The 96,505-nt window shown below is 65.5% G+C and carries 92 protein-coding genes, 2 tRNA genes and 1 pseudogene (1 of these 95 running past the window's edge); 29 read left to right on the top strand and 66 right to left on the bottom strand.

The window, feature by feature from the left end; translation table 11 throughout:
* Positions 1-199: 199 nt before the first annotated feature.
* Positions 200-871: a c-type cytochrome gene (locus DFR43_RS07775; protein ID WP_133597337.1), complete on the bottom strand. Its 672-nt coding sequence runs from the start codon at positions 869-871 to the stop codon at positions 200-202.
* A gap of 135 nt (positions 872-1,006) precedes the next feature.
* On the opposite strand from DFR43_RS07775, the gene DFR43_RS07770 reads away from it, so the two are divergent.
* The 5 genes from DFR43_RS07770 (at position 1,007) to DFR43_RS07745 (ending at position 9,528) form a co-directional block, all read left to right on the top strand.
* Positions 1,007-1,849, top strand: a complete 843-nt coding sequence (locus DFR43_RS07770) for an AAA family ATPase (RefSeq protein WP_133597335.1) — start codon at positions 1,007-1,009, stop codon at positions 1,847-1,849.
* Between the two features lie 55 nt (positions 1,850-1,904).
* Positions 1,905-3,092 (top strand): vWA domain-containing protein, encoded by a 1,188-nt coding sequence (locus tag DFR43_RS07765; protein WP_133597333.1) that lies wholly within the window; start codon positions 1,905-1,907, stop codon positions 3,090-3,092.
* Entirely contained in the window at positions 3,092-4,900 is a 1,809-nt protein-coding gene (locus DFR43_RS07760; RefSeq protein WP_133597331.1) for an autotransporter assembly complex protein TamA, read from the top strand. Before DFR43_RS07765 ends, DFR43_RS07760 begins: the two co-directional genes overlap by 1 nt.
* Before the next feature lie 2 nt (positions 4,901-4,902).
* Positions 4,903-9,030, top strand: coding sequence for a translocation/assembly module TamB domain-containing protein (locus tag DFR43_RS07755; protein ID WP_133597329.1), 4,128 nt, complete (start codon positions 4,903-4,905; stop codon positions 9,028-9,030).
* Positions 9,031-9,453: 423 nt separating this feature from the next.
* Positions 9,454-9,528, top strand: a tRNA-Arg gene (locus DFR43_RS07745).
* Between the two features lie 10 nt (positions 9,529-9,538).
* Here DFR43_RS07745 and DFR43_RS07740 read toward each other — a convergent pair.
* On the bottom strand, positions 9,539-11,182 hold the full coding sequence (locus DFR43_RS07740; protein WP_164499713.1) for an ABC transporter permease: 1,644 nt from the start codon (positions 11,180-11,182) through the stop codon (positions 9,539-9,541).
* 42 nt (positions 11,183-11,224) lie between these two features.
* Between DFR43_RS07740 and DFR43_RS07735 the strand changes: the two genes are divergently transcribed.
* From DFR43_RS07735 to DFR43_RS07710, 6 genes are all read left to right on the top strand, one after another.
* Entirely contained in the window at positions 11,225-12,334 is a 1,110-nt protein-coding gene (locus DFR43_RS07735) for an ABC transporter ATP-binding protein (protein ID WP_133597325.1), read from the top strand.
* 79 nt (positions 12,335-12,413) lie between these two features.
* A complete protein-coding gene (locus DFR43_RS07730) occupies positions 12,414-14,714 on the top strand; it encodes an NADP-dependent malic enzyme (protein ID WP_133597323.1) in 2,301 nt (766 codons plus the stop codon).
* A 467-nt stretch (positions 14,715-15,181) separates the two neighbouring features.
* Positions 15,182-16,216: an ABC transporter substrate-binding protein gene (locus tag DFR43_RS07725; protein WP_133597321.1), complete on the top strand. Its 1,035-nt coding sequence runs from the start codon at positions 15,182-15,184 to the stop codon at positions 16,214-16,216.
* Positions 16,217-16,283: 67 nt separating this feature from the next.
* The gene (locus DFR43_RS07720) at positions 16,284-17,126 is read left to right on the top strand and encodes an ABC transporter ATP-binding protein (protein ID WP_133597319.1); all 843 of its coding nucleotides are present in this window, start codon (positions 16,284-16,286) and stop codon (positions 17,124-17,126) included.
* A gap of 13 nt (positions 17,127-17,139) precedes the next feature.
* On the top strand, positions 17,140-17,907 hold the full coding sequence (locus tag DFR43_RS07715; RefSeq protein WP_133597317.1) for an ABC transporter permease: 768 nt from the start codon (positions 17,140-17,142) through the stop codon (positions 17,905-17,907).
* Positions 17,908-17,914: 7 nt separating this feature from the next.
* Complete coding sequence (locus DFR43_RS07710; protein WP_133597315.1) at positions 17,915-18,745, top strand: urease accessory protein UreD; 831 nt, start codon at positions 17,915-17,917, stop codon at positions 18,743-18,745.
* A gap of 8 nt (positions 18,746-18,753) precedes the next feature.
* Here DFR43_RS07710 and urtE read toward each other — a convergent pair whose 3' ends face one another.
* From urtE to DFR43_RS07675, 7 genes are all read right to left on the bottom strand, one after another.
* Positions 18,754-19,458 carry an urea ABC transporter ATP-binding subunit UrtE gene (gene urtE, locus DFR43_RS07705; RefSeq protein WP_133597377.1) on the bottom strand — a complete coding sequence of 235 codons (705 nt, stop codon included), beginning with the start codon at positions 19,456-19,458 and terminating at the stop codon, positions 18,754-18,756.
* A gap of 2 nt (positions 19,459-19,460) precedes the next feature.
* The gene (gene urtD, locus DFR43_RS07700) at positions 19,461-20,336 is read right to left on the bottom strand and encodes an urea ABC transporter ATP-binding protein UrtD (RefSeq protein WP_133597313.1); all 876 of its coding nucleotides are present in this window, start codon (positions 20,334-20,336) and stop codon (positions 19,461-19,463) included.
* Positions 20,333-21,475 (bottom strand): urea ABC transporter permease subunit UrtC, encoded by a 1,143-nt coding sequence (urtC, locus tag DFR43_RS07695; RefSeq protein WP_133597311.1) that lies wholly within the window; start codon positions 21,473-21,475, stop codon positions 20,333-20,335. The genes urtD and urtC overlap by 4 nt, the downstream gene beginning before the upstream one ends.
* Before the next feature lie 26 nt (positions 21,476-21,501).
* Positions 21,502-23,088, bottom strand: a complete 1,587-nt coding sequence (urtB, locus tag DFR43_RS07690; RefSeq protein ID WP_133597375.1) for an urea ABC transporter permease subunit UrtB — start codon at positions 23,086-23,088, stop codon at positions 21,502-21,504.
* A gap of 71 nt (positions 23,089-23,159) precedes the next feature.
* A complete protein-coding gene (urtA, locus tag DFR43_RS07685; protein ID WP_133597373.1) occupies positions 23,160-24,437 on the bottom strand; it encodes an urea ABC transporter substrate-binding protein in 1,278 nt (425 codons plus the stop codon).
* Positions 24,438-24,594: 157 nt separating this feature from the next.
* Positions 24,595-25,611: a response regulator transcription factor gene (locus tag DFR43_RS07680; RefSeq protein WP_245988865.1), complete on the bottom strand. Its 1,017-nt coding sequence runs from the start codon at positions 25,609-25,611 to the stop codon at positions 24,595-24,597.
* Positions 25,586-29,110, bottom strand: a complete 3,525-nt coding sequence (locus DFR43_RS07675; RefSeq protein WP_245988864.1) for a hybrid sensor histidine kinase/response regulator — start codon at positions 29,108-29,110, stop codon at positions 25,586-25,588. Before DFR43_RS07675 ends, DFR43_RS07680 begins: the two co-directional genes overlap by 26 nt.
* Positions 29,111-29,219: 109 nt before the next feature.
* On the opposite strand from DFR43_RS07675, the gene DFR43_RS07670 reads away from it, so the two are divergent.
* The 7 genes and pseudogenes from DFR43_RS07670 to ureG all read left to right on the top strand — a co-directional run bounded on the left by DFR43_RS07670 (position 29,220) and on the right by ureG (position 33,668).
* Complete coding sequence (locus tag DFR43_RS07670) at positions 29,220-29,522, top strand: urease subunit gamma (protein WP_133597307.1); 303 nt, start codon at positions 29,220-29,222, stop codon at positions 29,520-29,522.
* 20 nt (positions 29,523-29,542) lie between these two features.
* Positions 29,543-29,722 (top strand): hypothetical protein, encoded by a 180-nt coding sequence (locus DFR43_RS07665; protein ID WP_133597305.1) that lies wholly within the window; start codon positions 29,543-29,545, stop codon positions 29,720-29,722.
* 10 nt (positions 29,723-29,732) lie between these two features.
* Positions 29,733-30,038 (top strand): urease subunit beta, encoded by a 306-nt coding sequence (locus DFR43_RS07660; protein WP_133597303.1) that lies wholly within the window; start codon positions 29,733-29,735, stop codon positions 30,036-30,038.
* Entirely contained in the window at positions 30,038-31,783 is a 1,746-nt protein-coding gene (gene ureC, locus DFR43_RS07655) for an urease subunit alpha (protein WP_133597301.1), read from the top strand. The genes DFR43_RS07660 and ureC overlap by 1 nt, the downstream gene beginning before the upstream one ends.
* Before the next feature lie 25 nt (positions 31,784-31,808).
* Positions 31,809-32,312: pseudogene (gene ureE / locus DFR43_RS07650) on the top strand (urease accessory protein UreE); the annotation flags it as partial.
* Complete coding sequence (locus tag DFR43_RS07645) at positions 32,299-33,009, top strand: urease accessory protein UreF (RefSeq protein ID WP_133597299.1); 711 nt, start codon at positions 32,299-32,301, stop codon at positions 33,007-33,009. The pseudogene ureE and the gene DFR43_RS07645, both read left to right, overlap by 14 nt.
* Complete coding sequence (gene ureG / locus DFR43_RS07640) at positions 33,006-33,668, top strand: urease accessory protein UreG (RefSeq protein WP_133597297.1); 663 nt, start codon at positions 33,006-33,008, stop codon at positions 33,666-33,668. The genes DFR43_RS07645 and ureG overlap by 4 nt, the downstream gene beginning before the upstream one ends.
* A gap of 22 nt (positions 33,669-33,690) precedes the next feature.
* Here the strand turns inward: ureG and DFR43_RS07635 are convergent, their stop codons facing one another.
* Positions 33,691-34,989, bottom strand: a complete 1,299-nt coding sequence (locus DFR43_RS07635; RefSeq protein WP_133597295.1) for a glycerate kinase type-2 family protein — start codon at positions 34,987-34,989, stop codon at positions 33,691-33,693.
* A gap of 87 nt (positions 34,990-35,076) precedes the next feature.
* On the opposite strand from DFR43_RS07635, the gene DFR43_RS07630 reads away from it, so the two are divergent.
* Genes DFR43_RS07630 through DFR43_RS07615 form a run of 4 tightly spaced genes read left to right on the top strand, consistent with a single transcriptional unit; the run spans position 35,077 to position 37,556 of the window.
* Entirely contained in the window at positions 35,077-35,922 is an 846-nt protein-coding gene (locus DFR43_RS07630; protein WP_133597292.1) for a prepilin peptidase, read from the top strand.
* The gene (gene coaE / locus DFR43_RS07625) at positions 35,919-36,548 is read left to right on the top strand and encodes a dephospho-CoA kinase (RefSeq protein ID WP_133597290.1); all 630 of its coding nucleotides are present in this window, start codon (positions 35,919-35,921) and stop codon (positions 36,546-36,548) included. The genes DFR43_RS07630 and coaE overlap by 4 nt, the downstream gene beginning before the upstream one ends.
* A 7-nt stretch (positions 36,549-36,555) precedes the next feature.
* Positions 36,556-37,314 (top strand): cell division protein ZapD, encoded by a 759-nt coding sequence (zapD, locus tag DFR43_RS07620; protein WP_133597367.1) that lies wholly within the window; start codon positions 36,556-36,558, stop codon positions 37,312-37,314.
* Complete coding sequence (locus tag DFR43_RS07615; RefSeq protein WP_133597288.1) at positions 37,311-37,556, top strand: DNA gyrase inhibitor YacG; 246 nt, start codon at positions 37,311-37,313, stop codon at positions 37,554-37,556. The genes zapD and DFR43_RS07615 overlap by 4 nt, the downstream gene beginning before the upstream one ends.
* Before the next feature lie 17 nt (positions 37,557-37,573).
* On the opposite strand, the gene DFR43_RS07610 is transcribed toward DFR43_RS07615, so the two are convergent.
* The 4 genes from DFR43_RS07610 to secA are packed head-to-tail and all read right to left on the bottom strand — an operon-like array spanning position 37,574 to position 42,906.
* Positions 37,574-38,026: an NUDIX domain-containing protein gene (locus tag DFR43_RS07610; RefSeq protein ID WP_133597287.1), complete on the bottom strand. Its 453-nt coding sequence runs from the start codon at positions 38,024-38,026 to the stop codon at positions 37,574-37,576.
* Positions 38,023-38,886, bottom strand: coding sequence for an ATP-binding protein (locus DFR43_RS07605; protein WP_133597285.1), 864 nt, complete (start codon positions 38,884-38,886; stop codon positions 38,023-38,025). The genes DFR43_RS07610 and DFR43_RS07605 overlap by 4 nt, the downstream gene beginning before the upstream one ends.
* Before the next feature lie 15 nt (positions 38,887-38,901).
* On the bottom strand, positions 38,902-40,131 hold the full coding sequence (gene argJ / locus DFR43_RS07600) for a bifunctional glutamate N-acetyltransferase/amino-acid acetyltransferase ArgJ (protein ID WP_133597283.1): 1,230 nt from the start codon (positions 40,129-40,131) through the stop codon (positions 38,902-38,904).
* A 12-nt stretch (positions 40,132-40,143) separates the two neighbouring features.
* A complete protein-coding gene (gene secA / locus DFR43_RS07595) occupies positions 40,144-42,906 on the bottom strand; it encodes a preprotein translocase subunit SecA (protein ID WP_133597281.1) in 2,763 nt (920 codons plus the stop codon).
* Between the two features lie 157 nt (positions 42,907-43,063).
* On the opposite strand from secA, the gene DFR43_RS07590 reads away from it, so the two are divergent.
* A complete protein-coding gene (locus DFR43_RS07590) occupies positions 43,064-43,345 on the top strand; it encodes a DciA family protein (protein ID WP_133597279.1) in 282 nt (93 codons plus the stop codon).
* Between the two features lie 62 nt (positions 43,346-43,407).
* On the opposite strand, the gene DFR43_RS07585 is transcribed toward DFR43_RS07590, so the two are convergent.
* From DFR43_RS07585 to DFR43_RS07545, 9 genes are all read right to left on the bottom strand, one after another.
* Positions 43,408-43,483: transfer RNA gene (locus DFR43_RS07585), tRNA-Thr, on the bottom strand.
* Between the two features lie 13 nt (positions 43,484-43,496).
* Positions 43,497-43,964: a ClpXP protease specificity-enhancing factor gene (locus DFR43_RS07580; protein WP_133597277.1), complete on the bottom strand. Its 468-nt coding sequence runs from the start codon at positions 43,962-43,964 to the stop codon at positions 43,497-43,499.
* 10 nt (positions 43,965-43,974) lie between these two features.
* Entirely contained in the window at positions 43,975-44,586 is a 612-nt protein-coding gene (locus DFR43_RS07575) for a glutathione S-transferase N-terminal domain-containing protein (protein ID WP_133597275.1), read from the bottom strand.
* A 107-nt stretch (positions 44,587-44,693) separates the two neighbouring features.
* Positions 44,694-45,449: a cytochrome c1 gene (locus DFR43_RS07570; protein ID WP_133597273.1), complete on the bottom strand. Its 756-nt coding sequence runs from the start codon at positions 45,447-45,449 to the stop codon at positions 44,694-44,696.
* A 28-nt stretch (positions 45,450-45,477) separates the two neighbouring features.
* A complete protein-coding gene (locus DFR43_RS07565) occupies positions 45,478-46,902 on the bottom strand; it encodes a cytochrome b (protein ID WP_133597271.1) in 1,425 nt (474 codons plus the stop codon).
* Between the two features lie 17 nt (positions 46,903-46,919).
* Positions 46,920-47,516 (bottom strand): ubiquinol-cytochrome c reductase iron-sulfur subunit, encoded by a 597-nt coding sequence (gene petA, locus DFR43_RS07560; protein ID WP_133597269.1) that lies wholly within the window; start codon positions 47,514-47,516, stop codon positions 46,920-46,922.
* Between the two features lie 124 nt (positions 47,517-47,640).
* Entirely contained in the window at positions 47,641-48,681 is a 1,041-nt protein-coding gene (gene pdxA, locus DFR43_RS07555) for a 4-hydroxythreonine-4-phosphate dehydrogenase PdxA (RefSeq protein WP_133597266.1), read from the bottom strand.
* Complete coding sequence (locus DFR43_RS07550; RefSeq protein WP_133597264.1) at positions 48,678-49,472, bottom strand: Nif3-like dinuclear metal center hexameric protein; 795 nt, start codon at positions 49,470-49,472, stop codon at positions 48,678-48,680. Before DFR43_RS07550 ends, pdxA begins: the two co-directional genes overlap by 4 nt.
* Before the next feature lie 58 nt (positions 49,473-49,530).
* A complete protein-coding gene (locus DFR43_RS07545) occupies positions 49,531-49,683 on the bottom strand; it encodes a DUF3149 domain-containing protein (RefSeq protein WP_133597262.1) in 153 nt (50 codons plus the stop codon).
* Positions 49,684-49,804: 121 nt separating this feature from the next.
* On the opposite strand from DFR43_RS07545, the gene DFR43_RS07540 reads away from it, so the two are divergent.
* On the top strand, positions 49,805-50,950 hold the full coding sequence (locus tag DFR43_RS07540; RefSeq protein ID WP_133597260.1) for a Do family serine endopeptidase: 1,146 nt from the start codon (positions 49,805-49,807) through the stop codon (positions 50,948-50,950).
* Here DFR43_RS07540 and tatC read toward each other — a convergent pair whose 3' ends face one another.
* The 37 genes from tatC to DFR43_RS07355 form a co-directional block, all read right to left on the bottom strand.
* Positions 50,951-51,736, bottom strand: a complete 786-nt coding sequence (gene tatC, locus DFR43_RS07535) for a twin-arginine translocase subunit TatC (RefSeq protein WP_133597258.1) — start codon at positions 51,734-51,736, stop codon at positions 50,951-50,953.
* A gap of 20 nt (positions 51,737-51,756) precedes the next feature.
* Complete coding sequence (gene tatB / locus DFR43_RS07530; protein WP_133597256.1) at positions 51,757-52,251, bottom strand: Sec-independent protein translocase protein TatB; 495 nt, start codon at positions 52,249-52,251, stop codon at positions 51,757-51,759.
* A 66-nt stretch (positions 52,252-52,317) separates the two neighbouring features.
* Complete coding sequence (tatA, locus tag DFR43_RS07525; protein WP_133597254.1) at positions 52,318-52,563, bottom strand: Sec-independent protein translocase subunit TatA; 246 nt, start codon at positions 52,561-52,563, stop codon at positions 52,318-52,320.
* Positions 52,564-52,713: 150 nt separating this feature from the next.
* Positions 52,714-53,073: a histidine triad nucleotide-binding protein gene (locus DFR43_RS07520; RefSeq protein WP_133597252.1), complete on the bottom strand. Its 360-nt coding sequence runs from the start codon at positions 53,071-53,073 to the stop codon at positions 52,714-52,716.
* A 23-nt stretch (positions 53,074-53,096) separates the two neighbouring features.
* Positions 53,097-53,459, bottom strand: coding sequence for a DUF4870 family protein (locus DFR43_RS07515; RefSeq protein ID WP_211338618.1), 363 nt, complete (start codon positions 53,457-53,459; stop codon positions 53,097-53,099).
* Between the two features lie 18 nt (positions 53,460-53,477).
* A complete protein-coding gene (locus tag DFR43_RS07510; protein WP_133597250.1) occupies positions 53,478-53,867 on the bottom strand; it encodes a phosphoribosyl-ATP diphosphatase in 390 nt (129 codons plus the stop codon).
* Positions 53,868-53,873: 6 nt separating this feature from the next.
* Positions 53,874-54,314 (bottom strand): hypothetical protein, encoded by a 441-nt coding sequence (locus tag DFR43_RS07505; protein ID WP_133597248.1) that lies wholly within the window; start codon positions 54,312-54,314, stop codon positions 53,874-53,876.
* 4 nt (positions 54,315-54,318) lie between these two features.
* The gene (gene hisI, locus DFR43_RS07500; protein ID WP_133597246.1) at positions 54,319-54,726 is read right to left on the bottom strand and encodes a phosphoribosyl-AMP cyclohydrolase; all 408 of its coding nucleotides are present in this window, start codon (positions 54,724-54,726) and stop codon (positions 54,319-54,321) included.
* Between the two features lie 13 nt (positions 54,727-54,739).
* Positions 54,740-55,540: an imidazole glycerol phosphate synthase subunit HisF gene (gene hisF / locus DFR43_RS07495; protein WP_133597244.1), complete on the bottom strand. Its 801-nt coding sequence runs from the start codon at positions 55,538-55,540 to the stop codon at positions 54,740-54,742.
* Between the two features lie 17 nt (positions 55,541-55,557).
* Positions 55,558-56,298 (bottom strand): 1-(5-phosphoribosyl)-5-[(5-phosphoribosylamino)methylideneamino]imidazole-4-carboxamide isomerase, encoded by a 741-nt coding sequence (hisA, locus tag DFR43_RS07490; protein WP_133597242.1) that lies wholly within the window; start codon positions 56,296-56,298, stop codon positions 55,558-55,560.
* 33 nt (positions 56,299-56,331) lie between these two features.
* Positions 56,332-56,997 (bottom strand): imidazole glycerol phosphate synthase subunit HisH, encoded by a 666-nt coding sequence (gene hisH, locus DFR43_RS07485; protein WP_133597240.1) that lies wholly within the window; start codon positions 56,995-56,997, stop codon positions 56,332-56,334.
* 40 nt (positions 56,998-57,037) lie between these two features.
* Positions 57,038-57,640, bottom strand: a complete 603-nt coding sequence (gene hisB / locus DFR43_RS07480; RefSeq protein ID WP_133597363.1) for an imidazoleglycerol-phosphate dehydratase HisB — start codon at positions 57,638-57,640, stop codon at positions 57,038-57,040.
* Positions 57,641-57,668: 28 nt separating this feature from the next.
* Positions 57,669-58,769, bottom strand: a complete 1,101-nt coding sequence (gene hisC, locus DFR43_RS07475; RefSeq protein ID WP_133597361.1) for a histidinol-phosphate transaminase — start codon at positions 58,767-58,769, stop codon at positions 57,669-57,671.
* An 8-nt stretch (positions 58,770-58,777) separates the two neighbouring features.
* A complete protein-coding gene (gene hisD, locus DFR43_RS07470; RefSeq protein WP_133597238.1) occupies positions 58,778-60,106 on the bottom strand; it encodes a histidinol dehydrogenase in 1,329 nt (442 codons plus the stop codon).
* Complete coding sequence (hisG, locus tag DFR43_RS07465) at positions 60,103-60,801, bottom strand: ATP phosphoribosyltransferase (protein WP_133597236.1); 699 nt, start codon at positions 60,799-60,801, stop codon at positions 60,103-60,105. The genes hisD and hisG overlap by 4 nt, the downstream gene beginning before the upstream one ends.
* Entirely contained in the window at positions 60,798-62,072 is a 1,275-nt protein-coding gene (gene murA, locus DFR43_RS07460) for a UDP-N-acetylglucosamine 1-carboxyvinyltransferase (RefSeq protein WP_133597233.1), read from the bottom strand. Before murA ends, hisG begins: the two co-directional genes overlap by 4 nt.
* Before the next feature lie 7 nt (positions 62,073-62,079).
* The gene (locus tag DFR43_RS07455; protein WP_133597231.1) at positions 62,080-62,319 is read right to left on the bottom strand and encodes a BolA family protein; all 240 of its coding nucleotides are present in this window, start codon (positions 62,317-62,319) and stop codon (positions 62,080-62,082) included.
* Positions 62,320-62,331: 12 nt separating this feature from the next.
* Positions 62,332-63,087, bottom strand: a complete 756-nt coding sequence (locus DFR43_RS07450; protein WP_133597229.1) for an ABC transporter permease — start codon at positions 63,085-63,087, stop codon at positions 62,332-62,334.
* Positions 63,084-64,019 carry an ABC transporter ATP-binding protein gene (locus tag DFR43_RS07445; RefSeq protein ID WP_133597227.1) on the bottom strand — a complete coding sequence of 312 codons (936 nt, stop codon included), beginning with the start codon at positions 64,017-64,019 and terminating at the stop codon, positions 63,084-63,086. Before DFR43_RS07445 ends, DFR43_RS07450 begins: the two co-directional genes overlap by 4 nt.
* A 12-nt stretch (positions 64,020-64,031) precedes the next feature.
* Positions 64,032-64,325 carry an STAS domain-containing protein gene (locus DFR43_RS07440; RefSeq protein WP_133597224.1) on the bottom strand — a complete coding sequence of 98 codons (294 nt, stop codon included), beginning with the start codon at positions 64,323-64,325 and terminating at the stop codon, positions 64,032-64,034.
* Between the two features lie 10 nt (positions 64,326-64,335).
* Positions 64,336-64,959, bottom strand: a complete 624-nt coding sequence (locus tag DFR43_RS07435; protein WP_425471082.1) for an MlaC/ttg2D family ABC transporter substrate-binding protein — start codon at positions 64,957-64,959, stop codon at positions 64,336-64,338.
* A 117-nt stretch (positions 64,960-65,076) separates the two neighbouring features.
* Positions 65,077-65,790 carry an MlaA family lipoprotein gene (locus tag DFR43_RS07430; RefSeq protein WP_133597220.1) on the bottom strand — a complete coding sequence of 238 codons (714 nt, stop codon included), beginning with the start codon at positions 65,788-65,790 and terminating at the stop codon, positions 65,077-65,079.
* A 37-nt stretch (positions 65,791-65,827) separates the two neighbouring features.
* On the bottom strand, positions 65,828-66,307 hold the full coding sequence (gene mlaD, locus DFR43_RS07425) for an outer membrane lipid asymmetry maintenance protein MlaD (protein WP_133597218.1): 480 nt from the start codon (positions 66,305-66,307) through the stop codon (positions 65,828-65,830).
* Between the two features lie 14 nt (positions 66,308-66,321).
* Entirely contained in the window at positions 66,322-67,104 is a 783-nt protein-coding gene (mlaE, locus tag DFR43_RS07420) for a lipid asymmetry maintenance ABC transporter permease subunit MlaE (protein ID WP_133597215.1), read from the bottom strand.
* A complete protein-coding gene (locus tag DFR43_RS07415) occupies positions 67,101-67,910 on the bottom strand; it encodes an ABC transporter ATP-binding protein (protein ID WP_133597213.1) in 810 nt (269 codons plus the stop codon). The genes mlaE and DFR43_RS07415 overlap by 4 nt, the downstream gene beginning before the upstream one ends.
* 63 nt (positions 67,911-67,973) lie before the next feature.
* The gene (locus DFR43_RS07410; protein WP_133597211.1) at positions 67,974-69,449 is read right to left on the bottom strand and encodes a glutamate synthase subunit beta; all 1,476 of its coding nucleotides are present in this window, start codon (positions 69,447-69,449) and stop codon (positions 67,974-67,976) included.
* 30 nt (positions 69,450-69,479) lie between these two features.
* A complete protein-coding gene (locus tag DFR43_RS07405; protein WP_133597209.1) occupies positions 69,480-74,225 on the bottom strand; it encodes a glutamate synthase-related protein in 4,746 nt (1,581 codons plus the stop codon).
* A 136-nt stretch (positions 74,226-74,361) separates the two neighbouring features.
* Positions 74,362-75,054, bottom strand: a complete 693-nt coding sequence (locus tag DFR43_RS07400; protein ID WP_133597207.1) for a transposase — start codon at positions 75,052-75,054, stop codon at positions 74,362-74,364.
* A 3-nt stretch (positions 75,055-75,057) separates the two neighbouring features.
* Complete coding sequence (locus DFR43_RS07395) at positions 75,058-76,302, bottom strand: MFS transporter (protein ID WP_133597205.1); 1,245 nt, start codon at positions 76,300-76,302, stop codon at positions 75,058-75,060.
* A 9-nt stretch (positions 76,303-76,311) separates the two neighbouring features.
* Positions 76,312-77,481 (bottom strand): deoxyguanosinetriphosphate triphosphohydrolase, encoded by a 1,170-nt coding sequence (locus DFR43_RS07390; protein WP_245988868.1) that lies wholly within the window; start codon positions 77,479-77,481, stop codon positions 76,312-76,314.
* Positions 77,482-77,498: 17 nt separating this feature from the next.
* Complete coding sequence (gene aroB, locus DFR43_RS07385; protein WP_133597201.1) at positions 77,499-78,620, bottom strand: 3-dehydroquinate synthase; 1,122 nt, start codon at positions 78,618-78,620, stop codon at positions 77,499-77,501.
* 30 nt (positions 78,621-78,650) lie between these two features.
* The gene (locus DFR43_RS07380; RefSeq protein ID WP_133597199.1) at positions 78,651-79,202 is read right to left on the bottom strand and encodes a shikimate kinase; all 552 of its coding nucleotides are present in this window, start codon (positions 79,200-79,202) and stop codon (positions 78,651-78,653) included.
* Positions 79,183-81,294, bottom strand: coding sequence for a type IV pilus secretin PilQ (locus DFR43_RS07375; RefSeq protein WP_425471081.1), 2,112 nt, complete (start codon positions 81,292-81,294; stop codon positions 79,183-79,185). The genes DFR43_RS07380 and DFR43_RS07375 overlap by 20 nt, the downstream gene beginning before the upstream one ends.
* Positions 81,291-81,842, bottom strand: a complete 552-nt coding sequence (locus DFR43_RS07370) for a pilus assembly protein PilP (RefSeq protein ID WP_245988862.1) — start codon at positions 81,840-81,842, stop codon at positions 81,291-81,293. The genes DFR43_RS07375 and DFR43_RS07370 overlap by 4 nt, the downstream gene beginning before the upstream one ends.
* Positions 81,839-82,537 carry a type IV pilus inner membrane component PilO gene (locus tag DFR43_RS07365; RefSeq protein WP_425471080.1) on the bottom strand — a complete coding sequence of 233 codons (699 nt, stop codon included), beginning with the start codon at positions 82,535-82,537 and terminating at the stop codon, positions 81,839-81,841. Before DFR43_RS07365 ends, DFR43_RS07370 begins: the two co-directional genes overlap by 4 nt.
* Positions 82,538-82,554: 17 nt before the next feature.
* Positions 82,555-83,145 carry a PilN domain-containing protein gene (locus tag DFR43_RS07360; protein WP_133597197.1) on the bottom strand — a complete coding sequence of 197 codons (591 nt, stop codon included), beginning with the start codon at positions 83,143-83,145 and terminating at the stop codon, positions 82,555-82,557.
* Positions 83,142-84,227, bottom strand: a complete 1,086-nt coding sequence (locus DFR43_RS07355; protein ID WP_133597353.1) for a pilus assembly protein PilM — start codon at positions 84,225-84,227, stop codon at positions 83,142-83,144. The genes DFR43_RS07360 and DFR43_RS07355 overlap by 4 nt, the downstream gene beginning before the upstream one ends.
* Before the next feature lie 349 nt (positions 84,228-84,576).
* Between DFR43_RS07355 and DFR43_RS07350 the strand changes: the two genes are divergently transcribed.
* Positions 84,577-86,955 carry a penicillin-binding protein 1A gene (locus DFR43_RS07350; protein WP_425471079.1) on the top strand — a complete coding sequence of 793 codons (2,379 nt, stop codon included), beginning with the start codon at positions 84,577-84,579 and terminating at the stop codon, positions 86,953-86,955.
* Here the strand turns inward: DFR43_RS07350 and cyaY are convergent.
* The gene (gene cyaY, locus DFR43_RS07345; RefSeq protein WP_133597195.1) at positions 86,945-87,274 is read right to left on the bottom strand and encodes an iron donor protein CyaY; all 330 of its coding nucleotides are present in this window, start codon (positions 87,272-87,274) and stop codon (positions 86,945-86,947) included. The two genes, DFR43_RS07350 and cyaY, sit on opposite strands and share 11 nt — an antisense overlap.
* A 12-nt stretch (positions 87,275-87,286) precedes the next feature.
* Between cyaY and lptM the strand changes: the two genes are divergently transcribed.
* Together lptM and lysA are read left to right on the top strand one after the other, a co-directional pair.
* Positions 87,287-87,478: an LPS translocon maturation chaperone LptM gene (lptM, locus tag DFR43_RS07340; RefSeq protein ID WP_133597193.1), complete on the top strand. Its 192-nt coding sequence runs from the start codon at positions 87,287-87,289 to the stop codon at positions 87,476-87,478.
* Positions 87,479-87,496: 18 nt separating this feature from the next.
* Entirely contained in the window at positions 87,497-88,813 is a 1,317-nt protein-coding gene (gene lysA / locus DFR43_RS07335) for a diaminopimelate decarboxylase (RefSeq protein ID WP_133597191.1), read from the top strand.
* A 28-nt stretch (positions 88,814-88,841) separates the two neighbouring features.
* Here lysA and DFR43_RS07330 read toward each other — a convergent pair whose 3' ends face one another.
* From DFR43_RS07330 to DFR43_RS07310, 5 genes are all read right to left on the bottom strand, one after another.
* A complete protein-coding gene (locus DFR43_RS07330) occupies positions 88,842-89,450 on the bottom strand; it encodes a protein-methionine-sulfoxide reductase heme-binding subunit MsrQ (RefSeq protein WP_133597189.1) in 609 nt (202 codons plus the stop codon).
* Positions 89,450-90,460, bottom strand: coding sequence for a protein-methionine-sulfoxide reductase catalytic subunit MsrP (msrP, locus tag DFR43_RS07325; RefSeq protein WP_133597187.1), 1,011 nt, complete (start codon positions 90,458-90,460; stop codon positions 89,450-89,452). Before msrP ends, DFR43_RS07330 begins: the two co-directional genes overlap by 1 nt.
* Before the next feature lie 107 nt (positions 90,461-90,567).
* Positions 90,568-91,929 (bottom strand): c-type cytochrome biogenesis protein CcsB, encoded by a 1,362-nt coding sequence (gene ccsB, locus DFR43_RS07320; RefSeq protein ID WP_133597185.1) that lies wholly within the window; start codon positions 91,927-91,929, stop codon positions 90,568-90,570.
* Complete coding sequence (locus tag DFR43_RS07315; RefSeq protein WP_133597183.1) at positions 91,926-94,073, bottom strand: cytochrome c biogenesis protein ResB; 2,148 nt, start codon at positions 94,071-94,073, stop codon at positions 91,926-91,928. The genes ccsB and DFR43_RS07315 overlap by 4 nt, the downstream gene beginning before the upstream one ends.
* 169 nt (positions 94,074-94,242) lie before the next feature.
* Positions 94,243-94,857 carry a c-type cytochrome gene (locus tag DFR43_RS07310; protein WP_133597181.1) on the bottom strand — a complete coding sequence of 205 codons (615 nt, stop codon included), beginning with the start codon at positions 94,855-94,857 and terminating at the stop codon, positions 94,243-94,245.
* Between the two features lie 106 nt (positions 94,858-94,963).
* Between DFR43_RS07310 and yihA the strand changes: the two genes are divergently transcribed.
* On the top strand, positions 94,964-95,647 hold the full coding sequence (gene yihA / locus DFR43_RS07305; RefSeq protein ID WP_133597179.1) for a ribosome biogenesis GTP-binding protein YihA/YsxC: 684 nt from the start codon (positions 94,964-94,966) through the stop codon (positions 95,645-95,647).
* Positions 95,648-95,655: 8 nt separating this feature from the next.
* Positions 95,656-96,505 carry the 5' portion of an alpha/beta fold hydrolase gene (locus DFR43_RS07300; RefSeq protein ID WP_133597177.1) on the top strand. Its footprint extends 77 nt past the window's final position, so only the first 850 of its 927 coding nucleotides appear in the window; its start codon is at positions 95,656-95,658; the stop codon falls past the right edge of the window.

Genomic DNA, 96,505 nt, shown 5'->3' with positions numbered 1-96,505 from the left:
AGGGCTGCCAGGGGCTGGAAATGCGGATCCAGCCGGTTGAAAGCCGACGCAGGCAGAGCCTCGGCTGCTTCGATGGGCACTTTTTCAACGGCCTGCTAAGGCGCGGCAACGTGGGGAGGTTATCAGACGAGGCTTGGCACGCATGGTGCCATCCTAGCAGGTTGAAGTGAAACGGGAAAAACGTCCCGGGCGTGGCCGATCAGCGGCGGAAGCGTGGCTGGGGCCGGGTGGCCAGTTCACCCTCGATGGAGCCGAGGTAATTGGCCATCTGGCGCAGTTCCTGCAGCGAATACTGGGCCACGATGCCGCCCATGATGGGATTGCTGCGCCCGATGATCGGGTTACCCTGGACCTGGTAGGACTTCAGCGCCACATAGAGGTAGTCGGCATACTGGCCACCGATCTTGGGGTAGCTGGGGTCGATCGGGCTGCTGAAATTGGCCCCGTGGCAGGATGCGCAGGCACCGCGCTCCAACAAGGCCGCAACGATAGCGTTTGGTGCGCGGCTGGGCGCCTCGGGGGCTTTAACGTCGCCGTTGTGCTGGGCATAGAAGGCGGCCAGATCGGCGATGTCCTGCTCGCTGAGCGAACCGGCAATGCCGCGCATGGTGGGGTGCTTGCGGTCGCCTCGCTGGTAGGCCACCAGCGAGGCCGCGATGTACTGTGCCGTCTGCCCCGAAATCTTGGGCACCTTGTGAATTTCCGGGAAGCTGTTCTGGTAACCCGGAATACCGTGGCAGCCGATGCACATGGCTGCCTTGGATTCGCCGGCCTTCACATCACCCGTCACCTGCGCCTGGGCAGCCAGAGACAGCGCAACGGTCGCGCTTGCGACAACGGTTTTCAGCAAGGTGGACAACGGTTTGTTCATTTTGCAAGCACAATCAGAAGGACGTTTGACAAAAATCAACGCGCGATTATATAGACTCGTTCCAGTCACCAACCCCTTGAAAACCCTTGGCCGTATTCCGCCAGGCACCGGCCCCGACCTCATCATCCCAACGTCATGAAATTCACCGGCTCGCCCCACTACGTTGCCACACAGGACCTGATGCTCGCGGTCAACGCCGCCATCCAGCTCAAGCGCCCCTTGCTGGTCAAGGGCGAGCCGGGCACGGGCAAAACCATGCTGGCCGAAGAAGTGGCCCGCTCGCTGGGCATGCCGCTGCTGCAGTGGCACATCAAAAGCACCACCAAGGCGCAGCAAGGCTTGTATGAATACGACGCCGTCAGCCGCCTGCGCGACAGCCAACTGGGTGACGATCGCGTCAAAGACATTGCCAACTACATCGTCAAAGGCGTGCTGTGGCAGGCGTTCGAGGCCGAGCAGCCGGTGGCCCTGCTGATCGACGAGATCGACAAGGCCGACATCGAATTCCCCAACGACCTGCTGCGCGAGCTCGACCGCATGGAGTTTCATTGCTACGAGACACGCCAAACCATCCGCGCCCGCCACCGGCCGCTGGTGTTCATCACCTCCAACAACGAAAAAGAGCTGCCCGACGCCTTCCTGCGCCGCTGTTTCTTCCATTACATCAAGTTCCCGGACCCGGCCACGATGAAGCAGATCGTGGACGTGCATTTCCCGGGCCTGAAGGACGAATTACTGGCCGCGGCCATGAAAACCTTCTTCGACATCCGCAACCTGCCGGGGCTGAAAAAAAAGCCATCCACCAGCGAACTGCTGGACTGGCTCAAGCTGCTGATGGCCGAAGACATCCCCCTGCAAGCCCTGCACAGCCCGGACAACCAGGTGCGCGTGCCGCCGCTGGTGGGCGCTTTACTGAAAAACGAGCAGGACCTGACCCTGTTCGAGAAATTGGTGTTCATGAACCAGCGTCATCGATGAGCCGCCGTGCGCCACCGCCGACAGGGCGCTTGGCGCTGCCCACGGGAGCCCTGCCATGCTGATCGACTTCTTCTACACCCTGCGGGCCGCCAAGTTGCCAGTGTCGGTGAAGGAATACCTCACCTTGCTCGAAGCGCTGCAGGCCGATGTGGTGGGCCCACGCAACCCGGATGCCTGCACGCTGGACGACTTCTACCACCTGGCTCGCACCGTGCTGGTCAAGGACGAAAAGCACTTCGACAAATTCGACCGCGCCTTCGCCGCTTATTTCAAAGGCGTGGAGATGCTGGCCGATTTCACCCAAGAAATCCCTGCCGACTGGCTGCGCAAGGAAATGGAGCGGCTACTGTCTGACGAGCAGAAGGCCAACGCGCCCCGGATGGACTGGGACGAACTGATGGAGACCCTCAGAAAGCGGCTGCAGGAGCAAAAAGAGCGGCACGAAGGCGGCAGCAAGTGGATCGGCACCGGCGGCACCAGCCCGTTCGGGCATGGGGGCTACAACCCGCAAGGCATCCGCATCGGCGGCAAAGGGGGCGGCCGAAGCGCCGTGAAGGTGTGGGAACAGCGCAGCTACCGGGATTACGACGACACCCAGGAACTGGGCACCCGCAACATCAAGATGGCACTGCGCCGCCTGCGCAAATTTGCCCGCGAAGGCAGCGACCTGGAACTGGACCTGCCCGACACCATCCGCGCCACCGCCGCCAACGCCGGCTGGCTCGACATCCGCATGGTGCCCGAGCGGCACAACCACGTCAAAGTGCTGCTGCTCATGGACGTGGGCGGCACCATGGATGAGCACATCCAGCGGGTGGAGGAACTGTTTTCCGCGGCCAAGAACGAATTCAAGCACCTGGAGTTTTATTATTTCCACAACTGCGTCTATGACTATGTGTGGAAGAACAACCGCCGCCGCTACGCCGAAAAATTCGACACGTGGGAAGTGATCCGCAAGTACAACAAAGACTACAAGCTCATCTTCGTGGGCGATGCGACCATGAGCCCTTACGAAATCCTCCAACCCGGCGGCAGCGTGGAATACAACAACGAGGAAGCCGGCGCCGAGTGGCTGCAGCGCCTCACCCACGCCTTCCCGCACTACGTCTGGATCAACCCCGAGCCGCAAGGCATGTGGCAATACCGCCAGAGCATCGCCATCATCCAGCAGCTCATGGGCCAGCGTATGTATCCCCTGACCCTCAAAGGGCTGGAGGAGGCCATGCGGGTGCTGACGAAGTGATGGCAAGGCGTCGTCTGTCCTGGCGCTGGCTGGGCGCCTTCATCGCTTGGGCCTGGGCATGGATGCCGCCTGCGGCGCTGGCCGCTGACGAGGCACCCGTGTTCGACTTGACGATCGAGGCGCCCGCCCCGCTGGACGCCTTCCTGGCCCGGCATGCCGAACTGCAGCGCTTTCGCACCCTGCCGGACTTGAGCCGCAGCGAGCTGGACCGCCTGCTGAGCCAGACCCCGAAAAACCTGCGCGACCTGCTGGGGACCCAGGGCTATTTCTCCCCCACCGTGGACGTGCAGCTGCGCGATGCCGATGGGGCGCTGCCCCATGTGCACATCCGGGTGGAGCCCGGTCCGCCGACGCGCATCGCGCTGGTCCAGATCACCCTCGAGGGCGATGCCCGCGATGCCCCCGAAGCGGCTGCCCAGCGTCAGCGCCTGCAAGAGGAATGGGCCCTGCCCGTGGGGCAGACTTTCAGCCAGTCCGCCTGGGACACGGCCAAATCGCGCGCGCTGCGCACCCTGGCCGAACAGCGATACCCACGCGCCCGCCTGGTCAACAGCCTGGCCGACATCGTGCCGCCACAGCACGAGGCCAACCTCTATCTGGTGCTGGACTCCGGCCCGCCGCATTTCTTTGGGGATGTGGCGGTGGAAGGGGCGCAACGCTATGACGCCGACATGGCGCGTCGGCTGGTGCGGCTGGCCGGCGTGCGGCCGGGCGCCCCTTATGACGAAGCCGCGCTGCAAGCCGCTCAGCGACGGCTGACCGACAGCGGCTATTACCCCTCGGCCTTCGTGCTGCTGGCCCCGGAGGGCGACCCCCAGCATCACACCGTGCTGGCCCGCGTGCGCGAAGCGCCGCTGCAAAAGGTGGTCATCGGCGTGGGGGCCAGCACCGACCGAGGCGCCCGCTTCACCCTGGAGCATACCCACCATCGCCTCCCAGGACTGGGCTGGCGAGCGCTGTCGCGCCTGCAGGCCGAGCGGGATACGACCACCCTGGGGCTGGACCTGAGCACCCCCGTGGATGACAAAGGTTGGCGCTGGCTGACCGCCGGCGAACTGCAGCGGCAAACCGATGGCCCGCGCGTGACGAACAGCGAGCAATGGCGCATCGGACAAGCGCAAGACGGCCTGGCGCTGGACCGCAGTTATTTCCTGCAACTCGACCGGGCCCGCGTCCGCGACATGGGCATCCCCCAGCCCACGGCCACGGCGGTGAGCGCGAACTACGCCTGGACGCGCCGGGTCTTTGACGACCTCACCGCGCCCCAGCGCGGCTACGGGCTGGCGGTGGAATTGGGCGCCGGCGTGACGCTGTCGCAAGAGCGCCAACCCTATCTGCGCACCCGCGTGCGCTGGCTGGGCTACTGGCCCGTGGGCAGCGACTCGCCCCGGCCCAGCCGGCTCGCACTGCGGCTGGAAGGCGGCGCGGTGTGGTCGGCCCCAGACGCACCCGTGCCCGTGACCCAACGCTTCCTGGCCGGCGGCGACAACAGTGTGCGCGGCTACACGCAGCGCAGCATCGGCGTGCCACTTCCTTCCGGCGTGGTGGAAGCCGGCAAGCTGCTGAGCGTGGCCAGCCTGGAGTGGCAGCGCCCCCTCTGGCGCGACGGGGTCAAAACCCCATGGGAGAGCGTGGTGTTTCTCGACGCCGGGGCCGTGGCCAACCGCGCCGCCGACCTCAAGCCCCAGGTGGGCGTGGGTGCTGGCGTGCGCTACAACAGCCCGGTCGGACCGCTACAGGCCGACCTGGCCTACGGCGTGGACAGCAAGCGGCTGCGGCTGCACCTGAGCGTGGGGTTTGCCTTCTGACCATGCGCATGCACCCCGCCCCACCCCACGAACCGCCGCCCCAGCCTCCCGCCGGTCACCGCCCAGGCTGGGGGCGCCGCCTGGCCAGCGGGATCACGCGCCTCCTGGGTCTCTTGCTCTGGCTGGCTGGCGCCGGCTTTGCCCTGCTGGCCGCAGGGCTCGTCGCTGCCGTGCTTTGGGCCAGCACCCCGGCGGCCCTGCCCCAGACCTTGCGTTGGGCGCAAGACTGGCTCACCGACCCTGCCACGGGCACCTCCCCCTTGCAGGTCGAGGGCGCCCGGGGCAGCCTGACCGGCGGCGGGCGCATCGCCGCCCTGCGCTGGCAGAAGGATGGCCTGACCGTCGACATCGACGGCTTGACCCTGGCTTGGGAGCCGAGCCTGTGGCTGGCGGTACTGCTCGACCGCTCGCTGACCATCGAACGCCTGGCGGCCCAGCGCGTCCGGGTGCAGGACGAGCGTCCGCCCTCCCCCAACGATGCCCCCCTGGAGCCACCTCAGCGGCTCACCCTGCCCTGGCTGCGGGCCGTCACGCTGCCGCTGCAGGTCGAGGCATTCGCCTTCACCGGCCCTGCGGCGTTGGAAGGTGGCCCGCTGGTGGCGCACTACCGCTATGGCCCGCACAACGGCGTGCCCACCCACCACCTGCGCATCGATGAACTGCGCTGGGCCGATGGCCGCTACACCGCCCAGGCCGCCTTGCTCGCCCTGCAGCCGATGACGCTGGATGTGCGCCTGCAGGCCACCATCGAGACGCCCCCCACCCCCGAAGTGCCCGCGCAAACGCTGCGCTTGGAAGCCAGCGTGCAAGGCGACCTCGGGGGCGTCGAGGCCCTGTTGCGGGTACAGGCCGACGTGCAACCGGCGCCAGCAAGCCCCTCCCCCCCCAGCAGTTGGGCGCCCGAATTGCGCCTGCAAGCCATCGTACGCCCCTGGAACGACATGCCCCTGGAACGGGCCGATCTGCGGCTGCAAGACATCAACGTGGCCCAATTCTGGCCCCAAGGGCCACGAAGCCGGCTCTCCGGCCAATGGCAGGCCGTCCATCTGGAAACGCAAGCCCCTGAGGCAACCGCGTGGCGCTGGCAACTGCAAGGCCAACTGCGCAATGCCATGGCCCAGCCGTGGAACGACGGCGGCCTGCCGCTGGAGCAGCTCGATGCCCAGGTGGAACTGCGCCCGGACCGATGGATCGTCCACACCCTGCGCTGGCGCTTGGGCGAGAGCCGGCTGAATGCCACCGGCAACGTCCGCTGGCAGGTTGACGGGGCGGATCGCCCCTGGGCAGAACGCCTCGCCGTCGCCGAAGGCCGGCTGGATGTGCAGGCCCTCGACCCCCAGCGACTCTGGTCCACCTGGCCGGCCGCGCGGTTGGGCCTGACCGCGCAGGCCGATCACCGCGATCAACGCACCCGCTGGTCGCTGAATCTGCGGCCACAGGCTGGCACGGGGCCTCGCGCCCCAGACGCCGCCGCCCTGCCCACGGTGCAGGCCCAAGGGCAGTGGTCTGGCGCGCGGCTCGACATCGAGCGGCTCGATACCCAATGGCTGGACAGCCGCCTGCAGGCCAGCGGTCACCTCCATACCGCCGGGCCTTTGAACCTGCAGGCGTCGATGCGCTGGACGGCCCCCGGCTTGCAGCTCCAAGGGCAGCTCACCTGGCCCTGGCAAGGCCAGCCGCTGGACGCCGTGCTGGATGTGCCAGACGCCGAGCGCCTGCAACACTGGAGCCGCCGCGCCGTGCTGGCCATCCACGACTGGCTGCCTGCCCTCGACTTGCCCACACAAGCCGCCCCGCTGTGGCAGCACCGTTGGCAGGGGCAGGCCCGGGTAGAGGCCAATGCGACCGGGCCAGAGGGCCAGCCCCCATGGCCTGCGCAGTGGGCCCTGCAAATCCAGGCCCCTCGCCTGACCTTGACCCCCACGACCCCCGACGCTTCGCCGCAGGCCCCCCTTGCCGTCGAAGGCGTGCAGGCCCGCTTGCGTGGCCAAGCGCGCCAATGGCAAGCCGAATGGCAAGGCAAGGCCCGCATCGGCGCCAGCGACGGTGGCTGGTCGCTCGACGCCGCCGGGCGGCTCCAAGGCGTCTGGCCTGGGGAGACCGGCGCATCCGATCACCGCGTGCGCTGGGAAGCCACCCGGCTCCAAGCCCGGATGCCGGGGGCGCCGCTCGGGCTGCTCCTGGAGCTCGACCAGCCCGTGGACCTGGCCATTTCCGCTCAAGGCCACCTGAACGCCCAGGCCGGCGCGCTGCGGCTGACGCCACAGTGGACGGGCGCCCCCTCCCATACCTTCGCCACCCAGCCGGCACGCCTCGAATGGGAGGGCTTGCGCTGGGCCAACGGCCATCTGGACAGCCGCGGACGCATCGCCCCAGTGTCATTGAGCTGGATCAACGCCTGGATGGCTTCCCCCGACCGGCCTGACGGGCCACTGGCCGAGGCGGGTTTCAGCGGCGATTTGCAGTTCGAAGGCGTTTGGGACGTGTCATTGCCCTTGAGCGGCAACGCCCCGGGCACCGCGCCCGCGCGAGCGCGCCTCGAAGGACGCCACCTCAGCGGTGATCTGACCTACCTCTCCGGCAGTGGCACCGAATCGCAACGCACGCCGGTGGGGCTGGAAGCCCTGCAACTCGGCATCCAATGGCAAGGCCAGCAAGCCATGGCCCAGGCGCTGCTCGCCACCCGCCAGTTCGGCCGTGTGCAAGGGCGCCTGACCACCCAGCTCACGCCTCCTGAAGCGGCAGGTGAGGGCTGGCAATGGCGGCCCGATGCCCCCCTCGAAGGCGAGTTGCAAGCCCGCCTGACCCGCATGGCCCCCCTGTCGGCCTTTGCGCCACCGGGCTGGCGCATCGACGGCGAAGGCCAGGCCGATGCCCGCCTGTACGGCACCCGCGCCCAGCCCGAGTGGCAGGGCCGCATCGATCTGCGCCGGCTGGCCCTGCGCGCCGCGCTGGACGGCATCGACTTCAGCGACGGCGAGCTGGCGGCCCGCCTCGACGGGCACCAGATGCAGATCGAGCGCCTGCGCCTGCGGGGCGCCGGTGGCGCCGACGGTGGCGGCCTGTTGACCGGCGAGGGCCGCGCCAGCTGGCCGCGCCGCGCCGACGGCCCGCCCCGTCCCGACGTCAGGCTGACCCTGCAGGCCCAGAACCTGCGCCTGCTGGCCCGCGCCGACCGCCGACTCGTCCTCTCCGGCCAAATCGACAGCCGCCTGAGCGAAGCCCTGCTCGACCTGCGGGGCCGCCTCGATGTCGATCAGGCCCTGTTCCTGCTGCCCGACGAAACCACCCCCAGCCTGGGCAGCGACGTCGTCATCCGCGGCAGCTCCATGCCCGTTCCCCTGAGCGCGCGCCTGCCCTTCCAAGTGCGGCTGCGCGCGGAAGTCCATCTGGGTGAACGCTTCGAGGTACGCGGCCTCGGCCTGCAAACCGCCTTGCGCGGCCGGCTGCTGGCCGAAGCCCAGCCCGGCCAGCTCACGCCCACCCTCACCGGCGAAGTGCAAACCGTCCGCGGCACCTACCGCGCCTACGGGCAGCGGCTCAACATCGAGCAGGGGCTGGTGCGGTTCAACGGCCCCTACGACAACCCCAGCCTCGATATCCTGGCCCTGCGGCCGCACCCCACCCAGAAAGTGGGCGTGGAAATCAGCGGCACGGCGCAAGCGCCCAGGGTGCGCCTGTACGCCGACCCCGACCTGCCCGACAGCGAAAAGCTGGCCTGGCTGGTGCTTGGCCGGCCGGCCAGTGGCGCCGGGGCCGAAGCGGCCATCCTGCAACAGGCCGCGCTGGCCTTGTTGAGCAGCGGCTCCACCGACGACACCCCCTTCGCCCAGCGCCTGGGCCTGGACGACTTGAGCTTCCAGGGCGAAGCCATCAACCCCGACGGCAGCACCACCGCCGCCGCCCTCACCCTGGGCAAGCGCCTGACCGATCAACTCTACGTCAGCTACTCGCGCAGCGTGGTCGGCGCCGTGGGCACCGTGGCCGTGTTCCTGGACCTCTCGCGCTACCTGAGGCTGCGCGCCCAAGCTGGCGACGACAACGCCATCGACCTCATCTTCACCCACAGCTTCGACGGCCCAGGCGCGCCCCGTACCGCCCCAGGAACCACCCCGGGCACCGCCCCATAGCCGCCATCGGGGCAACCAGCCTGCCTAACCCAGGTTGTCCATGGCAGCAACGGGTTGTGCCACGGATGCTGCGCACGGCTTGGCATGTTAACCAGCGGCACATGCCCGATTGAGCGCCAAGAGCCGCTGGAGGATGGCGTCGCCGGCTATGCACGAGGCGACGACCCGGCGACGCTCGTCTCCCGGGCCGATGCGGCGCTGTATGCGGCCAAGGCCGCGGGGCGAAACCGGGTCGAGCGCGGCCATCGCGGCCCACAGGAGCCTGGGTAATGCCTGCCCTGTCCGCGCACTGGCGGCTTGCACGCGTCCACCGACAACGTCTTGCGATAGACTACATGCCCTCGGCCACGCATAGGCATCATCCATGCATCGTCCAGCGTCTCAGAGGAAACGCCGGCACATTGCAGCGCCACGCACCAGGAACCCGCCGTAGTTCAATGGATAGAACGGCCGCCTCCTAAGCGGCAAATACAGGTTCGATTCCTGTCGGGGGGGCCAGTCCACTCGATCATGCTTTGCTGCGCAGCGTGCGGCTGAGCAAGATCACCGGAATCAGCCCGACGAGCACCAGCGTCAAGGCCGGCAGGGCCGCTTCGCCCAGGCGTTCGTCGCGGGCGAGCTGGTAAGTCACCACGGCCAGGGTGTCGCTGTTGAAGGGACGCAGCACCAGGGTGGCGGGCAATTCCTTCATCACGTCCACGAACACCAGCAGGGCGGCCGCCATGATGGAGCGTCGCAGCAGCGGCCAGTGCACCTGTGTCATCAGGCCGAGACCCGTGACGCCCAACATGCGCGCCGAGTCGTCGAAGCTGGCGGGAATGCGCGCATAGCCGCTCTGCACCGACTGCAGCGCCACCGCCGTGAACCGCACCAGATACGCCCAGACGATGCCCAGCACCGTGGCCGTGACCCAATAGCCCACGCTGCTGTGGGGCGCGACCGTCTGCACCCAACCCACCGGCAGCAGCAAGCCCACCACGATGACGGCACCCGGCACGGCATACCCCAGTCCCACCACCCGGTTGACGCCGTGGGTGAGCCAGCCGGGCTGGCGCCTCTGGGCAAAGGCCAGCACCAGCGCCGCCAGCGTGGCCAGCGCTGCAGCCAGACCGGCCAGCCACAGGCTGTTGCGCGCCCACTGCGCGAAGGACCGCCAGGGCAACTCCTCCCAACCGCCGATGAGCGGGCGCAGCATGAACACCACCGGCAGCACGAAGCCCAACAGCACGGGCAGGCCGCACACGGCCCAGGCGCCCCAACGGGCCGCTCCGCGCAAGCGCACTGGCTGCGCCTCGGCGCTGTGCGCCCGCCCGCCGCGCGTCGTGGCAAAGCGCATGCGGCGCTGGGCGCGGTGCTCCAGCCACAGCAGCGCGGCCACGGTCAGCAGCAGCAGCGTGGCCAACTGGGCCGCGGCCGTGCGGTTGTCCATCACCAACCAGGCTTTGTAGATGCCGGCGGTGAACGTCTGGATGCCAAAATAGCTTGCCACGCCAAAGTCGGCCAGCGTCTCCATGAGGGCCAGCGCCACCCCGGCGGCCACGGCCGGCCGCGCCAACGGCAAAGCCACTTCGCGAATGCGCCTGGACAGCGGAGCACCCAACAGGCGGGCCGCCTCCATGAGTTGCGTGGCCCGCTCGCTCAGGGCCGTTCGCGCCAGCAGGTACACATAGGGATAGAGGGTGAACGTGAACACCCAGGCCGCCCCCCAGACGTTGCGGATTTCGGGAAACACCCTGCCACGCCAGTCAAACGTCTCGCGCAGAAACACCTGCAACGGGCCGGAGAACTGCAAAAAATCGGTGTAGGCATAGGCCACCACATAAGCCGGCATGGCCAAGGGCAGCAGCAGCGCCCATTCGAACACACGCCGCCCGGGAAAGTCGAACAGCGTCACCGCGCAGGCGGTGGCCATGCCCACCGCCGCCACCGCCACGGCCACCACCCCGCACAACAGCAAACTGGTGCGCACATAGTGGGGCAGCACGGTCTCGGCCATCTGGCGCAGCACGTCCAGCGCCTCGGCATCGAACTGCAGCCAGGAAACAGCCAGCGCCAGCACCGGCAACGCCAGCAAGGCGGCAAACAGCAACATGGCCGCCTGGACCAGCAACGCCCCCAGACGGGCCCCAATGCGGGAAAGGTTTTGATTCATGTCAACGTGAATGAGAATGGTCATTATCTACAATGACGGCTTATGTTCCTGACCGTTTCCCACTTGTCCGTCCATTATCCAGGCGCGGCCCAGCCCGCTGTGCGGGACGTTTCGCTCGGGCTCAATGCCGGCGACATCGGCGTGCTGATCGGCCCGTCCGGATGCGGCAAGACGACCCTGCTGCGGGCCGTGGCCGGTCTGGAAAAAGCCAGCGGCGGCCAGATCACGCTCGGCGGCGACGAGGTCAGCAGCCCAGGCCGGCATGTGCCACCCGAGCAACGCCGCATCGGCATGGTGTTTCAGGACTATGCGCTGTTTCCCCACCTGAGCGTGGAGCAGAACGTGGCGTTCGGCATCCGGCACTTGGCCGCCGCCGCGCGCCGCCAGCGGGTGCAGGAGGTGCTGGCCCTGGTGGGGCTGGACGGCATGCAGTCACGTTATCCGCACGAGCTCTCGGGCGGGCAGCAGCAACGGGTGGCGCTGGCCCGCGCCTTGGCTCCCAGCCCTCGCCTGCTGCTGCTGGACGAGCCCTTTTCCAACCTCGACGTGGACCTGCGCGAACGCCTGGCGCACGAAATCCGGGGCATCCTGAAAGCCGCGGGCGCCACGGCCTTGTTCGTCACGCACGACCAGTTGGAGGCATTTGCCATCGGTGATGTGATTGGCGTCATGCATCAGGGCTCGCTGCACCAGTGGGAAGATGCCTACGCGCTGTACCACCGCCCGGCCACGCGCTTCGTGGCGGAGTTCATCGGGCATGGGGTGTTCACCCCGGCGCAGATTCTGATGAACGGCCAAGACGTGGTGGTGCAAACCCCGCTGGGCCCTTTGCAGGACGTGGAGGAATGCCCACTGCCCAGCGCCTACGAGGCCGGCCTGTGCGACGTGCTGCTGCGGGCCGACGACATCCTGCACGACGACGACTCCCCGGTCAAGGCACGCATCGTGCGCAAAGCCTTTCGCGGCTCCGAATTCCTCTACACCCTGCGGCTGGCCAGTGGCGAGACGGTGATGGTGCACGTGCCTTCGCACCACAACCACGAAATCGGCGAGTGGATCGGCATTCGGGCCGCGGTGGATCATGTGGTCACGTTCGAGCGCGGCTCGGGGGCCAGCGCCCCGCCGGCGCCGGGCATGCGGCTCAACGCCTGAAGCCGTCTGAGGGCGCTACACTGGCACCTACCCTGTGAGAGCCTGCAGGGTGTTTCCACGAAGAGCCCGAAAGACGACCATGACCCCCGCTGAACAAGCCCTGCGCGATGCCGCGCTCGAATACCACCGCACACCCCACAAAGGCAAAATCTCGGTCCAGCCGACCAAGCCGCTGTCCAACCAGCGCGACCTCTCACTGGCCTACTCGCCCGGGGTGGCCTACCCCTGCCTCGCCATCCAGGCCGACCCGACCCAGGCCGCCGAGTACACCAGCCGTGGCAACCTGGTCGGCGTGGTGACCAACGGCACAGCCGTGCTCGGTCTGGGCGACATCGGCCCGCTGGCTGGCAAGCCGGTGATGGAGGGCAAAGGCTGCCTGTTCAAGAAATTCGCCGGCATCGACGTGTTCGACATCGAGCTCGCCGAAAAAGACCCCGACAAGCTGGTGGACATCATTGCCGCGCTGGAACCCACGCTGGGCGGCATCAACCTGGAAGACATCAAGGCGCCGGAGTGCTTCTACATCGAGCGCAAGCTGCGCGAGCGCATGAACATCCCGGTCTTCCACGACGACCAGCACGGCACGGCCATCATTTCTTCGGCTGCGCTGCTCAACGGGCTGGAACTGGTGGGCAAAGACATCCGGCAGGTCAAGGTGGCCGTCTCGGGCGCCGGGGCGGCGGCCATCGCCTGCCTCGACGTGATGGTCGGCCTGGGCGTGCAAGTGGCCAACATCCTGGTGTGTGACTCCAAGGGCGTGATCCACAGCGAGCGCGAGGACGCCAAGGCCGGCAAGCTCGATGCGTCCAAGCAGCGCTATTGCCAGACCACCGATGCCCGCACCCTGGCCGATGCGGTGCGCGGCGCCGACGTGTTCCTCGGCTGCTCCGCCCCCGGCGTGTTGACGGTGGAGATGGTCAAGACCATGGCCGATCGGCCCATCATTCTGGCGCTGGCCAATCCGGAACCGGAAATCCGCCCCGAGCTGGCCAAGGCCGCGCGGCCCGACTGCATCATCGCCACCGGCCGCTCGGACTATCCGAACCAGGTCAACAACGTGCTGTGCTTCCCGTACATCTTCCGGGGCGCGCTGGACTGTGGCGCCACCAAGATCACCGAGGAAATGAAGCTGGCCTGCGTGCGGCAGATTGCCGAACTGGCCAAGGCCGACATCAGCGAAGAAGTGGCCAGCGCCTACGTGGGGCAGGAGCTGACGTTTGGGCCGGATTACATCATCCCCAAGCCGTTTGACTCGCGCCTGATCCTGAAGATCGCCCCCGCCGTGGCGAAGGCGGCGGCCGATTCGGGCGTGGCCACGCGCCCCATTGCCGACATGGAGGCCTACAAGGAAAGCCTGGGCCGCTTCGTGTACCAGACCGGCATCCTGATGCGCCCCATCTTCAACATCGCCAAGGCGGTGCCCGATGCCCAAAAGCGCGTGGCCTACGCCGACGGCGAAGACGAGCGGGCGCTGCGAGCCGCTCAAATGGCCATCGATGACCACCTGGCCCGACCGATCCTGATTGGCCGGCCGGCGGTGATTGCCGCCCGCATCGAGAAAGCCGGCCTGCGCATGCGCCTGGGCGTGGACGTGGAAAACGTCAACCCCGAAGACGACCCGCGCTTCCGCCAGTATTGGGAGCACTACCACCAGCTGATGAAACGCAACGGCGCCACCCCCGAAGTGGCCAAGGCCGCCGTGCGCCGCTCCAACACCATCATCGGCTCGCTCATGCTCAGCCTGGGCGATGCCGACGCGCTGATCTGCGGCCTGGTGGGCACCTACACCACCCACCTGGAGCGCATCGACAGCATCCTGGGCAAGAAACCGGGCGCCAACAACTACGCCGCCGTCAACGCCCTCATGACCCCGCAGGGCCCACTGTTCATCGCGGACACCTACGTCAACGAGGACCCAAGCGCCGAGCAGCTGGCCGAAATCGCCTGGATGGCGGCCCAGGAAGTGCAGCGCTTCGGCATTCCGCCGAAAGTGGCGTTTTTGTCGCACAGCAGCTTCGGCTCCTCCAAACGCGCCTCGGCGCGCAAGATGCGCGAGGCGCGCGACCTGTTCGTGGCGCGGCACCCGGGCATCGAATGCGATGGCGAGCTCCACGGCGACGCCGCCCTGCAGCCCGAAATCCGCGAACGCTACCTCGGTGACAGCACCCTCAGCGGCGCGGCCAACCTGCTGATCTGCCCCAATCTGGATGCGGCCAACATCCTCTACAACGTGCTCAAGACCACCACCAGCGGGGGCGTGACCGTGGGCCCCATGCTGATGGGCGTCAACGGCACGGCTTACATCCTGACCCCGGCGGCCACGGTGCGACGCGTGCTGAACATGACGGCGCTGGCGGCCGCCTGCCAAGCCGTGGCCTGATCCGGCTCCAACGGCCCACCAGCCAACCGCCAGCCCCGAAAAGGCTGGCGGTTTTTCCATTCAGGGTTATCCCGGTAACGACTCCCCCTAGCGGTGCCCATAATTTGTATACAAATTTTGTGCACCAGATTACCCCGCCATGATGCCCAAGTCGCTCAGCGAACGCGCTTCTATGCTCCCTGAAAACGGCACGGCATCAGGGTTATCCATGAGTGTTCGCGGGGGAAAGAAGCGGCAGCCATGCGTCCTTTTCATGCACACTTCCAGTGCGCCGATGCACCAAGGCGTCGCATGTCGGAAAGCGGGAGTCTGGGCCAAGGAGCGCTCATGCGATGGCTTAAACCTTTTGTATACAGCCTTGTGTTCAAAAAAACGGTCGCCGACCCGCTTCTGGCATCGATCTTGCTGCATGGACAACAGCCTGGCGAAGGCCGTGTCGTTTCACCCTGTCCACCCAAGGAGTTCACATGAACAAGCGTCGTTTCCTGCAAGCCACCGCCGCGCTGGCTGCCGCCCTGACCGTCGGCGCCCCTGCCCATGCGCAGACGCCGATCCGATTCCAGCTCGACTGGCGCTTTGAAGGGCCATCGGCGCTGTTCCTGCACCCGGCGGCCAAAGGCTATTTCCGCGATGCCGGCCTGAATGTGACGATCGATTCGGGCAACGGCTCCAGCGGCACCGTGACCCGGGTGGCCTCGGGCACCTACGACATGGGCCTGGCGGATCTGGCGGCCTTGATGGAGTTCCACGCCAACAACCCCGACGCGCCGAACAAGCCGGTGGCGGTGATGATGGTCTACAACAACACCCCGGCTTCGGTGCTGGCGCTCAAGAAAAGCGGCATCCGCACGCCGGCCGATCTGAATGGCAAAAAGCTGGGCGCGCCCGTCTTTGACGCCGGCCGCAAGGCTTGGCCCATTTTCGAGAAGGCCAACAACGTCTCGGGCGTGACCTGGACCTCCATGGACCCGCCGCTGCGGGAAACCATGCTGGTGCGGGGCGACGTCGATGCCATCACCGGCTTTTCTTTCACGTCGCTGCTCAACCTGGAAGCCCGTGGCGTCAAGCCGGAAGACGTGGTCATCATGCCTTTTGCCGAGCATGGCGTGAAGCTGTACGGCAATGTGATCATCGCCACGCCGAAGCTCATCCAGGAAAACCCGGCGGCCGTGACCGCTTTCCTCAAGGCTTTTGCCAAAGGCGCCAAGGAAGTGATGGCCAACCCCGCCATGGGCATCGAATCCGTCAAGGCCCGCGACGGCATCATCAACGTGGCGCTGGAAACCCGCCGCCTGCAGTTGGCCATCGACTCCGTGATCGCCAGCCCCGACGCCCGCCGCGAAGGCTTTGGCCAGATCAACCCCGCACGCCTGAGCCTGATGGCCAGCCAGGTGTCCGACGCTTTTGGCACCCGCACCCGCGTGGACCCGAACGCGGTCTGGAACGGCTCCATGCTGCCGCCGGCGGCAGAGCTCAACATCCTGCCGCCGGCCAAGCGCTGAAGCCGCGGCCACATTGTGCTGGGCCGGCCTCCCTGCCGGGAGGGTCGGCCTTTTTTCAGGAGCATGCATGAGCGATACGGCAACGACCCCGTCGGCTGGACAGCCTTTCGTCGAATTCGATCAGGTCTGGCTGGCCTATAACGAGGATCTGCTGGCCAAGAACATCTTTGCGGTGGAGGACATCAACCTTCGGGTGAGCAAGGGCGAGTTCATCGCCATCGTGGGGCCCTCGGGTTGCGGCAAGTCCACCTTCATGAAGCTGACCACCGGCCTGAAGATGCCGAGCAAAGGCCGCATCACCATCGATGGCCAACCCGTCACCGGGCCGCTGAAGATTTCGGGCATGGCGTTTCAGGCCCCCTCTCTGCTGCCTTGGCGCACGACGTTGGACAACGTGCTGCTGCCCCTGGAAATCGTGGAGCCTTACCGCAGCCAGTTCAAGGACCGCCGCAAGGAATTCGAGGAACGGGCCAGCCGGCTGCTGGCCAGCGTGGGGTTGGGCGGCATGGAGAAAAAATTCCCGTGGGAGTTGTCGGGCGGGATGCAGCAGCGTGCCAGCATCTGCCGGGCCCTGATTCACGAACCCAAGATGCTGCTGCTCGACGAGCCGTTCGGCGCGCTGGACGCCTTCACGCGCGAGGAGCTGTGGTGCATCCTGCGCGATTTGTGGGAGGCCCAGCGCTTCAACGTGATCTTGGTGACGCACGACCTGCGCGAGAGCGTGTTCCTGGCCGACACGGTGTACTGCATGAGCAAGAGCCCGGGGCGCTTCGTGGTGCGCCGCGAAATTCCCATCCCGCGCACCCGGGACCTGGAAGTGACCTACACCCGGGAATTTACCGACATCGTGCACGAACTGCGCGGCCACATCGGCGCCATGCGCAAGGCCGGCGCCCCCATCAACCAGTGATGAGCTTTCTGCCATGAAACGCAAACACATCGAGCGCTGGTCCCCGCTGATTCTGCTGTTGATCATCATCGTCGTCTGGGAAGCCATCACGAAGGGGTTTGGCGTCTCCGAGTTCATCTTCCCCAGCCCGTCGCGCATCTGGGAGCAGACCCTGGAGCACCGAACCGTTATCCTGGGGCATGCCTGGCGCACCTTCTGGGTGACGATGGCCGGCTTTGGCATCGCCATCGTGGTGGGCGTGCTGCTGGGCTTTTTGATTGGGAGCTCGCGCATCGCCTATGCCGCGCTGTATCCGCTGATGACGGCGTTCAACGCCCTGCCCAAGGCGGCGTTCGTGCCCATTCTGGTGGTGTGGTTCGGCATCGGCATCGGCCCGGCCATCCTCACGGCCTTCCTCATCAGCTTCTTCCCCATCATGGTCAACATCGCCACCGGCCTGGCCACGCTGGAGCCCGAGTTGGAGGACGTGCTGCGCGTGCTGGGCGCGCGGCGCTGGGACGTGCTGACCAAGGTGGGGCTGCCGCGGTCTCTGCCCTACTTCTTTGGTTCGCTCAAGGTGGCCATCACGCTGGCGTTCGTGGGCACCACCGTCTCGGAAATGACGGCATCCAACGAAGGCATCGGCTACTTGCTCATTGCGGCCGGCTCCTCCATGCAAATGGGCCTGGCCTTCAGCGGCCTGCTGGTGGTGGGCATCATGGCCATGCTGATGTACGAGCTGTTCAGCTGGATCGAGAAGCACACCACGGCCTGGGCGCATCGGGGCAGCCAAGCCGCTTGACCCCATCATGCCCTGGGAAGCCCATCTGCACCTGCATTACACACGGCAAGCCGCCGCCACGGTGGCGCATCACCGCCATCATGGCCCGCTGCGCCTGTTCCACAGCCTGTATCCGGAAGGCCCGGGCATTTGCCACAACGTGATCGTCCACCCCCCCGGTGGGCTGGTGGAGGGCGACACGCTGCACGTGGCGGTGGAGGCCGACACGGGCACCCACGGGCTGGTCTCCACCCCGGGGGCGACGCGCTTCTACCGCTGCGACGGCGCGCCGGCCACCCAGCAGGTGCGCATCCGGCTGGAGCCCGGCGCCCGGCTGGAATGGGTGCCGCTGGAGACCATTGCCTATCCTGGCTGCCAGGCCCACAACACGGTGGACGTGCAACTGGCGGAAGGGGCCGAGTGGCTGGCCTGGGACGTGACGGCCCTCGGATTGCCGGGCTCCGGCCAACCTTTCGACCGCGGTTGCCTGCACCAGCGGCTGTGCATCGAGGGCCACTGGCTGGAGCAGGGCCGGTTGGACGCCGCGGATGCACGCCTGCTCGACAGCCCCTTGGGCTTGGGCGGCCACCGCTGCCTGGGCACGTTGGTGCTGGCCAGCGGCACGCCATGGAGCCGCGAGCGGCGGGAGCGCCTGTTGGATGCGGTGCGCGCCGTCCTGCCCGACGACCTGACCCCCCTGCCTGCCGGCGCCACCTGCCCCAACGACCATGTGCTGGTGCTGCGGGTGCTCGGCCCGCTGGTGGAGCCGGTGATGGCTCTGGTGCAACAGGGCTGGGCGGCGCTGCGGCAAGCGGCATGGGGTCTGCCGGGGCAACCCGCAAGGATCTGGCGGGTTTGAGCCGGTCTTCAGATCGCCACGAGTTGGCGGATCCCGCGGGCCTGCATCTCGGCGCCAGGGCCACTGGCCACCACCTCGCCGCGTTCCATCACCAGGTAGTGATCGGCCAGTTCTTCGGCAAAGTCGTAATACTGCTCGACCAGCACGATCGCCATGGGCTGGCCATCCAGCCCTTCTCGGGCCAGTTTCCGCAACACCCGGCCAATGTCTTTGATGATGCTGGGCTGGATGCCTTCGGTCGGTTCGTCGAGCACCAGCAGCCGGGGACTGGATGCCAGGGCACGGGCAATCGCCAGCTGCTGCTGCTGCCCGCCGGAGAGGTCACCACCGCGGCGACTCAGCATCTGCCTGAGCACCGGAAAAAGTTCATAAAGCTGAGCCGGCATGGGCGTTCCCGCCTTCTGCGTGGCCTGGCCCATGAGCAGGTTTTCATGCACGGTCAGGCGGGCAAAGATTTCCCGGCCCTGCGGCACATAGCCGATGCCGGCACGGGCGCGCTCGTAGGGGCTGGCCTGGGTGATGGGCCGGCCCTCGAACACGATCTGTCCGCTGCGCACCGGCACCAGCCCCATCAGGGCTTTGAGCAGCGTGGTCTTGCCCACGCCGTTGCGCCCCAGCACCACGGTGATCTCGCCCGCCCGGGCCTGCAGGCTGACCCCACGCAGGATGTGCGAGCCGCCGTAGTACTGGTGGATCTGGTCGATTTGCAACATCCTCATCTTCCCAGGTAAACCTCGATCACGCGCTCATCGGCCTGCACCTGGTCAAGCGTGCCCTCGGCCAGCACCGAGCCGTCGCACAGCACCGTCACCTTCTCGCTGATGGCGCGGATGAAATGCATGTCGTGCTCCACCACCATCAGGCTGTGCTTGCCCTTGAGGCTCAGGAACAGCTCGGCGGTGCGGGCGGTTTCCTCGTCGGTCATGCCAGCGACGGGTTCGTCCAGCAGCAAGAGCTTGGGCTCTTGCATCAGCAGCATGCCGATTTCCAGCCACTGCTTCTGGCCGTGGCTCAGGTCGCCGGCACGGCGGGTCACCGCGTCTTTGAGGTGGATGGTGTGCAGCACCTCGGCCAGGCGATCTTTCTGCTCGCCGTTGAGCGCAAAGCGCAGGCTGGGCCAGACCCGCTTGTCGGTGGCCAGGGCCAGCTCCAGGTTCTCGAACACGCTCAGTTCCTCGAACACCGTGGGCTTCTGGAACTTGCGCCCGATGCCCAGCGCGGCGATTTCGGGCTCGCTGTAGCGCAGCAGGTCGATCGTGGCGCCGAAGAACACGGTGCCGCTGTCGGGCCGCGTCTTGCCGGTGATGATGTCCATCATGGTCGTCTTGCCAGCGCCGTTGGGGCCGATGATGCAGCGCAGTTCGCCCGGGGCGATGTCGAGGTTGAGCCCGTTGATGGCCTTGAAGCCGTCGAAGCTGACGTGCACGTCCTCCAGATACAGGATGCGCCCGTGCGTGGTGTCCACCTCGCCCGCTTTGAGTGGGCGCGAGAACGACGCGCTGCGCCCCCCCGCTTCGGTCTGCCCGCTGGGCTGCCAGCCACGCGCACGCGCCAGGCGCTGCGCGCCGGCTTCCATCAGGTCGGGGGTCATGCCGCGCCTCCTGCCTGGCCACGCCAGCGCCGCAGCGCCGCCCGGGCCAAGCCCACCACGCCTTGCGGCATGAACAGCGTGACGGCGATGAACAACCCCCCGAGGAAATACAGCCAGTATTCGGGAAAGTGGACCGTCAGCACGCTCTTGGCGCCGTTGACGACGAACGCCCCGATGATCGGGCCGATCAGGGTGGCCCGCCCGCCCACGGCGGTCCAGATGGCGATCTCGATGCTGTTGGCCGGGCTCATCTCACTGGGGTTGATGATGCCGACCTGCGGCACGTAAAGCGCCCCGGCCACCCCGCACATCACCGCCGAAATCACCCAGATGGTGAGCTTGTAGGGCAGCGGGTTGTAGCCGCAGAACATGACGCGGCTTTCGGCGTCGCGAACCGCCTGCAGCACCCGGCCAAACTTGGACTGCACCAGCCAGCGCGCCCACAGGTAAAAGCCCAGCAGCGTGAGCCCGGTGAGCACGAACAGCGCCATGCGCATCTCGGCCGTGGCCAGCGGCAGGCCCAGGATGCGCTTGAAGTCGGTGAAGCCGTTGTTGCCGCCGAAACCGGTTTCGTTGCGGAAGAACAGCAACATGGCGGCGAACGTCAGCGCCTGCGTGATGATGGAAAAGTACACGCCCTTGATGCGCGAGCGAAAGGCAAAGTAGCCGAACACAAAGGCCAGCCCACCGGGCACCAGCACGATCAGCAGCAACGTGGCAATGAAGCTGTCGCTCAATGCCCAGTGCCACGGCAGTTCCTTCCAGTCCAGAAACACCATGAAGTCGGGCAGGTCGCTGCCGTACACGCCGTCGGTGCCGATCTGGCGCATCAGGTACATGCCCATCACGTAGCCGCCCAAGGCAAAGAACAGGCCGTGGCCCAGGCTCAGAATGCCGGTGTAGCCCCAGATCAGGTCCATGGCCAAGGCACAGATGGCGTAGCACATGATCTTGCCCAGCAGACCGATCATGTAGTCGCTCAGGTGAAACGGGCTGCCCGCGGGCACCCACAGGTTGAGCGCCGGGGCCACCGCGCACACCACCAGCAGGGCCACGAGGATGGTGCCCCAGCCGGATCGGGTGAGCAGCGGCCCCCGGGCAGGCCACGGCACGGGAGAGGAGGCGGTCGTCGCAGTCATGAGAGGCTTCCGTGTGGTGAAGGGGCTCAGGCTTGCCGCCCTTTGAGGGCAAAGATCCCTTGCGGCCGTTTCTGGATGAAGACGATGATGAAGACCAGCACGGCGATCTTGGCCAGCACCGCGCCCGCCCAGCCTTCGATGAACTTGTTCAGCAACCCCAGGCCCAGGGCCGCATACACCGTGCCCGCGAGTTGCCCCACGCCCCCCAGCACCACCACCATGAAGCTGTCGATGATGTAGCCTTGGCCCAGATCCGGCCCGACGTTGCCAATCTGACTCAAGGCCACGCCGGCCAGCCCCGCAATGCCGGAGCCCAACGCAAAGGCATAGGTATCGACACGCGCCGTGTTGACGCCCATGCAGGCCGCGATCGGCCGGTTTTGCGTCACGCCGCGCACAAACAGGCCGAGCCGGGTGCGGCTGATGATCAGCGCCACCGCCACCAGCACCGCCACGGCAAAACCGATGATGACGATGCGGTTCCAAGGCAGCGTGAGGTTGCCCATCACCACCACGCCGCCACTCATCCAACTGGGGTTTTCCACCGCCACGTTCTGGGCGCCGAACAGGCTGCGCACCCCCTGCATCAGGATCAGGCTCAGGCCCCAGGTGGCCAGCAGGGTTTCCAGCGGGCGGCCGTAGAGCCAGCGGATGACGCCGCGTTCCATCACCGCGCCCACCAGCGCCGACATGAGGAAGGCCACCGGCAACGCGGCCAGCACGTACCAGTCGAAAGCCCCCGGCAGGTACTGCCGGAACAGCCCTTGCACCACATAAGTGGCGTAGGCGCCGATCATGATCAGTTCGCCGTGCGCCATGTTGATCACGCCCATCAACCCATAAGTGATGGCCAACCCCAGGGCGGCCAGCAGCAGGATGGAGCCCAGACTGAGGCCGGTGAACAATTGACCGGCCACCTGGCTGCGCACGAGCGCCGCATCCACCCGCGACAAGGCTTGAGACAGGGCCACGCGCACGGTCGGCTCGGTCTCCACCTCCAGCTGGCGTGCGAGTTTGCTGCGAACGATCGTCTGCCCGACTTCGCCAAGGGCCTGGGCGGCCGCCAGGCGCAGGGCCGCATCGCCGCTGCCCAGCCACAACGCCGCGCGGGCTTGCTCCAGCGTGCGCCGCGCCCGGTCGTCGAGCCGATGCGCGTTTTCAGGAGCCAGGGCATTTTCGATCACGGCCAGCTGCGACTCATCAGGCTGGTTGAACACACTGGCTCGCAGCCGCAAGGCCGCCTCACGCTGGCGGCGCACATCGTCGCCCAGCAAATCCATGCCCGCGAGCGTGCGCTGCACAGCACCCCGCAAGCGGTTGTTGATCATCACGCTGGCAGCCCCATCGGCCGTCTCAGCGGCCCCGGTCACGGCGTCGATGGCGGCGTCGCCCTCCACGATGAGCACCTGCTCGCCACGCACCTTCACCGCCTCGCGGGCCATGGCCCGAATCAGCGCTTCGGCACGCGGGTCGCCCGAAGCGGCCAGCCGCTCCATGGCGGCGATGCGGTCGGCGGTATCGCCTTCGGCAAAAGCCAGGGCGTCTTCCGGGGATAAGGCGTGCGCTGCCCCGGTCCATGCCAGAACCAGGCACAGCCACCACGCCCCCCACATGCCACCCCACCGGGCCCAGCCTGAGCGCTCCACCACCCACTCACATCGCCAACGCATCGTCAAGCTCCTGCTCAGGCAGACTTCTGCGGCGTGTCGGGCTTCTTGTCGTTGCCTTCGATGAACGGGCTCCAGGGTTGGGCACGCACCGGGCCTTTGGTTTTCCAAACCACATTGAACTGGCCATCGGCGCGCACTTCGCCAATGAAGACGGGCTTGTGCAGGTGGTGGTTTTTCTCGTCCATCTTGGCCTCGAAACCGTTCGGGGCCTTGAAGGTCTGGCCGCGCATGGCCACGCGCACCTTGTCCACTTCGGTGGACTTGGCCTTTTCCACCGCCTGCTTCCACATGTGGATGCCGATGTAGGTGGCCTCCATCGGGTCGTTCGTCAGGGGGCGGTCGCGGTGCCCGGGGATGTTCTTGGCCTTGGCGTAAGCGGCCCACTTCTTGGTGAACTCGTCATTGACCGGGTTTTTCAGGCTCATGAAATAGTTCCAGGCCGCCAGGTGCCCGACCAGGGGGCGGGTGTCCACGCCGCGGAGTTCTTCCTCGCCCACGCTGAAGGCCACCACAGGCACGTCAGTGGCCTTGAGGCCTTGGTTGCCCAGCTCTCGGTAGAAGGGCACATTGGAGTCGCCGTTGATGGTGGAGACGACGGCCGTTTTCTTGCCTTGGGCCGAGAATTGTTTGATGCGGGCGATGATGGACTGGTAGTCGCTGTGGCCGAAGGGCGTGTACTCCTCCATGATGTCGCTATCGGGGATGCCCTTGGACTTCAGGAACGCGCGCAAGATCTTGTTGGTGGTGCGCGGGTACACGTAGTCGGTACCGAGCAGCACGAAACGCTTGGCCGAACCCCCGTCGGCGCTCATCAGGTATTCCACCGCCGGAATCGCCTGCTGGTTGGGAGCCGCACCGGTGTAGAACACGTTGGGGCTCATTTCCTCGCCCTCGTACTGCACCGGGTAGAACAGCAGGCCGTTGAGTTCTTCGAATACCGGCAGCACCGATTTGCGACTGACCGAAGTCCAGCACCCAAACACCGCCGCCACCTTGTCCTGCGTCAGCAGTTGGCGGGCACGCTCGGCAAACAGGGGCCAGTTGGAGGCGGGGTCCACCACCACGGCTTCGAGCTTGCGCCCCAGCACGCCGCCCTTGGCGTTGATTTCTTCGACCGCCATCAGCACCGTGTCCTTCAGCACGGTTTCGGAAATCGCCATGGTGCCCGACAGGCTGTGCAACACCCCCACTTTGATGGGCGTGTTGGCGCGGGCGGGCCAAGCGGCCAGACTGCCCAGGGTGCCGACGGCCGCTGCGGCCGAAAGGGCTTTGAGGGTGGAACGACGTTTCATCATGGCAGGGCTCCAGTCGAGGTGAAAACACTCAAGGTCAAACGGGCGATCCGTCCGCGACGTGGCCGGGTGGGCCAGCGCATCGCGGACGGTTTTGATGCTAGGGTTTGCCCTGATGCCTGTCTGTACGCCGGGTGGCGTATGTGTCTGCACCCTCTCAGCCTGCGGTGCGCTCGCTCAAGGTAGGCACACGCTGCAAGGCCATGGCCGCGGCAGCGGTCCGGGTTTCCACACCGAGCTTGGCATGGATGCGCTCCAGATGCTTTTTCACGGTCGCAGGACTCGCGCCCAGGATGTCGCCAATGTCACGATTGGTCTTGCCTTTGGCCACCCAGTACAGCACTTCGGCCTCGCGCGCCGTCAGGCCAAAGGTTTGCATCAGCCCCTGTAGGGCGCTGGCGTCCGAGGTTTCCTGCATCACGATCAGCCACTCGCCGCCCTCCCCGTTGGGGGCGGCGTCGGCCGGATCGCCCACGGCACGGTGCAAGCGAAACGTCAACCGCCGCGGGCCGTGGCTCAAGGTCAGGCGGGGCGGCTCCACGGGGGCAGTAGCGCCCTGCCGGACATCGGGCACGTGGCGACGCAACCATTGCAGCACGGGCTCGGGCGTCTCGGGCGCCTGGGTGCCGCAATAGCGCCACAAAAGCTCCCGGGCCAGCGGGGTCTGCCACATCAAGCGGCCATCGCGTTCCCGCACCGTCATGGTGGCATAGCCAAAGGCATCCAGAGCGTTGCGCGCCTGCTCTTGCTCCAACTCCCCACGACGCACCTGCCGCGCCGTGCGCAAATGCACCCCCATGCGGGCGATCACCTCTTGGGGTTTGACCGGCTTGGTCACGTAGTCCACCCCGCCCGCGTCCAGCGCCTGCAGCAGGTGCTCGGTCTCGGTCAACCCGGTCATGAAGATAATGGGAATGTGCGCCGTCTGCGGATCGGCCTTCAGGCGTCTGGCCACCTCGAAGCCATCCATGCCGGGCATGATGGCATCGAGCAGCACCACATCGGGCTGGGCCTGCCGGGCACGGGCGAGGGCGGCTTCGCCGTCCAAGGCCACCAGCACGGTGTGCCCGGTTTCGTCCAGCGTATCGTGCAAAACGGCCAGGTTTTCCGGTACATCGTCCACGATCAGCACCACCGGGGAGCCGTCTTCAGTCTCGTGAAGGTTCCAGCGCACCAAGCACCTCCTGCAACACCTGTTCAATCTGTTCAAACCGGAATTCACGGGCCCACACGCGCAAGCGATCGCCTGCCGGCCCTGGGCACAGCTCGTCGAGGCGGCGCACCAGGCCCCGGTAGTGCCCCAGCCGGGCCGAGGCGAGCAAACCGTGCAAATCGGCCGCCGACAGCGCGCGCAAATCCTCCCAAGACGTTTCAGTCGCCGGCAAATTCATGCGCTGGGCCGACATGGGCGCTGAGTGGGACGGCAGCCAGGTCAGGTCGAGCCGCCGGGCCAGCCAGCGCAGCAAGTCATCGCGCCGCACGGGCTTGACGAAAAAGTCCTCGGCACGCAGGCCGATCGGGTTGTCCAGCCCTTTGTCAAAGGCATTGGCGGACACGACTGCCCACGCCGGGGCCGGCCAGCCTTGCCCTTGCGCCAGGGAACGGATATGCGCCAGCGCCTGCCAGCCGTCCATGCCGGGCATGGCCAGGTCCATGAACACCGCGTCGGGGCGCAGCCCGGCCTCCAGCAGGGCCAGGGCTTGTTCACCGCAGGTGGCCAGGTGAACCTCGAAGCCCAGCGGCGCCAGCCACCGTTGCAGCAATTGCCGGTCGTCTTCCTCATTGTCCACGACCAGCAGGCTGCGCCGTGGCCCGGCGTAGCCGTCCACCTGCAACGGGTGGGCATCGGCCATCGCTTGCGCTTCGCCATGCCACTCGGGCAGGAACAGGCGCAGCCGGAACACGCTGCCCTGCCCCGGTGCGCTGTGCACGGTCATCTCGCCCCCCATGAGGTCGGCCAGCATCCGGGCGATGGTCAATCCCAGCCCGGCCCCATGGGCGCCCGGCTGCGCCGCGGCCAATCCCCGGGCAAAGGGCTCGAACACCCGCTCCCGCTCGGCCGCGGTCATGCCCGGCCCGGTGTCGCAGACCTCGAACACCGCCATCTCGCGCACATACTGCACCCGCAAGGTCACGCTGCCTCGCACCGTGAACTTGACCGCATTGCCCAACAGGTTGATGAGGATCTGACGCAGCCGCCGGTCGTCGGCGCGCACGGCCTGCGGCCAGCGGGTGGGCGGCTCGAAAGCAAACGACAGTCCTTTGGCCTTGGCCTGCAGTTCGAACATGCTGGCCACGTCGTGCAACAGGGCTTTGAGATCCAGCGGCCTGACGTCGAGGGTCAGGCGGCCCGCCTCGATGCGAGCGATGTCGAGCGTGCCTTCGATCAGCGACAGCAGGTGCTCGCCACTGCGCAGGATGACCTGTACCGCATGGGCGCGATGGGGCGGCAGCGCGGCATCCTGCTGCAGAAGTTGGGCGTAGCCCAGAATGCTGTTGAGCGGGGTGCGTAGTTCGTGGCTGATGGTGCTGACGTAACGCGTCTTGGCCTGGTTGGCCTGGTCGGCCTGTTCACGGGCCCGCTCGGCGGCCTGCTTGGCCTGCTGCAGGGCGGCGTCGGTGCGGCGGTGGGATTCGATTTCCTCCATCAGCAGCCGGGTTTGCCGGTTGGATTCCTCCTGCGCCACCTCGCGGCTCTTGTGCGCCAGCACCAGCCACCAGGCCACCACGGCCGCCACCATCAGCAAAGCCGCATACACCTTGATGAATCCGGCGTGCAAGGCCGCCAGTGCTTCCTCCCCCGCCGGCAAGGCCTCGGCCGACAGCAGCCGGTGCCACTCGTGGCGGTACAGCACGGCCAGCACCGCCGCCAGCACCGGCGCAATCACGAGCATCAGCAGCAAAAAATGCCCCAGGCCGGCATCGACCCGAGGCCACCAGCGTGGCGGCAACAAACGGTGCAGCACCTGCTCCCACTGACGCGAGAGGCGTGCATGGGGTTTGCACGCGTCGGCACAGCGGGCATCGAGCGTGCAGCACAGCGAACAGATGTCGCCCTGATAGGCCGGGCAATGCGCCATGTCCGGCGCTTCGTAAGCCGACTCGCACACCACGCAACGTTTCAGCGGCGCCCGGGCCAGGTAGCGGCCATGGGTGGCGGCGTCGGGTATATCGCCACTGGGGGGCGGGGCCTCGGGCTGGCGGGCCAGGTAGTAGCGGCCCCGCGTGGCCCAGGCGATCAAGGGCGCGGTCAGAAACGCCGTCACCATGGCCACCACCGCCGAGAACGCCTGTGCCATCGGCCCCATCAGGCCCAAATGCGCGGCCATGCCCAGCGCCGATGCCAGCGTCATGGCCCCCACCCCCACGGGGTTGACGTCGTACAGATACGCCCGCTTGAACTCGATGCCACGCGGCGACCAGCCCATAGGCTTGTTGATGACGAGATCGGCCACCACCGCCATGATCCACGCGATGGCGATGTTGGCATACAGGCCCAGCACATCGCCCAGGGCCTCGAACACGTTCATCTCCATGAGCATGAAGGCGATGGCCGTGTTGAACACCACCCACACCACCCGGCCTGGGTGATGGTGGGTCAGCCGGGAGAAAAAATTGCTCCACGCCAAGGAGCCTGCGTAAGCATTGGTGACGTTGATCTTGAGCTGCGACACCACCACGAACAGCGCCGTGGCCGCCACGGCCCAGCCGTGGGGCAACAGGTATTCGTAAGCGGCCAGGTACATCTGGTTCGGGTCCACCGCGCGTTCGGCGCCCCCACCGTGGCTGAGCACCAGATGGGCCAGCAACACACCGCCCAGCATTTTCAGCACGCCAATCACCACCCAGCCGGGGCCGCCGGCCACCACGCCCAGCCACCAGCGCCCCCGGGTGCGCTGGGTGGGCGGAGGCATGAAGCGCAGGTAATCGGCCTGCTCCCCCATCTGGGTGATCAATGCCACCCCCACCGTCAGCGCCGCCCCAAACAGGTGCCACTGAAATGCACCACCTTCGCCACTCGCCCCAGCGTAGTGCGCCACCGCGGCAAACGCCTGCGGTTCCAGCCAAGCCACGGTCACGAAAGGCACGACCATCATCACCAGCCACAGGGGCTGCGTCCAGACCTGAAAGCGGCTGATGACCGACACCCCGTGCGTGACCAGCGGAATCACCACCAGGGCGCAGATCAGGTAGCCCCAAGCGGGCGGTATACCCAGCGCCAACTCCAGCGCATAGGCCATCACCGCGGCTTCGAGCGCGAAAAAGATGAAGGTAAACGACGCATAGATGAGCGAGGTGATGGTGGACCCGATGTAACCGAACCCGGCACCGCGCGTCAGCAGGTCCATGTCCACGCCATAGCGGGCGGCGTAGACACTGATGGGCAATCCCGCCAAGAAAATGATCAACCCGGTGACCACGATGGCCCAAAAGGCGTTCAGAAACCCATACTGGACCAGCAACGTGGCCCCCACCGCCTCCAGGATGAGAAACGACGCCACCCCAAACGCCGTGTTGGCCACCCGCCACTCCGACCATTTGCGAAACCGCTGCGGGGCGAAGCGCAGGGCGTAGTCTTCCAGCGTCTCGCTGGCCACCCAGCTGTTGTAATCCCTCCGCACCTTGACGATGCGCTGGACAGGCACGGCATGTTCGACGGCTTCGGGTTTCACGCCTGCTCAGGGTGCAGCTTTCGTGCCATGCGCCATCCAGCGTATGGCGACCTGTCACGGTCAACAGGCATACTCTGAACCGAGGCACGCATATTGCAAGAGCCAGCGCATGGAACTCTCCCCCCGCGACAAAGACAAGCTGCTCATCTTCACCGCCGCGCTGCTGGCCGAGCGCCGGCGCGCGCGCGGGCTCAAGCTCAACTACCCCGAGGCGGTGGCCCTGATCAGCGCCTATGTGATGGAAGGGGCCCGCGACGGCAAGACGGTGGCCGAGCTCATGAGCGAAGGTCGCACCGTGCTCAGTCGCGCCGACGTCATGGAGGGCGTGCCGGAGATGCTCGCCGACATCCAGGTCGAAGCCACCTTCCCCGACGGCACCAAGCTCGTCACCGTGCATCAGCCCATCGTCTGAACCGCTCCAGGAGCCCCGATATGCCCTTCACCGCCAAGCTCCCCCGCCTGCTTGCCCCGGCCCTGACCTGGCTGGCCCACGCGGCCCACGCCCACGAGGGCCACGGCCTGCCCGGCGCCCACTGGCACGCCACCGACGTGCTGGGCTTCGTCGCCCTGGCCGCGGCCATCGGTGCGGTCATCTGGTTCACCCGCAAATGAAGGGGCGCCCATGATCCCCGGCGAGCTTTTCATCGACGCGGGCGAGCACCCGCTCAACCCCGGGCGGCGCACCATCACCCTGGTGGTGGTCAACACGGCCGACCGCCCCATCCAAGTCGGCTCGCACTACCACTTTGCCGAAACCAACGCCGCCTTGTCGTTCGACCGCGCCGCCGCGCGCGGCATGCGGCTCAACATCGCCAGCGGCACCGCCGTGCGCTTCGAGCCCGGCCAGCAGCGCACCGTCGAGCTGGTGGACTACGCGGGCACTCGTGAGGTGTACGGCTTTCGCGGCCTGGTGCAAGGAGCGTTGTGATGGCCAGCATTTCCCGCCGCGCCTATGCCGAGATGTTCGGCCCCACCGTGGGCGACCGCGTGCGCCTGGGTGACACCGCCCTCGTCATCGAAGTCGAGCGCGACTGCACCCTGCAAGCCGGCGGCTACGGGGAGGAGGTCAAGTTCGGCGGCGGCAAAACCATCCGCGATGGCATGGGCCAGAGCCAGCGCAGCCGCGCCCAGGGCGCGGTCGATCTGGTCATCACCAACGCCCTCATCGTGGACCATTGGGGCATCGTCAAGGCCGACATTGGCGTCAAGGACAGCCGCATCGTGGGCATCGGCAAGGCCGGCAACCCCGACGTGCAGCCGGGCGTGGACATCGTCATCGGCCCGGGCACCGAAATCCTGGCCGGCGAAGGCCTGATCGTCACCGCCGGCGGCTACGACAGCCACATCCACTTCATCTGCCCGCAGCAGATCGAAGAAGCGCTCATGTCCGGCATCACCACCATGACCGGGGGCGGCACGGGCCCCGCCACCGGCACCAACGCCACCACCTGCACGCCGGGGCCGTGGCACATCGAGCGCATGCTGCAGGCGGCCGACGCCTTCCCCATGAACCTGGGCTTTCTAGGCAAGGGCAACGCCAGCCAGCCGCAGGGCCTCATGGAGCAGGTGGAGGCCGGCGCCATCGGCATGAAGCTGCACGAGGACTGGGGCACCACCCCGGCGGCCATCGACGCCTGCCTGGACGTGGCGGAGCAGACCGACACCCAGATCTGCATCCACACCGACACGCTCAACGAAAGCGGCTTCGTGGAGGACTCCATCGCCGCCTTCAAGGGCCGCACCATCCACACCTTCCACTGCGAAGGCGCAGGCGGCGGCCACGCACCCGACATCCTGAAGGTGGTGGGCGAAGCCAATGTGCTGCCCTCCTCCACCAACCCCACGCGGCCCTACACCGTCAACACGCTGGAAGAGCACGTGGACATGCTGATGGTGTGCCACCACCTGGACGCCTCCATCGCCGAGGACCTGGCCTTTGCCGAAAGCCGCATCCGCAAGGAAACCATCGCCGCCGAGGACATCCTGCACGACCTGGGCGCCATCAGCATCATGAGCAGCGACAGCCAGGCCATGGGCCGGGTGGGCGAGGTCATCTGCCGCACCTGGCAGACCGCGCACAAAATGAAGGTGCAGCGCGGCTGGCTGCCCCCCACGCCGGGCCGCGACGAGCCGGTGGAGCAAAACGACCGCAACGACAACTTCCGCGTCAAGCGCTACATCGCCAAGTACACCCTCAACCCGGCGATTGCGCACGGCGTCAGCCACATCGTCGGTTCGGTGGAGGTGGGCAAATGGGCCGACCTGGTGCTGTGGAAGCCGGCCTTCTTCGGCATCAAGCCCGCACTCGTCCTCAAGGGCGGCATGATCGCCGCCGCCGCCATGGGCGACCCCAACGCCTCCATCCCCACGCCGCAGCCGGTGCACTACCGGCCCATGTTTGGCAGCTTCGGTGGTGCCCTGCACAAAACGTCGCTCACCTTCGTGTCCCAGGCCGGGCTGGCCGCGGGCATCGGCCAGCGCTACGGCCTGCAGAAACCGCTGGTGGCCGTCAAGGGCTGCCGCGCCATCGGCAAGCGCGACATGGTGCTCAACGACTACGCCCCGCGCATGGACATCGACCCGCAGACCTACGCCGTGCGCGCCGACGGTGTGCTGCTGACCTGCGAGCCCGCCGCCGAATTGCCGCTGGCCCAGCGCTATTGCCTGTTCTGAACACCACGCCGCACGAATGCCCGACATGCTCTACGCCACCCGCTGCATCCCTCAAGGCCAAGGCCTGGCCCCGGTGCTGCTGAACCGGGCGGCCACCGTCACGCTGGACTGGGACCAGCGCCAAAAAAGCCGCTTCGACTGCGAAGACTCCCAAGGCCGGCGCATCGGGGTGTTCCTGCCCCGCGGCACGGTGGTGCGCGGCGGCGATGTGTTGCTCGCTCAAGACGGTTCGCTGCTCAAGGTCGTGGCCGCGCCGCAGCCGGTGTTGCGCATCACCCATTGCCGCGAGCACGGCAGCGCGTTCGATCTGCTGCGTGCCGCCTATCACCTGGGCAACCGCCACGTGCCCATCGAGTTGCAGCCCGATCACCTCAAAATCGAGCCCGACCACGTGCTGGCCGACATGCTGCGCCAGATGCACCTCGTCGTGCAGGAAGCGCGCGAACCGTTCGAGCCCGAAGCCGGCGCCTACGGGGGACACGGCCACGCGCATGCACACGCCCACGGCCACCCGCATGACCACAGCCACTGACCAGCGCCAACTGTCCCTGCTGTGGCTGGCCTCTCCGGCCCTGCCCATCGGGGGGTTTTCCTATTCCGAAGGGCTGGAGGCCGCCGTGCACGCTGGCTGGGTGCATGACGAACCCAGCGCCAGCGACTGGCTCAGCGGCCAGCTCGCCCTGTCGCAGGCGCGGGCCGATCTGGCCGTCATCGCCGCCGCGCTGGCCGCCTGCCGCGCCGGCGATGGGCCGCGCCTTCAGGCGCTGGACGAATGGGTGCGCCAAACCCGCGAAACGGCCGAACTGCGTCTGCAAACCGAGCAAATGGGCCGATCCCTCATGGAGTGGCTCCGCAGCTTGGACGCGGACGCCGCCGTGCTGCCGCTGTGGCCAGCCGCCTGGCGCAGCCCCACCTATCCCGTGGCCTATGCCTTGGCGCTGCACCACCGTCTGGGCGCCGATGCCCCTTGGCCCCAAGCCCAGCGCGACGCCTTGCTGACCGCTGCCTTCGCCTGGGCCGAAAACATGGTGCAAGCCGCGATCAAGGCCGTCCCACTGGGGCAAAGCGCCGGGCAGCGCATCATTGCCCGCTTGTGTCAGGACATCCCGGCGGCCATCGACGCCGCCCTGGCCGCGACCGACGCCACCCGGCAATCCTTCGCCCCCATGCTGGCCATCCTCTCGGCCCGGCATGAGACCCAGTACTCCCGCCTGTTTCGCTCATGAATGCACCCGCCATGCACCACATCCCCGGCCGCACCAAAACCCTGCCTCCGCTGCGCGTGGGCATTGGCGGCCCCGTCGGCTCCGGCAAAACCACGCTGCTGGAAATGCTCTGCAAGGCCATGCGCGAGCGCTATGACCTCGTCGCCATCACCAACGACATCTACACCAAGGAAGACCAGCGCCTGCTCACCGTCAGCGGCGCGCTGCCGCCCGAGCGCATCTTGGGCGTGGAAACCGGTGGCTGCCCGCACACCGCCATCCGCGAGGACTGCTCCATCAACCTGGAAGCCATCGACCGCATGCTGGCCCAGTTCCCCAACGCCGACATCGTGTTCGTGGAAAGCGGCGGCGACAACCTGGCCGCCACCTTCAGCCCCGAGCTGAGCGACCTCACCATCTACGTGATCGACGTGGCCGCTGGCGAAAAAATCCCCCGCAAAGGCGGCCCCGGCATCACCAAGAGCGACCTGTTCGTCATCAACAAGACCGACCTCGCCCCCCACGTGGGTGCCAACCTGGACGTGATGGCCGCCGACACCGCCCGCATGCGCCCCGACCCGCAGCGCCGCCCCTGGGTCATGACCAACCTCAAGACCCAGGAAGGCTTGGCCGAGGTCATCCGCTTCATTGAGCAACGGGGCATGCTGACCGCCGCCTGAGCCCCCAGACACGCGGCAGCGGTCAGCCTTCGATCAGGATGGCGCGGAAGTCGTTGACATTGGTCAGCGTCGGCCCCGTCACCACCGAATCCCCCAGGGCTTGGAAAAAGCCGTGACCATCGTTGTTCGCCAGCGCATCCAGCGGCCGCCGTCCAAGCGCCCAGGCCCGCGCCAGGGTGTCGGGCCCCATCACGGCACCGGCGATGTCTTCCAGGCCATCCACCCCATCGGTGTCACCCATCAGGGCGTGGATGCGCGGATGCCCGCCGGTGGCGATGGCCAAGGACAGCAGGCACTCCACATTGCGCCCACCGCGGCCCTGGCCGCGCACCGTCACCGTGGTTTCGCCGCCCGACAGCAACACGCAGGGCGCCGCGAACGGCTGCCCACGCTCGGCCACCTGCAAAGCCATGCCGGCCAGCACCTTGCCCACGTCACGCGCCTCGCCTTCGATGGCATCGCCCAGAATGTGCGCCGCGTAGCCGGCTGCGCGCGCCACCCGCGCCGCAGCCTCCAGCGCCATCTGCGGGGTGGCCACCATGCGCACCTCGGCCCGCGCCAGGCGGGCATCCCCCGGCTTGACCGACTCGCCACGCCCACTCTCCAGCACCTCGCGCACCGGCGCAGGCAACTCGATGCCGTAGCGCTGCACAATCGCCAGCGCATCGGCGCAGGTGGTCGGGTCGGCCACGGTCGGGCCGGAGGCAATATCCATCGGCCGGTCACCTGGCACGTCCGAGAGCAGCAGCGTGATCACCCGCGCCGGATGACACGCTGCCGCCAGCCGCCCGCCTTTGATCGCCGAGAGGTGGCGCCGCACGACATTCATCTCGCCAATGCTGGCGCCACTGGCGAGCAAGGCCCGGCTGACCGCTTGCTTGTCGGCCAGCGTGATCCCGTCCAGCGGCAAAGGCAGCAGCGCGGAGCCGCCGCCGGAAATCAGGCACAGCACCACGTCCTCCTCGCGCAGCTCTCGCACCCGTGCCATGATGCGCCGGGCCGCGCGCAGACCGGCTTCGTCCGGCACGGGATGCGCCGCCTCCACGATCTCGATGCGCCGACAGGGCACCGCATGGCCATACCGCGTGACCACGAGTCCACTCAGACGCTGCGGGTCCCCCGCCCAGTGCCGTTCCACCGCCTGCGCCATGGCGGCCGACGCCTTGCCCGCCCCGATCACCACCAACCGACCACGGCCCAGCGCCTCTGGCGTGGGCAGATGGGCAGGCACGCACAAGGCAGGCTGGGCCGAAGCCACGGCGGCATCGAACAGCCGACGCAACAAAACGGTGGCCTGGGCAACGGTGGGCGTCGATGGCATGGCGGGGTTCATACCCGCACTGTAACCGGCCCCGCGGCCGCTGAGCTGTTTACACTGCAGGCTGCTCTCTCGATTCATGGTTCACGCATGGAACTTCTCGACAGCCCTCTGGGCATTGCCGCCGCCGGCCTTCTGGGCTTGTTGGTGGGCAGCTTTTTGAACGTGGTCATCCACCGCTTGCCACGCATGATGGAGCGACGCTGGGCCCTCGAATGCGCCGAAATGACCGGCCAGCCTGTGCCGGATCAGCCGCCGCTGAACCTGCTGCACCCACGCTCGCGCTGCCCATCGTGCGGCACCGGCATTGCCTGGTACCAGAACATGCCCGTGATCAGCTACCTGCTGCTGCGTGGCCGTTGCGCGGCCTGCGGCACCCGCATCGGGTGGCGCTATCCGTTCGTCGAACTGCTCACCGGCGGACTGTTTGCCTGGGTGTTCGCCCAGCATGGCATGGCATGGCCCACGCTGGCCTGGTTCGGCTTCGTGGGCGCGCTCATCGCCCTGGCCTTCATCGACTGGGACACCACCTTGCTGCCCGACGACATCACCCTGCCGCTGGTCTGGGCCGGCCTGATCGCCGCCGCCTGGGGCTGGAGTGGCATCGCCCTGGCCGAGGCCTTGTGGGGCGCCGTCGGGGGATATCTGTCACTGTGGTTGGTGTACTGGGTGTTCAAGCTCGCCACCGGCAAGGAGGGCATGGGCTATGGCGACTTCAAGCTGTTCGCCGCGCTGGGCGCCTGGTTCGGCTGGCAGGCCCTCATCCCCATGATCCTCATGGCGTCGGTCATTGGCGCGGTGATCGGCATCACCATGAAGTTCAGCAGCGGCCTGCGCGAAGGCGGCTACATCCCGTTCGGCCCTTTTCTGGCCTTTGCCGGGCTGGCAGCCCTCATCGTCGGTCCGGGCCAGTTGCTTACCTGGGTGGGCCTGTGACGCGACCCGCATTGCCCCCGCGCCCGCTGCGCATTGGGCTGACCGGTGGCATCGGCAGCGGCAAGAGCACCGTCGCCGGGCTGCTGGTCCGGCTGGGGGCCACGCTGGTCGATGCCGACGTCATCTCCCGCGCCAGCACGGCCGCCGGCGGGGCCGCCATCGAACCCATACGCCAAGCCTTCGGCGACGCGCTCATTGGCCCTGACGGGGCCTTGGACCGGGACCGCATGCGCCAGCTCGTGTTTCAGGACCCATCGGCCCGGCAGCGGCTCGAAGCCATTGTGCATCCCATCGTGCGGGCAGACATCGAAAACCGCTGCGCGGCCGCTCCCACCGATTGCGTGGTGCTGGACATCCCGCTGCTGGTGGAGTCAGCCACCTGGCGCGATCGCATCCACACGCTGTGGGTGGTGGATTGCCTGCCCGACACACAAATTCGTCGCGTCATGCAGCGCAACGGCTGGCCGCGCGAGCAGGTGCTGGCGGTATTGGCTGCCCAAGCCAGTCGCGCGCAACGCCTCGCCGTGGCCAACACGGTCATCGACAACGATCAAGCCACCTTGGAACAATTGGAAACACAGGTCCGCCACGCCTACGCCCAGACACGGCGCCAATTCGGGCTATGATCCCATGGTGATTCTTTACGAATACCCGTTCAACGAGCGCATCCGGACCTATCTGCGTCTGGAGCATCTGTTCCGCCGGCTGGCGGAACTCATTGCGCGCCACCATCCGCTGGACCATCACTACGCCATCCAGACGATGTTCGAGATCATGGACGTGGGTGCCCGCTCCGATCTCAAAACCGAGATCCTCAAAGACCTCGACAAGCACAAGCAGCTCTACAACAGCTACCGAGGCAATCCGGCCATTTCCGAGGCGGCGCTGGACCAGTTCATTGCCCGGCTCGACGCCTGCTTCACCGCCTTGCACGAAGACGCCGGCAAGGTCGGGCACGCGCTGACGGACAACGAGTGGCTGATGTCGGTGCGCAGTCGCATCACCATCCCCGGAGGCACCTGCGAATTCGACCTGCCCGCCTACCACGACTGGCAACACCGCCCCGCCGAGCAGCGCCAACAGGAATTGATCCGCTGGACCCAGGCGCTCGCCAGCCTGGCGGAGCCCGTGCAGTTGCTGTTGTCGCTGCTACGGGAAAATGGCCTGCCCCAAAAAGTGATGGCCAGCCACGGGCAGTTCCAGCAGAACCTGCCGCAGAACAAAACCTATCAACTGCTGCGGCTGTGGCTGGACCCGCAGTTGGAACTCATCCCCGAAATCAGCGGCAACCGGCTGATGTTTTCCGTGCGGTTGCTGCGCCGTGGCAGCGAAGGCCGGCTGGCGCTGGCCGCCGACCAAAGCCCCGAGTTCGAAGTCACGCTCTGCGCATGAGCCAGCCGCCCGCCTTCGCACCCACCACGGTCAGCTGCCCCACCTGTGGCGGCCCCAGCCTGTACGCCCCGAGCAACCGCTTCCGCCCGTTTTGCAGCGAGCGCTGCAAACAGATCGACCTGGGGGCCTGGGCCTCGGAAACCTTCCGCGTCCCCAGCAGCCCGCCCCCCGAATCCGAAGGGCTGTCGATCGAGGCGCAGGGCGAGGGCCATCCTCCCCAAGGCGGCCAAGCGCCCCACTGACGCCCCGCAGGGCCCTATCAAGTCGGCAACCGCTCCTGCTGCAGCCACGCCAGCACCGGCACGGTGCCCGGCAATATGGGGGCCACCGTCACCGGCAGCGTCTGCCACGCAAACTGCTGGCCCTCGTGCATGTGCAGTTCGCCGCTCCAGTCAAACACTTTGCAGAAATGCAGGCGCACCAAGGCATGCGGGTAATCGACCACCTGCTCGCGCCACGGATGCACGGCGCCCACCGTCACGCCAATTTCCTCCTGCAATTCCCGCCGCAAGGCCTGGGCCACCGATTCACCGGCCTCCACCTTGCCCCCCGGAAACTCCCAGTAGCCGGCATACACCTTGCCCGGGGGCCGACTCGTCAGCAGAAAACGCCCCTGGGGGTCGATCAGCACCCCCACGGCCACATCGGTCACGGGCCGATCGGGGCCACCCGCACGCGGGCGCTGACCATCGGCCACCAACACATCGCTCATCGGCTACCTACGTAGTCCCGGGCAAACTGGTAGGCCACCCGCCCGCTGCGCGAGCCACGCTCCAGCGCCCACACCAAAGCCCGGGGCCGGGCCTGCTCGAATTCGGCCTCGGGCACCCCATAGTGGCCAAGCCACTGGCGCACGACACTGAGGTACTCGTCCTGGCTGAAGGGATAGAAGCTCACCCACAGGCCGAATCGCTCCGACAGTGAAATCTTTTCTTCCACCGCCTCGCCCGGGTGGACTTCACCATCTTCGGTATGGGTGTAGGTCAGGTTTTCCTTCATGTATTCCGGCAACAGGTGGCGCCGGTTGCTGGTGGCGTAGATCAACACGTTGGGGCTGGCTGCCGCCACCGAGCCATCCAGGATCGACTTCAAGGCCTTGTAGCCCGGCTCGCCATCCTCGAAGCTGAGGTCGTCGCAGAAGACGATGAACTTCTCGGGCCGATCGGTCACCACGTCCACGATGTCGGGCAGGTCCACCAGATCGGCTTTGTCCACCTCGATCAGCCGCAAGCCTTCGGCGGCATAGGCGTTGAGACAGGCCTTGATGAGCGAGCTCTTGCCCGTTCCACGGGCCCCGGTCAGCAGCACATTGTTGGCCGGCAGCCCCTGCACGAAATGGGCCGTGTTGCGCTGGATCTTCTCTTTCTGGTCGTCGATCTCGCGCAAATCGTCCAGCGCGATGGTGGCCACATGCCGCACCGGCTCCAGCACGCCATGCCCGCCGCGCTTGCGGTAGCGAAAGGCCACCGACGCCGACCAGTCCGGCGCCCCCAGGGGCTGCGGCAACACCGCCTCGATGCGGGCCATCAGCGCCTCGGCGCGTTGCAACAGGCGTTCAAAGGCTTCGTTCATGGGCGCGTCGCGGGTTCAGGAACGGTAATCCGCGTTGATGGTGACGTAATCGTGACTGAAGTCGCAGGTCCACACCGTCTCGACCGCCTCCCCGCGGTGGAGGTGGACGCGAATGGTGATCTCGCTTTGCTTCATCACCCGCGCGCCGTCTTCCTCGCGGTAATCGGGGTGGCGCCCTCCACCAGTGACGACATGCACGTCATCCAGGTACAACTCGATGAGGCTTTGGTCCAGGTCGGCAATGCCGGCATAGCCGACCGCAGCCAAGATGCGCCCCAGGTTCGGGTCGCTGGCAAAAAACGCGGTCTTGACCAGCGGCGAATGCGCGATGGCGTAGGCCACCTTCAGGCATTCCTCACTGTCGCGGCCGCCTTCGACTTGCACCGCGATGAATTTGGTCGCCCCCTCGCCATCGCGCACGATGGCATGCGCCAGCGTCCGGGCCACCTCGGCCATGGCCGCTTGCAGGGCTTGCCCTTCGGGGCTGGCCAGATCGGTGATCTCGGCATGCGCGGCCTTGCGCGTGGCCACCACCACGAACGAATCGTTGGTGGAGGTGTCGCCATCGACCGTGACACGATTGAACGACACATCGGCCAGCGCCTTGGCCAGCGCCGGCAGCAACCCGGGGACCAGGTTGGCATCGGTGGCCAGAAAGCCCAGCATGGTCGCCATGTTGGGGCGGATCATGCCGGCCCCCTTGGCAATGCCGGTGATGGTCACCGTTTGCCCGCCGATGCGCACCTGCCGGCTGGCGGCCTTCGGCACGGTGTCGGTGGTCATGATGCCTTCGGCGGCCTTGAGCCAGTGATCGGGCCGGGCATCGGCCAAGGCCGCCGGCAGGCCGGCGACGATGCGCTCGACCGGCAGCGGCTCCATGATCACGCCGGTGGAAAACGGCAGCACCTGATTCGGGGCCACCCCCAGGTGGCCGGCCAGCGCCTCGCACGTGGCGCGGGCCGCGGCCAGGCCCGGTTGTCCGGTCCCGGCATTGGCGTTGCCCGTGTTGACGACCATGGCCCGGATCGGCTGGCCCTGCGCCAGGTGCTCGCGGCAGACCTGCACCGGCGCGGCACAGTAGCGGTTCTGGGTGAACACGCCACCCACGGCTGCGCCCTCATCCAACAAGAACACGGTCAGGTCTTTCCGGTTGGCCTTACGCACGCCGGCTTCGGTCACGCCGATGGTCAGGCCCGGCACGGGCCACAAATCTTGCGCCGCGGGGGCACTCCAATTGACGGCCATGAGAGGCTCCTTTCAGGTCAGCTTGCCGTGGCAATGCTTGTATTTTTTGCCGCTGCCGCAGGGGCAAGGATCGTTGCGGCCCACGCGCGGCACCGCCGGGGCGGCTGCGGCCGCCCCCCCCAGCAGCCCCCGATCGGCCGTGGTTTCGGTCTCGCCGGTTTCGGTGGGCGCGGTGTAAGTGACGTTGCTCAGATGCTCGGCCTGGGCCTCCATCTGTTGCGCCGCGGTATTGACCTGCTGGGGCGACTGCACCTTCACATTCATCAGGATGCGCGTCACCTCGTTGCGCACCTGGTCGAGCAACAAGCCAAACAGCTGGAACGCTTCGCGCTTGTATTCCTGCTTGGGCTGTTTCTGCGCATAACCGCGCAGGTGGATGCCCTGGCGCAAATAGTCGAGCGCGCTGAGATGGTCGCGCCAGTGACTGTCCAGAGTCTGCAGCAGCACCACGCGCTCGAAGTTGTTGAAGTTCTCCCGGCCGACCAGCGCCACTTTCGCCTCGTAGGCGGCATGGGCCGCGGCCACCACTTTGTCCACGATGTCCTGGTCGGACATCTCACTGGCGCCCTCCACGTCCTTGACCAGGGTCATGGGCAAGCCCCACTCCTCGGCCAACGTCTTCTCCAGGCCGGCCAGATCCCACTGCTCCTCGACGCTGTCCACGGGCACGAATTGCCGCACCACATCGGTCATGCAGCCCTCGCGCAAGGCGGCGATCTGCGCCGACATGTCGGTCGCGTCGATGATGTCGTTGCGCTGCTGGTAAATCACCTTGCGCTGGTCGTTGGAGACGTCGTCGTATTCGAGCAACTGCTTGCGGATGTCGAAGTTGCGCGCCTCCACCTTGCGCTGCGCGCTTTCGATGCTGCGCGTGACGATGCCGGCCTCGATCGCCTCACCTTCGGGCATGTTGAGCCGGTCCATGATGGCACGCACCCGGTCGCCCGCGAAAATGCGCATCAGCGGATCGTCCAGGCTCAGGTAGAAACGGCTGGAACCCGGGTCGCCCTGCCGTCCGGCGCGGCCACGCAACTGGTTGTCGATGCGGCGGCTCTCGTGCCGCTCGGTGGCGATGATGCGCAAGCCCCCCAACGCCTTGACCTTGTCGTGGTCGGCCTGCCACTGCGCGCGCACGGCCTCCATCCGCTGGGCCTTGGTGGCCTCGTCCAGCGCCGGGTCGGCCTCGATGGCGGCGAGCATCTTCTCCAGGTTGCCACCGAGCACGATGTCGGTCCCCCGGCCCGCCATGTTGGTGGCGATGGTGATGGCCCCAGGCCGGCCGGCTTGCGCAATGATGTCGGCCTCGCGGGCGTGCTGCTTGGCATTGAGCACTTCGTGGGGCAGCTTCTCTTTGCGCAACAACTCGGCGATGATTTCCGAATTCTCGATCGACGACGTGCCAACCAGCACCGGCTGGCCGCGCTCATGGCACTCCTTGATGTCGGCGATGGCGGCCGCGTATTTCTCGCGGGTGGTCTTGTACACGCGGTCGAGCTCGTCGCGGCGCTGGCTCGGCTTGTTGGGTGGAATGACCACCGTCTCCAGGCCATAGATTTCCTGGAACTCGTAAGCCTCGGTATCGGCGGTGCCGGTCATGCCGGCCAGCTTGGCATACAGGCGGAAATAGTTCTGGAAGGTGATGGAGGCCAGCGTCTGGTTTTCGGGCTGGATGCGCACCCCTTCCTTGGCCTCGACGGCCTGGTGCAGGCCATCGCTCCAGCGGCGTCCCTGCATCAGGCGGCCGGTGAATTCGTCCACGATCACGATCTCGCCGTTTTGCACCACATAGTGCTGATCGCGGTGGAACAGGTGATGCGCCTTCAACGCCGTGACCAGATGGTGCATCAGCGCAATGTTGGACGGGTCGTAGAGCGAGGCGCCCTCGGCCAGCAGACCAGCCTGCACGAGCAGGGCTTCGGCCTTTTCGTGGCCGCGCTCGGTCATGTGGATGGAGTGCGCCTTCTCGTCCACCGTGAAGTCCCCGGGCTTGATGACCCCCTCGCCCGTGCGCGGGTCTTCCTCGCCTTCCTGGCGTTCGAGCTGGGGCACCAGCTTGTTGACCGCCACGTACAAAGCGGTATGGTCCTCGGCCTGTCCGCTGATGATCAACGGCGTGCGGGCCTCGTCAATGAGGATGGAGTCCACCTCGTCCACAATGGCGTAATTCAGGCCACGCTGCACCCGGTCGCGCGCCTCGTACACCATGTTGTCGCGCAGATAGTCGAAGCCGTATTCGTTGTTGGTGCCGTAAGTGATGTCGGCCGCATAGGCGGCCTGCTTGTCTTCACGCGGCATTTGCGGCAGGTTGATACCCACCGTCAGGCCCAGCCAGTTGTAAAGCTTGCCCATCCACTGGGCGTCACGGGCGGCCAGATAGTCGTTGACCGTCACCACGTGCACCCCTTTGCCGGTCAGGGCGTTGAGGTAAACCGGCAAGGTCGCGGTCAGCGTCTTGCCTTCGCCGGTGCGCATTTCGGCAATCTTGCCGCTGTGCAGGGCAATGCCGCCCATGAGCTGCACATCGAAGTGCCGCATTTTCATCACGCGCTTGCTGGCTTCGCGAACGGTGGCGAAAGCCTCGGGCAGCAAGGCGTCGAGCGACTCCCCCTGCGCCAGGCGCTGCTTGAACTCGGCCGTTTTGCCCTGAAGCTGCTCATCGCTGAGCTTTTCGAATTGCGCCTCCAAAGCGTTGATGCGGGCAACGGTCTTGCGGTAGGTCTTCAGCAGGCGGTCATTGCGGCTGCCAAAGAGCTTGGTCAGAAACTGGATGGGCATAAAAACAACACACCCCTGCGCAACGGCAAGGGAAAAGGTATTCGGGGCCTGCCTGGGGACACGCCAGGCCGTTGTGGGCGCTCATCGCCTTGACCAAGCATTTTAGCCGGCCCGGGACTGGGGCGAATCCTGCCCGCTTTGGCCCGATAATCCGCGCATGATTCCCTTGAAACAGGCGGTCCAGGCCCACCCCGTGCTGGCCGGGGTGGCACAGCGCATCGAGCGGTCGCAGCGCATGCTGGCCACCATCCTGCCATTGCTGCCCGCCGGGCTGCGGTCGCAGGTGGCCGCAGGCCCGGTGGACGAATCCTCATGGTGCGTGTTCGTGCGCAATGCGGCCGTCGCCAGCAAGCTGCGCCAACTCAGCCCCACGCTGCTGCAGGCCCTGCACCGCGAAGGACTCGGCGTGGCGCAGCTCCGGCTCAAGGTACGGGCTTGAGGCCCAAAGGCGATGAAAAAGGCCGCCAGGTACATGTCCTTGGCGGCCTTTATTTGATCGAATGGTGCCGGTTGTCGGATTCGAACTGACGACCTACCGCTTACAAGGCGGTTGCTCTACCAACTGAGCTAAACCGGCATAATCCAAGATTCTACTTCACGCGCTTGAGCGCTGGCCGCCCGGCACCACCAGGTGCTGCGGGCGGCGGCGGGGGTGCGTCCTCTTCGGGGTCAGCCCCCCCGTTGGGCTCGGCACTGACCACCTGCAAGCTGGGGCCAGCGGGCGCGTCGTGTTGCAACACCGGCGCCGGGAACGCCATGCCCTGCGCGTTTTCGCGCGCATAGATGGCCACCACGTGATCGACCGGCACCACCACCTCGCGCGGCACGCCACCGAATCGGGCCTTGAACTCGATGTAGTCGTTGCCCAGTTGCAAATGGCTGGTGGCGTCGTAGCTGATGTTCAGCACGATCTCGTCGTTCTTCACATACTCGCGCGGCACCTGCACGGTGGCATCGACGGCCACGGCGATGTACGGCGTCAGTCCGCAGTCGGTGCACCATTCGTGCAAGGCACGAATCAGGTACGGCCGGGTGGAGGGTGCTTCGTCGCGTGACATGAGGACCGGCTTATTTGCGCATCACCTTTTCGGAAGGCGTCAGCGCCTCGATGTAGGCCGGGCGCGAAAAAATGCGCTCGGCGTACTTCAGCAGCGGCGCCGCGTTCTTGCTCAGTTCAATGCCGTAGTGATCCAACCGCCACAACAGGGGGGCGATGGCAACGTCGAGCATGGAGAAATTTTCGCCCAGCATGTATTTGTTCTTCAGGAACACCGGGGCGAGCTGGGTCAGCCGGTCGCGAATGTGGTTCTTGGCCTTCTCGATGGCTTTTTCATTGCCCTTGGCCGTGCGCGACTCCAACACCGACACGTGCGTGAACAGCTCTTTCTCGAAGTTGAGCAGAAACAGGCGCACCCGAGCACGATCGACCGGGTCGCCCGGCATGAGCTGCGGGTGAGGGAAACGTTCGTCGATGTACTCGTTGATGATGTTGGACTCGTACAGGATCAGGTCGCGCTCGACCAGAATCGGCACCTGACCATAAGGGTTCATCACCGCGATGTCTTCGGGCTTGTTGTAGAGGTCAACGTCACGGATCTCGAAATCCATGCCCTTCTCGAACAGCACGAAGCGGCAGCGGTGGGAATAGGGGCAGGTGGTGCCCGAATACAAAACCATCATGGGAATTGCTCCTCAACAAAACAAAAACAGTGGTTTGCCTTCACGCCCTTGCCAGGGCCTGGCAGACCACTGTGTCGAGCCGCCCGCCGGCGCAGGCGGACGATCCCTTATTTGACGTCTTTCCAGTAAGCCGCGTTCAGGCGCCAGGCCACGATGGTGAACACGCCAAGGAAGATCATCACCCACACCCCCAGGCGCACGCGCTGGTTCTGGTTGGGCTCGCTCATCCAGTCCATGAAGGCCACCAGATCGGCCACGGCGCGATCAAACTCGGCCGGCGACATGGTACCGGGCTTGACCTGCTCCCAGCCGCGCAGGATGCGGGTCTCGCCATGGCCGGTGGAGACGGTTTCGATGATCGGGCGGCGCTCACCTTGCAGTTCCCACAGCGGGTTGGGCATGCCGATCGAGTCGAACGCCAGGTTGTTCCAGCCAGTGATCTTGGTGTCGTCGCGGTAGTAGGTGCGCAGCAGGGTGTAGAGGTAATCCCGGCCGGGATAGGTGTACCCGGAGCGCGAACGGGCCACCAGCGTCAGATCGGGCGGCTGCGCGCCGAACCACTCCTTGGCCTGTGCCGGGTCGATGTTGGCCCGCATCTGATCGCCCACACGATCCGAGAAGAACATCAGGTTGTCTCGGATCTGACGCTCGGTCAGGCCGAGCTCGGTCAGGCGGTTGTAGCGGAAGAACGACGCCGAATGGCAGTTCAGACAGTAGTTGACGAACAGCTTGGCGCCGTTTTGCAGCGCCGCCATGTCATTGGTCAGGTTGGGCGCCTTGTCCAACGGGAATTCGCTCTTGGCGGCCAGGGCACCGGAAGCCATCCCGAATGCAATCAGGCAACCCACGATCCATTTTTTCATTTGTGTCGACTCCTGCAAAGGGTGGTGTTCAGTGAGGGGTGTAGGTCACGCGCGAAGGCACGGGTTTGAACTCACCCAGACGGCTCCACCAAGGCATGAGCAGGAAGAAACCGAAGTAGAACAGCGTGCCGATCTGAGACACCCGCTCACCCACCGGGAACGGGGGCAGCACACCCAGGTAACCCAGAACCAGGAAGTTGATGACGAACAGGGCGTAGAGGTACTTGTTCCAGGTCGGGCGATAGCGGATGGACTTGACCGGCGAGTGATCCAGCCAGGGCAGGAAGAACAGGATGATGACGGCACCGCCCATGACGACCACGCCCCAGAACTTGGCGTCGATCGACAACATCAGCACCGAGGCCACCACCGCACCGATGACGATGGACGCCTTGCCCACCGTGCCCAGTGAAGACTTGACCACGCCGAGCACCGCGCCCAAGACCACGCAAGCCACGAGCACGTACATCATCTCGGTGGTCACCGCACGCAGCATGGAGTAGAACGGCGTGAAGTACCAAACCGGCGCGATGTGATCGGGCGTCTTGAGCGGATCGGCCGGGATGAAGTTGTTGTACTCCAGGAAGAAGCCGCCGAAGGTGGGCGCGAAGAACACGATGGCCGAGAACACCATCAGGAACACGGCCACCCCCAGGATGTCGTGCACGGTGTAGTAGGGATGGAAGGGAATGCCATCCACCGGCTTGCCATCGGCATCCTTGTTGGCTTTGATCTCGATGCCGTCGGGGTTGTTGGAGCCCACTTCGTGCAGCGCGATGATGTGTGCCACCACCAGACCCAGCAACACCAGGGGCACGGCAATCACGTGAAAGCTGAAGAAGCGGTTGAGCGTGGCGTCGCCCACCACGTAATCACCACGGATCAGAATGGCCAGGTCGGGGCCGATCACCGGAACGGCCGAGAACAGGTTCACGATCACCTGAGCGCCCCAGTAAGACATTTGGCCCCAGGGCAGCAGGTAGCCCATGAAGGCTTCGGCCATCAGCACCAGGAAGATGGCGCAACCGAAGATCCAGACCAGCTCACGCGGCTTGCGATAGGAACCGTAGATGAGCCCGCGGTACATGTGCAGGTACACCACCACGAAGAACATGGAGGCGCCGGTCGAGTGCATGTAGCGAATCAGCCAGCCCCAGGGCACATCGCGCATGATGTACTCGATGGAGGCAAAAGCCACCGGCACGCCCGCGTCGTTGAGCGAAGCGTCGGGCTTGTAGTGCATGACCAGGAAGATGCCGGTCACGATCTGGATCACCAGCACCAGCAGCGCCAGCGAGCCGAAGAAATACCAGAAGTTGAAGTTCTTGGGGGCGTAGTACTCGGAGAGATGCTCCTTGTACAGCTTGGACAACGGGAACCGGTTGTCGATCCAGTTCAGCAGCTTTTCGCCCGCCGGGGCGTTGGGAGAGACTTCCTTGAATTCAGCCATGATGGTCCTCTACGCGCTGGTCAGGCTTTCGCTTCTTCACCGATCAGCACCACGGTTTCAGACAGGTAGTGGTGCGGCGGGATTTCGAGGTTGTCGGGCGCGGGCTTGTTGCGGAACACACGCCCGGCCAGGTCGAAGGTAGAGCCGTGGCAGGGGCAGAGGAAGCCGCCCAGCCAATCATTGGGCAGCGAAGGCTGCGGGCCGGGCTGGAGCTTGTCGATGGGCGAGCAACCCAGGTGCGAACAGATGCCGATGGCAATGAAGATTTCGGGCTTGATCGAGCGATGGCGGTTGCGCGCGTACGGCGGGGTCGGATAGGCCGTGCGCTGCGAGTTCGGATCGGCAAGTTGGTCTTCGAGCTTTTCGAGGGTGGCCAACTGCTCTTCGGTGCGGCGCATGATCCACACTGGCTTGCCGCGCCACTCCACCACGATTTTTTCACCGGGCTGCAGCCCCGAGATATCGACCTCGACGGAGGCGCCAGCGGCACGGGCCCGCTCTGAAGGCTGGAAGGAACTGACGAATGGTACGGCGACGGCGGCTGCCCCCACGCCACCCATGGCGCATGAGGTGATGAGCCAGGTGCGGCGGCCGTTGTCTACGGTTGCTTCGCTCATGGGGATCTTTCTGTGACTTGGCTACTCGGATGCGGGACCCGGCGAGTACAGACGGACGCACCGCTCCTCGGGTCAACCCGCATTGTAAAGGATAGCCACAGGCTGTTTCCGAATGTTTCGGGGCTCAGTCGGGCTTTGGGCGGCGCGGCAGCGGCGGCTCGCGCAAGGCCGCGGCCACGGCAGCCTCCAGGCTGGAAGGATCGGCGCGGCCTGTGCCGGCGAGGTCGAAGGCCGTGCCGTGGTCGGGGCTGGTTCTCAGGAAGGGCAAGCCCAGCGTGGTGTTGACGCCGTGCTCCAGACCCAGGTATTTGACGGGAATGAGCCCCTGATCGTGGTACTGGGCCACCACCACGTCGTAAGCGCCTCGCCGCGCCTGCATGAACACCGTATCCGGTGGCAGGGGGCCGTGGGCATCCACCCCCTCGGCCCGGGCTGCCGCCACGGCGGGGGCGATCACGTCCACCTCCTCCCGACCGAACAGCCCGCCCTCGCCCGCATGGGGGTTGAGCCCGGCCACGGCGATGCGCGGCGCCGCCATGCCCATGACCTGACGCAGGTGCCGGTCCGTGATGCGGATGGTCTCCAGCACATTCTCCAGAGTGACGGCTTCGATGGCCGTCCGCAGCGAAACGTGGATGCTGACCAGCACGGTGCGCAGTTCGTCGTTCGACAGCATCATGCGCACCGGCATCTGCGCCACCGGACACCCCTGGTGCCGGGCGGCCAGCGCCTGCAAAAACTCGGTGTGCCCGGGATAAGGCAGACCGGCCTGATGCAGCGCCTCTTTGTGCACGGGGGCCGTCACCACGGCAGCCACATCACCCTGCAAGGCCGCCTGCACGGCGCACTCGATGGCAGCGATGGCCGCCGCCCCCGCCATGGGGCTGACCCGCCCCCAGGCCACCGGGGCCGACAGCCCAGCCACCGGCAGCACCGGCAAACTGCCCGGCGGCACCTGGGCGGCATCGGCCCAGCGCTCGATCACGGCCAACGGCAGGCGCCCTCCCGTGACGTGGGCCGCCCGGCGCATCACCTCCACGTCTCCCACCACCACGCAGCGGCTGGCCCACTGCGGCCGGCGCCGAAACAATTTCGCAATGATCTCCGGCCCCACCCCGGCCGGGTCGCCCATGGTGATGGCCACTGGCCGCGGCGCAGCGTTCATGCCGGGTTGTCCACTTCGATGAACCGGTGCTCGATGCCCAGTTGCTGCGCGACCCAAGCCCCCACGGCTGGCGCGCCGTAGCGCTCGGTGGCGTGGTGGCCACAGGCCAGAAACGCCACCCCGCATTCGCGCGCGTAGTGGGTCTGCGGCTCCGAGAGCTCCCCAGTAATAAACGCATCGACACCCGCCTCGATGGCGGCCTCGAAATACCCCTGCGCCCCGCCAGTGCACCAGCCCACTCGGCGGATCGGCCGCCCGGGCGCGTCGATGCACGTCACGGGCCGCCCGAGCCGGGCCTGCACGTGCGCCGCCAGGGCGCAGGCATCGAGAAAATCGGCGGCGCCGATGAATCCGAGCGCCTGCTCGCCGAAATGCGCCCAACCCTCTGGCCCGGGGGCAAAGCCCAACACCTCGCCGAGTTGCGCGTTGTTGCCCAGCGTGGCGTGGGCATCGAGCGGCAGGTGATAGGCCAGCAGACTGACGTCGTGCTTCAGCAGCAGGCCCAGGCGCTGCTTCATCCAACCGGTCACGCAACCGGATTGGCCGCGCCAGAACAAGCCGTGATGCACCAGAATGGCATCGGCGCCGGCGTCGATCGCCTGCTCGATCAGCGCGCGGCTGGCCGTCACGCCGGTGACCAGGCGGCGGACCTCGGCACGCCCCTCGACCTGCAGGCCGTTGGGGCCGTAATCGCGGAAACGCTCGGGCTGCAGCAACTCGTCGAGCCGGGCGCGCAAGGCGTCGCGATGCACCGGCGGCGGGTCTGCTGCCCAGTCATGGGCAGACGACATCGGCAAAACTCTCGAATCGACCAGAATGCGCCGATTGTCGCATCCTGCCCACAGGCCGTCAGGGCTCGATGCGCTTGGCCTGCCGCTCCGACTCCTCGATTTTCTTCGCGAAGAACCGGTAGAACCAGACAGCCATCCCGATGACGATCGCTATCACGGCAATGCTGAACAACCCGTAATCCGTCGAAAAAAGATCGACAATCGCTTTCATGGCCTCTCCGTTCTTGGAATCGTGATGTGTGGACAGCTCAGAACACGGCCATTGTGAAACGAGCAGACCGGCCCATGTGTTGATGCAGATCAAGCCGGCGTTGCATGAGGGATCGATCGAAATGAAACGTTATTGGCTCTTGTTCGCCCAGACGGTGACCGTGCTGCTGGCCGTCTGGTTCATCGTGGCCACGCTCAAGCCGCAGTGGCTGCACCGGCGCCCTACCCTGGCCAGCATCGTGCCGGTGTTCGACGCCAGCGGCCTGGACCGCAGCGAGGCGGTACGCACCACCAGCCTGAGTCAGGCGGCCAAGCTGGCCTCGCCAGCGGTCGTCAGCATCAGCACCAGCAAGATGCCCAGCCGCTCGCCCCATGCCGATGACCCGTGGTTCCGCTTTTTCTTTGGCGACCAGTTCAACCGCCAACCGCAGACCGGCCTCGGCTCGGGCGTGATCGTCAGCCCGCAGGGCTATATCCTGACCAACAACCACGTGGTCGAGGAAGCCGACGAAATCGAGGTGCAGCTCAGCGACGGGCGCCAGGCCCTGGCCCGCATCATCGGCACCGACCCCGAAACCGATCTGGCCGTCCTCAAGATCGATCTCGATGAACTCCCTGTCATCCTGCTGGGCGACTCCGACGCGCTGGAAGTGGGCGATGTGGTGCTGGCCATTGGCAACCCTTTTGGCGTGGGGCAGACCGTGACCAGCGGCATCGTCAGCGCGCTGGGCCGCAACCAGTTGGGCATCAACACGTTTGAAAACTTCATCCAGACGGATGCCGCCATCAACCCGGGCAATTCGGGCGGTGCCCTGGTCGATGTCAATGGCCACCTGATGGGCATCAACACCGCCATCTATTCGCGCTCTGGCGGCTCGATGGGGATTGGCTTTGCCATCCCCACCTCCACGGCCCGCTACGTGCTGGAAGCCATCGTGCGAGACGGCTCGGTGACGCGCGGCTGGCTGGGGGTAGAGCCGCGTCAGCTCAACGCCGAACTCGCCCAACACTTCGGCACCCGGCGCACCCATGGCGTGATCATCACCGGGGTGTTGCAAAACGGCCCTGCGGCGGCCGCCGGCATTCGCCCCGGGGACGTCATCACCCAGATCAACGGGCAGCCGGTGCGCGACGTGGCCGGCCTGCTGGCCACCGTGGCAGCCCTCACTCCGGGGCAGCCCGCCGACATCGAAGTGGAGCGCCGCGATGGACGGCAGACGCTGCGTGTCGTCCCCGGGCGACGCAACCCCAACGGCCGATCGCGCTGATCAGCCCTGGTCAGAGGCCTCTTCGGGGGCCTGCGTGGCCTTGGCAAACCAGCGCGAACCGATGATGCCCAGTTCATAGAGCAGGCACATCGGCACTGCCAAGGCGATTTGCGAGATCACATCCGGCGGCGTGACGATGGCCGCGATGATGAACGCCACCACGATGAAGTAACCGCGGAAGCTCTTGAGCTTATCGACCGTGACGATGCCAAAGCGCACCAGCAACATCACCACGATGGGCACCTGGAACGCCAACCCAAAGGCCAGATACAGCGACAGGATGGCCTCGACGTAGGAGGCAATGTCCGGCGTGGCGTTGACGCTGTCCGGGGTGAAGCCCTGGATAAAGCCGAACATCTTGTCCAGCACGAAAAACTGCACGAAGGCGATACCCAGATAGGCCAGGATGCTGCCAATGACGATCAGCGGAATGGCAAAACGCTTCTCGTGGCTGTACAGCCCCGGCGCGATGAACGCCCATAGCTGGTACATGACCCAAGGCAGCGCCATGAGCAGCCCGGCCATCATCAGCACCTTCAGCGGCACGAAAAAGGGCGTGAACACCCCCACCGCAATCAGTTTCATGTCGGGCGGCATGTGATTGCGGATGGGCACGGCGATGAAGTCGATCAGGCCACTGGGTCCGGGCCAGATCGCCAGCAGCGCCATGCAGACCACGACCCCCGCAATCGAGTAGATGATGCGGTCGCGCAGTTCGATGAGGTGCTGCACGAAGGGCTGCTCGGTGCCGGCGAGTTCGTCCGTCTTGTCTTTCGGGTCGGGCATGAGTGGGGTGTGCGAAACGATCAGAACGAACGGGACTTGGGCCGAAAGCGCGCCACACGAGCGGCACCCGACAACGCCCGGGTGCGAATGCCGGTGCGGGCCTTGAACCACTGGGGCACCGCCTTTTGCTTGAGGCGGAAGTTTTTCTTCGGATGCTTGTACTCGGGGTACACCGGCGAGCCGATGGAGTAGGCGTCAGAGGGGTTGAAGGTGGTCGATGAAGCATTTTCCAGCCCCGCCGTCACCTCGGACCATTCCTTCTCGAAATCGTTGGCCGTCTGGTGGATGGAGGACTCGACATCGCGGGCAGCGCTTTCCACCGACTCCTTCATCTTCTTGAGCTCTTCGAGCTCCATCGTGCGGTTGACCTCGGCCTTGACTTCGGCCACATAGCGCTGCGCCTTGCCCAGCAGCGTACCGACCGTGCGAGCCACCCGCGGCAGCTTCTCCGGTCCGATCACCACCAGAGCCACCACCCCGATCAGGGCCAGCTTGGAAATGCCCAAGTCAATCATGCAGCGCCTTCACAACGAGTGTTCCACGCCACCCTGCAAGGTGGCGGCAGCGATGGGGCAACGCCCTCAGCTTTTGGTCTTGGCCTCGACGTCGATGGTGGTTTTCTCGGCTGCCGGCTTGTCCTGCCCCACCTGTGCCGTGGTCGTGGTGGTGGAGGCGGACTCGGGGGTCCCGCCGTCTTTCATGCCGTCCTTGAACCCCTTGACCGCGCTGCCCAGATCGGAGCCGATGTTCTTGAGCTTCTTGGTGCCAAACACCAGCACCACGATCAGCAGCACCACCAACCAGTGCCAAATGGAAAACGTACCCATGTCTACACTCCAGAGTCGGGGCTTGGGACCCCATGATGAAAGGATTCTAAGTCGCGCCAGAGGTTCATCCGGGCGTCTTCAACGGTATTGTCCCAGATATGCGTGAAGACTGATGGATTCCGCCCCCTGGGGCAGACCCGAAGCCGGGGATCAGCCCTTGGCCCAGGGCCGTGGCCCGCCCATGACGTGCACATGCAGGTGATGCACCTCCTGGCCGCCCTCGGCACCGGTGTTGGCCACGATGCGAAAGCCCCCTTCCGGGTAAGGGCGGCAACCCTGCTCCAGCGCCAGCCGGGGTGCCAACAGCATGATTCGCCCCATCAGCTGCTCGTGCGCCGGCGTCAGTTGCGCCATCGAGGGAATATGCAGTTTAGGCACCATCAGAAAATGCACCGGTGCCCAGGGGTGGATGTCGTGAAAGGCCAGAATCTCGTCATCTTCATACACCTTGCGGCTCGGAATCTGACCGGCAATGATTTTGCAAAAAATGCAGTTTGGGTCTTGGCTCATGGCAAACAGGACAGTGGCACCGGTCAGACCGGCATGGGCTTGTGGTCGTTCCAGTACAACCAGCCCTTGACAATGCGGTAAATCGACCAGACGGCAGTCGCAAAGAGAATCACCGCGCCCACCAGAACGACCAGGGACAACACCCCCACCACACACCACAGCAATGCCCACCAGAAGGTGCGGATCTGCCAGGTGAAATGACTCTCGTACAGGGTGCCGGCCGCATCCTCACGCTTGACGTAATTGATGACGATGGCCACGATGGCGCTGATACCGATCAGCCAGGACAAGGCGTACAGGATGTACACCACCAGGGTAATGCGGCGCAGGCTGGCGAGTTGTTCCGGCGTCTTGGCCACCACGTCGTACGTGCGGTAGTCGTTCATGTCAGTCCTTGTACGGTTTTAGCGGGTGGTTGCGGCACGTGCGGCCTCCTGCGCCTCACGCTCTCGCGCCTTGCGCAAGGCTTTTTCTTCCAGCCCGCCGATGCCTTCACGGCGGGCGAGTTCGGCCACGACATCCGCCGGGCGCAGCCCGAAGTGGGACAGCGCGATCATGCTGTGAAACCACAGATCGGCCACTTCGCCCACCAGCGCCTGGGCGGTGCCGCTGCCGTGCTGCAAATCCTTGGCCGCCATGACGACCTCGCCCGCCTCCTCGGTGATCTTTTTGAGAAAAGCGTCGGGCCCTTTGTGCAGCAAGCGCGCCACGTAGCTGGTTTCGGGGTCGCCGCCCCGGTCGGGCTTGCGCGTTTCGATCACTTCGGCCAGTCGGCCCAATACATCCGTGGTCATGGTGGTTCAAAATGGGTCGAATTCGCCCCGCGAGATGCGGGCCCTCATCTCACCGACGTCCTTGTCGAAGCTGGCCACGATGTCCTGCGCGCAGCCTTCCACCCGGTTTGAACCACAGCGGTAGACACCATGGGTGATGTGGTAGTCATAGTACCCCTTGGGACGGAAATTCAGCGCCACGTAGCTGTAAGAGAAGATGGAGAGCACGCCCGCATCGTTGGCCCCGGGTCTGAGACAGACAATACTGATTTGGTAGCCGGCTTTGGGGTATTCCTCCTCGATCCGGTAGGCAGAGGATTTGCGTATGGACTCCTTGACGAAGTAGGCAATCCGGGTACCCACGGAATCGTTCTCGCACTGGGCGTACACATTGACCGCGGCTTTGGGGTCCTGGGCATGGGCCGACAACGCCAGGGCGACGCCCAGCAGACAGATCCAGCGTTTCATCACCTCACCCCTCCTTGCGGTAAATGGCCTCCGGGGCCTTGATCACGGGCTCGACCGTCTCCCAGCGCCCACCCCCGTCTGGCACATACCGCTGGAAAAAGCAGCTGTGCCGCCCGGTGTGGCAGGCAATGCCCGGCTGGTGCCCAAGTTGGGTGACTTTGAGCAGGACCACGTCCTGGTCACAGTCGAGCCGGATCTCGTGCACCACCTGGACATGGCCGGATTCCTCGCCTTTGTACCAGAGTTTGCCACGCGAACGGCTGTAATACACCGCCCGCCCCTGCTCGGCGGTTTGTTGCAATGCCTCGCGGTTCATCCAGGCGAACATCAACACGTCACCCGTGGCCTGCTCTTGCGCGATCACAGGCACCAACCCCTGCGGGTCCCATTTCACCTGATCCAGCCAATCCATGCGTCGCCCTCCTTCAAAGCCGGACCGCGATGCCACGCTCGGCCATGCGTCGCTTGGCCTGGGCAATGGTGTATTCGCCATAGTGGAAGATACTTGCCGCCAGCACCGCATCGGCGCCGCCCTGCTGCACCCCATCGGCCAGGTGGTCCAGACTCCCCACGCCGCCAGAAGCAATCACCGGGATGTCGATGGCCTCACTCACCGCGCGGGTCAGCGCCAGGTCGAAGCCGCTTTTGGTGCCGTCTCGGTCCATGCTGGTCAGCAGGATTTCTCCCGCCCCATGCTCGGCCATCTGCCGGGCCCAGGCCACGGCGTCGAGCCCGACATTTTTGCGCCCGCCATGGCTGTACACGTCCCAGCCCGGCCCCACGGGGCGCCCGTCGGCCGCCGGACGTTGCTCGTCCTCGGGCGCGCGGCGCTTGGCGTCGATGGCCACCACGATGCATTGCGAGCCGTACTTGGCCGAGGCATCGCGGATGACCTGCGGGTTGGCGATGGCCGCGGAGTTGAAGCTGACCTTGTCGGCACCGGCGTTGAGCAGCCGGCGCACGTCCTCGACCGTGCGCACGCCACCCCCCACGGTCAGGGGAATGAACACCTGGCTGGCCACGGCTTCGATGATCGGCAGGATCAGGTCTCGCCCATCGCTGGTGGCGGTGATGTCGAGGAAGGTCAGCTCGTCGGCACCTTGCTCGTTGTAGCGTGCCGCGATCTCGACCGGGTCGCCGGCGTCGCGCAGTTCGACGAAATTGACCCCTTTGACCACACGGCCACCGGTCACGTCCAGGCAGGGGATGATGCGTTTGGCCAGCATGGGCAAGCGACGGGAGGTTATCCGTTGAGTTCGTCGGCCAGGCGCTGCGCGGCCTCGAAGTCGAGTTCGCCGCTGTAGATGGCACGACCGCAGATGACGCCTTCGACGCCTTCGTCCTCCACCGCGCAGAGCTGGCGGATGTCTTCCAGGTTGGACAATCCACCGGAGGCAATGACAGGGATGGTCAACGCCTGGGCCAATTTGACGGTGGCTTCGATGTTGATGCCGCTGAGCATGCCGTCACGGCCAATGTCGGTGTAGACGATGGATTCCACGCCGTAGTCCTCGAACTTCTTGCCCAGGTCCACCACTTCATGGCCCGTGAGCTTGCTCCAGCCGTCGGTGGCCACCTTGCCGTCCTTGGCATCCAGCCCCACGATGATGTGTCCCGGAAACGCGGTACAGGCATCCTGCAAAAAACCCGGATTCTTCACCGCGGCGGTGCCGATGATGACGTAGCGCAAGCCCGCGTCCAGGTAGCGCTCGATGGTATCGAGGTCGCGGATGCCGCCGCCCAGCTGCACGTCCACTTCGTCGCCGACTTCTTTGAGGATGGCGCGGATGGCCGATTCGTTTTTGGGCTTGCCGGCAAACGCCCCGTTGAGATCCACCAGATGGACACGCCGCGCGCCTTTGCTGACCCAGTTGCGCGCCATGGCGGCCGGGTCATCGCCGAACACGGTGGATTGGTCCATGTCGCCTTGTTTGAGGCGCACGCATTGGCCGTCTTTGAGGTCGATGGCGGGAATCAGCAGCATGGCGGTCGTCGTCTTGGGCGAAGAAACAAAAGGTCAGGGGTTCCAGTGCAGGAAGTTGCGATACAGCGCCAACCCCTGGTCGGCGCTTTTTTCGGGATGGAACTGGGTGGCAAACAGGTTGTCGCGGGCCACGGCGCACGCAAAGCGGATGCCGTATTCCGTCTCGCCCACGCTGTGCGCCGCCTGGGCCGGGCGGGCGTAGAAACTGTGGACGAAATAGAAATAGCTGCCATCGGCAATGCCCTGCCACATGGGATGGGCGGGGCCGCGGCCCAGATCGTGGAAGACCCGGTTCCAACCCATCTGGGGCACTTTGTAGCGGCTGCCGTCGGGTTGGGTCCGCCCCTCCAGGCGAAAGCGCACCACTTCGCCCGGAATCAGCCCCAGCCCGGGGGTGTCGCCCTCCTCGCTGTGCTCCAGTAGCATCTGCATGCCCACGCACACCCCGAACAGCGGTTTGCGGGCCGCGGCATCGAGCACGGCCTCTTGCAGGCCGCTGCGGGCCAGCTCGGCCATGCAGTCTGGCATGGCCCCTTGCCCGGGCAAGACCACCCGGTGGGCATCGCGCACCACTTGTGGACTGGACGTGACGACCACGTCCACATGATCCACGGCGGTCGCCGCGTGGATGACGGCCTGCGCCACGGAGCGCAAATTGCCCATGCCGTAATCGACCACGGCCACGGTCTGTCGGTTCATCGTTGGAAGCGGTTCAGGCGCATGAACACGGCGAAAGGCATCACAGGGAACCTTTGGTGGAAGGGACCACATCACCCAGGCGCGGATCGCATTCGAGCGCGGAGCGCAGGGCGCGGGCAAAGGCCTTGAAGATCGTCTCGCACTGGTGGTGTGCGTTGACGCCCTTGAGGTTGTCGATGTGCAGCGTCACCCCGGCATGGTTGACGAGGCCCTGGAAGAACTCGTAGACCAGCTGGGTGTCGAGTTGCCCGATCATGGCGGCGGTGAAGCGCACCTCCATGTGCAGGCCCGGACGTCCGGAAAAATCCACCACCACGCGGCTGAGCGCCTCGTCCAGGGGCACATACGCGTGGCCGTAGCGACGGATGCCGCGCTTGTCGCCCACGGCCTGCGCCAACGCCTGGCCGAGGGTGATGCCGATGTCCTCCACGGTGTGGTGACCGTCGATGTGCAGGTCGCCATCGCAGTGCACCTCCAGGTCGATGAGCCCATGCCGAGCGATCTGGTCGAGCATGTGGTCGAGGAAACCGATGCCGGTGTGCAGACGCGATTGGCCGGTGCCGTCGAGGTTGAGGGCCACGCGGATCTGTGTCTCGGCGGTGCGGCGCTGCACGTCGGCGCGGCGCGGCGCGGCATGCGGCAAGGTGGCGGGCAATGATGAAGTCACGGCGTTACAGGGCTTGGCGCAGGGCGTGCAGCATCTGCGCGTTTTCGGCGGGCGTACCCACCGTCAGGCGCAAACAGCGCGCCAGCAATGGGTGCATTTTAGAAACATTCTTGACCAGCACGCCAGCCGCTTTCAGGGCGGCAAAGAGGCGGTCGGCATCGGGCACGCGTACCAGCACCATGTTGGCCTCGCTGGGAAAAGGCTGCACCCCGGGCAACTCGGCGAGCGCGGCGATGAGCCGGTCGCGCTCGGCCCGGATGTCGGCCGCCTGCGCGGCGAACACATCGGCATGCTCCAGCGCGAACAGGGCGCATTCGGCGTTGAGGGCGCTGACGTTGTAGGGTGGCCGCACCTTGTCGATCTCATGCACCAGCGCCTGGGCACCGATCAGGTAGCCGATTCGCACCCCGGCCAAGCCGAATTTGGAAAGGGTGCGCATGAGCAGGACGTGGGCATGGGCCTGGGGCTCGGCACGCATCTCGTCGAGCCACGTGCGGCTGGCAAACGGTTGATAGGCTTCGTCGATGACCACCAGCCCCCCCACCTCGGCGGCCGCCGCGATCAGGCGGCGCACGACGGCGGCGTCCCACAAATTCGCGGTCGGGTTGTTGGGGTAGGCCAGGTAGGTGATGGCCGGGCGGTGGAGCTGGAGCGCGGCGAGCATGGCCGGCTCGTCCAACTGGAAATCGGCCGTCAACGGCACGCCGTGAAACGCCAGCCCCTGCAACTGGGCGCTCATGGCATACATCACGAAGCCGGGCACTGGCGCCAGGATGGACGCGCCGGGCACGTCGCAAGCCATGGCCAACAGCGAAATGAGCTCGTCGGAGCCGTTGCCCAGCATCAGGGCGCAGCCGGGCGGCAAATCGACGTGGTGGGCCAGGGCCTGGCGCAAGTCGTCCACCCGAGGGCCGGGGTAGCGGTTGATGGCCACCCTGCCCAGCCGCTCACCCAAGGCGACCTGCAAGCCCGGGGGCAGGGTGTAAGGGTTTTCCATCGCGTCGAGCTTGATCATGCCGGCGGCATCCTGCACCGCGTAGGCGTGCATGCCCTGGACGTCGTGGCGGATGCGGTGGGCCAGCACATCGGCCAGAGCAGGAGTCATCCAGCCGGTCATGCGTCGCCCCTCATTTCAGCGGCCCGGGCATGGGCCTGCAAGCCCTCCCCGTGGGCCAGCACCGAGGCGATTTGCCCCAGCCGCCGTGCCCCCGCGGGACTGACTTCGATCAGGCTGCTGCGCTTTTGGAAGTCGTACACCCCCAGGGGGCTGGAAAACCGGGCGGTGCCGCTGGTGGGCAGCACATGGTTGGGGCCGGCGCAGTAGTCACCCAGACTTTCGCTGGTGTAGGCCCCCAGGAAAATGGCGCCCGCGTGCTTGAGCAGCGGCTCCCAACGGTGCGGCTCGCGGCTGGACACCTCCAGGTGCTCGGGCGCGATACGATTGCTGATGTCGCAGGCTTCTTCCATGCTGCGGGTGAGGATGAGCGCTCCCCGGCCGTTCAAGCTCTTGGCAATGATCTCGGCGCGCGGCATGGTGGGCAACAAGCGGTCGATGGCGGCCTGCACCTCGTCGAGGTAGGCCGCCTCCGGGCACAGCAGGATGCTCTGCGCCAGCTCGTCGTGCTCGGCTTGGGAAAACAGGTCCATGGCCACCCAGTCGGGCGGGGTGGAGCCGTCGGCCAGCACCAGGATTTCACTGGGGCCGGCAATCATGTCGATGCCCACCTGCCCGAAAACCCGCCGCTTGGCGCTGGCGACATAGGCGTTGCCGGGGCCGGTGATCTTATCCACCTTGGGCACGGTCTGGGTGCCGTAGGCCAGCGCCGCCACGGCCTGCGCCCCGCCAATGGTGAAGGCACGGCTGACGCCAGCGACGTAGGCAGCGGCCAGCACCAGGGGGTTTTTCTCGCCGCGCGGGGTGGGCACGACCATGACGATCTCACCGACCCCGGCCACGTGGGCCGGGATGGCGTTCATCAGCACGCTGCTGGGGTAGGCCGCCTTGCCACCGGGCACGTAGATGCCCACGCGGTCCAGCGGGGTGACTTTCTGGCCCAGCAGGGTGCCGTCCTCGTCGCGGTAGGTCCAGCTTTCGCCGCTGGCCTTTTTTTGTGCCTCGTGGTAGCGGCGTATCCGGTCGGCCGCCTGTTGCAAAGCATCGCGCTGCGCGGGAGGCAGGCCGTCGAACGCGGCTTTCAGTTCGGCCTGGGTCAGCTCCAGTTCGGTCAGGCTGGCGGCGCTCAGGCCATCGAAGCGTTGGGTGTACGCCAGCACGGCCGCATCGCCGCGGGCTTTCACATCGGCCAGGATGTCGGCCACCCGCTGCTCGATGGCGGCATCCGTCTCGGCCGACCAATGCAGGCGCTGGGCAAAGCGGGTTTCGAAGTCGGCCTCGGCCGTGCTCAAGCGCAGCGGCCGCGCGGACGCAACGGAAAGGCTCATGCGCTGGCTCCTTGTGGCTGGCTGGCGCGGGCAAAGGCATCCAAAATGGGGCGCAGGGCCTCGCGCTTGACTTTGAGGGCGCTCTGGTTGACGACCAGGCGAGACGAAATGTCCATGATGCGCTCGACTTCGACCAGGTGGTTGGCCTTGAGGGTGTTGCCGGTGGACACCAGGTCCACGATGGCATCGGCCAAGCCGGTGAGCGGGGCCAACTCCATGCTGCCGTAGAGCTTGATCAGGTCCACATGCACGCCTTTGCTGGCAAAAAACTCCCGCGCAATGGCCACGTACTTGGTGGCCACTTTCAGGCGCGCGCCCTGACGCACGGCGTGGGCGTAGTCGAAGTCGGCACGCACGGCCACGCTCATGCGGCATTTGGCGATACCCAAGTCCAGCGGCTGGTACAGCCCGACGTTGCCGGCCCCGCCCCACTCGGCTTCGTGCTCCAGCAGGGTGTCTTTGCCGCACACGCCCAGATCGGCGCCGCCGTACTGCACGTAGGTGGGCACGTCGGAGGCGCGCACCAGCACCACGCGCACGTCGGGCCGGTTGGTGGGCAGAATGAGCTTGCGGGATTTTTCCGGATCTTCCAGCACCTCGATGCCAGCGGCCGCCAGCAGGGGCAGGGTTTCCTCGAAGATGCGGCCTTTGGACAAGGCCAGGGTCAGGGCCTGGGGCTGAGGGCTGGCGCTCATGACAGCCTTTCAATGTCCGCGCCCAGGGCGCGCAGCTTCACTTCCATCTGGTCGTAACCACGGTCGAGGTGGTAGATCCGGTCCACCACGGTCTCGCCCTCAGCCACCAGGCCGGCAATCACCAAGCTGGCCGAAGCCCGGAGATCGGTGGCCATGACGGTCGCCCCCGACAGCCGCGGCACCCCTTCGACCAGCGCCACTCGGCCATCGATGTGGATTTTGGCCCCCAGCCGCTGCAACTCTTGCACGTGCATGAAGCGGTTTTCGAAGATGGTCTCGGTCACGCTGCTGGCCCCTTGCGCCACGCAGTTCAAGGCCATGAACTGCGCCTGCATGTCGGTCGGGAAGCCCGGGTATTCGGTGGTGCGAAAACTCTGCGCCTTGAGCTGGGCCGCCCCAGGCGAGGCCACACGGACCGCATCGCCCCGGACCTCGACCGCCACGCCAGCGTCACGCAGCTTGTCGATGACCGCATCCAGGTGATCGCCACGGGCGTGGCGCAACACGGCCTCGCCGCCCGTGGCCGCGACGGCGCACAGGAAGGTGCCGGCCTCGATCCGATCGGACACCACGGCATGGTCGCAGCCATCGAGCCGCTCCACCCCTTGGATGCGAATGCGGCTGCTGCCGTGGCCTTCGATGTTCGCGCCCATCTTGATGAGCATTTCCGCCAGATCGGTCACCTCCGGCTCTTGGGCGGCGTTTTCCAGAATGGTTTCGCCCTCGGCCAAGGTGGCCGCCATCAGCAGGTTTTCGGTGCCGGTGACGGTGATCATGTCGGTGGTGATGCGCGCGCCTTTGAGCCGCCGCTGCCCCTGCGGCAACCGAGCCACCATGTAGCCGTGCTCGACCACGATGTCGGCCCCCATGGCCTGCAAGCCCTTGATGTGCTGGTCCACCGGGCGCGAACCGATCGCGCAGCCACCGGGCAGCGACACCTTGGCCTGCCCGAAACGGGCCAACAGCGGCCCGAGCACCAGCACCGAAGCGCGCATGGTCTTGACCAGGTCGTAGGGTGCCAATGGCTCGATGGGCCCGGCGGCGTGCAGGGTCAAGCCACCACGCTCGCCGTGGGCCTGGGTTTGCACGCCCATGTTTTCGAGCAGCTTGCGCATGGTGGCCACGTCACGCAGGCGTGGCACGTTGCGCAGCATCACCGGCTGGTCGGTCAGCAGCGCGGCGCACAGCTCGGGCAAGGCGGCGTTCTTGGCGCCAGAGACGGTGATCTCACCGTGGAGGCGGCTTCCGCCGCGGATACGCAGTTGGTCCATGGCGCGTTCAGCGTTGGGCCGCCCATTCGGCGGGCGTGAGGGTTTTCATCGACAAGGCGTGCACTTCGTCGGTGTGGATGCGTTGCCCCAGCGTGGCATACACCATCTGATGGCGCTGGATGGCGCGCCGCCCTTCGAAGGCAGGCGAGACGATCAGCGCCGACCAGTGGCGCCCATCGCCCGAGACTTCGATGTGCTCACAGGGCAGGCCCGCGGCAATGAGGGATTGGAGTTCTTCAGCCGTCATGGGAGTGGGGGATCAATGCCGGATTTTGTAGCCCGTCTTGAGCAGGTGCAAGGCCAACCCGCCCACCGCCGCAAAAGCGGCGCCGACGATGCCCAGGCTCAGCCAGGGAGAGACGTCGCCCTGCCCGAAAAAGCCGTAGCGAAAACCGTCGATCATGTAGAAAAACGGGTTGAGGTGACTGACCTGCTGCCAGAAGCCAGGCAAGGAGTGAATGGAGTAGAACACGCCACTCAGAAAGGTGGCGGGCATGATGATGAAATTCTGAAACGCCGCCATCTGGTCGAACTTCTCGGCCCACAGGCCGGCAATCACACCCAAGGCACCCAGCAGGCCAGCACCCAGCACGGCAAACACCACGATCCACCACGGCGCCACGAAGCTCAAATCGGTGAACCAGACGGTGACCAGCAGCACACCCAAGCCCACGACCAGCCCCCGCACGATGGAAGAGCCCACATAGGCCACGAACCAGGCCCGGTGCGACAGCGGCGTGAGCAGGATGAACACCAGGTTGCCCATGACCTTGCTCTGGATGAGGCTGGAAGAACTGTTGGCGAAGGCATTTTGCAGCACGCTCATCATCACCAGCCCGGGCAGCAGGAAGGCGGTGTAGCTCACGCCTTCGTACACCTGCACATGCTCGTCCAGCACGTGGCCGAAGATCAGCAGATACAGAATGGCCGTCATCACCGGTGCCGCCACGGTCTGGAAGCCCACCTTCCAAAAGCGCAGCACCTCTTTGTAAAACAGGGTTTGCCAGCCGCTCATGCCAGCGCCTCCTGGGCGGGCGGCGTGGCGCCCTGTCCGGTCATCAGATCCAGGAACACATCTTCCAGATCGGCCTTGCTCACCTCGATGTCCTCTACCACCAGCCCGGCTTCACGCACCGCCGCCAGCAGCCGCTCGACCTCGGCGGCGTCGTGCACCGGCAACTGCACGAAGCGGCCCGTCACCCGCGCCTGGGCGGCCAGCGCCTCGGGCAAGGGGTTGTCGGTCTTGAAGCGCAGCACCTTGGCCGAGGCGCGCCTGAGAAGCTCGGAGGTTTTTTCCAAGGCAATGACCTGCCCTTGCTTGAGCATCGCAATGCGCCCGCACAGGGCTTCGGCTTCTTCCAGATAGTGGGTGGTCAGCAGCACCGTGCTGCCCTGCTTGTTGAGCTTGGAGACGAACTGCCACAGCGTCTGGCGCAGTTCCACGTCCACGCCGGCGGTCGGCTCGTCCAGCACGATCACCGGTGGCCGGTGCACCAGCGCCTGCGCCACCAGCACGCGCCGTTTCATCCCGCCCGAGAGCTGGCGCATGTTCGCGCCGGCCTTGTCGGCCAGCCCCAACCCGTCGAGCAATTCGTCGATCCAGTCGCCGTTGTCGCGAATGCCGAAGTAACCTGACTGGAAACGCAGGGCCTCCCGCACGGTGAAGAACGGGTCGAACACCAGTTCCTGGGGCACCACGCCCAGGCGCCGCCGGGCCTGGGCGTAATCGGCCTGCACATCGGCGCCATGCACCGACACACGCCCGCCACTGGCGCGCACCAAGCCGGCCAGGATGCTGATGAGCGTCGTCTTGCCCGCCCCGTTGGGACCCAGCAGCCCGAAGAACTCGCCCGGCTCGATGTCGAAGGTCACGCCCTTGAGGGCCTGAAATTCGCCGCGGGGCGTGATGTAGGTTTTGGAAACGTTTTGGAAGGAGACGGCGGACATGAGCCCGACATTTTACGCGGGCAACAGTTCACCCACACCGTACAGGGCGGCCAGCTCTTTGAGGCGATCCGGCATGCCCTGCACCTGCAGGCGCGCACCCTCCTGATGCGCCATCCGCCCCACCGCCAGCAAAGCGGCCAGCGCGGCCGAGTCGAAGCGCTGCAAGGCGCTCGCGTCCACCGGCCAGACCGGCTGGCCGCGCAGCGCCGACCCCACAGCCAGTGCCGCCCGGCATTGACGCACGTAGGCGTCCGCCTCCTCGTGGGTGAGGCGGGAAGGCAAAGGGGGCAGCGCGGCCGTGCTCATGTCAGCGCCATCAGGAGCGGCCCGTGCCGCGGTTGCGCTCGGCCAAGGCCGCGATCAGGCCGTCGATGCCGCGCGCGTTGATCTCTTGGGTGAACTGCCCGCGATAGGTTTCCACCAGCCAGATGCCCAACACATTGATGTCGAACACCTTCCAGCCGTTGGCGGTCTTTTCCATGCGGTAGTCGATCTGGACCGGATCGCCGCGCCCGCGCAGCTCGGAGCGTACCACCACTTCGGTGTCGCTCGGCTGGGCGCGCAGGGGCCGCACGGCCAGCGTCTGATCGGTCAGCTGCCCGAGGGCGCCGGCATACGTGCGCACCAGCAGGGTTTTGAACTCCTCTTGCAGACGCTGGCGCTGCTCGGGCGTGGCCTGACGCCAAAACCGGCCCACGGCCGAAGCGGTCATGCGGGTGAAATTGACGTGCGGCATGAGCTTGGTATCGACCAGCTCCATGATGCGCCCCATGTCACCGCCGCGCAAAGCGGCATCGGCCTTGACCAGATCGATGACCTGCCCGGCCACCCGCTCGATCAGGGCGTCAGGCGCTTCGATGGGCTGCGCCCACCCCGCTTGGGGCACGGCAGCGGCCAAGGCCCCCCAACCCAGCCAGGCAAGCCCCTGGCGGCGTGTCATGCGTCCAACAACAATGGGATTCATCGCGAATTTCCTTGCATTCATGTGCTGTTCATTGTGAACGGATGGGGCCCGCCGAGTTTCCTCGCGTTACCTCCGGTCACGTTTGTCACCGGCTCATTCGTCCAGGTCGTAGCGCTCCTCGGGCGGCTGGCCGCTGATTTGCGCCGCGCGGCGCTGCAGGTAGGCGTCGCGGGTGAAGGTGTAGCGGTCCAGCGCGACGCGGTCGAGCATGTCGGTCGCCGGCAACAGCACCACGCGGGTATCGGTGATACGCAGGGCATACAGTGAGTTGCGGGTAGGCACGTGGTCCACCCCTTGGGCGATGAGGTCACCCTGGCGGTCGAGCACCAGCCCCACCCCATCGCGCACCGATGAGGGCCCGAAAAACGGCAGCACCAGATAAGGCCCCGAGGGCACGCCCCAGCGCCCCAGCGTCTGCCCCATGTCGAGCGGGGTGCGTTCGATGCCCATCTCGGTGGCGATGTCCAGCACGCCGCCCAAGCCGAAGAAGGTGTTGACGTTGAAGCGCATGAAGTTCTCGGCCGCCTGCTGAGGACGGGCCTGCAGCACCGCGTTGACGAAGGACCAGAAGTCCCGCAGGTTGCCAAAGAAGTTGTTCACCCCGGTGCGGATGGGCGACGGCACGGTGTCGCGGTAAGCGACGGCCACCGGACGAACCACGGCCTGATCCAGCCCGTCGTTGAAACGCATCACGCGGCGGTTGAGCGGCTCCAGCGGGTCTTGTGGATGGGCATGGGGCCCGGTGGCGCAGCCGCCCAACAGCAGCAACGCCAGCAAGCCTGCGCCCAGACGGGTTCTTGCCTTCATGGTGTATTCCCTTCACTCCCTGTCGATGGTTGACGCTTCATTCCTGTGCCGCTCCCCCGGCGGCATCGGCCGCCCGGTTGAACAGAAACTGGCCAATCAGGTTCTCCAACACCACGGCCGACTGGGTGAGCGTGATCACATCCCCGGGGGCCAGGTTTTCATCCGACCCGCCAGGCTCGATGCCGATGTACTGCTCACCCAGCAACCCGCTGGTCAGAATCTTGAACGAACTGTCTTTCGGGAAAGCATAGCGCGATTCCAGCGCCAGCACCACGTCGGCCTGAAAGGTCTGGTCGTTGAAGCGGATGGACTCGACCCGGCCCACCAGCACGCCAGCGCTGCGCACGGCGGCGCGCGGCTTGAGTCCGCCAATGTTGTCGAAGCGGGCCGTGACCTGATAGGTCTTCTGAAAACTCAGGTTCAGCAGATTGGCCGCCTGCAACGACAGAAACAGCAGCGCCAGCGCGCCCAGCAGCACGAAAAGGCCGACCCACACATCCTTGACCGAGCGTTGCATGCTCACTCTCCTGCTCAAATACCGAACATCAGCGCCGTCAGGACGAAGTCCAAGCCCAGCACCGACAGCGACGCCATCACCACCGTGCGGGTGGTGGCACGCGACACCCCTTCGGGCGTGGGCGTGGCCACATAGCCCTGCAGCAAGGCCACGAAGGTCACGGTCACGCCAAACACCAGACTCTTGACGACGCTGTTGCCAATGTCGCTCCACACATCCACGCCGGCTTGCATCTGGCTCCAGAAAGCGCCGCCATCGACGCCAAGCAAAGGCACGCTGACGATCCAGCCGCCGATGATGCCCACGGCGCTGAAGACGGCCGTGAGCACGGGCAACACGATCACGCCGGCCCAGAAGCGTGGCGCCAGGATGCGCTCGACCGGGTCCACGGCCATCATCTCCATGGCGCTGAGCTGTTCGCCCGCCTTCATGAGGCCGATTTCGGCCGTCAGCGATGTGCCGGCCCGGCCCGCGAAGAGGAGCGCGCCAATCACCGGCCCCAACTCACGCACCAGGCTCAGCGCCACCAGCAGCCCTAGGGCCTCGGTGGAGCCAAAACGCTGTAAGGTGTAATACCCCTGCAGGGCCAGCACAAACCCCACGAACAGGCCGGACACCCCGATGATGGCCAGCGAATAATTGCCCAGAAAATGGATTTGCTCGCGCACGAGGGCAAATCGGCGCAGCGCCGCCCCCAGCAGCCAGAACAGGCGCACGAACAACCGGGCGCCATAGCCGATATTGGCCAGCCACACCCGCACGGCAAAGCCGATTTCCGACAGTCCGGCACGGCTCATGGGCGTCCTCCGAGGCCATAGTCGTCGGCCGCGCTGGCGGCCGGGTAATGGAAATGCACCGGCCCTTCGGGCTCGGCGTGGACGAACTGGTGCACCAGCGGATCGGTGCTGTGGCGCACCGCTTCGGGCGTGCCCTGGGCGGCGATGCGGCCATTGGCCAGCACGACCACATGGTCGGCGATGGCAAAGGTTTCGTCCAGATCGTGCGAGACGACCAGGCTGGTCAAGCCCATGGCGTCATTGAGGCGGCGGATCAACCGCGCCGCGGTGCCCAGCGAAATCGGGTCCAGGCCGGCAAACGGCTCGTCATACATCACCAGTTCCGGGTCCAGGGCGATGGCTCGGGCCAGCGCCACGCGCCGGCTCATGCCGCCGGAAATTTCAGAGGGCATCAGATCGCGGGCCCCGCGCAGTCCCACGGCGTCGAGCTTCATGAGCACGATGTCGCGGATCAACGCTTCGCTCAGGCGCGTGTGCTCGCGCAACGGAAAAGCCACGTTGTCGAACACGTTCAGATCGGTGAACAGGGCGCCGAATTGGAACAACATGCCCATGCGCCGGCGCATCGCGTACAGGGCCTGGGGGCTCATGCGGCCCACGTCCTGGCCATCGAACAGCACCTCGCCGGCTTGCGCCCGCTGTTGCCCCCCGATCAGGCGCAGCACCGTGGTCTTCCCGCCCCCAGAAGCCCCCATGAGGGCCGTGACCTTGCCGCGCGGCACGGCCAGCGACAGGCCATCCAGAATGGGCCGGTCGCCGTAGCCAAAGGTGACGTCACGCAGTTCGACGAGAGGGTCCAAAGCCATGCAGTATCAGAAAAAGCAAAGGCCACTGAAACGGCCTTGCGAATGATAAGGGATAACCCCGGATCAACGCGGCAGGTCGGAAAAGCCCATCAGGAACTCATCGACGGCACGCGCGGCTTGACGACCTTCGCGGATGGCCCACACCACCAGCGATTGGCCGCGGCGCATGTCGCCAGCGGCAAACACCTTGGGCACGTTGGTGGCGTAACCGCCGATGAAGTCCGTCGTGGCCTTGGCATTGCCGCGGGCGTCTTTCTCCACGCCGAAGGCTTCCAGCACGGTGGGCACCGGGTTGGTAAAGCCCATGGCCAGCAACACCAGGTCGGCTTTCCACTCTTTTTCGGTGCCGGGGATTTCCACCAGCTTGCCGTCTTTGAACTCGACCTGGACCGTCTTGAGGCCCGTGACTTTGCCTTTGTGGCCGATGAATGCCTTGGTGGAGATGGCGAACTCCCGTTGGCAGCCTTCCTCGTGGCTGGAGGAGGTGCGCAGCTTGATGGGCCAGTAGGGCCAGGTCAGGGCCTTGTTTTCCTGCGCCGGGGGCATGGGCATCACCTCGAACTGGGTGACGCTGGCCGCACCGTGCCGGTTGGACGTGCCCACGCAGTCGCTGCCGGTATCGCCACCGCCGATGACGATGACGTGCTTGCCATCGGCACGGATCTGCTTCTTGATCTTGTCGCCGGCGTTGACCTTGTTTTGCTGCGGCAGGAATTCCATCGCGAAGTGGATGCCGTCGAGCTCGCGGCCAGGCACGGGCAGGTCGCGGCTTTGTTCGGCGCCACCGGCGAGCAACACGGCGTCGAACTCGGCGAGCAATTGCTCGGGGCTGACCGTCTCTTTGGCATCGTTCGTCACCTTGGCGGCCGGCCCTTCGCTGGGCAGCGCGCCCACCATCACCCCGGTGCGGAACGTGACGCCTTCGGCCTGCATCTGCTCGACGCGGCGGTCGATCAGCCACTTCTCCATTTTGAAATCAGGGATGCCGTAGCGCAACAGGCCGCCGATGCGGTTGTTCTTCTCGAACACCGTCACGTCGTGGCCGGCGCGGGCCAGCTGCTGGGCCGCCGCCAACCCCGCCGGCCCAGAGCCGACGATGGCCACCCGCTTGCCCGTCTTGATGCGGGCCGGTTGCGGCCGCACCCAGCCTTCGGCCCAGGCTTTGTCGATGATGGCATGCTCGATGGACTTGATGCCCACCGGGTCGTCATTGACATTGAGGGTGCAGGCCGCCTCGCAAGGCGCAGGGCAAATGCGCCCGGTGAACTCCGGGAAATTGTTGGTGCTGTGCAGCACCGCGATGGCGCTTTCCCAATCCTGACGATAAACCAGGTCGTTGAAGTCGGGGATGATGTTGTTGATGGGGCAGCCGTTGTTGCAGAACGGCGTGCCGCAATCCATGCAGCGCGCGCCCTGGATCTTGGCCTGCTCGTCGGTCAGGCCCACCACGAATTCTTTGTAATGCTTGACGCGCTCTTCGACCGGGCGGTAGCCCTCTTCGAGGCGCTCGTATTCCATGAAGCCAGTGATCTTGCCCATGATTGCTGTCCTTGTGCGTGATGAGGGTTGTCAGACCGTGGCGGCGACCTGCTGGGCGGCTGCCGTGGACTTGGCGTGCAGTTCGGCCAGCGCGCGCTTGTATTCGGTCGGGAACACCTTGACGAAGCGGCCGCGCGTCTGCGCCCAGTTGTCCAGAATCTCACGGGCCTTGGCCGAGCCGGTCCAGCGGTTGTGATCCTCCAGCAGCTTGCGCAGTTGGGCTTCGTCGGTCTGGCCGCGGTGCCAGATGGCGCGATCGACCGTGGCCTCCTGCTCGGCGCTGCTCATGACGCGCTCCAGGCTCACCATCGCCGTGTTGCAGCGCTTGGCAAACTGCCCGTCTTCGTCGTACACGTAGGCGATGCCGCCGCTCATGCCCGCGGCGAAGTTGCGCCCCGTCGGCCCCAGCACCACCACGGTGCCGCCGGTCATGTATTCACAGCCGTGGTCGCCCGTGCCTTCCACCACCGCGGTCGCCCCCGACAGGCGCACCGCGAAGCGCTCGCCCGCCACGCCCCGGAAGAAGGCTTCGCCCCGGGTGGCGCCGTACAGCACGGTGTTGCCCACGATGATGTTCTTGGCCGCATCGCCACGGAACTCGATGCTCGGACGCACCACCACCCGGCCACCCGACAGGCCCTTGCCGGTGTAGTCGTTGGCGTCCCCGATCAGATACAGGGTGATGCCCTGGCACAGGAAGGCCCCGAAGGATTGGCCGCCCGTGCCTTCGAGCTGGATGCGAATGGTGTCGTCGGGCAGCCCCTCGGGATGATGGCGCGTGACCTCACCCGACAACATGGCCCCGACGGTGCGGTTGACGTTGCGGGCTGCCTCCATGAAGCTGACCTTCTCGCCCTTGTCGATGGCGGGGCGCGACTTCTCGATGAGCTTGACATCCAGCGCCTTGGACAAACCGTGGTCCTGCGCCTCCACATGCCGGCGCGGCACATCGGCCGGCACTTCGGGCTGGTAGAACAGGCGGCTGAAGTCCAGCCCCTTGGCCTTCCAGTGGGCGATGCCCTTGCGCATGTCCAGCAGGTCGGTGCGGCCAATCAGGTCATCGAACTTGCGGATACCCAGCTGCGCCATGATCTGACGCACCTCTTCGGCCACGAAGAAGAAGTAGTTGACCACGTGCTCGGGCTTGCCGGCAAACTTCTTGCGCAGCACCGGGTCCTGCGTGGCCACGCCCACCGGGCAGGTGTTGAGGTGGCACTTGCGCATCATGATGCAGCCCTCGACCACCAGCGGCGCGGTGGCAAAGCCGAACTCATCGGCGCCCAGCAAGGCGCCGATGACGACGTCGCGGCCGGTCTTCATCTGGCCGTCGGCCTGCACACGGATGCGCCCACGCAGGCGGTTGAGCACCAGCGTCTGCTGCGTCTCGGCCAGGCCGATTTCCCACGGGCTGCCGGCGTGCTTGATCGACGACCAGGGCGAGGCGCCCGTGCCGCCATCATGGCCGGCGATGACGACATGGTCGGCCTTGGCCTTGGCCACGCCGGCCGCAATCGTGCCCACGCCCACTTCAGACACCAGCTTGACCGAAATGTCGGCACGCGGGTTGACGTTCTTCAGGTCGTGGATCAGTTGCGCCAAGTCCTCGATGGAGTAGATGTCGTGGTGCGGCGGCGGGGAAATCAGCCCCACGCCCGGCACCGAGTAGCGCAGGAAGCCGATGTATTCGGACACCTTGCCGCCGGGCAACTGGCCGCCTTCGCCGGGCTTGGCGCCCTGGGCCATCTTGATCTGGATCTGGTCGGCACTGACCAGGTACTCGGCCGTCACCCCAAAGCGGCCCGAGGCCACCTGCTTGATGCGCGAGCGCAGGCTGTCGCCCGCCTGCAGCGGAATGTCGGCCTCGACCTTGTCTGGGCCAAGGATGGAGGCCAGCGATTCGCCCTGCTGGATGGGAATGCCCTTGAGCTCGTTGCGGTAGCGCGCCGGGTCCTCGCCGCCTTCGCCGGTGTTGCTCTTGCCGCCGATGCGGTTCATCGCCACGGCCAGCGTGGCGTGCGCCTCGGTGCTGATCGAGCCCAGCGACATGGCGCCGGTGGCAAAGCGCTTGACGATCTCGCTGGCCGGCTCCACCTCCTCCACGGGAATGGCCTTGGCCGGGTCCACCTTGAACTCGAACAGGCCACGCAGCGTCATGTGGCGGCGCGTCTGGTCGTTGATGATCTGGGCGTATTCCTTGTAGGTGTTGAAGCTGTTGGCGCGGGTGGAGTGTTGCAGCTTGGCAATCGCATCGGGCGTCCACATGTGTTCTTCGCCGCGGGCGCGCCAGGCGTATTCGCCGCCCACGTCGAGCATGTGGGCCAGCACCGGGTCGTTGCCAAAGGCGGCCTTGTGCATGCGGATGGCTTCCTCGGCGATCTCGAACACGCCGATGCCCTCGACCCGGCTGGGCGTGCCGGTGAAGTACTTTTCCACCACCTCGCTGTTGAGGCCGATGGCCTCGAACAGCTGGGCGCCGCAGTACGACATGTAGGTGCTCACGCCCATCTTGGACATGATCTTGGACAGCCCCTTGCCTATGGCCTTGATGTAGTTGTAGATGGCTTTGTCGGCGCTCAAGTCGCCGGGCAAGTCCTTGTGGATGGCTCGCAGCGTATCCAGCGCCAGCCAGGGGTGAACGGCCTCGGCCCCATAGCCGGCGAGCACCGCGAAGTGATGCACCTCACGGGCCGACCCCGTCTCCACCACCAGCCCGGCCGTGGTGCGCAGCCCCTCCCGCACCAGGAACTGGTGCAAGGCCGACAAGGCCAGCAAAGCCGGGATGGCCACGCGCTCGGCATTGACGCCGCGGTCGCTCAGGATGAGGATGTTGCAACCGCTCTTGATGGCATCGACCGCTTCGGCGCACAACGAGGCCAGCTGCGCCTCCACCCCTTCCTTGCCCCAGTGGACCGGATAGGTGATGTCCAACGTCACGCTCTTGAATTTGCCGTGCGTGTGCTTTTCGATCTCGCGCAGCTTGGCCATGTCGGCGTGGTTGAGCACCGGCTGGCTCACTTCCAGCCGCATGGGCGGGTTCACCTGGTTGATGTCGAGCAGGTTGGGCTTTGGCCCGATGAAGGACACCAACGACATCACAATAGCCTCGCGGATCGGGTCGATCGGCGGGTTGGTCACCTGGGCGAACAACTGCTTGAAATAGTTGTACAGCGGCTTGTTTTTGTCGGACAGCACGGCCAACGGGCTGTCGTTGCCCATGGAGCCCACCCCCTCCTCGCCGTGCTGGGCCATCGGCGCCATGAGGAACTTGATGTCTTCCTGCGTCATGCCAAAGGCCTGCTGCAAATCCAGCAACGAGCCATCCACATGCTCCATGGCGGCATGGGTGGACTCTTCGGTCAGCACCTGTTTGCCATCGGCCTCGCCGGCCACCGGTTGGGTCACGTCGTCCAGCCGGATGCGCAGGCCCTCGATCCATTGCTTGTAGGGCTTGGAATTGGCGATGTTGGCCTTGAGTTCCTCGTCGTCGATCATGCGGCCCTGTTCCAGGTCGATGAGGAACATCTTGCCCGGTTGCAGGCGCCACTTGCGCACGATTTTGCTCTCGGGCACAGGCAGCACGCCCGACTCGGAGCCCATGATGACGAAGTCATCGTCGGTCACGCAATAGCGCGAAGGCCGCAGGCCGTTGCGGTCCAGCGTGGCGCCGATCTGCCGCCCGTCGGTGAACACGATGGAGGCCGGGCCGTCCCACGGCTCCAGCATCGCGGCATGGTACTCGTAAAAGGCCTTGCGCCGCTCGTCCATCAGCGTGTGCTGCTCCCACGGTTCGGGGATCATCATCATCACCGCCTGGCTGATGGGGTAGCCCGCCATGGTCAGCAGTTCGAGGCAGTTGTCGAAGGTCGCGGTGTCGGACTGGCCCGCGAAGCTGATCGGATAGAGCTTCTTCAGGTCCTCGCCCAGCACCGGCGAAGACATCACCCCCTCGCGCGCCTTCATCCAGTTGTAGTTGCCCTTGACGGTGTTGATTTCGCCGTTGTGGGCCACATAGCGATAGGGGTGGGCCAGCGGCCACTCGGGGAAAGTGTTGGTGGAGAAGCGCTGATGCACCAGCCCCAACGCCGACACGCAGCGAGCGTCTTGCAAGTCGAGGAAATACTCGCCCACCTGATTGGCCAGCAACAGCCCTTTGTACACCACCGTGCGGCTGCTCATGCTGGGCACGTAGTACTCTTTGCTGTGCGTCAGCTTCAGGCGCTGAATGGCCGCGCTGGCCGTCTTGCGGATCACATACAGCTTGCGCTCCAGCGCATCCTGCACGATCACATCCGTCCCGCGGCCGATGAACACCTGGCGAATGATGGGCTCGGTCTTGCGCACCGTGGGGGACATGGGCATGTCCTTGTTCACCGGCACGTCGCGCCAGCCCAACAGCACCTGCCCCTCGGCCTTGATGGCGCGCTCCATTTCCTGCTCGCAGGCCAAGCGGCTGGCGTGCTCCTTGGGCAGGAAGATCATGCCCACGCCATATTCCCCCGGCGGCGGCAGCGTCACGCCTTGCTTGGCCATCTCCTCGCGGTAGAGCTGGTCCGGGATCTGGATCAGGATGCCGGCGCCGTCGCCCATGAGCGGATCGGCCCCGACGGCGCCGCGGTGGTCGAGATTTTCCAGGATCTTGAGCGCCTGCGTCACGATGGCGTGACTCTTGTGCCCTTTGATGTGGGCCACGAAGCCGACGCCACACGCGTCATGCTCCTGGGCCGCGTCATACAGACCATGCTGCTGCAACTGCACGATTTCGTTGGACTGGGTCACGCCAAACTCCTGAGACACAAAACAATGGCCTAGAGCATAGTGCAATGCAGCAAGTGCGCCAAGAAAAATAAATGGGGTCAGATCCTAATTATTTTTCAGCAGACACAAATCGCCAAACAATTAGGGACACATCAAGTCACCCAACGGATTTCCGCGGCCGTCCGACACGCCCGCGCTCCAGGCGGCGCGGGGTCAGCGTCTGTAGAGACTGCACGAAAGCCGGGCTGCCGTAAGCCCAGCCTTTCAAAGCGGCATCCAGCAAGCGACGGCGCTCTGCGGCATCCAGCCCGGCCGCCACGCGCTCGGCATAGGCCGCTTCACGCGCAAAGGGGGTGTTGCCCAGCTCCCAATACGGGGCCGGCGCCACCAGCGCCGCATCGGTGCGTTGCCCAACATAATGGGCATGGCTGGACCAGGCATGGGCTTGTGGCGTGGCAGCCACACCCTGCACCACCGCCTCGGTATCGACAAAAACCATGCAGTTGAGCAAAGCCTCGGCCGGCTCGACCACCGTGCAGCGAAAGCGCCCTTCCCACAAGGTGCCGCTGCGGCCATGTCGCACATTGAACCGCCGGCCGTAAGCACGCCCGACGGCTTGCATGGTCAGCGACAGCGCCCGATCGTCACCCGGCGTCAGCAGCAGGTGGACAGCGCTATCGAGCAAGGTGTAGGCGTGCAGCTTGACGCCGTGCTGCCGGGCGTGTTCCATCAGCAGCGTCAGAAAAACTAGGCGGTCTTGCGCGTCCAGGAAAACGGCCGCCCCATGGTGCCCCCGCCAGACCACATGGTGCGGCCAGCCGGGCAACGACAAACGCGGCAGGCGAGCCACGGCCTAGCCCCCCGCGCGCCGGCCCATGCGCCGCCAATGGACCTGCAAGCACGCAGCCAACCCCAACCCCAGCACGCAGCAGGTGAGGTTGAACAGCCACGTCGCCGACCAGCCGCCGCTGATGGCCGCGATCCAGGCCACCACCGGGGGCGACGCAAACTGCCCCAGTGACGACAGCTGCTGCACCCAGCCCACGGTGGTAGACACCGTGTGGCTGCTGGGCGCGAATTGCACCGCCAAGGTGAACAAGGTGCCCGGTATCAACCCACCAACGGCGGAAAAGAGCAGCACCGCCGCATACTGCACCCCCACCGGCGCCACGCCGCTGAACACCAGGAAAGCCCCCGCCCCCATGGCCACAAATCCCAGCCCGAGCAGCGTGAAGGGCTGCACCCCGTGCGCCAACCACCGCCCCGCCCCAATGTTGCCGATCAGGTTGACCCCCGCGGCCAGTGCCGTCAGCGGGCCGATCCAGACCACCGGCCAACCAGCCTGTGTGTACACCGTCGGCAAAAACCCGACCACAGCCAGCCATTGCCCCGAGTACATGAGGAAAGCCAACGCCACCCACCAGGGGCCTGCAGACGAGAGCGTTAGCCGCAGGCGTTCGCCCATGGAAGCCCAAAAGCGGGACACGGGTTCAGCGGCAATCGGGTCGGGTGGAACCAGGCGCCACACCCCGTAAGCGCACAGCAGCACCAGCAAAGCCAGCAAGCCCCACGTCAGTCGCCACCCTGCCCATGCATAAGCCAGGGGCGTCAGCAGCAGGGCCAGCGCCGTGCCCGTGGGCATGTAGGCCCCCCAAAAGCCCAGCGCCTGCTGCAGCCGCCCTGCCGAACGCACTTGCCGACGCAGCAACACCGGGGCAGGCAAAACGGCCAGCAAAAAACCCATGCCCTCCAGCGCGCGGCTGGCCAGCAACCAGGCCGCTCCCGGCGCCAGCGCGCCCAGCACACTGCCCACGGACAACAAGCACAATCCGCCCAGCATCACCCGCCGAGCGCCCAAGCGATCGGCCAACAGGCCAGAGGCAGCCCCCAAGGTCATCCCTGCCAACTGGATAATGGACAGCAAAAACCCCGCCTGCACCAGCGTCAGGCCCAAACCCGTGCTCAAAATGGGAATGGCCGGCGGCAGCTTGCCGATGTGCAAGGCGCTGGCCACCCCCACCGCGATGATGAGCGCCGCCACGCGAGCCGAATCATCGGCTGGGGAGTCGGGAGCGGCGGCAGACAGGGGCGCAGACATGAGAACGGATCAGTCGAACAGACGCATGCCCGTCAACCGGGTGTGCTCACGAATGGCGAAGCGGTCGGTCATCCCGGCAATGTAGTCGGCCACCCGGCGTTTGAGGCTGTAGCCCGGATCGGCAGCGCTGGGCGGCGGCATCTCTTCGGGCGCTTCATGGTAAACCCGATACAGATCGGCGACGACTTGGCGCGCCCGCTGGGTCGTGGCCATGACCTGGGGATGCCGGTAGAGGTTGAGCATCAGAAACCGCTTCAGAGCCGACGAGGCCTCCCGCATCGGCGGGGAAAATCGCACCAGTGGTGGCGCCAAGCGCACCTCGTCCACATGGCCCACCCCTGCCTGCCGGATGGCGGCCGCGGTGGCGTCGATCACGTCATACACCTGCTCACTGAGCATGCGCCGGATCGCCTCGAACAACACGCGCCGCCCTTTGATCGACGGGTGTTCACGCAACACTGCGCGCCGGTGCCGGTCGAACAGGTCCACCGCTTCCAGCTGCTCCAGCGTCAGCAAGCCAGAGCGCACGCCGTCGTCGATGTCATGCGCGTTGTAGGCGATTTCGTCGGCCAGATTCGCCAGTTGCGCCTCCAGCGAGGGGGAATGCCCCAACAAAAAACGCTGGCCTACGCCTTGCGGCTCGCGGCCTTCCAGCCACTGGGCATTGGCCCGGGAGCAGTGCTTGAGTATGCCTTCTCGGGTTTCAAAGCACAGGTTGAGGCCGTTGAAGGCCGGATAGCGCTCCTCCAACTCATCGACCACGCGCAAGCTTTGCATGTTGTGTTCGAAGCCGCCCACCGGCTCATGCGGCGAAACAGGCGCGGCGCGATCACTGTCTTCATGCATGCAGGCATTGAGGGCATCTTGCCCGGCGTGACCAAACGGGGTGTGCCCCAGGTCGTGGGCCAGTGAGATGGCTTCGACCAGGTCCTCATGCAGCCCGAGGCTGCGCGCCATGCTGCGCCCCAGTTGCGCCACCTCCAGCGAGTGCGTCAGGCGGGTGCGAAACAGGTCGCCTTCATGATTGAGGAACACCTGCGTCTTGTAGACCAGGCGGCGAAAGGCCGTGGAGTGGATGACGCGGTCGCGGTCCCGCTGGAAGTCGTTGCGCGTCGGCGCCGGTGGCTCGGCATGGCGCCGGCCACGGCTGAAGGCAGGGTCACAGGCGTAGGGCGCCAAACCGATCACGGACTGCCTCAATCGCAGCAGGCCTCGATCACCTCGGCCACCAAAGCGTCGGGCGCGGGGCGCACATGGGCTTGACCGTGATCGTCCACCAGCACAAAGCGCATCTCGCCCGCCTCGGCCTTTTTGTCCACCCGCATCAGCGCCAGATAACGGGCGGCATTGTCCGCAGCCAGCCGCGGCCCTCGGGTCGGCAAGCCAGCGCGTTCGATCAACGCCCGCAGCCGCTCCCGGCGATCGGCCGAGAGCAGACCCAGGCGCTGCGACAACGTGGCTGCCATGACCATGCCGCAGCCCACCGCTTCGCCATGCAGCCACTGACCATAACCCAGCCCGGCTTCGATGGCATGGCCGAAGGTATGCCCAAAATTCAGGATGGCACGCAATCCAGACTCACGCTCGTCCTGCCCCACCACGGCGGCCTTGATCTCGCAACTGCGCCGCACGGCATGGGCCAAGGCGGATTCGTCACAGCGGCGCAATTCGTCGATATGCCGCTCCAACCAGTCCAGGAAAGCCAAGTCGTGAATCGGGCCGTACTTGATGACCTCGGCCAACCCGGCGCTGAGCTCACGCGCGGGCAGCGTCTTGAGCACCGCCAGGTCGCAGACCACGCGCCGAGGCTGGTAGAACGCACCGATCATGTTCTTGCCCAGCGGATGGTTGATCGCCGTCTTGCCACCGACCGAGGAATCGACCTGCGCCAGCAAGGTCGTAGGCACCTGCACGAAAGGCACCCCGCGCATGTAGCAGGCAGCGGCAAAGCCCGTCATGTCGCCGACGACACCTCCGCCCAGCGCGAACAACACCGTCTTGCGGTCGCAGCCCCGGGCGAGCAAGGCATCGAAAATGGCGTTTAGCGACTCCCAGGTCTTGTGCTGCTCGCCATCGGGCAAGGCAACGGTATGCACTTGCGCATACTGGGCCGACAAAGCCGCGGCGAGCCGAGGCCCATACAGCGGCCCCACCGTGTCATTCGTCACAATCACCGCTTGAGCCGCCCTCGGCAGCCCGCGCCAGGTGTCTGGGTCATCCAGCAGACCACTACCGATCAGGATGGGATAACTGCGCTCACCCAGATCGATGTGGACCTGGTGCGCCACCGCAGAAGGCAAAGAGTTCGAGGCAGGCATGAACGAAGTGTAGCCGCATGCCTGGGGCGATCAGCCGGCTGGCACGCCCGGGCTGCCATTGAGTTCCAACTGCATCACGATCATGTTGACCAAGGTGGCCACGGAGGGGCGCCCGGTCTCGATCACGTAATGCGCCACTTCCCGGTACAGCGGGTCGCGCGCTGCGTGTAGCTCACGCAGTTTCTGCAGGGGGTCGGCCACCTGCAACAGCGGCCGGTTGCGGTCATGGCGGACGCGGCGAAACACATCTTCCGGCGTCGAGCGCAGATAAAACACCTTGCCACGGCTCTTGAGGCGCTGCCGGTTGTCGGGCCGCAGCACGGCCCCACCGCCCGTGGAAAGGACCATCGGGCCGCTGCGTGTCAACGCATCGATGACCTCGGCTTCGATGTCCCGAAAACGGGCCTCCCCCTCGCGCTCGAAAAACTCGCGAATCGAACAGCCCAGCCGCTGCTCGATTTCATGATCCGAATCCACGAAGGGCAGCTGGAGCCGTCGCGCCAGCTGCTTGCCGACCGTGGTCTTGCCCGAACCGGGCAGGCCAACCAGAACGATCAAGCGATCACCTGAAGGGAGAGGCATTGACCCCTTGCAAGACGCGCGGCGTGATGAACACCAGCAACTCGGACTTGCGCGATGAATTGGAGCGGGTACGGAACAGGTTGCCCAACACGGGCACATCGCCCAACACCGGCACCTTTTCGGTGTTGCTTAGATCTTCCTGCACATAGATGCCCCCGATCACGACCGTGCCCCCGTTCTCCACCAAGACCTGGGTCTGCACGGCCTTGGTTTGAATCGCCGTTTCGCCATTGAAAACAATGGGTGAATCGTTTTTGACCTCCAGGTCCATGATGACGTCGCCATCTGGCGTGATCTGAGGGGTCACGACGAGCTTGAGCGACGCATCGATGAATTCGATGGTGGTGTTGCCGTCGGCATCCCGGCGCAGGAAGGGAAATTTGCGGCCATCCTCGATGGTGGCTTGTTTCTGGTCAGCCGTCACGATGCGAGGGCTGGAAATGGTCTTGAGCTTGCGATCCGACTCGTTGGCATCGATTTCCAGATTGAGCAAGCGACTGGCACTCGGGCTGAAAAGCGACAAGGCAAACGTCCCCGCGCCGCTGGTCGGCACCGGGATATTGGTCACATTCGTATTGTTCGTCGGCCCCATGGAACCAAAGCCCAGCGTGCTGTTGACCCGATTGCCGTTGAGCGAGCCAATCGTCACCGGCTCACTCACACGCCCACCAAACCGCACCCCCAGAGAACGGCCAAAGTTGTCTTCGGCTTCCACGATACGGGCTTCGATCAGGACCTGACGAACGGGCACATCCAGCTTCTTGATCAATTCTTGGATTTCCTCCAGCTTGGAGGCAATGTCCGTCACGAACAATTGGTTGGTTCGGGGCTCCGCAAACACCGAGCCCTGGCGGCTCAAGATCCGCACGGCGTTGTCGCCCGTCCCCACCGCTGTGGTCAGTTGATTGGCCACATCCTCGGCCTTGGCGAAATTGAGGCGGAAGCTCTGGGTGCGGACAGGCTCCAAGCCACGAATCACTTGCTTGGCTTCGAGCTCCTCGCGCTCCTTGGCCAGAATCTCGGACTGCGGCGCCACCCAGATCACATTGCCGGTGGTGCGCATCCCCAACCCTTTAGACTGCAAAATGATGTCCAGTGCCTGGTCCCAAGGCACATCCCTCAGACGCAGCGTCACGTTGCCTGTCACGCTATCAGAAGTAATGATGTTGAAGTTCGTGAAATCGGCGATGACTTGTAACAGGGAGCGGATTTCGATGTTCTGGAAGTTCAGCGAGAGTTTCTCCCCGGTGTAGCGCGGGCCCTGCACCAAGCGGTTCGGATCGGTGCGCACCTCTCGGACCTCCAGCACGAACTGGTTGTCGCTCTGGTAGGCGCTGTGCTCCCAGTTGCCGGCGGGCTCCACCACCAGGCGGACGCGATCCCCCACCTGCGTTGCCGTGACTGTCCGCACGGGCGTGCCGAAATCCGACACGTCCATGCGCCGGCGCAGCCCTTCAGGCAGGGAGGTTTGGGTGAATTCCACCACCAGGTTGCGGCCCTGCTGCCGAATGTCCACGCCCGTCTGGTTACTCGCCAGATCGACGATGATGCGACCGGCATTGTCAGATCCACGACGGAAATCGATATCGGTCAGGGGCTGCACCCGAGTCGCCACTGCCTCCGCAAAGTTGGCACCCACCGCACCGCCGGTCACCGGGCTGGCCACAGCCGGCGGTTTCAGGAGCACCAGCAAGGCATTGCCATCGATACGGGTTTCGTACGTGACGGGCTGGTTCAGGTTGAGCACCACTCGGGTGCGGTCCCCCGCCTCGACCACATTGGCCGAGCGCAGATTGCCTTGATTGAGCTCGACCAGATTCTGGCCCGTGGCATTGCGCGCCCCAGCGAAGTCGAGCGCGATGCGTGCTGGCGCCTGGATGGTGAAGCCTGCAGGCAACTGACGCAACGGTTCGCTGGTCTGGATGCGAATGACTTCACTCCCCCCCTGCGTGGCGGCCGTGACCGACTGGATGGCGAGTTGGGCCTGTGCCACGCCAGCCAGAAACAGCGCCGAGGCCAGAAAAGAGAGCTTGCCGATGCGTGACATGATGCGCCCCTGATGGTGTCGTCCGGTGGTGTATTGGGTTTTCATTTGCCGGTGGCCTCTTGCAAATGCAGCACCGCTGGCCGCTCGATCCACTCGCCAGCAGCGTCCTGCACGATTTCTCTCAAGGTGATCTGGGTCTCGGTGATGCCGGTAATGCGACCGTAGTTTTGCCCCATGTATTGGCCAGTGCGAACTTGGTACAGGAGATTGTCAGACCGAACCAAACCCACGATCTCATTGCCCCGGTGGAGCACGCCCACCATCGCGATGGTGTCCAGAGGAACGGCCTCCAACGGTTCCTTGCGCCGGCGCATTTCGGCAGCGATCAAACTCGACAGCAGAGGCGCTGCCGACACTTCGGCACGCAACAGCACCGTGAGCTTTTCGTCGCTGAAAGGCGAGATGGCTCCCACCCCTCGGTAATCCTGCGGCACATAGGCTTTGGGCTCAGCCACCGGCTCCACTCGGGGCCGCACGGTCGCACGCTGCTGCGCCATCCATTCGGCCAGATCATCCTGCCCGCCACCCCAGCAGCCGGTCAGCAGCAAGGCGCTGACCCCGATCATCCACATCGCAACCATCCGGGCAATCATGAGCGGGGCCCTCCTGCACGCTGAGGCTGCTGAGTGCGCTGCTGTTGGGCCAACTCATCAGGATCCAGGTAGCGGAAAGTTTTGACGAGGGCATCCATAGACAGAACACCCGGGCGGTCCTGAACCGGCGCCAAAGAGATGTTGTTCAGCGTCACGATTCGGGACAAGTGTGAAATGTCAGAAACAAACAGCCCAATGTCGTGATAGCTGCCTGTCACACGCACCGTGATGGGCAGTTCAACATAATAGTCTTTGACCACCTCTTGGCCAGGTCGAAAGAGTTCGAATTGCAGGCTGCGCCCCAAGCCTGCCTGGTTGATGTCAGAGAGCAAGGCATCCATTTCGGCCTTGCCAGGCAACTGCTTTTCCAACTGCACCACGTACTGCCGAACCTGTTCGAGCTGTGAGCGCAGGGTGTCCAGATTGACCGCCTGCCCCAGCTTGCGTGTGTATTCGGCACGTAACTGGTTTTCCCGGTTGCGCTCGGACTCCAGGCGGCTGCCGAGATCGCTGAGCCAAGCGTACCAAAGCACCGCCACCACCACCAGAACCACCACGATCAACAACAGATTGCGGGGGATGTCGGGCCAGCGCGACGGATCATTCGGGTCCAGTCCACGGAACTGGGACTGCACTTTCGCCTGCCATTGGGCGAAATCGAAAGAGGGTTTGGGCGTTTTCTTGGGCATGGTCATTTGCGCGAGCGCGCTCCTCACACCTTGCCGTCGGGTGCCGCCGACGCCGGCCCCTTGGTCAGGGTCAAACGGACCGAGAAGTTGAAAATCCGGCGTTGATCGCGCTGGCCCAGCGTCACCGTGCCGGCCGTGATTTCAACGAGTTGCGGCCGGGTCAACCAATCGCTGCGGGTACTCAGATTGCGCAACAACTCCGACACCCGCTCCTGAGACTGGGCCACACCGGTGATGGTGATGCCGGCCCCTTCCTGGCGCAGGCTGCGGAGATACACCCCTTCGGGCAATTGGGCCACCATTTCATCCAGCAGATGGACCGGCAAGTTGCGGTCGGCCTGCAGGCTTTCGACCGCCTCTTGCCGCGCCTTCAACGCATTGAGCTCCTGCTGCAAGCTGCTGATGTCCTTGATCTGCGCATCCAGCTTGCTGATTTCGCTTTGGAGGAACTGATTGCGACGCTGTTGCGCATCGATCTGGGTTTCATAAAAGCCGTAGATCGCCACAGCAATAGCCAGGCCTGCAACCACTGCCAAACCCAAATGGATGAAAAACTGCTCGCGACGTTTTTTGCGAGCGGCTTCACGGTGGGGCAAAAGGTTGATGGCAATCATGACGCAAATCTCCGCATGGCCAAGCCCGTCGCCACCAAGTAAGCCGTTCCATCAACGCCACCCCTACCCACACTGGCTTGCGCAGCGGCTGACAGCACCATCCCCTCGAAAGGATTGACCACCTTGCAAGGAAAGGCGGTCTGATTCATGATGGCCACATCCAACCCCGGCAAGGCCGCAGAGCCGCCCGAGATCAGCACATGGTCCACCTTGTTGTGTGGCGTGCTGGTGAAGAAAAACTGCAAGGCCCGTCCGATGTCCTGGCCCATCTCTTCCATGAAGGGCGCGAGCACCGCTTCGGGAAAGTCTGGCGGCAAAGCCCCCTGACGCTTCTTGGTCTCGGCCTCCTCGAACGGGATGCCGTAATGGCGGGCGATCTGATTCGTCAGCTGGGCACCGCCAAAATTTTGATCCCGCTCATAGATCATCTCGTCATTGCGAATGACCTGTAAGCGCGATGTCTGCGCGCCAATCTCAAACAGCGCGATCAACATGTCGCGTCCGCGGTTGGGCAAACGCTCGATGGCCCGCGATGCCGCCAGTCGGGCCGCGAAAGATTCCACATCGACCACCACGGGATTGAGCCCGGCCGCCTCGGCCAGCCCCTGTCGGTCAGAGACCTTTTCCTTGCGGGAAGCCGCCAGCAGCACCTCGACATAGTCCGGCAGGTTGGGCGAGGGGCCGATGACGCAGAAATCTAAACTGACCTCGGCCAAGGGGAAAGGAATGTACTGTGCCGCCTCGGACTCGACCTGGACCTCCAATTCGTCATCCGTCAGGTCAGCCGGCAGATTGATTTTTTTGGTAATGACCGCAAAGCCGGGCAAGGCCATCGCCACATTTTTGGTTCGACTGCCGGACTTCTTGACCAGACGGCGCAAGGCCTCGGCCACCTCGTCAAACTTTTCGACATGGCCTTCATTGACCCACCCCCGCTCCAAGGGCTCCATGGCACAACGCTCCAGAACCCATTCGCCAGACCGGCTGCGCCCCAATTCCACCAGCTTCAGCGACGTTGAGCTGATGTCGATGCCGAGCAGCGGCGCAGGCTCCCGACTGAACAGTGATCCGAGTGAGACCAAATCCACCCCCAATATGTGTTGCGCAGACCGTCTTGCGAGCAGCCCTTCTATCAATCCTATCAGCAAGCTCACCGTGTGCCACTGCCGCTGCTCCGCAACTTGCGAGCAGCCCTTCTATCAATCCTATCAGCAAGCCAGCGCATTCGACAGGCCGGCCCCGCCTTGCCGCTGTGCCTCCGTTGCCAAAAACAGACACTTCGCTGGTCGTGCAGTATGCGCCATTTCCCGGGAAATTTACCCCCAAAATTTCACGAATCCTTCTTTGGCGACACATGGGGAAAAGCCCCATTTTTTATAATGGCTGATTCGAGCAAAAGCTCGCTCGCTGCCCACACCTCCCCATCCCTCCATGATCCAAGGCTCCCGCACAGACGACTCCGGGGATGCGTCCCGCCGACCCCGCCCCCGCTGGTTGCGGATCTTGCTGTGGGTGGCGGGCGGTGCAGGCGCTTTGATGGCCGCTGGCGCCATGCTGCTGGCCATTGGGTTGGCGATGGCCTACCCCAACCTGCCAGACGTCACCGATCTGGCCGACTACCGGCCCAAGCTGCCGTTGCGGGTGTATGCCGCGGGCGGGGAATTGATCGGTGAGTTCGGCGAGGAGCGGCGCAATCTCACGCCGTTCGAGGACATTCCGCCCGTGATGGTCAATGCGGTGCTGGCCATCGAAGACTCCCGGTTTTTCGAGCACAGTGGCGTCGATTACCGCGGCCTGTTGCGGGCTGCGCTGGCCAACCTGGGGGAAGCCAAGAGCCAGGGGGGCTCGACGATCACCATGCAGGTGGCGCGCAATGTCTATCTGTCGAGCGAAAAGAGCTATCTGCGCAAGATTTATGAAATCTTGCTGACCTTCAAGCTGGAGCACCTGTTGACCAAGGAGCAGATCCTGGAGATCTACATGAATCAGATCTTCCTGGGTCACCGGGCATATGGGTTTGCGGCCGCGGCACAGACCTATTTCGGCAAGCCACTGAAGGACATCACCATTGCCGAAGCCGCCATGCTGGCGGGCCTGCCCAAAGCCCCTTCGGCCTACAACCCGATCAGCAACCCCCGCCGCGCCCGGGCACGACAGCTCCATATCATTGACCGGATGCTGGAAAACGGCTTCATCACCGCCGAAGAAGCCCGCGCCGCCAAGGAGGAGCCGCTGCGGCTACGCCGCCTCAACCCTGAAGAGTTCATCCGCGCCGATTACGTCACGGAGATGGTGCGCCAGGCGGTGTTCGAGCGCTATGGCGAAGAAGCCTACACCCGTGGCCTGCAGGTCCACACCACGATCGATGCCCGGGCCCAGCGGCTGGCCTTCCGCGCTGTGCGACAAGGGGTCATGGACTTCGAGCGGCGGCAGTTCTATCGCGGCCCGGAACGCTTCATCGACCTGCCAGCCGACCCCGCCGCCCGAGAGCAGGCGATCGACGAAGCGCTGGCCGCCGCGCCCGACAACAACGGCTTGCTCAGCGCCGTGGTGCTGGAGGCCAGCAATCGGCGGGTGGTCGTCTCGCGCGGGGAGGGCGACCCGATCGAGATCACCGGTACCGGGCTGGACCCGGTCCGATCAGGGCTGGCCGACAACGCGCCCCCGCACCTGAAGCTGCGGCCGGGTGCCGTGGTTCGCATCGCCAGCGACGGCGCCAACCGCTGGTACCTCACGCAGATGCCGGTGGTGGAAGCGGCCTTCGTGGCCCTGGACCCGCGCACGGGCGAAATCAAGGCCCTGGTGGGCGGCTTCGACTTCAACCGCAACAAGTTCAACCGCGTCACCCAGTCTCAGCGCCAACCCGGCTCCAGCTTCAAACCGTTCATTTATTCCGCCGCTCTGGAAAAAGGCATCACCCCCGCCACCCTGGTCAACGACGCGCCGCTGTTCTTCAGTGCTGCCGTGACCGGGGGCAAGCCTTGGGAGCCGAAAAACTACGATGGCAAGTTCGATGGCCCGATGACGGTGCGCACCGCGCTGGCCCGGTCCAAGAACATGGTGTCGATCAACATTCTCAAGGCCGTGGGTCCCAGCAGCGCGCAGCAATGGGTCACGCGCTTTGGTTTCGAGGCCGAGAAGCACCCGCCGTATCTGACCATGGCACTCGGGGCCGGCGCCGTCACGCCGCTGCAAATGGCCAGCGCCTATGGCGTCTTCGCCAATGGCGGCTATTACGTGCCCCCGGTGCTCATCACCAAGATCACCGACCACCGGGGCCGGGTACTGTTGGAACAGCCCCCTCGCCTGCCCGATGAAAGCCAGCGCGTGATCTCGGCGCGCAATGCGTTCGTCATGACGCAGCTGCTGGGCGAAATCACGCGCAGCGGCACCGCGGCCCGCGCCCAGTCGACGCTGCGCCGCGCCGACATCTACGGCAAAACCGGCACCACCAACGACGCGGTCGATGCCTGGTTCGTGGGCTACCACCCCACCCTGTCGGCAGCCGTGTGGATGGGCTATGACACACCCCGCAACCTGGGCCGACAGGCCACCGGTGGCGCGCTCGCCCTGCCGATTTGGATCAACTTCATGGGCCAAGCGCTGGCCCAAGTGCCAGAGCAGCCTCCAGCGCCTCCACCCGGCGTGATCCAAGTGGCCGGCGAGTGGTATTACGAGGAATTTGGGCCCGGTGAAGGCGTGGCCGCCTTGGGCATGGCCGACGCCGAGGCCAACCGCTACGACGCGGAGGTGGGCACGCCCATGGAGCCGCGCGAACGGCGCAACATCCTCAACCTCTTCATGAACTGAAATCCAGCGCCATGCCGGCCTGGGCAGAGGCTTCGCGCGACAAATGGGCAAAAAACTCGCCAGCGCCTTTGGTGTCCATCCAGGCGCTGCCGTCGAAGCGGTAGTGATAACCGCCGCTGCGGGAGGCCATCCAGACCTCGTGCAAAGGCTTTTGCAGATTGATCACGATCTGGCTGCCGTTGCGAAACACGAGCGTGACCATGCCGCCGACGCGCTGGTTGTCGATGTCGGCGTCGGTCGTTTCGTTGATGCGGTCGCAGGCCTGCTCCACCGCTTTGAGCAGTGCTTCGGCCCGGTCCATGTATTCCTGATCGGTCATTACAATTCCAGCATGTTCCATGGGTTCAAGATTGTAGGCACGCGCCGGCGCCGCGCCTCCGTCCATCGGCTTGCCCGCGCTTTCGTCGTGGGCACGGCCGCCTTGTGCGCAGGGCTGGCGCTGACGGCCTGCGGCCAAAAAGGGCCGCTGTACCTGCCATCGCCAGAGCAGCCCTCCACGCCACCCGATACCTCTCGGCGCTGAGCACGCCGCCCCTCCTGCATGACCACGCCCACCGAAGCCTCTGCACCGCGCCTGCCCGGGCAGCCTTTTTTTCATTATCGCGACGCGCAGCTCTGGGTGGAGGACGTCAGCGTCTCGGCCCTGGCACGCGCCCACGGCACACCGTTGTTCATCTATTCCCAAGGCGCCATGCTCTCGGCGCTCGATGCCTACCGGCGCGGGCTGGCCGGCCGCGAGGCGCTGATCTGCTACGCCGTCAAGGCCAATTCCTCCCTGGCGGTGCTGCAAACGTTTGTGCAGGCAGGCTGTGGGTTGGATATCGTCTCTGGCGGGGAGTTGATACGGGCCGTGCGCGCGGGCGCCGATCCGCGCCGCATCATTTTCTCTGGCGTTGGCAAGAGCCGTGCGGATATGCGGCTGGCGCTTGAGTTGGGCATCGGCTGCTTCAACGTGGAAAGCCTGCCCGAACTGGATGTGCTCAACGAAGTGACGAGTCTGCTAGGCCGCCGCGCGCCCGTGAGCTTGCGCGTCAACCCGGACGTGGATGCCCGCACCCACCCCTACATCTCCACCGGGCTGAAAGACAACAAATTCGGCATCGCCCACGATCAGGCCCTCGATGCCTACCGCCACGCCGCCTCGCTGCCGGGGCTGGAGGTGGTGGGCATCGACTGCCACATCGGCTCGCAGATCACCGAGGAGGCGCCCTACCTCGACGCGATGGACCGGGTGCTGGACCTGGTGGCCGCGGTCGAGGCTGACGGCATCGCTCTGCGGCACATCGACTTCGGGGGCGGTCTGGGCATCGATTACCAGGGCGAGACCCCCCCGGCAGCCGACGCCCTGTGGGCCCGTTTGTTGCAGCGGCTGGACCAGCGCGGCTTTGGTGACAAGGCCCTATTGATCGAGCCGGGCCGCTCCCTGGTGGGCAATGCCGGCATCTGCGTGACCGAATCGCTCTACGTCAAGCATGGAGCGCACAAGCACTTCCTCATCGTCGATGCGGCGATGAACGATCTGCCACGGCCCGCGATGTACGAGGCCTATCACGCCATCGTGCCGGTCGAGTTGCTGGATCGGCCCAGCCATGTGTACGACGTGGTCGGCCCGGTGTGCGAAAGCGGCGACTGGCTCGGCCGCGATCGTCGCCTGGCGGTGGCCAGCGGCGACCTGCTGGCGGTGTGCTCGACCGGTGCCTACTGCATGAGCATGGCCAGCAACTACAACACCCGAGGCCGCGCAGCGGAAGTGCTGGTGGCCGGCAACCAGACGCAGGTGATTCGCGAGCGCGAAACCGTGGACGACCAGTTGCGTCTGGAGCATGGCTTGGCGCCAGCCCTGCGGCCCCGCACCTGACTGCTCTTGCCCCTTCGGCGGCGCCACGTCAAGCCCCTGCCCGGCGCCAGGCACGGCCCACGCGCCAGCCCCACAGCACCACAAGCACCACGGCGTACAGCCACACATCGGCAAAATCGTTCTTGCCCGCTCGCATCCAATAAAAATGCAGCAGGGCCAAGATGGCCACCCCATGCACCGACAGATGCAAACGGCGCCAACGCACCGCCCCCAGACGGCGCACGGCCCCAGCCCAAGAGGTGGCCGCCAGCACCGACAGCAACACCAGCGCCAGCGTCCCCACCAGTATGAACGGCCGCTGCGCGACATCCACCATGACCAGCGCCCAAGATGCTTCCATGTCCAGCCAGACATAAGCCCCAAAGTGCTGGATGGCATAGGCCCAAGTCCACAAGCCCAGCCCCCGGCGATAGCGCGCCAACCCTGCCCAGCCCGTCAGTTGCCGCACAGGGGTGACGGCCAACGTCAGGCACAGCAGGCGCAACGTCCATTCGCCCAGCCCACGGATGAGCGCCTCCGCCGGATTGGCCCCCAGCTGATCGGTGAAGCCAGCCGTCCAGAGCCACGCCGCCGGTGCCGCGCACAGCCCCCACCACCCCCAAGCCCACAGCCTGTGCGGATGCCGCCCGTACTTCATCAGTAGAAATGCCGCAGATCCATGCCTGCGTACAGTTGTCCCACCTGGGCTTCGTAGCCGTTGAACAATTGGGTGGGCAAGCGGCGCGGGCTCAGCCCGCCTTCGCCAATGCGGCGCTCGGTGGCCTGGCTCCAGCGGGGGTGCGCCACCTGCGGGTTGACGTTGGCATAGAAGCCGTACTCCTGCGGTGCCGCGACGTTCCAGGCCGTGGCGGGCTGCCGCTCCACGAAGCGAATACGCACGATAGACTTGCCGCTCTTGAAACCGTACTTCCAGGGCACCATCACGCGCACGGGCGCGCCATTTTGATTCGGCAGCACTTCGCCGTACATCCCCAGCGTCAGCAGCGTCAACGGGTGCCGCGCCTCATCGAGCCGCAGACCTTCCACATAAGGCCACAACAGCACGCTGGAGCGCAGACCGGGCATGGTTTCCCGATCGGCCAGGGTGTGAAACTCCACATAACGGGCGCTGCCCAACGGCTCGACACGCTCGATCAAATGCCGAAAGGCATACCCCACCCAGGGAATGACCATGGACCATCCTTCCACACACCGCAAACGGTAGATGCGCTCTTCCAGGGGAGCCAACCGGAGCAGGTCATCCAGGTCGAACGTGCGGGGTTTGTGAACCAACCCATCCACCACCACAGACCAAGGGCGGGTCCGCATGCGGCCAGCCAGCCGGTGGGGATCGGCTTTGTCGGTGCCGAATTCGTAGAAATTGTTGTATGTGCTGGCGTGCCGATACGGGGTCACCGCCTCATCCGTCCAGGCACCCGGCTCGGCGGTCCGCACCGCATCGAGCGCCGTGAGCACTCCCGGCCGGTGAGGGCTGGCGGCAGGGCTCGCCGGCCAGGCCTGCCGCGCCGCCCAGCCGGCCAGCGCCACGCCGGCCGATCCCAGCGCCATGCGCTGCAACCATTGGCGGCGCTGGAGATACACCGCACGCGGCGTAATGTCGCTGGCGCGTGGATGCTCGAATCCCTGGTGACGAAAACGGTCCCACATCGTGGCCTGCCTTTCTGTACCCATGCACAGCCAAGAGTGTCCCAGAAAAGCAAAAACCCGGCGCGCAACGCAGGCGACGCCGGGTGCAAGGGGGTTTCAGGCGGCGCTCAGAGTTCGCCGTAGCTGTGCAAGCCGCTGAGGAAAATGTTTACCCCCAGGAAGGCAAACGTGGTGATCACCAGCCCCACCAGCGCCCACCAGGCCGCCACCGTGCCACGCAGCCCTTTCATGAGGCGCATGTGCAACCAGGCGGCGTAGTTCAGCCAGACGATCAGGGCCCAAGTTTCCTTCGGGTCCCAGCTCCAGTAGCCGCCCCAGGCCTCGGCGGCCCACAAGGCACCCAGCACCGTGGCGATGGTGAAGAAGGCAAAGCCTACCGCAATGGCCTTGTACATCACGTCGTCCATCACCTCCAGCGAGGGCAGGCGCTCGGCGATGCGGCGGCGCGCCATCATGATGCCTCCCACGATGAAGGCGGAAATGCCGAAGTACATGAACCAGTAAGAGATGCCGGCATCGGCCACCCCGCGGCGGAAGATCAACGGCTCGAAGCACAGAATCACCCCCAGCAGCCACAGCGGCGCCAGCTTCCACCAGCGGGTTTCCGCGGCGCTTTGCTTGATGAGATAGGCAAAAGCCAGCATGGCGGCGATGGCGAAGGTGCCATAGCCCACGAAGTTGGTCGGCACATGCAGCTTCATCCACCAGCTTTGCAGGGCCGGCACCAACGGCTGAATCTGATGCGCCTCACGCACCAGGGTGTACCACAGCAGGAAGCCCACCGCCGCGCTGACGATCAGCATGGCGAAAGCGCCCATGCGCCGGGTCTGGTAGCGGTCTTCGTAATAGAGGTAATAGGCCGCAGTCAACCAAGCAAACAGCACGAACACCTCGTACAGGTTGCTCACCGGGATGTAGCCCATGTTGGGGCCGAGCAGATAGCTTTCGTACCAGCGCACGAAAGAGCCCACCAGCCCCAGCGTGATGGCGACCCAGGTCAGCTTGGAGCCGATCGATTCGAACGCATCCGCGTTGCGGCGGGAGAAGATGCCGAACCAGTAGAACGCCGTGCTCATGAAGAAGATCACGCTCATCCAGAGGATGGCCGACTGGCTGGAGATGAAATACTTGAGCAGGAAAGCTTCATCGGCCCGCTCCGGCACCCCCACCCCATCGACTTGGTACAGCCAGATGGCCGTCAGCGACAACACCGCCACCACCACCGTGAGCTGGCGCAACGGGCGCCAGAACCAGGCCAGCGCGATCAGGCTAGGGACGGTGCCGATGAGGATGCTTTTTTCGTACACATCCATGAACTCGGCGAACAGATAGTAGGCGTAAGCGCCTCCGGCCACCACCAGCAGCGCGAACACCCAGTCCCAGGCGTTGCGGCGCGCGAAATAGCCGGGGCGCAGCGCCTCGGCGGCGTCGCTCTTTTTGAGATCGACGGTGTGTGTGCCAGCGTTCATCGGTTCACCTCAGCAGATGGATGCAGCAAGCGCTCCTTGAGACGATCGAATTCCCGATCGTTGTCCAGCAACTTGCGATTGGACGACAAAGCCATGGTGGCCTGCAAGCCCTGCCCCGCTTCACGCGGCGACAGCCATACCCACAGACGGCGCTCGCGCACGTAAAGCATCGCAAACACGCCAATGATCAACAGCAGGCAGCCCAGATAGACGATGGTCTTGCCTGGGGCACGGGCCACCTGGAACACACTGGCCTGCACGTGCTCGAAATCGGTGAGTTGGAAAGTCAGTGGCGCGGGATAGAAAAAGGCATCGCTCAAGCTCAGCACGGCCTGCGTCATGAAGGCCGCGGTGGCTTCGCCTCGCTCTGCCGGAGGCAGCCCGGCGTCTTCGCGGCTGAGCTGATACAGCTCGAACAGGGCCCCATTGAGAATGCGCAACAGCACTTCACCGGCACGCTCGCGCTCGGCTTCGGGCACGTTCACCTCCATGAACGCCGAGACCGCCTGCAAGCCGCCCAACACCGGCATGTTGCGGCGCGGCAGGGTATCGATGTCCGGGTCCTGCCCGGCGAACAAGTCGATCGCGCGCTGGGTGGAGACGGTCAAGGCTTGCTGCAAATCCTCACGCTGCCCGCCCGCGGCCAGTTGGACGTAGCGGCGCACCGCCTCGCGGCGCATCGCCGGATCGGCCAGCGCGGCACGCAGACGGATGAATCCATCGATGGCATCGTTCTCATCCACCGGCACGCGCAGATAGCGGAATTCTTCGGTCGGCGTGTCGCGCACGCCCAGCACGTACACGCGCGAGCCGTCCAGGTCGATGGGCAGCATGTAGTTGTGGTACTCGCGCGCCTGGCCGGCCGCGTCACGCAGCTTGTAGGTGACGCTGGGGCCGACGTTGCGCAATTCGCGCTCGGTCACGGTCTTATGGGCGGACCCGAGTCGGCTTTCAATGGCCTGCCGCAGATCGACGCGGCGCACATCCGCGCCACTGTCGTTGCGGTTGACGAAGTTCTCCACGTTGATCACCCGCAGCCCGGTGAATTCGAGTTGCAGGCGCTCCTCGCCGTTGGTCAGCGCCGTGGTCTCGCCAATGCGGCCTTCGACGGTGAACGGATGCACCGCCGAGCCCATGGGCACGGCTTTCAAGCGCACCAGCGAGCCGCCGTCGTCGAAACTGGACTGGTAAATCTGGATGCCACGATGGCTGGCCGGGTGATTGACCTCCACCCGGGCTTCCTTGGCCTCGCCGGTGTAGCGGTCGTGGATCACGATGTCGCTGGCAAACAGCCGCGGCATGCCGTTGTCGTAATACTCCACGATGAAGCGCTTGAGCTCGATATCGAAGGGCAGCTCTTGCAAAATCACGCCCTGCGGCTGCGGCAGGATGGCCGTGCCGGCCCGCGTGCCTTCGGTCACGAGCAGATTGCCACGGAAGGTGGGATTGCGATCGCTCAAGCGGTGCTGCTCGGGCACATCGGCAATCAGCCCCCCGCCGGTGAACGCCGTCTTGCCGTTGAACCACATCTGGGCGCGCACCATCATGTCGCCATCGAGCAGACCGCCGATGCAGATCATGACGATGGCGCTGTGCGCCGCGATGTAGCCCAGCTTGTTCGCCGCCCCCGCCTTGGCAGCGACCATCCAGCCCGCGCCTTGGGGCGTCTCGCGCCGCTGCAGCCGCACCTTCCAGCCCGAGGCCACGAGCGTGCGGCCGATGCGCTGCGCGGCGGCCTCCGGCGCCTCGGCGAGTTCGGCCTGGGCCTTGTGGGGAAACGCCTTGAGGCTTTGCTCGCGGATGTTTTCCTTGAACAGCTTGAGGTCGTGCAGGATTTTGGGGGTGCTGCGCAGAATGCACAGCGTGGTGCTGACGACCAAGAAGGCCAGGATCAGCAAAAACCACCAAGCGCTGTAGACGGAGTACAGGTCCAAGGCGGCGAACACCTCGTACCAGAAGGGGCCGAACTGGTTGATGTAGTTGTTGATCGGCTCGTTTTGCAGGAGCACCGTGCCCACCACCGAGGCGATGCAGATCACCGTCAGCAGCGCGATGGCAAAGCGCATCGAGGAGAGCAACTCCACCGCTGCGCGCAGGGTCTGGGTGCCGCGCTGAAGTTCAAAGCCGCCGGTGGAAACGCTCATGGGGGAAACGCACTTGTGAAAAAGGCAGGCCACATGGACCTGCGCCGACATTGGAAGTGACTCCAGGCTCAAGGTTCCTCGAAGCCACAGATTTTTACATAAACATCACTGGGCGCTGATATACAAAGACAAAGCCCCTCGACACGGAGGGGCCTGGTCGGTCAGCGGCTCAGCGCAGGCCGGCAATGAAGTCGGCCACGGCCTCGATTTCCCGATCCGTCATGTACTGGGCGATCTGCGTCATCACCGGGCTGTTGCCGCGGGCGCCAGAGCGGAATTGCTTCATCTGGTCCACGGTGTACTCGGCGTGCTGACCCGCCAGGCGCGGATACTGGGCCGGAATGCCCGCGCCGTTGGGCGAGTGGCAGCCGGCGCAAGCCGCGATGCGGCGATCGGCAATGCCGCCGCGATAAATGCGCTCGCCCAGCGCCACCTTGTCCTTGTCGCGGGCAAAGCCCGGCGTGGCGGGCTGGGAGGCCAGCCAGAAGGCAATGTCGCGCTTGTCGGCGTCGGACAGCGGGGCGGCAAAGCCGGCCATGATGGCGTTCTGGCGCTTGCCGGACTTGTAGTCCTGCAACTGCTTGATCAGGTATTCGGGGTGCTGCTGGGCCAGCTTGGGGTTGGCGGCGATGGAGGAGTTGCCGTCTGCGGCGTGACAGGCCACGCACACCTGGCCATACAGTTGGGCGCCGCGCCTCAGATCGGGTTGGGCAGACTGCGCATGCACAGACAAGGACAGCGTGGCGAGTGCGGCAGCACCGATGAGCGTGGCGATGGATTTCATTTCGTGTGCAGTGGTCGACGGGGGACAACGAAGGGCACCTGCAATCGCGCGGGATCCAGGTACGGCGAGCAGGATTTTACAATGCCGGATCACCCCACCCCGCCACATGATTCCGAATACCCCGGCCGAGACGGCCGCCTCCCTCATCAAAACGGCCCATGCCTGGCTGCACACCGCCCGCTTCCTCACCGAAGCGCCGCAGTTGCACCACCTGCCGGCGCTGGACGTGCCGGAGATTGCCTTCGTCGGGCGATCGAATGCCGGCAAATCCACCTGCATCAACACGCTGACGCAACAAAAACGGCTGGCCTTCGCCTCCAAGACCCCGGGGCGCACCCAGAGCATCAACCTGTTTGCCCTGGGCCGCCACGGCCAGACCGATGCCGTGCTGGCCGATCTGCCCGGCTACGGCTACGCCGCCGTGCCCCAGGAGGCCAAGCGGCGCTGGCAACAAGTCATGGCCAATTACCTGGTCAGCCGCCCCAATCTGCGTGGCGTCGTGCTGTTGTGCGACCCCCGCCTGGGCCTGACGGAACTCGACGAAGCCCTGTTGGAAATCATCCGCCCCCGGGTGGAGCAAGGGCTGGACTTTCTGGTGCTGCTCACCAAGGCGGACAAGCTCAGCCGCAGCGAAGCGGCCAAGGCCCTGTCGATTGCGCGACTGCAAACCAGCGGTGGGGAAGCGAAACTGTTCTCGGCCCTGAAAAAGCAGGGCGTGGACGAAGTGGCCCTGACCTTGTGGACCTGGGCGCACCCCACCGCCCCGCCCGCCGACCCACCGCCTGCCTGAGCCCGCCGATGATCCAGACCCGCACCGTCGCCCTGCCCCACCGCATCCATCTCAACTGCCGCGTGTGCGGCGAACCTGGGCGTCCGGTGCTGATGTTTTTGCACGGCTTCCCGGAAGGGGCATTCGTGTGGGATGCATTGCTGGAGCATTTCGCCGACCCCGCGCATGGCGGCTATCGCTGCATCGCGCCTCACCTTCGCGGCTATGGCGGCTCCAGCGCGCCGAACGATCCGTCGGCCTACCGCGCCCAAGCGCTCGTCGAAGACCTGCGAGCCCTCATCGCGCTGGAAACGGCAAATGCCTCTCACCCCGGCCGTCTGGCCGCCCTCGTGGCCCACGACTGGGGCGGCGCCCTGGCCTGGAACCTGGCCGCCACGCACCCGTCGCTCATGGAGCGACTCATCATCCTCAATGCCCCGCATCCCGGCACCTTGCTGCGCGAGTTGCGCCAGTCTCCTGCGCAGCAGGCCGCCAGCGCCTACATGAATTTCCTGATCCGGCCGGATGCGGCCACCCTGCTGGCCGCGGACGACTACCGCCGCTTGTGGGCATTTTTCACGCCGCCGGGGCACCAAGGCGCGCCCGGCTGGCTCACGGATGCCGTGCGCGCCCGTTATCGGGCCGTGTGGGGCCAGGGGCTGGAGGGGCCGCTCAACTACTACCGGGCCTCGCCCCTGCGCCCACCCGGCCCCGAAGGCTCGCTGTTGCCCGCGACGCTGCCCCCAGCCTTGCTCCACGTGCCGGTGCCCACGCGCGTGCTCTGGGGCATGAATGACCCAGCGCTGCTGCCCGGGCTGCTGGAGGGACTCGATGCCTACGTGCCCGATCTGCGCATCGAGCGGCTGTCCGGCGCCTCGC

Source organism: Tepidicella xavieri (genome assembly GCF_004363315.1).
GTDB lineage: Bacteria > Pseudomonadota > Gammaproteobacteria > Burkholderiales > Burkholderiaceae_C > Tepidicella > Tepidicella xavieri.
Note: the sequence above shows the minus strand (reverse complement) of the source record. Positions and strands in the feature narration are given on the sequence as shown.

Coding starts and splice junctions, on each gene's coding strand:
- hisI (WP_133597246.1), bottom strand. CDS start 54,726: ATGGATTGGCTGGATCAGGTGAAATGGGACCCGCAGGGGTTGGTGCCT.
- DFR43_RS07315 (WP_133597183.1), bottom strand. CDS start 94,073: ATGAGCGTTTCCACCGGCGGCTTTGAACTTCAGCGCGGCACCCAGACC.
- DFR43_RS07740 (WP_164499713.1), bottom strand. CDS start 11,182: ATGAATCAAAACCTTTCCCGCATTGGGGCCCGTCTGGGGGCGTTGCTG.
- DFR43_RS07660 (WP_133597303.1), top strand. CDS start 29,733: ATGATCCCCGGCGAGCTTTTCATCGACGCGGGCGAGCACCCGCTCAAC.
- DFR43_RS07635 (WP_133597295.1), bottom strand. CDS start 34,989: ATGCCATCGACGCCCACCGTTGCCCAGGCCACCGTTTTGTTGCGTCGG.
- DFR43_RS07540 (WP_133597260.1), top strand. CDS start 49,805: ATGAAACGTTATTGGCTCTTGTTCGCCCAGACGGTGACCGTGCTGCTG.
- DFR43_RS07630 (WP_133597292.1), top strand. CDS start 35,077: ATGGAACTTCTCGACAGCCCTCTGGGCATTGCCGCCGCCGGCCTTCTG.
- DFR43_RS07520 (WP_133597252.1), bottom strand. CDS start 53,073: ATGAGCCAAGACCCAAACTGCATTTTTTGCAAAATCATTGCCGGTCAG.
- DFR43_RS07590 (WP_133597279.1), top strand. CDS start 43,064: ATGATTCCCTTGAAACAGGCGGTCCAGGCCCACCCCGTGCTGGCCGGG.
- mlaE (WP_133597215.1), bottom strand. CDS start 67,104: ATGAGCCGTGCCGGACTGTCGGAAATCGGCTTTGCCGTGCGGGTGTGG.
- tatA (WP_133597254.1), bottom strand. CDS start 52,563: ATGGGTACGTTTTCCATTTGGCACTGGTTGGTGGTGCTGCTGATCGTG.
- DFR43_RS07735 (WP_133597325.1), top strand. CDS start 11,225: ATGTTCCTGACCGTTTCCCACTTGTCCGTCCATTATCCAGGCGCGGCC.
- DFR43_RS07725 (WP_133597321.1), top strand. CDS start 15,182: ATGAACAAGCGTCGTTTCCTGCAAGCCACCGCCGCGCTGGCTGCCGCC.
- hisA (WP_133597242.1), bottom strand. CDS start 56,298: ATGCTGCTGATTCCCGCCATCGACCTCAAAGACGGCCAATGCGTGCGC.
- urtB (WP_133597375.1), bottom strand. CDS start 23,088: ATGTGGGGGGCGTGGTGGCTGTGCCTGGTTCTGGCATGGACCGGGGCA.
- DFR43_RS07430 (WP_133597220.1), bottom strand. CDS start 65,790: ATGAAGGCAAGAACCCGTCTGGGCGCAGGCTTGCTGGCGTTGCTGCTG.
- DFR43_RS07670 (WP_133597307.1), top strand. CDS start 29,220: ATGGAACTCTCCCCCCGCGACAAAGACAAGCTGCTCATCTTCACCGCC.
- DFR43_RS07765 (WP_133597333.1), top strand. CDS start 1,905: ATGCTGATCGACTTCTTCTACACCCTGCGGGCCGCCAAGTTGCCAGTG.
- DFR43_RS07730 (WP_133597323.1), top strand. CDS start 12,414: ATGACCCCCGCTGAACAAGCCCTGCGCGATGCCGCGCTCGAATACCAC.
- DFR43_RS07545 (WP_133597262.1), bottom strand. CDS start 49,683: ATGAAAGCGATTGTCGATCTTTTTTCGACGGATTACGGGTTGTTCAGC.
- DFR43_RS07395 (WP_133597205.1), bottom strand. CDS start 76,302: ATGTCTGCGCCCCTGTCTGCCGCCGCTCCCGACTCCCCAGCCGATGAT.
- hisG (WP_133597236.1), bottom strand. CDS start 60,801: ATGAGCGCCAGCCCTCAGCCCCAGGCCCTGACCCTGGCCTTGTCCAAA.
- tatB (WP_133597256.1), bottom strand. CDS start 52,251: ATGATTGACTTGGGCATTTCCAAGCTGGCCCTGATCGGGGTGGTGGCT.
- DFR43_RS07505 (WP_133597248.1), bottom strand. CDS start 54,314: ATGAAACGCTGGATCTGTCTGCTGGGCGTCGCCCTGGCGTTGTCGGCC.
- DFR43_RS07510 (WP_133597250.1), bottom strand. CDS start 53,867: ATGACCACGGATGTATTGGGCCGACTGGCCGAAGTGATCGAAACGCGC.
- ureG (WP_133597297.1), top strand. CDS start 33,006: ATGAATGCACCCGCCATGCACCACATCCCCGGCCGCACCAAAACCCTG.
- pdxA (WP_133597266.1), bottom strand. CDS start 48,681: ATGAACGCTGCGCCGCGGCCAGTGGCCATCACCATGGGCGACCCGGCC.
- tatC (WP_133597258.1), bottom strand. CDS start 51,736: ATGCCCGACCCGAAAGACAAGACGGACGAACTCGCCGGCACCGAGCAG.
- msrP (WP_133597187.1), bottom strand. CDS start 90,460: ATGTGGGACCGTTTTCGTCACCAGGGATTCGAGCATCCACGCGCCAGC.
- DFR43_RS07615 (WP_133597288.1), top strand. CDS start 37,311: ATGAGCCAGCCGCCCGCCTTCGCACCCACCACGGTCAGCTGCCCCACC.
- secA (WP_133597281.1), bottom strand. CDS start 42,906: ATGCCCATCCAGTTTCTGACCAAGCTCTTTGGCAGCCGCAATGACCGC.
- ureC (WP_133597301.1), top strand. CDS start 30,038: ATGGCCAGCATTTCCCGCCGCGCCTATGCCGAGATGTTCGGCCCCACC.
- DFR43_RS07605 (WP_133597285.1), bottom strand. CDS start 38,886: ATGAACGAAGCCTTTGAACGCCTGTTGCAACGCGCCGAGGCGCTGATG.
- DFR43_RS07775 (WP_133597337.1), bottom strand. CDS start 871: ATGAACAAACCGTTGTCCACCTTGCTGAAAACCGTTGTCGCAAGCGCG.
- cyaY (WP_133597195.1), bottom strand. CDS start 87,274: ATGACCGATCAGGAATACATGGACCGGGCCGAAGCACTGCTCAAAGCG.
- DFR43_RS07720 (WP_133597319.1), top strand. CDS start 16,284: ATGAGCGATACGGCAACGACCCCGTCGGCTGGACAGCCTTTCGTCGAA.
- DFR43_RS07770 (WP_133597335.1), top strand. CDS start 1,007: ATGAAATTCACCGGCTCGCCCCACTACGTTGCCACACAGGACCTGATG.
- aroB (WP_133597201.1), bottom strand. CDS start 78,620: ATGCCTGCCTCGAACTCTTTGCCTTCTGCGGTGGCGCACCAGGTCCAC.
- DFR43_RS07710 (WP_133597315.1), top strand. CDS start 17,915: ATGCCCTGGGAAGCCCATCTGCACCTGCATTACACACGGCAAGCCGCC.
- hisC (WP_133597361.1), bottom strand. CDS start 58,769: ATGACTCCTGCTCTGGCCGATGTGCTGGCCCACCGCATCCGCCACGAC.
- DFR43_RS07435 (WP_425471082.1), bottom strand. CDS start 64,959: ATGACACGCCGCCAGGGGCTTGCCTGGCTGGGTTGGGGGGCCTTGGCC.
- lptM (WP_133597193.1), top strand. CDS start 87,287: ATGTTCCATGGGTTCAAGATTGTAGGCACGCGCCGGCGCCGCGCCTCC.
- DFR43_RS07580 (WP_133597277.1), bottom strand. CDS start 43,964: ATGTCACGCGACGAAGCACCCTCCACCCGGCCGTACCTGATTCGTGCC.
- DFR43_RS07445 (WP_133597227.1), bottom strand. CDS start 64,019: ATGTCCGCCGTCTCCTTCCAAAACGTTTCCAAAACCTACATCACGCCC.
- mlaD (WP_133597218.1), bottom strand. CDS start 66,307: ATGCAACGCTCGGTCAAGGATGTGTGGGTCGGCCTTTTCGTGCTGCTG.
- DFR43_RS07375 (WP_425471081.1), bottom strand. CDS start 81,294: ATGAAAACCCAATACACCACCGGACGACACCATCAGGGGCGCATCATG.
- DFR43_RS07665 (WP_133597305.1), top strand. CDS start 29,543: ATGCCCTTCACCGCCAAGCTCCCCCGCCTGCTTGCCCCGGCCCTGACC.
- DFR43_RS07365 (WP_425471080.1), bottom strand. CDS start 82,537: ATGACCATGCCCAAGAAAACGCCCAAACCCTCTTTCGATTTCGCCCAA.
- argJ (WP_133597283.1), bottom strand. CDS start 40,131: ATGGCCGTCAATTGGAGTGCCCCCGCGGCGCAAGATTTGTGGCCCGTG.
- urtC (WP_133597311.1), bottom strand. CDS start 21,475: ATGACTGCGACGACCGCCTCCTCTCCCGTGCCGTGGCCTGCCCGGGGG.
- petA (WP_133597269.1), bottom strand. CDS start 47,516: ATGAGCGAAGCAACCGTAGACAACGGCCGCCGCACCTGGCTCATCACC.
- DFR43_RS07715 (WP_133597317.1), top strand. CDS start 17,140: ATGAAACGCAAACACATCGAGCGCTGGTCCCCGCTGATTCTGCTGTTG.
- yihA (WP_133597179.1), top strand. CDS start 94,964: ATGATTCCGAATACCCCGGCCGAGACGGCCGCCTCCCTCATCAAAACG.
- urtA (WP_133597373.1), bottom strand. CDS start 24,437: ATGAAACGTCGTTCCACCCTCAAAGCCCTTTCGGCCGCAGCGGCCGTC.
- hisH (WP_133597240.1), bottom strand. CDS start 56,997: ATGAACCGACAGACCGTGGCCGTGGTCGATTACGGCATGGGCAATTTG.
- urtD (WP_133597313.1), bottom strand. CDS start 20,336: ATGACCCCCGACCTGATGGAAGCCGGCGCGCAGCGCCTGGCGCGTGCG.
- murA (WP_133597233.1), bottom strand. CDS start 62,072: ATGGACCAACTGCGTATCCGCGGCGGAAGCCGCCTCCACGGTGAGATC.
- lysA (WP_133597191.1), top strand. CDS start 87,497: ATGACCACGCCCACCGAAGCCTCTGCACCGCGCCTGCCCGGGCAGCCT.
- DFR43_RS07575 (WP_133597275.1), bottom strand. CDS start 44,586: ATGATGGTTTTGTATTCGGGCACCACCTGCCCCTATTCCCACCGCTGC.
- DFR43_RS07455 (WP_133597231.1), bottom strand. CDS start 62,319: ATGACGGCTGAAGAACTCCAATCCCTCATTGCCGCGGGCCTGCCCTGT.
- DFR43_RS07450 (WP_133597229.1), bottom strand. CDS start 63,087: ATGAGCGGCTGGCAAACCCTGTTTTACAAAGAGGTGCTGCGCTTTTGG.
- hisD (WP_133597238.1), bottom strand. CDS start 60,106: ATGAGCCTTTCCGTTGCGTCCGCGCGGCCGCTGCGCTTGAGCACGGCC.
- DFR43_RS07550 (WP_133597264.1), bottom strand. CDS start 49,472: ATGTCGTCTGCCCATGACTGGGCAGCAGACCCGCCGCCGGTGCATCGC.
- DFR43_RS07310 (WP_133597181.1), bottom strand. CDS start 94,857: ATGAAATCCATCGCCACGCTCATCGGTGCTGCCGCACTCGCCACGCTG.
- DFR43_RS07515 (WP_211338618.1), bottom strand. CDS start 53,459: ATGAACGACTACCGCACGTACGACGTGGTGGCCAAGACGCCGGAACAA.
- DFR43_RS07415 (WP_133597213.1), bottom strand. CDS start 67,910: ATGGCTTTGGACCCTCTCGTCGAACTGCGTGACGTCACCTTTGGCTAC.
- DFR43_RS07410 (WP_133597211.1), bottom strand. CDS start 69,449: ATGGGCAAGATCACTGGCTTCATGGAATACGAGCGCCTCGAAGAGGGC.
- DFR43_RS07350 (WP_425471079.1), top strand. CDS start 84,577: ATGATCCAAGGCTCCCGCACAGACGACTCCGGGGATGCGTCCCGCCGA.
- urtE (WP_133597377.1), bottom strand. CDS start 19,458: ATGTTGCAAATCGACCAGATCCACCAGTACTACGGCGGCTCGCACATC.
- DFR43_RS07610 (WP_133597287.1), bottom strand. CDS start 38,026: ATGAGCGATGTGTTGGTGGCCGATGGTCAGCGCCCGCGTGCGGGTGGC.
- DFR43_RS07360 (WP_133597197.1), bottom strand. CDS start 83,145: ATGATTGCCATCAACCTTTTGCCCCACCGTGAAGCCGCTCGCAAAAAA.
- DFR43_RS07760 (WP_133597331.1), top strand. CDS start 3,092: ATGGCAAGGCGTCGTCTGTCCTGGCGCTGGCTGGGCGCCTTCATCGCT.
- DFR43_RS07755 (WP_133597329.1), top strand. CDS start 4,903: ATGCGCATGCACCCCGCCCCACCCCACGAACCGCCGCCCCAGCCTCCC.
- hisF (WP_133597244.1), bottom strand. CDS start 55,540: ATGCTGGCCAAACGCATCATCCCCTGCCTGGACGTGACCGGTGGCCGT.
- DFR43_RS07570 (WP_133597273.1), bottom strand. CDS start 45,449: ATGAAAAAATGGATCGTGGGTTGCCTGATTGCATTCGGGATGGCTTCC.
- DFR43_RS07330 (WP_133597189.1), bottom strand. CDS start 89,450: ATGAAGTACGGGCGGCATCCGCACAGGCTGTGGGCTTGGGGGTGGTGG.
- DFR43_RS07380 (WP_133597199.1), bottom strand. CDS start 79,202: ATGCCTCTCCCTTCAGGTGATCGCTTGATCGTTCTGGTTGGCCTGCCC.
- DFR43_RS07440 (WP_133597224.1), bottom strand. CDS start 64,325: ATGAGCACGGCCGCGCTGCCCCCTTTGCCTTCCCGCCTCACCCACGAG.
- ccsB (WP_133597185.1), bottom strand. CDS start 91,929: ATGAACGCTGGCACACACACCGTCGATCTCAAAAAGAGCGACGCCGCC.
- DFR43_RS07370 (WP_245988862.1), bottom strand. CDS start 81,842: ATGATTGCCCGGATGGTTGCGATGTGGATGATCGGGGTCAGCGCCTTG.
- DFR43_RS07645 (WP_133597299.1), top strand. CDS start 32,299: ATGACCACAGCCACTGACCAGCGCCAACTGTCCCTGCTGTGGCTGGCC.